Annotated in this window: 102 protein-coding genes, 1 other RNA gene and 1 pseudogene (2 of these 104 only partly in view); 65 read left to right on the forward strand and 39 right to left on the reverse strand. The window is 63.0% G+C overall.

Going from position 1 to position 112208, the window contains the following annotated elements; genetic code table 11:
• The 3 genes from NRG23_RS20500 to NRG23_RS20510 all read right to left on the reverse strand — a co-directional run.
• On the reverse strand, positions 1–2699 hold the 5' portion of the coding sequence (locus NRG23_RS20500; RefSeq protein ID WP_009051443.1) for a class I adenylate cyclase. It extends 151 nt beyond the left edge of the window; only the first 2699 of its 2850 coding nucleotides appear in the window; its start codon is at positions 2697–2699; the stop codon falls past the left edge of the window.
• Positions 2700–2873: 174 nt separating this feature from the next.
• Positions 2874–3119, reverse strand: a complete 246-nt coding sequence (locus NRG23_RS20505) for a TIGR02647 family protein (protein WP_007926676.1) — start codon at positions 3117–3119, stop codon at positions 2874–2876.
• A gap of 186 nt (positions 3120–3305) precedes the next feature.
• Positions 3306–3602, reverse strand: a complete 297-nt coding sequence (locus tag NRG23_RS20510; RefSeq protein ID WP_009051442.1) for a hypothetical protein — start codon at positions 3600–3602, stop codon at positions 3306–3308.
• Between the two features lie 124 nt (positions 3603–3726).
• On the opposite strand from NRG23_RS20510, the gene NRG23_RS20515 reads away from it, so the two are divergent.
• A complete protein-coding gene (locus NRG23_RS20515) occupies positions 3727–4383 on the forward strand; it encodes a glutathione S-transferase family protein (RefSeq protein WP_257371860.1) in 657 nt (218 codons plus the stop codon).
• A 72-nt stretch (positions 4384–4455) separates the two neighbouring features.
• Here NRG23_RS20515 and argH read toward each other — a convergent pair whose 3' ends face one another.
• A complete protein-coding gene (gene argH / locus NRG23_RS20520; protein WP_009051440.1) occupies positions 4456–5850 on the reverse strand; it encodes an argininosuccinate lyase in 1395 nt (464 codons plus the stop codon).
• Positions 5851–6293: 443 nt separating this feature from the next.
• On the opposite strand from argH, the pseudogene NRG23_RS32890 reads away from it, so the two are divergent.
• The 8 genes and pseudogenes from NRG23_RS32890 to NRG23_RS20555 all read left to right on the forward strand — a co-directional run.
• Positions 6294–6446: pseudogene (locus NRG23_RS32890) on the forward strand (sensor histidine kinase); the annotation flags it as partial.
• On the forward strand, positions 6443–7189 hold the full coding sequence (locus NRG23_RS20525) for a LytTR family DNA-binding domain-containing protein (RefSeq protein ID WP_016703190.1): 747 nt from the start codon (positions 6443–6445) through the stop codon (positions 7187–7189). The pseudogene NRG23_RS32890 and the gene NRG23_RS20525, both read left to right, overlap by 4 nt.
• A gap of 141 nt (positions 7190–7330) precedes the next feature.
• Positions 7331–8272 (forward strand): hydroxymethylbilane synthase, encoded by a 942-nt coding sequence (gene hemC / locus NRG23_RS20530; protein WP_009051438.1) that lies wholly within the window; start codon positions 7331–7333, stop codon positions 8270–8272.
• Positions 8269–9036: a uroporphyrinogen-III synthase gene (locus tag NRG23_RS20535; protein ID WP_009051437.1), complete on the forward strand. Its 768-nt coding sequence runs from the start codon at positions 8269–8271 to the stop codon at positions 9034–9036. Before hemC ends, NRG23_RS20535 begins: the two co-directional genes overlap by 4 nt.
• A 17-nt stretch (positions 9037–9053) precedes the next feature.
• Positions 9054–10193: a uroporphyrinogen-III C-methyltransferase gene (locus tag NRG23_RS20540; RefSeq protein ID WP_257371861.1), complete on the forward strand. Its 1140-nt coding sequence runs from the start codon at positions 9054–9056 to the stop codon at positions 10191–10193.
• Complete coding sequence (locus NRG23_RS20545; RefSeq protein ID WP_257371862.1) at positions 10190–11428, forward strand: heme biosynthesis protein HemY; 1239 nt, start codon at positions 10190–10192, stop codon at positions 11426–11428. Before NRG23_RS20540 ends, NRG23_RS20545 begins: the two co-directional genes overlap by 4 nt.
• A 163-nt stretch (positions 11429–11591) precedes the next feature.
• Entirely contained in the window at positions 11592–12113 is a 522-nt protein-coding gene (locus NRG23_RS20550) for a disulfide bond formation protein B (RefSeq protein ID WP_257371863.1), read from the forward strand.
• A gap of 208 nt (positions 12114–12321) precedes the next feature.
• Positions 12322–12780, forward strand: coding sequence for an Rsd/AlgQ family anti-sigma factor (locus tag NRG23_RS20555; RefSeq protein ID WP_009051433.1), 459 nt, complete (start codon positions 12322–12324; stop codon positions 12778–12780).
• Positions 12781–12842: 62 nt separating this feature from the next.
• On the opposite strand, the gene NRG23_RS20560 is transcribed toward NRG23_RS20555, so the two are convergent.
• The gene (locus NRG23_RS20560) at positions 12843–13508 is read right to left on the reverse strand and encodes an FKBP-type peptidyl-prolyl cis-trans isomerase (protein ID WP_016703194.1); all 666 of its coding nucleotides are present in this window, start codon (positions 13506–13508) and stop codon (positions 12843–12845) included.
• A 193-nt stretch (positions 13509–13701) separates the two neighbouring features.
• Between NRG23_RS20560 and NRG23_RS20565 the strand changes: the two genes are divergently transcribed.
• Entirely contained in the window at positions 13702–14913 is a 1212-nt protein-coding gene (locus NRG23_RS20565) for an AlgP family protein (protein ID WP_257371864.1), read from the forward strand.
• On the opposite strand, the gene NRG23_RS20570 is transcribed toward NRG23_RS20565, so the two are convergent.
• Entirely contained in the window at positions 14910–15374 is a 465-nt protein-coding gene (locus tag NRG23_RS20570) for a TIGR02444 family protein (protein WP_053270167.1), read from the reverse strand. The genes NRG23_RS20565 and NRG23_RS20570 overlap by 4 nt on opposite strands.
• Positions 15375–15424: 50 nt before the next feature.
• Here NRG23_RS20570 and NRG23_RS20575 point away from each other — a divergent pair, with 50 nt between their 5' ends.
• From NRG23_RS20575 to NRG23_RS20600, 6 genes are all read left to right on the forward strand, one after another.
• Positions 15425–17335 (forward strand): ATP-binding cassette domain-containing protein, encoded by a 1911-nt coding sequence (locus NRG23_RS20575; RefSeq protein ID WP_063433363.1) that lies wholly within the window; start codon positions 15425–15427, stop codon positions 17333–17335.
• Positions 17335–17916 carry a mechanosensitive ion channel family protein gene (locus NRG23_RS20580; RefSeq protein ID WP_009046137.1) on the forward strand — a complete coding sequence of 194 codons (582 nt, stop codon included), beginning with the start codon at positions 17335–17337 and terminating at the stop codon, positions 17914–17916. The genes NRG23_RS20575 and NRG23_RS20580 overlap by 1 nt, the downstream gene beginning before the upstream one ends.
• 210 nt (positions 17917–18126) lie before the next feature.
• A complete protein-coding gene (locus NRG23_RS20585) occupies positions 18127–18759 on the forward strand; it encodes a LysE family transporter (protein ID WP_007926706.1) in 633 nt (210 codons plus the stop codon).
• Between the two features lie 142 nt (positions 18760–18901).
• Positions 18902–20107 (forward strand): ISL3 family transposase, encoded by a 1206-nt coding sequence (locus NRG23_RS20590; protein ID WP_257371463.1) that lies wholly within the window; start codon positions 18902–18904, stop codon positions 20105–20107.
• A gap of 229 nt (positions 20108–20336) precedes the next feature.
• Entirely contained in the window at positions 20337–22235 is a 1899-nt protein-coding gene (locus tag NRG23_RS20595) for an FTR1 family protein (RefSeq protein WP_041985053.1), read from the forward strand.
• Between the two features lie 102 nt (positions 22236–22337).
• Positions 22338–22793, forward strand: a complete 456-nt coding sequence (locus NRG23_RS20600; protein ID WP_016703198.1) for a YaiI/YqxD family protein — start codon at positions 22338–22340, stop codon at positions 22791–22793.
• Positions 22794–22841: 48 nt separating this feature from the next.
• On the opposite strand, the gene elbB is transcribed toward NRG23_RS20600, so the two are convergent.
• Complete coding sequence (gene elbB, locus NRG23_RS20605) at positions 22842–23510, reverse strand: isoprenoid biosynthesis glyoxalase ElbB (protein ID WP_101283906.1); 669 nt, start codon at positions 23508–23510, stop codon at positions 22842–22844.
• A 113-nt stretch (positions 23511–23623) separates the two neighbouring features.
• Here elbB and NRG23_RS20610 point away from each other — a divergent pair, with 113 nt between their 5' ends.
• Positions 23624–24859 (forward strand): sterol desaturase family protein, encoded by a 1236-nt coding sequence (locus NRG23_RS20610; protein WP_009051425.1) that lies wholly within the window; start codon positions 23624–23626, stop codon positions 24857–24859.
• On the opposite strand, the gene NRG23_RS20615 is transcribed toward NRG23_RS20610, so the two are convergent.
• The gene (locus NRG23_RS20615; protein WP_041985046.1) at positions 24840–25463 is read right to left on the reverse strand and encodes a DedA family protein; all 624 of its coding nucleotides are present in this window, start codon (positions 25461–25463) and stop codon (positions 24840–24842) included. The two genes, NRG23_RS20610 and NRG23_RS20615, sit on opposite strands and share 20 nt — an antisense overlap.
• Positions 25464–25670: 207 nt before the next feature.
• Between NRG23_RS20615 and hemB the strand changes: the two genes are divergently transcribed.
• The gene (gene hemB / locus NRG23_RS20620; protein WP_009051423.1) at positions 25671–26684 is read left to right on the forward strand and encodes a porphobilinogen synthase; all 1014 of its coding nucleotides are present in this window, start codon (positions 25671–25673) and stop codon (positions 26682–26684) included.
• An 18-nt stretch (positions 26685–26702) separates the two neighbouring features.
• Complete coding sequence (gene ppk1 / locus NRG23_RS20625) at positions 26703–28922, forward strand: polyphosphate kinase 1 (RefSeq protein ID WP_009051422.1); 2220 nt, start codon at positions 26703–26705, stop codon at positions 28920–28922.
• 169 nt (positions 28923–29091) lie between these two features.
• Here ppk1 and ppx read toward each other — a convergent pair whose 3' ends face one another.
• The 5 genes from ppx to NRG23_RS20650 form a co-directional block, all read right to left on the reverse strand.
• Complete coding sequence (gene ppx / locus NRG23_RS20630) at positions 29092–30594, reverse strand: exopolyphosphatase (protein ID WP_009051421.1); 1503 nt, start codon at positions 30592–30594, stop codon at positions 29092–29094.
• A 222-nt stretch (positions 30595–30816) separates the two neighbouring features.
• Positions 30817–31551: an amino acid ABC transporter ATP-binding protein gene (locus tag NRG23_RS20635; protein WP_009051420.1), complete on the reverse strand. Its 735-nt coding sequence runs from the start codon at positions 31549–31551 to the stop codon at positions 30817–30819.
• The gene (locus NRG23_RS20640; RefSeq protein ID WP_023967887.1) at positions 31538–32188 is read right to left on the reverse strand and encodes an amino acid ABC transporter permease; all 651 of its coding nucleotides are present in this window, start codon (positions 32186–32188) and stop codon (positions 31538–31540) included. The genes NRG23_RS20635 and NRG23_RS20640 overlap by 14 nt, the downstream gene beginning before the upstream one ends.
• A complete protein-coding gene (locus tag NRG23_RS20645) occupies positions 32185–32853 on the reverse strand; it encodes an amino acid ABC transporter permease (protein WP_007926722.1) in 669 nt (222 codons plus the stop codon). Before NRG23_RS20645 ends, NRG23_RS20640 begins: the two co-directional genes overlap by 4 nt.
• A 21-nt stretch (positions 32854–32874) precedes the next feature.
• Complete coding sequence (locus tag NRG23_RS20650; RefSeq protein ID WP_009046127.1) at positions 32875–33660, reverse strand: transporter substrate-binding domain-containing protein; 786 nt, start codon at positions 33658–33660, stop codon at positions 32875–32877.
• Positions 33661–33914: 254 nt separating this feature from the next.
• On the opposite strand from NRG23_RS20650, the gene NRG23_RS20655 reads away from it, so the two are divergent.
• From NRG23_RS20655 to NRG23_RS20680, 6 genes are all read left to right on the forward strand, one after another.
• The gene (locus NRG23_RS20655) at positions 33915–34613 is read left to right on the forward strand and encodes a FadR/GntR family transcriptional regulator (protein ID WP_038635974.1); all 699 of its coding nucleotides are present in this window, start codon (positions 33915–33917) and stop codon (positions 34611–34613) included.
• Between the two features lie 126 nt (positions 34614–34739).
• Entirely contained in the window at positions 34740–35069 is a 330-nt protein-coding gene (gene trxA / locus NRG23_RS20660) for a thioredoxin TrxA (RefSeq protein ID WP_003206727.1), read from the forward strand.
• Between the two features lie 248 nt (positions 35070–35317).
• A complete protein-coding gene (rho, locus tag NRG23_RS20665) occupies positions 35318–36577 on the forward strand; it encodes a transcription termination factor Rho (RefSeq protein ID WP_007926725.1) in 1260 nt (419 codons plus the stop codon).
• 140 nt (positions 36578–36717) lie between these two features.
• A complete protein-coding gene (gene ubiD / locus NRG23_RS20670; RefSeq protein ID WP_257371870.1) occupies positions 36718–38184 on the forward strand; it encodes a 4-hydroxy-3-polyprenylbenzoate decarboxylase in 1467 nt (488 codons plus the stop codon).
• Entirely contained in the window at positions 38184–39152 is a 969-nt protein-coding gene (locus NRG23_RS20675) for a CDP-6-deoxy-delta-3,4-glucoseen reductase (protein ID WP_053270162.1), read from the forward strand. The genes ubiD and NRG23_RS20675 overlap by 1 nt, the downstream gene beginning before the upstream one ends.
• Before the next feature lie 221 nt (positions 39153–39373).
• Positions 39374–40021 carry a gamma-glutamylcyclotransferase gene (locus NRG23_RS20680; protein ID WP_009051415.1) on the forward strand — a complete coding sequence of 216 codons (648 nt, stop codon included), beginning with the start codon at positions 39374–39376 and terminating at the stop codon, positions 40019–40021.
• Here the strand turns inward: NRG23_RS20680 and glpT are convergent.
• Together glpT and NRG23_RS20690 are read right to left on the reverse strand one after the other, a co-directional pair.
• Positions 40018–41367, reverse strand: coding sequence for a glycerol-3-phosphate transporter (gene glpT, locus NRG23_RS20685; RefSeq protein WP_007926732.1), 1350 nt, complete (start codon positions 41365–41367; stop codon positions 40018–40020). The two genes, NRG23_RS20680 and glpT, sit on opposite strands and share 4 nt — an antisense overlap.
• A gap of 251 nt (positions 41368–41618) precedes the next feature.
• Complete coding sequence (locus NRG23_RS20690) at positions 41619–42596, reverse strand: NADPH:quinone oxidoreductase family protein (RefSeq protein ID WP_028683683.1); 978 nt, start codon at positions 42594–42596, stop codon at positions 41619–41621.
• A 158-nt stretch (positions 42597–42754) separates the two neighbouring features.
• Here NRG23_RS20690 and NRG23_RS20695 point away from each other — a divergent pair, with 158 nt between their 5' ends.
• On the forward strand, positions 42755–43162 hold the full coding sequence (locus NRG23_RS20695; RefSeq protein WP_009051412.1) for a flagellar basal body-associated protein FliL: 408 nt from the start codon (positions 42755–42757) through the stop codon (positions 43160–43162).
• 106 nt (positions 43163–43268) lie between these two features.
• Here NRG23_RS20695 and NRG23_RS20700 read toward each other — a convergent pair whose 3' ends face one another.
• The 4 genes from NRG23_RS20700 to NRG23_RS20715 all read right to left on the reverse strand — a co-directional run bounded on the left by NRG23_RS20700 (position 43269) and on the right by NRG23_RS20715 (position 48650).
• A complete protein-coding gene (locus NRG23_RS20700; protein WP_009051411.1) occupies positions 43269–44384 on the reverse strand; it encodes an ABC transporter permease in 1116 nt (371 codons plus the stop codon).
• A complete protein-coding gene (rbbA, locus tag NRG23_RS20705) occupies positions 44384–47104 on the reverse strand; it encodes a ribosome-associated ATPase/putative transporter RbbA (RefSeq protein WP_257371871.1) in 2721 nt (906 codons plus the stop codon). Before rbbA ends, NRG23_RS20700 begins: the two co-directional genes overlap by 1 nt.
• Complete coding sequence (locus NRG23_RS20710) at positions 47101–48066, reverse strand: HlyD family secretion protein (RefSeq protein WP_009051409.1); 966 nt, start codon at positions 48064–48066, stop codon at positions 47101–47103. Before NRG23_RS20710 ends, rbbA begins: the two co-directional genes overlap by 4 nt.
• 134 nt (positions 48067–48200) lie before the next feature.
• Positions 48201–48650 carry an EVE domain-containing protein gene (locus NRG23_RS20715; protein WP_028683686.1) on the reverse strand — a complete coding sequence of 150 codons (450 nt, stop codon included), beginning with the start codon at positions 48648–48650 and terminating at the stop codon, positions 48201–48203.
• Between the two features lie 195 nt (positions 48651–48845).
• Between NRG23_RS20715 and NRG23_RS20720 the strand changes: the two genes are divergently transcribed.
• On the forward strand, positions 48846–48992 hold the full coding sequence (locus tag NRG23_RS20720; RefSeq protein ID WP_007926740.1) for a hypothetical protein: 147 nt from the start codon (positions 48846–48848) through the stop codon (positions 48990–48992).
• A 34-nt stretch (positions 48993–49026) separates the two neighbouring features.
• On the opposite strand, the gene NRG23_RS20725 is transcribed toward NRG23_RS20720, so the two are convergent.
• The 4 genes from NRG23_RS20725 to NRG23_RS20740 form a co-directional block, all read right to left on the reverse strand.
• The gene (locus NRG23_RS20725) at positions 49027–49632 is read right to left on the reverse strand and encodes a 5-formyltetrahydrofolate cyclo-ligase (RefSeq protein WP_009051407.1); all 606 of its coding nucleotides are present in this window, start codon (positions 49630–49632) and stop codon (positions 49027–49029) included.
• A 120-nt stretch (positions 49633–49752) separates the two neighbouring features.
• Positions 49753–49931: non-coding RNA, 6S RNA (gene ssrS / locus NRG23_RS20730), on the reverse strand.
• 24 nt (positions 49932–49955) lie between these two features.
• On the reverse strand, positions 49956–50279 hold the full coding sequence (locus tag NRG23_RS20735; protein WP_007926742.1) for a cell division protein ZapA: 324 nt from the start codon (positions 50277–50279) through the stop codon (positions 49956–49958).
• Positions 50276–50485: a TIGR02449 family protein gene (locus NRG23_RS20740; RefSeq protein WP_007911197.1), complete on the reverse strand. Its 210-nt coding sequence runs from the start codon at positions 50483–50485 to the stop codon at positions 50276–50278. The genes NRG23_RS20735 and NRG23_RS20740 overlap by 4 nt, the downstream gene beginning before the upstream one ends.
• Before the next feature lie 140 nt (positions 50486–50625).
• On the opposite strand from NRG23_RS20740, the gene NRG23_RS20745 reads away from it, so the two are divergent.
• From NRG23_RS20745 to gcvH, 8 genes are all read left to right on the forward strand, one after another.
• Positions 50626–51183, forward strand: a complete 558-nt coding sequence (locus NRG23_RS20745; protein WP_009051406.1) for a YecA family protein — start codon at positions 50626–50628, stop codon at positions 51181–51183.
• 27 nt (positions 51184–51210) lie between these two features.
• Positions 51211–52545, forward strand: coding sequence for a Xaa-Pro aminopeptidase (gene pepP / locus NRG23_RS20750; RefSeq protein WP_009051405.1), 1335 nt, complete (start codon positions 51211–51213; stop codon positions 52543–52545).
• The gene (gene ubiH / locus NRG23_RS20755) at positions 52542–53729 is read left to right on the forward strand and encodes a 2-octaprenyl-6-methoxyphenyl hydroxylase (RefSeq protein WP_038574913.1); all 1188 of its coding nucleotides are present in this window, start codon (positions 52542–52544) and stop codon (positions 53727–53729) included. The genes pepP and ubiH overlap by 4 nt, the downstream gene beginning before the upstream one ends.
• Before the next feature lie 121 nt (positions 53730–53850).
• On the forward strand, positions 53851–55068 hold the full coding sequence (locus tag NRG23_RS20760; RefSeq protein ID WP_164485481.1) for a 2-octaprenyl-3-methyl-6-methoxy-1,4-benzoquinol hydroxylase: 1218 nt from the start codon (positions 53851–53853) through the stop codon (positions 55066–55068).
• Between the two features lie 208 nt (positions 55069–55276).
• A complete protein-coding gene (locus NRG23_RS20765) occupies positions 55277–56278 on the forward strand; it encodes an extracellular solute-binding protein (RefSeq protein ID WP_041985029.1) in 1002 nt (333 codons plus the stop codon).
• 94 nt (positions 56279–56372) lie between these two features.
• Entirely contained in the window at positions 56373–57989 is a 1617-nt protein-coding gene (locus tag NRG23_RS20770; protein ID WP_257371872.1) for an iron ABC transporter permease, read from the forward strand.
• A 156-nt stretch (positions 57990–58145) separates the two neighbouring features.
• Positions 58146–59228, forward strand: coding sequence for a glycine cleavage system aminomethyltransferase GcvT (gene gcvT / locus NRG23_RS20775; protein ID WP_009051399.1), 1083 nt, complete (start codon positions 58146–58148; stop codon positions 59226–59228).
• A 51-nt stretch (positions 59229–59279) separates the two neighbouring features.
• Entirely contained in the window at positions 59280–59663 is a 384-nt protein-coding gene (gene gcvH / locus NRG23_RS20780) for a glycine cleavage system protein GcvH (RefSeq protein WP_009046109.1), read from the forward strand.
• A 92-nt stretch (positions 59664–59755) separates the two neighbouring features.
• Here gcvH and NRG23_RS20785 read toward each other — a convergent pair whose 3' ends face one another.
• The 3 genes from NRG23_RS20785 to NRG23_RS20795 form a co-directional block, all read right to left on the reverse strand.
• Positions 59756–60463: a hypothetical protein gene (locus tag NRG23_RS20785; protein ID WP_028683689.1), complete on the reverse strand. Its 708-nt coding sequence runs from the start codon at positions 60461–60463 to the stop codon at positions 59756–59758.
• A 219-nt stretch (positions 60464–60682) separates the two neighbouring features.
• Positions 60683–61366: a hypothetical protein gene (locus NRG23_RS20790; RefSeq protein ID WP_009051397.1), complete on the reverse strand. Its 684-nt coding sequence runs from the start codon at positions 61364–61366 to the stop codon at positions 60683–60685.
• A gap of 390 nt (positions 61367–61756) precedes the next feature.
• Positions 61757–62899: a DegT/DnrJ/EryC1/StrS aminotransferase family protein gene (locus NRG23_RS20795; RefSeq protein WP_103330869.1), complete on the reverse strand. Its 1143-nt coding sequence runs from the start codon at positions 62897–62899 to the stop codon at positions 61757–61759.
• Between the two features lie 174 nt (positions 62900–63073).
• On the opposite strand from NRG23_RS20795, the gene gcvP reads away from it, so the two are divergent.
• Positions 63074–65947 (forward strand): aminomethyl-transferring glycine dehydrogenase, encoded by a 2874-nt coding sequence (gene gcvP, locus NRG23_RS20800; RefSeq protein WP_257371878.1) that lies wholly within the window; start codon positions 63074–63076, stop codon positions 65945–65947.
• 77 nt (positions 65948–66024) lie between these two features.
• On the opposite strand, the gene NRG23_RS20805 is transcribed toward gcvP, so the two are convergent.
• Positions 66025–66342, reverse strand: a complete 318-nt coding sequence (locus NRG23_RS20805) for a DUF2388 domain-containing protein (protein ID WP_009051394.1) — start codon at positions 66340–66342, stop codon at positions 66025–66027.
• Between the two features lie 208 nt (positions 66343–66550).
• Between NRG23_RS20805 and NRG23_RS20810 the strand changes: the two genes are divergently transcribed.
• Positions 66551–67531 (forward strand): hypothetical protein, encoded by a 981-nt coding sequence (locus NRG23_RS20810; RefSeq protein ID WP_257371879.1) that lies wholly within the window; start codon positions 66551–66553, stop codon positions 67529–67531.
• Between the two features lie 9 nt (positions 67532–67540).
• On the opposite strand, the gene NRG23_RS20815 is transcribed toward NRG23_RS20810, so the two are convergent.
• Positions 67541–69319 carry a GspE/PulE family protein gene (locus NRG23_RS20815; RefSeq protein WP_103330871.1) on the reverse strand — a complete coding sequence of 593 codons (1779 nt, stop codon included), beginning with the start codon at positions 69317–69319 and terminating at the stop codon, positions 67541–67543.
• Between the two features lie 126 nt (positions 69320–69445).
• The gene (locus NRG23_RS20820) at positions 69446–69766 is read right to left on the reverse strand and encodes a hypothetical protein (protein ID WP_016703220.1); all 321 of its coding nucleotides are present in this window, start codon (positions 69764–69766) and stop codon (positions 69446–69448) included.
• Between the two features lie 124 nt (positions 69767–69890).
• Between NRG23_RS20820 and NRG23_RS20825 the strand changes: the two genes are divergently transcribed.
• Positions 69891–70361 (forward strand): Lrp/AsnC family transcriptional regulator, encoded by a 471-nt coding sequence (locus NRG23_RS20825; protein WP_007928270.1) that lies wholly within the window; start codon positions 69891–69893, stop codon positions 70359–70361.
• 84 nt (positions 70362–70445) lie between these two features.
• Here the strand turns inward: NRG23_RS20825 and NRG23_RS20830 are convergent, their stop codons facing one another.
• Positions 70446–71813, reverse strand: a complete 1368-nt coding sequence (locus NRG23_RS20830) for an inorganic triphosphatase (protein WP_009051390.1) — start codon at positions 71811–71813, stop codon at positions 70446–70448.
• Positions 71814–71971: 158 nt separating this feature from the next.
• On the opposite strand from NRG23_RS20830, the gene argE reads away from it, so the two are divergent.
• The 10 genes from argE (at position 71972) to NRG23_RS20880 (ending at position 82361) form a co-directional block, all read left to right on the forward strand.
• Positions 71972–73120 carry an acetylornithine deacetylase gene (gene argE, locus NRG23_RS20835; RefSeq protein ID WP_028683694.1) on the forward strand — a complete coding sequence of 383 codons (1149 nt, stop codon included), beginning with the start codon at positions 71972–71974 and terminating at the stop codon, positions 73118–73120.
• Positions 73121–73265: 145 nt separating this feature from the next.
• A complete protein-coding gene (gene argA / locus NRG23_RS20840; RefSeq protein ID WP_009051388.1) occupies positions 73266–74564 on the forward strand; it encodes an amino-acid N-acetyltransferase in 1299 nt (432 codons plus the stop codon).
• 508 nt (positions 74565–75072) lie between these two features.
• A complete protein-coding gene (locus NRG23_RS20845) occupies positions 75073–76446 on the forward strand; it encodes an OprD family porin (RefSeq protein ID WP_025807108.1) in 1374 nt (457 codons plus the stop codon).
• Between the two features lie 273 nt (positions 76447–76719).
• On the forward strand, positions 76720–77358 hold the full coding sequence (locus NRG23_RS20850) for a peroxiredoxin (RefSeq protein WP_009051386.1): 639 nt from the start codon (positions 76720–76722) through the stop codon (positions 77356–77358).
• Positions 77359–77612: 254 nt separating this feature from the next.
• Complete coding sequence (gene ssuE, locus NRG23_RS20855) at positions 77613–78206, forward strand: NADPH-dependent FMN reductase (RefSeq protein WP_007928287.1); 594 nt, start codon at positions 77613–77615, stop codon at positions 78204–78206.
• A gap of 89 nt (positions 78207–78295) precedes the next feature.
• Complete coding sequence (locus NRG23_RS20860) at positions 78296–79264, forward strand: sulfonate ABC transporter substrate-binding protein (protein WP_009051385.1); 969 nt, start codon at positions 78296–78298, stop codon at positions 79262–79264.
• A 25-nt stretch (positions 79265–79289) separates the two neighbouring features.
• Complete coding sequence (ssuD, locus tag NRG23_RS20865; RefSeq protein ID WP_009051384.1) at positions 79290–80438, forward strand: FMNH2-dependent alkanesulfonate monooxygenase; 1149 nt, start codon at positions 79290–79292, stop codon at positions 80436–80438.
• A gap of 9 nt (positions 80439–80447) precedes the next feature.
• Positions 80448–81236: an aliphatic sulfonate ABC transporter permease SsuC gene (gene ssuC, locus NRG23_RS20870; protein WP_016705047.1), complete on the forward strand. Its 789-nt coding sequence runs from the start codon at positions 80448–80450 to the stop codon at positions 81234–81236.
• Entirely contained in the window at positions 81233–82039 is an 807-nt protein-coding gene (gene ssuB / locus NRG23_RS20875; protein WP_009051382.1) for an aliphatic sulfonates ABC transporter ATP-binding protein, read from the forward strand. Before ssuC ends, ssuB begins: the two co-directional genes overlap by 4 nt.
• A gap of 106 nt (positions 82040–82145) precedes the next feature.
• Positions 82146–82361, forward strand: a complete 216-nt coding sequence (locus tag NRG23_RS20880; protein WP_007928303.1) for a molybdopterin-binding protein — start codon at positions 82146–82148, stop codon at positions 82359–82361.
• Positions 82362–82524: 163 nt separating this feature from the next.
• On the opposite strand, the gene NRG23_RS20885 is transcribed toward NRG23_RS20880, so the two are convergent.
• Positions 82525–83169: a TetR/AcrR family transcriptional regulator gene (locus NRG23_RS20885; RefSeq protein ID WP_009051381.1), complete on the reverse strand. Its 645-nt coding sequence runs from the start codon at positions 83167–83169 to the stop codon at positions 82525–82527.
• A 180-nt stretch (positions 83170–83349) separates the two neighbouring features.
• Positions 83350–84726 carry a glutamine synthetase family protein gene (locus NRG23_RS20890; protein ID WP_009051380.1) on the reverse strand — a complete coding sequence of 459 codons (1377 nt, stop codon included), beginning with the start codon at positions 84724–84726 and terminating at the stop codon, positions 83350–83352.
• 268 nt (positions 84727–84994) lie between these two features.
• Between NRG23_RS20890 and NRG23_RS20895 the strand changes: the two genes are divergently transcribed.
• From NRG23_RS20895 to NRG23_RS20930, 8 genes are all read left to right on the forward strand, one after another.
• Positions 84995–85792: a gamma-glutamyl-gamma-aminobutyrate hydrolase family protein gene (locus NRG23_RS20895; RefSeq protein WP_028683696.1), complete on the forward strand. Its 798-nt coding sequence runs from the start codon at positions 84995–84997 to the stop codon at positions 85790–85792.
• A 30-nt stretch (positions 85793–85822) separates the two neighbouring features.
• Positions 85823–87181, forward strand: coding sequence for a glutamine synthetase family protein (locus NRG23_RS20900; RefSeq protein WP_009051378.1), 1359 nt, complete (start codon positions 85823–85825; stop codon positions 87179–87181).
• 57 nt (positions 87182–87238) lie between these two features.
• Positions 87239–88603, forward strand: a complete 1365-nt coding sequence (locus NRG23_RS20905) for an aspartate aminotransferase family protein (protein WP_025807112.1) — start codon at positions 87239–87241, stop codon at positions 88601–88603.
• A 186-nt stretch (positions 88604–88789) separates the two neighbouring features.
• The gene (locus NRG23_RS20910; RefSeq protein ID WP_016705051.1) at positions 88790–89884 is read left to right on the forward strand and encodes a polyamine ABC transporter substrate-binding protein; all 1095 of its coding nucleotides are present in this window, start codon (positions 88790–88792) and stop codon (positions 89882–89884) included.
• 186 nt (positions 89885–90070) lie between these two features.
• On the forward strand, positions 90071–91165 hold the full coding sequence (locus NRG23_RS20915) for a polyamine ABC transporter substrate-binding protein (protein ID WP_306674793.1): 1095 nt from the start codon (positions 90071–90073) through the stop codon (positions 91163–91165).
• Between the two features lie 71 nt (positions 91166–91236).
• Positions 91237–92379, forward strand: coding sequence for an ABC transporter ATP-binding protein (locus NRG23_RS20920; RefSeq protein WP_007928322.1), 1143 nt, complete (start codon positions 91237–91239; stop codon positions 92377–92379).
• A 35-nt stretch (positions 92380–92414) separates the two neighbouring features.
• Positions 92415–93296, forward strand: a complete 882-nt coding sequence (locus tag NRG23_RS20925) for an ABC transporter permease subunit (protein WP_172833407.1) — start codon at positions 92415–92417, stop codon at positions 93294–93296.
• The gene (locus NRG23_RS20930; RefSeq protein WP_257371898.1) at positions 93293–94183 is read left to right on the forward strand and encodes an ABC transporter permease subunit; all 891 of its coding nucleotides are present in this window, start codon (positions 93293–93295) and stop codon (positions 94181–94183) included. The genes NRG23_RS20925 and NRG23_RS20930 overlap by 4 nt, the downstream gene beginning before the upstream one ends.
• A 478-nt stretch (positions 94184–94661) precedes the next feature.
• Here the strand turns inward: NRG23_RS20930 and NRG23_RS20935 are convergent, their stop codons facing one another.
• Entirely contained in the window at positions 94662–97073 is a 2412-nt protein-coding gene (locus NRG23_RS20935) for a penicillin acylase family protein (protein WP_038636006.1), read from the reverse strand.
• A gap of 107 nt (positions 97074–97180) precedes the next feature.
• Positions 97181–97759: a DUF6436 domain-containing protein gene (locus NRG23_RS20940; RefSeq protein ID WP_016702896.1), complete on the reverse strand. Its 579-nt coding sequence runs from the start codon at positions 97757–97759 to the stop codon at positions 97181–97183.
• A 109-nt stretch (positions 97760–97868) separates the two neighbouring features.
• On the opposite strand from NRG23_RS20940, the gene NRG23_RS20945 reads away from it, so the two are divergent.
• The gene (locus NRG23_RS20945; protein WP_257371900.1) at positions 97869–98792 is read left to right on the forward strand and encodes an alpha/beta hydrolase; all 924 of its coding nucleotides are present in this window, start codon (positions 97869–97871) and stop codon (positions 98790–98792) included.
• Between the two features lie 123 nt (positions 98793–98915).
• Here the strand turns inward: NRG23_RS20945 and NRG23_RS20950 are convergent, their stop codons facing one another.
• Positions 98916–99668 carry a DUF2059 domain-containing protein gene (locus tag NRG23_RS20950; RefSeq protein WP_016702898.1) on the reverse strand — a complete coding sequence of 251 codons (753 nt, stop codon included), beginning with the start codon at positions 99666–99668 and terminating at the stop codon, positions 98916–98918.
• Positions 99669–99839: 171 nt separating this feature from the next.
• Between NRG23_RS20950 and NRG23_RS20955 the strand changes: the two genes are divergently transcribed.
• Together NRG23_RS20955 and NRG23_RS20960 are read left to right on the forward strand one after the other, a co-directional pair.
• Entirely contained in the window at positions 99840–100472 is a 633-nt protein-coding gene (locus tag NRG23_RS20955; RefSeq protein ID WP_009051368.1) for a 2OG-Fe(II) oxygenase, read from the forward strand.
• Between the two features lie 2 nt (positions 100473–100474).
• Positions 100475–100957, forward strand: coding sequence for a DUF523 domain-containing protein (locus tag NRG23_RS20960; RefSeq protein ID WP_257371902.1), 483 nt, complete (start codon positions 100475–100477; stop codon positions 100955–100957).
• A gap of 96 nt (positions 100958–101053) precedes the next feature.
• Here NRG23_RS20960 and NRG23_RS20965 read toward each other — a convergent pair whose 3' ends face one another.
• Positions 101054–101827 (reverse strand): transporter substrate-binding domain-containing protein, encoded by a 774-nt coding sequence (locus NRG23_RS20965; RefSeq protein ID WP_041985003.1) that lies wholly within the window; start codon positions 101825–101827, stop codon positions 101054–101056.
• Positions 101828–101960: 133 nt separating this feature from the next.
• Here NRG23_RS20965 and NRG23_RS20970 point away from each other — a divergent pair, with 133 nt between their 5' ends.
• Positions 101961–102398 carry a DUF4399 domain-containing protein gene (locus tag NRG23_RS20970; RefSeq protein WP_257371904.1) on the forward strand — a complete coding sequence of 146 codons (438 nt, stop codon included), beginning with the start codon at positions 101961–101963 and terminating at the stop codon, positions 102396–102398.
• Positions 102399–102500: 102 nt separating this feature from the next.
• On the opposite strand, the gene serA is transcribed toward NRG23_RS20970, so the two are convergent.
• A complete protein-coding gene (gene serA, locus NRG23_RS20975) occupies positions 102501–103730 on the reverse strand; it encodes a phosphoglycerate dehydrogenase (protein ID WP_007932850.1) in 1230 nt (409 codons plus the stop codon).
• Positions 103731–103934: 204 nt separating this feature from the next.
• Between serA and NRG23_RS20980 the strand changes: the two genes are divergently transcribed.
• From NRG23_RS20980 to NRG23_RS20995, 4 genes are all read left to right on the forward strand, one after another.
• Positions 103935–105329 carry an FAD-binding oxidoreductase gene (locus NRG23_RS20980; protein WP_053270148.1) on the forward strand — a complete coding sequence of 465 codons (1395 nt, stop codon included), beginning with the start codon at positions 103935–103937 and terminating at the stop codon, positions 105327–105329.
• Between the two features lie 55 nt (positions 105330–105384).
• On the forward strand, positions 105385–106050 hold the full coding sequence (locus tag NRG23_RS20985; RefSeq protein ID WP_028683527.1) for a fumarylacetoacetate hydrolase family protein: 666 nt from the start codon (positions 105385–105387) through the stop codon (positions 106048–106050).
• Positions 106051–106240: 190 nt separating this feature from the next.
• Positions 106241–107170, forward strand: a complete 930-nt coding sequence (locus NRG23_RS20990; RefSeq protein WP_038636014.1) for an SdiA-regulated domain-containing protein — start codon at positions 106241–106243, stop codon at positions 107168–107170.
• A gap of 115 nt (positions 107171–107285) precedes the next feature.
• On the forward strand, positions 107286–108197 hold the full coding sequence (locus NRG23_RS20995; protein WP_053270147.1) for an SdiA-regulated domain-containing protein: 912 nt from the start codon (positions 107286–107288) through the stop codon (positions 108195–108197).
• A 4-nt stretch (positions 108198–108201) separates the two neighbouring features.
• On the opposite strand, the gene NRG23_RS21000 is transcribed toward NRG23_RS20995, so the two are convergent.
• Together NRG23_RS21000 and rpiA are read right to left on the reverse strand one after the other, a co-directional pair.
• A complete protein-coding gene (locus NRG23_RS21000) occupies positions 108202–110154 on the reverse strand; it encodes an autotransporter domain-containing protein (protein WP_257371914.1) in 1953 nt (650 codons plus the stop codon).
• Between the two features lie 297 nt (positions 110155–110451).
• Entirely contained in the window at positions 110452–111123 is a 672-nt protein-coding gene (gene rpiA / locus NRG23_RS21005) for a ribose-5-phosphate isomerase RpiA (RefSeq protein WP_009051359.1), read from the reverse strand.
• 284 nt (positions 111124–111407) lie between these two features.
• Between rpiA and ilvA the strand changes: the two genes are divergently transcribed.
• Positions 111408–112208 carry the 5' portion of a threonine ammonia-lyase, biosynthetic gene (ilvA, locus tag NRG23_RS21010; protein WP_009051358.1) on the forward strand. The gene runs 714 nt beyond the window's last position, so only the first 801 of its 1515 coding nucleotides appear in the window; its start codon is at positions 111408–111410; its stop codon lies beyond the right edge, outside the window.

Raw genomic sequence — 112208 nt, forward strand, 5'->3', positions numbered from 1 at the left:
CCGACAATCTCCTGGGCGACCGCGGCGAACAACTGGTCGCCATGCTCCAGCTCGGAAAACTCCCGTTGATTGCAATACAGGGTGACCTGTACCTGCCCCGGTGCGGCTTTGCCGATGATGCCCTGCACGTCATAAAAGGCTTTGTTCGCTGGCGTCTGCGGCGCTGGGCGTGGCTCGATTCGACGGGCCCTTGTGCTGCCTGAAGGCAATATCTGGTAATACAAAATGTCCAGCGGCACGAGGGGCTGCGAAGCCTCCATCGGCAGCTGGGCGTCGCGCCGATAGAGGATCGACTGCAGGAAGCGTTGCAGGGGCACCAGCAGGCTCTGTTCGTCGTGGTAGGGCAGGCGTTGCTGCCAGAGCGCATCGAATTCATCCAGCACGTACAGCTCGGCCTGGGCCTCGACGACGCGGTAGAACACCTGGATGCAATCAGGCTGGCCCATCGGCAGGATCAGCGCCAGGTCGTGTTCTTCCAGGGCCATCGGGTCCAGGTGCAGCGGGCTGTAGCTCGACTGCTCTTCGCCCAGGTAGTCGATCAGCGCCGGCAGGCTCGCCAGCGCTACATGATTGACCTGGCCCGGCACCAGTTCCAGCACGTGGTAATGCTGCTGCACCTGGATCAGGTAGCGGTGATTGAGCTGGCTGAGCAACAGGTTCTGCGCCGTATCGAACAGCTCTTCGACCCGTTGGGCGATGAACTGCGCGCGGTTGTGGCAGAAGCAGCGCACTCGCAGCTTCGGCTGCTCGGGGCCGCGCGGCAGGTTGTTGAGGTAGTCGCGCAGGCAGTCGAGCAGGGCATGGGCGCCGTCGTAACGACCGACCAAGACCTCGTTCCAGCTGTTGAGCGTCACCTGGTCGAGGGTCAGCACCAGGTTTTCCCGCACCCCGGCGTAGCTCAAAGAGTCGGTGCGCTCGGTGGTCATCAGGATGTTCAGGTCGCGGTGGTGCTTGAGCGGGTCGCGGCCGACGTTCACCAGGATCAGCACTTCGCTGGGCACGCTGCTGTGCAGCAGGCGTTCTTCGCTGACGGTGCCCAGGGGCAGCGCGATGGTCTGTTGCAGGCTGCCCAGCAGATTGAACAGCTCGAACTCGCTCAGGTCGCTGCTGCCCGGGTGCAGCGCCAGGCGCGTGCTGCTGTCGATCACCCCGTTGCGATGGCACCAGGTCAACAGCTCCAGTAGTTCGCGGCTGCGCTTGATCGGCGCGAAGTGTTCCCACTCCAGGGCATTCAGGCTGCCGTTGTACAGGCCCCAGTGGGTTTGCCCCGGCTCTTTCTTGTTGGGCGACTGCACCAGGGTCAGGGTGTCTTCGGCCAGGTCCGGGGCAATGCCGGGGTTGATGAACTCGATCTTGCCGGCCTTGCGTTCAAAGGCCGCATACAGGCGGCGGCCAAGGATATTCAGGTCGCGCTTGTTGATCAGGCCAAGGGTCTGCTCGGTACGGGCGAACTGGGTCAGGAAGCGATAGCTGTAATTCAGCTCATTGACCAGGGCCCGGCGCTCGGCGCTGACCTGGCGGACTTTCCACTGGCTGCGGCTGTCGAGCATCGCCAGCTGGCGCTGATCCCAACCCCATTCGTGGGCCAGCCGTTCGAGCAGCGTGCGCTGCCAGCTCGGGTTGCGTGCGCCGTTGTTGCCGGTGAGCTTGCGGTTGACCTTCAGGTACAGGCTACGACGCACCAGCTCCAGGCGCTCCGGCTCGCCGCGGGCCTTGAGGTATTCCTCGATGCGCCGGTAGACCACGATGTACGGGTCCAGCTCGTCGAGGTCCAGGCGGTTGGCGAACACCGCCTGCTTGAAGCGCAGGCTCAGGCATTCCACCCGCGGGTGTTCGCTGGCGTAGACCTCGGTCAGCAGCAACTTGAGCACGGACTTGTACGGCGACTCGATGCCCTTGAACAGTTGCCAGAGCCCGGCACCGATGAATTCGCCCGGCGGAATATGGGCCAGATGGCCAAGGTCGAGGTTTTCGTCGGCGGGGATGAAGCGCTTGGACAGCAGCGTATGGGTGTATTCGTGGTAGCGGGCTTCTTCGTACACCGGCACCAGCCACCACAGCGGCGTGCGTCCGGCCAGCCAGATGGCGGTGCGGTAGAACTCGTCCAGCAGCAGGTAGTGCTGGGTGGTGCCGCAATCGTCGGAGCTCAGCTGGGTGTCGCGATCGCCACGGACAAAGCGGCTGGGGTCGATCAGGAAGAAGTGCGCCTCGGCGCCCTGGCTGGCGGCCCAGGCTTCCAGCAGCAGGCATTTCTTGCGCAGTTCGGCCAGTTCGTTCTCGCCGAGGTCGGGCGCATGGCAGACCCACACGTCCATATCGCTCTGGTCGGCCTGGGCCAGGGTGCCCAGGCTGCCCATCAGGAACAGACCGTGGATAGGCCGCGGCGCATTGCCGGGGCGGGCCTTGTAGGAAAACGAACGAGTCAGGCGCTGGGCTTCGTTGAGCGTCGGTGTGTCGGGCTCGTAGTTCGACAACCCGGCCGGTGTGCCACCCGACACATAACCCGGTAATAGCGGGTGGTTGACGTGAAAGAACAGCGGCAACAGGTTGAGCACCAGTTGCTGGCGTGGCGACAACCCTTCCATGGCCCGGCCCAGGCGCCCCTCGTTGAGCTTCAGAAAGCGCGCGCGCAACTGGCTGAGAACCTTGCGATCGATTCCCTCGTCCAGATCTGGGCGGATTTCATGGGTGCGGGTCATTCAAACAGGCTCGCGAAGCTTGAACGTGGGAGGTCTTGTGCGCAGGAGTTTACAGCCAGTCGAGGGCGAGCTTTAAGCTGAATTTTATTTTTGACGTCAGATTTCCAACATGCCGCTGGAGCTTGCCCGCGGAATCCGACAGGCGGGGATTCCGAGGGCCGTAGGGGAGAGCGTTCAGGCGGCTTCTTTGACCGTCAGAATGGTCAGCAGGCCTTGGGCATGCTCGGCGGCATCGCGGCCCAGGCTGGTCAGGTAACCACCATCGGGCTGGGTAATGAGCTCTTTTTCAAACAGGCGTCGTGCGGCGGCGATAGCTTGGGGGGCAGCGGTCTGATGGATTTTCAGGCCTTCCTGGGAACTGTCCAGGTTGAAGAGTGCAAGGATTTCCAGTTCGGCAACCAACTCAGGGGTATACGACATAAGGACTCCAGACTTTCTAGGAATTAGACGACAGCGTCCTTAAGGTGACCGCAGTTGTGCAGCCTGTCCAGTGTCCGCTGCGGACTTTTACGCCCCTGGGCGGCGGTATTTGGCCGCAGGGCGCGTACCAGTGTAGTCAAGGCCCGCAATCGCGCCGGCCAGGCGCGGGCGCGGGGCGTGGCGGGCTTACTTCTTCTCGGGCGGCAGCTCGGGCAGGGCACGCAGCGCGGCTTCGTACCATTGGGTATCGAACGCGCGGTCTTCTTCGAGGATCGCGTCGATTTCCACCGCCAGGACATGGGCCATGAGGTTGAGGATTTCGTCACGCTCATAGCCGACCAGGGTCAGCTTGTTGAAGGTGGCTTTGGCCGCGGGTGGGTTGTCGCTTTCGATCTGGTTTTCGATCGCTTCGATCAGGGTGTTTTCGGTGAACGCTTCTTCGTCGTTGTCGTCTTGGTGGGTGTCGGGGGTTGGCTCGCTCATGGCAGGCTCCTCAAGGAAAGGTCTCCAGTTTACTCGTATTCAGGAGCCTGATGCTGCTGGCCAGTCGGCTGTCGAGGATCTATAAGAGTGGCTGCCAACCCCGTACCCGGCCTGGAGGCTACGCATGCTCAAGCTTTATGGATTCGCCGTCAGCAACTACTACAACATGGTGAAACTGGCATTGCTGGAAAAAGGCCTGCCTTTCGAGGAAGTGCCGTTCTACGCCGGGCAAAGCCCTGAAGCATTAGCCATCAGCCCGCGCGGCAAGGTGCCGGTGCTGGGGGGGGAGCGGGGCGTTATCAACGAAACCAGCGTGATCCTGGAATACCTCGAAACCCAGCCGGGCCCGGCGCTGCTGCCAAGCGATCCGTTCGAGCGTGCCCAGGTGCTGGCGCTGGCCAAGGAGATCGAGCTTTACATCGAGTTGCCGGCGCGGGCCTGTTACGGCGAGGCGTTTTTTGGCACGGCGGTTCCCGAGGCCATCAAGGAGAAGTCCCGCAATGAGCTGGTGCTGGGATTCGCCTCGCTGGCCAGGCACGGCAAGTTCGCCCCTTATGTGGCGGGCAGCAGCCTGAGCGTGGCGGACCTGTATTTCCTGTACAGCGTGAGCCTGGCCTGCGCGGTAGGGCAGAAGCTGTTCGGTATGGATCTTCTGGCCGAGATGCCGGCAGCCAAAGCCTTGATGGCGCGCCTGGAACAGATGCCCAACGTGCAGCGGGTCGCGGCGGACAAGGACGTGGCAATGCCGCAGTTCCTGGCGATGATCGCCAGCAAGAAGTAGAAAGGCTTCTTCGGGTCGCTGATCGCGGGCAAGCCACACTCTTGTGGGAGCGTGGCTTGCCCGCGCTGGCTTTTAGCGGCTGCTCAACAACGCCTGGCCGCGAACCACCGCTGCCTTGACTTGAGCTGGCGCGGTGCCGCCGATGTGGTCACGGGCATTGACCGAGCCTTCCAGGGTCAGCACGGCAAACACGTCCTGGTCGATCTGGTCGCTGAACTTGCGCAGTTCTTCCAGGCTCATTTCCGCCAGGTCCTTGCCGGTTTCCACGCCGTACTTCACGGCGTGGCCAACGATTTCGTGGCAATCGCGGAATGGCAGGCCACGGCGTACCAGGTAGTCCGCCAGGTCGGTGGCGGTGGAGAAGCCGCGCAGCGCCGCTTCGCGCATCATCGCGTGCTTGGGCTTGATCGCCGGGATCATGTCGGCGAAGGCGCGCAGCGAGTCGCGCAGGGTGTCGGCGGCGTCGAACAGCGGTTCCTTGTCTTCCTGGTTGTCCTTGTTGTAGGCCAGGGGCTGGCCCTTCATCAGCGTCAGCAGCCCCATCAGGGCGCCGAACACGCGGCCGCTCTTGCCACGAACCAGCTCCGGAACGTCCGGGTTTTTCTTTTGCGGCATGATCGAGCTGCCGGTGCAGAAACGGTCGGGCAGATCGATGAACTGGAACTGCGCGCTGGTCCACAGCACCAGCTCTTCGGAGAAACGCGACAGGTGCATCATGGCCACGCTGGCGGCGGCGCAGAACTCAATGGCGAAATCGCGATCAGACACATTGTCCAACGAGTTGCCACCGACGGCGTCGAAGCCCAGCAGCTGGCAAGTCAGCTCGCGGTCGATTGGGTAGGTGGTGCCGGCCAGCGCGGCGCTGCCCAGAGGCATGCGGTTGGTGCGCTTGCGGCAATCGACCAGGCGCTCGTAGTCGCGGCTGAGCATCTCGAACCAGGCCAGCATGTGATGACCGAAGGTCACAGGCTGCGCGGTCTGCAGGTGGGTGAAGCCCGGCATGATGGTGTCGGCTTCGCGCTCGGCTTGTTCCAGCAGGCCTTTTTGCAGACGGGTGATTTCCGCCAGGATCAGATCGATTTCGTCGCGCAGCCACAGACGGATATCGGTGGCTACCTGGTCGTTGCGGCTGCGGCCGGTGTGCAGCTTCTTGCCGGTGACGCCGATGCGGTCGGTCAGGCGTGCTTCGATGTTCATGTGCACGTCTTCCAGATCGACGCGCCAGTCGAAGGTGCCCGCCTCGATTTCGCCCTGGATGGTTTTCAGGCCGTCGATGATGCTGTCGCGTTCGGCATCGGTCAGTACGCCGACCTTGGCCAGCATGGTGGCGTGGGCGATCGAGCCCATGATGTCGTGACGATAGAGGCGCTGGTCGAAAGTGACGGAGGCGGTGAAGCGGGCGACGAAGGCGTCGACGGGCTCACTGAAGCGGCCGCCCCAGGACTGATTGGTCTTGTCAGTGCTCATGAATTCGCTCGTGATCGGCTGGAAGGGAAATGAGGTGAAAAGTTGCCGCGGATAATAACAGGGTTGCCAATCCTGTAGCTGGCACTGGTCGGCAGGTTTTTATTTCTGCCATGGGGGCCGCGGGCGCTTGTCGCCGACCTCGGGCGCGCAGAGACTAGGCGAGCGAAGGCGGGGGGCGAGGGGTGATGTAACGATATTTATCGTTTGAGCAATATCGTCTTGGCAACCGTCTACAGTTGGACTGAAGGAACAGCGCAATCTCGGATGTTTCATCGAGCCTGGTCGCTGATCACGCAACCGTTGTCGCATGCGCTCCGGCCCCGGCACCGCCTCGCGAGTCACGAGGGAGGCGGCCTGGGTGGAAGCCGACTATAAAAGAGGGGGTGTTTGTGTCCTGTATCAGCAGTCCCCATGACCATGTCGTGCAGTGGCGGGCCTTGAGCGGTGTCGGGCAGGCCCGGGTAAATAATGGTGCCCGTCGTGGGGCACTTTTTGGCCCTCGCACTAGTCTTAGCGTGGATCGCCGTGACGGACGTCACTTCACCTGTCTACGCTATCCTTGTGCGAGACTCACGCAGGAATCCAGCGCAATATGAATGTCCTGATCGTTGATGACGAACCCCTAGCCCGCGAGCGACTGAGCCGTATGGTCAGTGAGCTTGAGGGATACAGTGTCCTGGAGCCCAGCGCCACCAATGGCGAAGAGGCATTGGCCCTGATCGACAGCCTGAAACCGGATATCGTGCTTCTCGACATCCGCATGCCGGGTCTCGATGGCCTGCAGGTTGCCGCCCGTTTGTGCGAGCGCGAGGCGCCGCCAGCCGTGGTGTTCTGTGCCGCCCCTGATGAATTCGCCCTCGAGGCTTTCGATGTCAGCGAGGTCGGTCACCTGCTCAAACCGGTGCGTTCCGAGCATCTGCTCGAGGCACTGAAAAAGGCCGACCGCCCCAACAGGGTCCAGCTGGCGGCCCTGACCCGGCCCGCCGCCGAAAGCGGCAGCGGCCCCCGTAGCCATATCAGTGCACGGACCCGCAAAGGTATCGAGCTGATCCCGCTGGATCAGGTCGTCTATTTCATTGCCGACCACAAATACGTGACCTTGCGCCATGAAAGCGGCGAAGTCCTGCTGGATGAGCCCCTGAAGGCGCTTGAGGACGAGTTTGGCGAGCGTTTCGTTCGCATCCATCGCAACGCCCTGGTGGCCCGCGAACGCATCGAACGCCTGCAGCGTACGCCGCTGGGGCATTTCCAGCTGTTCCTCAAGGGGCTCAATGGTGATGCGCTGATCGTCAGCCGACGGCATGTGGCCGGCGTGCGCAAGATGATGCAGCAGCTCTAGATCCGGACAATCGGGCGGGTCATGCACCCCGCCCGCAACGTTCCTGCAGCCAGGGAGGGGCTGCGGTTCCTGATACAAGTCAAAGCTGATTTGGCTGAGCTGTTATCATCTGCCGTATTTTCTATCAGTACGGATTGATCCATGTCCTCTCGCGAAATCCGCATCGCTACCCGCAAAAGTGCCTTGGCCTTGTGGCAAGCCGAACACGTCAAAGCTCGTCTGGAAGCCGCTCACCCGGGGTTGATCGTGACGCTGGTGCCCATGGTCAGTCGCGGCGACAAGCTGCTCGACTCGCCGTTGTCGAAAATCGGCGGCAAGGGGCTGTTCGTCAAGGAGCTGGAAACCGCGCTGCTGGAAAACGAAGCGGATATCGCCGTGCATTCGATGAAAGACGTGCCCATGGATTTCCCCGAAGGCCTGGGCCTGTTCTGCATCTGCGAGCGTGAAGACCCGCGCGATGCCTTTGTCTCCAATACCTACTCCAGTCTCGACGAACTGCCCGCGGGCAGCGTCGTGGGGACCTCCAGCCTGCGTCGCCAGGCGCAGCTGCTGGCTCGTCGTCCGGACCTGCAGATCCGTTTCCTGCGCGGCAACGTCAATACCCGCCTGGCCAAGCTCGACGCCGGTGAGTACGACGCCATTATCCTGGCCGCTGCGGGCTTGATCCGTCTTGGTTTCGAAGATCGCATCAGCTCTTCGATCAGCGTCGACGACAGCCTTCCGGCGGGCGGCCAGGGCGCGGTGGGCATCGAGTGCCGCACGGCCGACAGCGAGATCCACAAGCTGTTGGCGCCGCTGCATCATGCCGATACGGCGGATCGGGTCACCGCCGAACGGGCCCTCAACAAGCATCTGAATGGCGGCTGCCAAGTGCCTATCGCCTGCTATGCGGTGCTCGAAGGCGATCAGCTGTGGCTGCGCGGCCTGGTCGGCGAACCGAGCGGCGGTGTGCTGCTCAGCGCCGAGGCCCGTGCTCCACGTAGCGCGGCGGCGGCGCTTGGCGTACAGGTCGCGGAGGATCTGCTGGCCCAGGGCGCCGACGATATTCTGCGCGCAGTCTATGGCGAGGCTGGCGAAGAGTGAGCGACTGGCGTGTGCTGCTGACCCGGCCCACGGACGAGTCGGCGCTGCTGGCTGAGGTTCTGGGCGACGCGGGAGTGTTCAGCAGCAGCCTGCCGTTGCTGGAAATCCAGGCCCTGCCTTTTGACGATACCCAGCGCGCCAGGGTGCTTGAGCTGCACCGCTACTGCGCGGTGATCGCGGTCAGCAAGCCGGCCGCGCGAATGGCCGTGCAGCTGCTCGAGCAGTTCTGGCCGCAGCCGCCGAGCCAGCGCTGGTTCAGTGTGGGCGCCGCGACGGCGCAGATTCTGGCCGATCACGGCCTGGATGTTTTTTTCCCCGAGCAAGGCGATGACAGCGAAGCCTTGCTTGAACTTCCCCAGTTGCGCGAGGCTATTGCACGGCCTGCTCCACGGGTGCTGATCGTGCGCGGGGAGGGTGGCCGCGAGCTGCTGGCTGAGCGTTTGCGCGGCCAAGGTGCTAGTGTCGATTATCTGGAGCTGTACCGCCGCGACCTGCCGCGCTATGCCAACGGGGTCCTGATGCAACGCATCCAGGCGGAACGCTTGAATGGGCTGGTGGTCAGCAGTGGGCAGGGTTTCGAACACTTGCAGCAGTTGGCCGGCGAGGCCTGGCCACAGGTGGCGCGGCTGCCGTTGTTTGTACCGAGCCCCCGGGTCGCCGAAATGGCGCGTGCCGCCGGGGCCGAGAAAGTTGTGGATTGCCGTGGCGCCAGCGCCGCGGCCTTGCTAACGGCGTTACGGGAGCAACCCGTGCCCGTTCTCTAAACGCAAAGGATGGATACGTGAGCGAAACAGCCTTGCCTAAAGATGATGTCCAGCCGGTAATCGATGCACCGGCTGAACCTGCAACTCCAGCTGTGCAGCGTCGCGGCAACGGGTTGGCGATCCTCGCCCTGCTGCTGGGGGCGGCCGGTGTCGCTGCCGGCGGCTGGGGTGTCTGGCAGGTGCGCAACCTGCAGGCCAACAATCAGCAGCAGTTGGGGCAGTTGCAGGCCCTGGGTGATGAGGCGCAGAGCCTGAAGCTCAACGAGCAGCGCCTGACGGCACGCTTGGAGCAATTGCCGGCGGCCGATGAACTGGAAGAACGCCGCCGTCTGGTCGCGCAGTTGCAGGGCGACCAGCAGCGACTTAATCAGAAGCTGGAGAGCGTGCTGGGTGCCAGCCGCAAGGACTGGCGTCTGGCCGAGGCGGAACATCTGTTGCGTCTGGCCAGCCTGCGCCTTTCGGCCTTGCAGGACATCAGCAGCGCCCAGGCTCTGGTGCAGGGCGCCGACGAGATCCTGCGCGAGCAGAACGATCCCGGTTCTTTCGCCGCGCGCGAGCAGTTGGCCAAGAGCCTCGCGGCCCTGCGCAGCACCGAACAGCCGGATCGCACCGGACTGTTCCTGCAACTGGGCGCACTGCGCGATCAGGTGGTCGAGCTCACCGAGCTGGCCCCCGAGTACCGCGACCGTGGCGATTCGCTGCTGGGCCTGACCGCCGACGGCGATGGCGCCAGCCGCTGGGCGCAATGGTGGGACCAGATCTCGCGCTACATTCGTATCGACTTCAACGCGGACAAGAACGTGCGGCCGCTGCTCGCCGGGCAAAGCCTGACGCAGGTGCGCCTGGCCTTGAGCCTGGCCCTGGAACAGGCCCAGTGGGCGGCGCTGAACGGCCAGGCGCCGGTGTACACCCAGGCGCTGGCGGAGGCCCGCGATGTGTTGAAGGGCAACTTCAATCAGGACAACCCGCAAAGCAAGCTCATGCTGGAGCGCGTGTCCGAACTGAGCAAACAGCCGGTCACCGTGCAGACGCCGGACCTGACCAAGACCCTGAGCGCCGTTCAGGCCTACCTGGAGCGGCGCAACCTGAGCGCTGAAGAGTCGGTGAAACCACTGGCCAAGCCTGCTGCGAATACCCCGCAGGAGACCAGCCCATGAAGCGCCTGTATGTGATTCTGTTCCTGGTAATCGCCGCCTCGGGATTGCTGGGATTGGCGATCGCCGAGCATTCCGGGTACATCCTGATTGCCTACGACAGCTTCCGTTATGAGTCGAGCCTGTGGGCGACCCTGGCACTGATCGCGGTGATCTGGCTGGTGATCTGGGGGATCAAGGCGCTGATCGAACTGGTGATGGCCTCCAGCGGCGTGGTCAATCCCTGGTCACGGCGCAACCGCAGCCGTCGTGTGCAGATCGCCATCGAGCAGGGCCAGATGGATCTTGCCGAAGGCCGCTGGGCCAGCGCCCAGAAGCATTTGCATCGTGCCGCGGAAGCCGAGCGCCAGCCTCTTCTGTACTACCTCGGCGCGGCGCGGGCGGCGAACGAGCTGGGAAACTACGAGCAGTGCGACAGCCTGCTGGAGCGTGCCCTCGAACGGCAGCCCCAGGCCGAGCTGGCGGTGGCCTTGAGTCATGCCCAACTGCAGACCGATCGCGGTGATACCGAAGGCGCCCTGAGCACCCTGCAAGCCATGCACGAGCGTCACCCGCACAGTGTCCAGGTGCTGCGGCAGTTGCAGCGTCTGCACCAACAGCGGGGCGACTGGTCGGCGGTGATTCGCCTGCTGCCCGAACTGCGCAAGGACAAAGTCCTGCCCGCCAACGAACTGGCCGAACTGGAACGTCGGGCCTGGGGCGAGAACCTGACCCTTGCGGCGCATCGCGAAGAAGACGGTGCGGTTGGCCTGCAATCGCTCAATCGCGCCTGGCAGCAACTGACCGCGGCTCAACGCCAGGAGCCGCAACTGGTGCTGGCCTATGCCGAACAGCTGCGCCAATTGGGCGCCGAGGCCGAGGCCGAAGAAGTGCTGCGCGTCGCTCTCAAGCGCAAATACGACAGCCATCTGGCGCGGCTTTACGGCTTGCTGCGCGGCAGTGATCCGTCGCGGCAGCTGCAGTTCGCCGAGCAGTGGCTCAAGGATCATCCGAACGATCCGAGCCTGCTGCTGACCCTGGGTCGCCTGTGCCTGCAAACCAGCCTATGGGGCAAGGCGCGGGACTATCTGGAAAGCAGCCTGCGTTTGCAGCGCAACCCTGAGGCTTGCGCCGAGCTGGCCCGGTTGCTGGCGCAGCTGGGCGATACCGAGCGCAGCAACCAGCTGTTCCAGGAAGGCCTGGGGCTGTTGGACGAGCGCCTCCTGGCATCGCCGTTGCCGGTGCCCGCCAGGGTATAAACCCGCAGGGCTGGGCCGTCCCTGAGGGGGCGGCCCGTTCCGCAATTCCCCCCGATCTGGCCTCTGTGCCCGTTTGCCGCGCTCGATCTTGTCATGGCGCGCCTTGAAAGGGCCGAGCGCTTTCTCTACCGTGGCAGCCTGTTTCTTCCGTTGTGGATACACCATGTCGCTGGCCGGCTCACGCTTGCTGTTCTCCCTTGTGTTTTTTACCGGTGCCTTGGCCCTGTGGGCTTCGTTTCACCTGGAGTACGGGATTGGGCTCGAGCCTTGCCTGCTGTGGGTGGTGCAACGTTTCTTCACGCTGCTGTTGACTTCGATCAGCCTGGTTGCGGTCGTGCAGGGGCCACAATACCCGGCGAGTGCCCTGTATTGGCTGCTGGAACTGCTCTGCAGCCTGGCGGGTGTGATCACGGCAGGGCGCCATGTGCTGTTGCAGAACATTCCTTCGGATCAGTTGCTGGCGTGCTTGCCGGACATGCCGTTCATGCTGGGCAATCTGTCCTGGGGGCGTGCCTTGCAGTTGGTTTTCACCGGGACTGCGCAGTGCGCGGAGGTCACCTGGACGCTGCTGGACATGAGCGCCGCGGAGTGGAGCCTGCTGTTTTTCATCGCTGTGATGATTTTGAGTGCCTATCGCCTGGTGCGGCTTCTACCACGGGGCCGGCGCAGGGCGGCTGCGACCTGAATCGTGGTTTTGCGACGGGGCTAAAGATTAAACACTTGTATGAACTTTATCTCCTGCGTACCTTGAAGCGGCTGTCGAGCGGGCATAATCTGGCCCGCACGTGTCACCGCAATTACGTTGCTCGATGCTGTTCTGCCTGGCCGGATGCTGATGTTCAGTCCAGTGACGGATTCAGAGCGGCATGACCCATAAGGGAAGAGAGATCGCCATGCTCGAAAGTTGTCAGAATGCTCAGGAACGCTGGGGTGGAGTGCATCTGCTGATCGATCGCTGGTTGCAGGAGCGTCACGAACTGGTTCGGGCCTATGATGCTCTCGGCGCGGAGCCTGAGACGCTGGCTGAAAACCGACAGCCGCTGCAGGAGTTCTGCGCAATTCTGGTGGACTACGTCTCCGCCGGCCACTTTGAAATCTACGAGCAGCTGACCGGCGAGGCCAAGGCCTTCAACGACAAGCGCGGGCTCGAACTGGCCGAAACCATTTATCCTCGGATCGATGTCATCACTGAAAAGCTGTTGGCGTTCAACGATTTGTGCGACGAAGGAAAATGCGTGGCGGAGAAGTTCAAGGAGCTGGGTGGTCTGCTGCATGAGCGCTTCGAGCTGGAAGATTGCCTGATCGAAGTGCTGCACAACGCTCACAAGGAAGAGGCCGCCGTTCAGGCCTGACTTGCAGCGAAAGCTTTACCGAAACGGTGCGCATTGCGCACCGTTTTTCGTTTCTGCGCCCCTTAGCCGCTAGCCCCCAACAGCTCGATTTCAAACACCAGGGGTGTGTAAGGCGCGATCAGGTCGCCTGCGCCGTCGGCGCCGTAAGCCTGGGCCGAAGGAATCACCAGGCGCCACTTCGCCCCCGTCGGCATCTGCTGCAAGGCACTGCGCCATCCGGCAATCACACTGTCCAGGCGAAACCACTGCGGCTGCTGATTCTGATCGAACACCGTGCCGTCAGGCAGGCGTCCGATGTAGCGAACCTGTACCGAACCATTGGCACCCGGCCGTGCTCCACTGCCGGGTGCCAACTCGGTCAGCAGGATGCCGTTTTCCAGTTCGCGTACGCCCGGCTTGGCTTTTTCGGCCGAGAGAAAACGTTGTTCGTTTTCCAGCGCCACTTCGATTCGCGGCTTGCCCGCTTGCTCGCTGACCTGTGCCTCATGCTGGGCGAGGATCTGTTCGATGCGCTCGTCCTTGAGTGCCAGAGGCTTGCCTTGGTAGGCCTGTTTCAAGCCCTCCACCAATGCCTGGATCTGCAGGTCCGGCACCTCCTGGCGCAGGCGTTCGCCGAGGCTGGCACCCAGGCTGTAGGCGAGATCGTGAGCATCGTTTTTCTGCGAATCTTCGGCGGCCTGAGCCAGTGGCAACAACACACACAAGGATAAAAAAAGGTAACGCGACATGGGCGCTCTCCGGCCTGAGACGAGGTGGATTATGCCAGCGTGGGTGTGGCGGCTGGTGAGTAACTTTCTTGTGCGCGAAGAACATTTTCGATCCTCTGCAACGCATGGCATTCGATACTGTCAACATGCCCTAGCGGCGGTAGCAGCAGAGGTCTAGTATGAGCCGCAACTCACGTCAGCCAGGAGGTAAACCATGTCGGCCAATAAGAAGCCTGTAAGTACTCCGTTGCATTTGCTCCAACAGCTTTCGGGCAGCCTGCTCGAACACTTGGAAAACGCTTGTTCTCAAGCCTTGGCTGATGCTGAAAAACTGCTCGCCAAACTGGAAAAGCAACGCGGTAAGGCACAGGAAAAACTGCACAAATCGCGCACCAAATTGCAGGACGCCGCGGCGGCCGGCAAGGCCAAGGCACAAGCCAAAGCCAAGGACGCAGTGAAAGAACTTGAAGACCTGCTCGATGCGCTCAAGGCACGTCAATCCGAAACCCGCGCCTACATTCTGCAACTCAAGCGCGACGCTCAGGAAAGCCTGAAACTGGCCCAGGGCGTCGGTCGTGTGAAAGAAGCCGCAGCCAAGGTGCTGAGCACTCGCTCCGCCAAACCGGCAGCCGCTCCAGCACAGAAAGCCGCAGCCAAGCCAGCGGCAAAAGCCCCTGCCAAAGCTGCTGCTAAAGCACCGGTAAAAGCTGCCAGCAAACCGGCCGCCAAACCTGCTGCCAAGCCAGTGGCGAAAACCGCCGCTGCCAAACCTGCAGCTGCCAAGCCAGCGGCTAAACCGGCTGCTGCAAAAGCCCCTGCGAAAGCTGCCGCCAAACCTGCTGCGAAAACAGCGGCTGCCAAACCGGCTGCAGCGAAACCCGCTGCCAAGCCAGCAGCAAAACCTGCGGCCAAACCCGCCGCCAAGCCCGCGGCTAAAACCGCAGCGGCCAAGCCTGCAGCTGCCAAGCCAGCGGCTAAACCGGTGGCGGCAAAAACTGCTGCGAAGCCGGCCGCCAAACCGGCTGCGGCAAAAGCTCCGGTGAAGGCGGCAGCTAAACCTGCAGCGAAACCCGCCGCCAAGCCCGCGGCCAAACCTGCAGCAGCCAAGCCGGCGGCTTCCACTGCCGCCAAGCCAGCAGCGGCTAAACCCGCTGCAGCAAAACCAGCCGCCAAGCCTGCGGCAAAACCCGCAGTAAAACCTGCTGCCAAGCCGGCTGCAAAACCAGCCGCGAAGAAGCCTGTCGCCGCCAAACCTGCCGCAGCCAAACCGGCCACCGCTCCAGCGGCCGCCAGGCCAGTCACCCCGGCAACCCCGGCTGCCAAGCCGGCGGCACCGGTATCTTCGCCCGCTCCAGCGGCGGCTGCTGCGCCAGTTTCGGCTCCGACTGCCGCGCCTGCCAACACCACGCCAACCAGCGCTTCCTAAGCGCCGGTCACCGCGACGCGCAGCGCCTGCAGCGCGTCGCGGTTGAGGTTGGCGGCTTCGGCCGCCAGTCCTTCCAGCCAGTTCGTCAGATCCTGCGCTTCACCCTCCGACCATCCCCCCGCCAGCGCTTCCAGGCGCAGCAGCAGTTGCCGCTCGGCCTCCAGCTCCAATGCCTTGACCTGTTCGCGCAAGACCGCCAGTTCCGGATCCGCGCTCGCGGCCGGGCGCCATTGCGTGCGCAGCTGGCGCAGCGGCCTGACGACTTCGTCGTGCCAGGGCTGGCCCAGGCTCCGCAGCTGTTGCAGGCGCTGTGCAGTGCAGGTCACCCCGCGCGCGCCGAGCCAGGCTGCGCAGAGTAAAAGACAGACATTGGCCCCGGCCGCCTGGAGGTCCAGGCAGGCTTCTTCGACGCCTGGGCGGGCGTAGGTCTTGAGGGTGAAGCTCCACAGGTCAGAGGACATATTGCTACTCGCGCCAGTTGCGAACGAAGCTGGTAGACTCCGCCGCCATTATGATTCGACTTCAGAACCTGACTTTACAGCGTGGTCCGCAACGTCTGCTAGAAGACGCCGAGCTGACCCTGCACGCCGGCCAGAAAGCCGGCCTGATCGGTGCCAACGGCGCCGGCAAATCCAGCCTGTTCGCCTTGCTGCGTGGCGAGTTGCACCCGGATTCGGGCGACTGCTTCCTGCCCGCCGACTGGCGCATCGCCCATATGCGCCAGGAGGTCGACACCCTCGAGCGGCTGGCGGTCGACTACGTGCTCGATGGCGACCTGCGCCTGCGTCAGGTGCAGCGTGAGCTGGCCGCCGCCGAAGCGGCCCATGACGGTGCGGCCCTGGCACGCCTGCATGCCGAGCTGGACAGCGCTGACGGTTATACCGCCGACGCCCGGGCGCGCAAGTTGCTGGCTGGGCTGGGCTTCAGCAACGAGCAGATGGACCGTCAGGTCGGCGACTTCTCCGGTGGCTGGCGGATGCGCCTCAACCTGGCGCAGGCGCTGATGTGCCCGTCGGACCTGCTGTTGCTCGACGAGCCGACCAACCACCTGGATCTCGATGCGATTCTCTGGCTGGAAGACTGGCTCAAGGGCTACCCCGGCACCTTGTTGCTGATTTCCCACGACCGCGATTTCCTCGATGCCGTGGTCGACCATGTGGCTCACGTCGATCAGCGCAAGATCACCCTCTATCGCGGTGGCTACAGCGCCTTCGAGCGGGCCCGTGCCGAACGCCTGGCGCAACAGCAGCAAGCCTACGAGAAGCAGCAGGCGCAACGCGCGCACATGGAAAAGTACATTGCGCGCTTCAAGGCCCAGGCCACCAAGGCCCGCCAGGCCCAGAGCCGGATCAAGGCCCTGGAGCGGATGGAAGAGCTGTCCGCCGCCCACGTCGACTCGCCGTTCGACTTCGTTTTCCGCGAATCGGAAAAGATCTCCAGCCCGCTGCTCGATCTGTCCGATGCCCGCCTGGGTTACGGCGAGAAGACCGTGCTGGAGAAGGTCAAGCTGCAACTGACCCCGGGTGCGCGCATCGGTCTGCTCGGCCCCAACGGCGCCGGCAAGTCGACCCTAATCAAGAACCTTTCCGGCGAGCTGTCGCCGCTGGGCGGCCGCCTGACCCGTGGCGAGAATACCGTGGTCGGCTACTTCGCCCAGCACCAGCTGGACTCGCTCGACGCCAAGGCCAGCCCGTTGCTGCATTTGCAGCGCCTGGCGCCGACCGAGCGCGAGCAGACCCTGCGCGATTTCCTCGGCGGCTTCGACTTCCGCGGCGCGCGTATCGACGAGCCGGTGCTGAACTTCTCCGGTGGCGAAAAGGCGCGCCTGGCCCTGGCCCTGATCGCCTGGGACCGCCCTAACCTGTTGCTGCTCGACGAACCGACCAACCACCTGGACCTGGAGATGCGCCTGGCCCTGACCATGGCCCTGCAAGAGTTCAGCGGCGCGGTACTGGTGGTCTCCCACGACCGTCACCTGCTGAAAAGCACCACCGACAACTTCTTCCTGGTGGCCGACGGCAAGGTCGAGGAGTTCGACGGCGACCTGGACGACTACGCACGCTGGCTGGTGGACTACCGCCAGCGCAACGCGCCGGTCAGCACGACCACGGTCAACCCGGACAAGACCGACAAGAAGGCCCAGCGCCAGGCAGCCGCGGCCCTGCGCCAGCAACTGGCCCCGCACAAGCGCGAAGCCGACAAGCTGGAAACCGAGCTGGGCAAGGTCCACGAGCGGCTGGCGAAAATAGAAGCCAGCCTTGGCGACAGTGGTGTCTACGAAGCGGCTCGCAAGGATGAATTGCGTGATCTGCTGGCCGAGCAGGCCAAGCTGAAGGTGCGCGAAGGCGAGCTGGAAGAGGCCTGGATGGAAGCCCTGGAACTGCTGGAAAGCATGCAGGCGGAATTGGAAGCCTTGTCCTGATGGAAGCGTTCAAGCTGCCTGTGCCGATCACGTGGGTCGAGCCGCTGTGGGTCACCGTGCAAATCCTGCTGATCCTGCTGGCTGGCTACATCACCCAGCGTTTTGTCGCGCGCTGCCTGACCCGCCTGGGTGAACGTTATCCGTTCCCGCCGCAGCTGCTGATGCCGCTGCGCGGTGGCTTGCGCTGGCTGATCATGGGCAGTGCGCTGATCTTCGTGCTGGAGCGGCTCGGGGTGTCGGCGACGGTGCTCTGGACTGCCCTGTCCGGTTTTGTCGCGGTGGCGGCGGTGGCCTTCTTCGCCATGTGGAGCGTGCTGTCCAACCTGCTGTGCGCCATCCTGATCTTTACCGTGGGCCCGTTCCGCATCGGCGATGTGGTCGAGCTGGTGGACACCCTCGACAAACCGGGCATCAAGGGCCGGGTGGTGGCAATCAACCTGCTGTACACCTCGTTGATCGAGGCCGAGGAAGCCGGCACCGGCGGCGTCATGGTGCAAGTGCCCAACAGCCTGTTCTTCCAGCGTTCGGTGCGCCGTTGGCGTGGCAGCGATGCGCTGTCGATAGGCTCCGGCGAGAAATAGTCCCCCTGTACCGTCCCTGTGGCCGCTGCCGAGCATCGCAAGGCTGCGATCGGCTGCGAAGCAGACGCGCTCTTGAGATCGCAGGAAGGTCCTGCGGGCCTTAGCGCAGCCTTCGGCAGTCAGGGGTATCTGTCCGACAAAAATCTATGGTCATCCGCCCGCCAGCACATTAGCTTAGGCGTCTACGACGAATTCGAGCCGAGGTGTGCGATGGTTCTTGAGACATGGCTGGCGTTTTTTGCCGCCTGCTGGGTGATCAGCCTTTCCCCGGGGGCCGGCGCGATTGCGTCGATGTCCTGCGGTCTGCAATACGGTTTCTGGCGCGGTTACTGGAACGCCCTGGGCCTGCAACTGGGCCTGGCCATGCAGATTGCGATTGTCGCCGCCGGTGTGGGGGCGATTCTCGCGGCATCCTCGACCGCCTTCTACGCGATCAAATGGTTCGGCGTGGCTTACCTGGTCTACCTCGCGGTCAAACAGTGGCGCGCGCTGCCCAGCGACCTGAGCGACGACGCCGCGATCCGGCCGATCGGCAAACCCCTGGCCCTGGTGTTCCGCGGGTTCCTGGTCAACATCAGCAACCCCAAGGCGCTGGTGTTCATGCTGGCGGTCCTGCCGCAGTTCATCGATCCCCACGCGCCGCTGGTGAAGCAGTACCTGATCCTCGGCGCGACCATGATCGCCGTCGACCTGATCGTCATGGCCGGCTACACCGGCCTGGCTTCCAAGGTCCTGCGCCTGCTGCGCACGCCGACCCAGCAACGCCGGATGAACCGCACCTTCGCCGGTCTGTTCCTCGGCGCCGCCGGCTTGCTGGCGACCATTCGCAAAGCGCCGGTCTAAGAGACTCGCCCTACAAAAAGGCGCCTATCGAGGGCGCCTTTTTTATGGTTCTTCACGGAATTCCGGGAAACACAGAAACAAGAACGCCGATTTGATTGATGATGTTCGTGCGAGCAAACACATCTAAAAAACCGGCGTTCTTATGCACGATATTAATACTTTCCTTCCTTTTTGGGAGGGCTTTTCTGTCGTCACGATCAAGCCTGATGGCGATGCCCTACAGATCGATCTGACGCCCCACACCACCCGACTCCCTTCCTGTGGTGGATGCCAAAAGCCCTGTTCAACCACTCACGAGTATTGCGAGCGAGTCGTTCGTGATTTGCCCATTCTCGGCCGTGCAGTGCGCCTCAGCGTTTTGCTCAGACGTGTTGGCTGTCGTGACTGCGGCAAACGCATGGAGACTGTCAGTTGGCTGGATCGCTATGCCCGTATGACGCGCCGCTTGGCCGATGCGGTGATTCAAGCCTGCGAGCGCCTTCCCACGTTACACGTGGCTCAACTGTTTGGGTTGCATTGGGACACCGTTCGGCTGCTAGAGCGTCGCGCCTTGCAAACGGCATTGAGCGATCTGCCGAAGGCGCAACCACGGCGTCTGGTGATGGACGAGTTCGCTCTGTTCAAGGGCCATCGTTACGCCAGTGTGGTGCTGGATGCAGATACACGACGAGTGCTGTGGATCGGCGAAGGCCGCAGCCGTGCGGCGGTCAGGCCGTTCTTCGAAGAGTTGGGAACAGAGGGTTGCGCCCGAATCGAAGCGGTGGCGATGGACATGAACACCGCTTTTGACCTGGAGGTTCGCCGGCACTGCCCCAAAGCGCGCGTGGTCTATGACCTCTTCCATGTGGTGGCCAAATATGGCCGAGAGGTGATTGATCGGGTCCGCGTTGACGAGGCTAATCGGCTACGCCACGACAAGCCTGCTCGTAAGGTCATCAAGCAAGCGCGATGGCTACTGCTACGCAATCCACAGAATCTGAAAACGCCGGAACAACAGGTTCACTTGCAGGATTTGCTGGCGGCCAACCAAGCGTTGATGACGGTCTACTTGATGAAGGCTGAACTCAAAACGCTCTGGACGCCGAATACCGCTTGGAGCTGGAGATCGGCCTGGAAGCAATGGTTGCGCCATGCTCATGAAAGCGAAATACCGGCACTGATCCAGTTCGCCAAACGGCTAAAGAGTTACTGGCGGGGCATCGTCAGCCGCGTTCGCTGGCCGATGCACACCGGTCAGCTGGAAGGAATAAACAATCGCATAAAGGTCATCAAACGAATGGCGTACGGTTACCGGGATAGCGAATTCTTTTTCATGAAGATCAAGAGCGTCTTTCCCGGTAATCCGTGAAGAACCTTTTTTATGCCTGTGTCCCCGGAGAATCCGGGAGCATGAACCGGTCCCGGTGATGTCCGGATTTATTTCATCTTTGTTCAGGAAACCCCGGACCCCAGGTGATTCAAGGCTTTGGCCAGGCATCAGGCGCGACTGCGTCTGGGTGTCGCGCGTGACAACGCTTGAGTGAAACTCATTGGAAGTGAACAATGTGTTACTTCGTATTTCCATTTGAGATTCGTTCATGACTGCCCCCTCCCGTTTCCTGGCGTGGCTCGTGCTGCCGCTATTGGCCCTGTGCAGCGCCAACCTGCTGGCGGACACCGTAGAAGGCGCGCCCAAGGCGCTGCACCTGCTCGACTACATTGGTGCGGACTACCCACCGACGGTCGAGGCGGGCAAGGTCATTGATGACTCCGAGTACCGTGAGCAGGTCGAGTTTCTCGGCGTGTTGCAGGGGCTGGTCGCCGATTTGCCGGCCAAGCCGGAGAAGGCCGAGCTGGAGCAGGGCATCGCCAGCCTGAACGAGGCGGTCAAGGCCAAGGCGGACGGTGCCCTCGTCGCCCGCCAGGCGCGGCAGCTGGGCGCCAGGCTGGCGGTGGCCTATGAGGTCAGCCAGGCCCCGATCATCACCCCGGACCCGAGCCGTGGCGCGCCTTTGTATGCCCAGCACTGCTCAGTGTGTCACGGCGACACCGGTGCCGGCGACGGCCCGGCCGGTGTTGGCCTGACGCCGCCACCGGCCAACCTGCGGGATGCGGCGCGCACGGATCACCTGAGCCTCTACGCGATCTACAACACCCTCGGCCTGGGCGTCGAAGGCACCGACATGCCGTCGTTCGCCGATCAGCTGGACGACCGCCAGCGCTGGGACCTGGCGACCTATATCGCCGGCTTCACCGCCGACCCGGCCGCGGCGAAGGGCGACAAGAGCTACAACCTCGCCGACCTGGCCCGCCAGACCCCAAGCGAAGTAGAGGCCGCCGAAGGCCCGCAGGCCGCGGCCACCTTCCGTGCCCAGCGCGCCCAGCCACCACAGGTCAAGCGCGGCCCGGCGCAACTTCTCGACTACACCGCCTCGACCCTGGACAAGAGCCTGGCCGCCTACCGCGCCGGTGACCGCGAACAGGCCTACGACCTGTCGGTGGCGGCGTATCTGGAAGGCTTCGAGCTGGTGGAAAGCTCCCTCGACAACGTCGACGCCAACGTGCGCAAGGACACCGAGAAAGCCCTGATGGCCTATCGTCAGGCGCTGCAGGACGGCTTGCCGGCAGAGCAGGCCGAGCAGCGTCTGGCTGCCGCCAAGGCCAAGCTGACAGAGTCGGCGGGCCTGCTGGGCAGCGACGGCCTGAGCTGGTCGCTGAGCTACATTTCCGGCCTGCTGATCCTGTTGCGCGAGGGCCTGGAAGCGATCCTGGTGCTGGCGGCGATCCTGGCCTTCCTGCGCAATACCGGCCAGCAATCGGCGGTGCGCAGCGTCAACGTCGGCTGGGCCCTGGCCTTGCTGGCCGGCCTGGCGACCTGGGCGCTGGCGGCCTATGTGATCGACGTCAGCGGCTCCCAGCGCGAGTTGCTGGAAGGCGCCACGGCCTTGTTCGCCAGTGTCATGGTGCTGTGGCTCGGCGTGTGGATGCACGACCGTCGGCACGCGGCGGCCTGGCAGGACTACATCAAGAGCAGCCTGGTGGGCGGTGGAGGCCGGTTCGGCTTTGCGGTGCTGGCGTTCTTCTCGGTCTATCGCGAGCTGTTCGAAGTGATCCTGTTCTACGAAACCCTGTGGCTGCAGGCCGGCCCGGCGGGCCACAACGCGGTGCTGGCCGGCGGCGCCACGGCGCTGGTGCTGCTGTTCGGCCTGGCCTGGGTGATCCTGCGCGGTTCGGCCAAGCTGCCGCTGGCCCTGTTCTTCGGCATCAACGCGGCATTGCTGTGCGCCTTGTCGGTGGTGTTTGCCGGGCATGGCGTCAAGGCGCTGCAGGAGGCCGGAGTCTTCGGTACGCGGCCGGTGGCATTCTTCGACTTCGACTGGCTGGGCATTCACGCCGATGCCTACTCGCTGACGGCACAGGCGGTGGCGATCGTGGCGATCATCGTGCTCTACAGTCGCAGCCGCATTGCCGAGAAACGGCGGCCCCAGGTTTCCTGAGGCATCCGTTTCGCTCATTATCGCGGGCAAGCCGCGCGCCCACAGTTCATCGAGATCTGTAGGCGCGCGGCTTGCCCGCGATGCTTTCAGAGGAATAACGCAATGCGTGTGTGGATCGATGCCGACGCCTGCCCCAAGGCGGCGAAGGACCAGGTGGTGAGGTTTGCCCTCAAGCGTCAGTTCGAGTTGGTGCTAGTGGCGGGGCAGCCGCAGATCAAGCCGGCCTTTGCCTGCGTCAAGCTGATCGTGGTGCCCAGCGGCCCGGATGCGGCCGACGACTACCTGGTGGAACACGCAGTGCCGGGCGAACTGGTGATCTGCAGCGACGTGCCCCTGGCCGACCGCCTGGTGAAGAAAGGCGTCGCCGCCCTCGACCCGCGGGGCAAGGAATTCGATGCGCAGAACATGGGTGAGCGGCTGGCGGTGCGTAACCTGTTTACCGATCTGCGCGAGCAGGGGCAGGTCGGTGGTGGGCCAGGCGCTTATGGGGACCGCGAGAAGCAGGCCTTCGCCAATGCCCTGGACCGCATCCTGACGCGGCTGGCGCGCCAGGCCTGACGATTCCCGCGAGGCGAGGGCGCTTGCCGGCTCGCCACGGTTTTTGGATTACTCGTCGTTTTCGTGGGTCAGTTCCAGCACCCGATCCACCAGCTTATTGATCCCCGCCGCCGCTTCGCTGATGGACTGTGCGAGCATGTAGGCCGGGGTGCTGACCAGCTTGCGTGCCTTGTCTTCGATGATGTCGCCGACGGCGCACTCTGTGTGGGTCGCGCCCATCTTGCTGACGGCGGCCGCGGTGTCGGCGTCGTTGCCAATGGTGCAGGTGACGCCCGGGCCGTAGATCTTCGCCGCCAAGGCCGGCGAGATGCAGATCAGGCCCACCGGCTTGCCGGCTTCGGCGAAGGCTTCGGTCAGCGCCAGGACATCCGGCTGGACCGTGCAGCCGGCCCCTTCCACAGCGAAGTTGGAGAGGTTTTTCGCCGCGCCAAAGCCGCCGGGCACGATCAGTGCGTCGAAGTCTTCGGCGTCGGCCTCACGAATGTCTTTCACCTGGCCACGGGCGATGCGCGCCGATTCCACCAGGACATTGCGCGACTCGGGCATCTCTGCGCCGGTCAGGTGGTTGATCACATGCAGCTGGGCGATGTTCGGGGCGAAGCACTGCACCTGGGCGCCACGCTGGTCCAGGCGCAGCAGGGTGATGACGCTTTCATGGATCTCGGCACCGTCGTAGACGCCACAGCCGGAAAGGATCACTGCAACTTTTTTGCTCATGGTTTTTTCTCCAGATTCATGGCGTTAAATGTCCACTAATTTGTCGCCCGTTGCCATAGGGTTATCCCGCCGCCCGACCTAATCTTCGATCAGGATTCCGATCAGGTCGTGTCATGAATTTCATTCTTTATGCGGTGCCGTTCTTCTTTGTGCTGATCGCCCTCGAGCTGCTGGTCGACCGCTGGCGGGGGGTGAACAACTATCGGGTCGCGGACGCCATCAACAGCCTCAGCACCGGGGCCTTGTCGACCACCACCGGGCTGCTGACCAAGGGCGTCGGCCTGGTGACCTACGCCTTTGCCCTGGAACACCTGGGGCTCTTCAGCCTGTCGGCCGAGAGCGCCTGGGTCTGGGTGTTCGCCTTTGTCCTCTACGACTTCTGCTACTACTGGCTGCACCGCATGGGCCATGAGCGCAACATTCTCTGGGCGGCGCATTCGGTGCATCACCAGAGCGAGGACTACAACCTCTCCACGGCATTGCGCCAGACCAGCACCGGCTTCCTGCTGAGCTGGATCTTCTACCTGCCGATGGCCGTGCTGGGGGTGCCGCTGCTGGTGTTTGTCAGCGTGGGGGCGTTGAACCTGCTGTATCAGTTCTGGGTGCACACCCGGCACATTCCCAAGCTCGGCTGGTTCGAATGGTTTTTTGTCTCGCCGTCCAATCATCGGGCCCACCATGCACAGAACGCTCTCTACATGGATCGCAACTACGGCGGCGTGTTCATTATTTGGGACCGGCTGTTCGGCACCTTTCAGGAGGAGGACGACAACGAGCCGGTGATCTTCGGCGTCACCACGCCCCTGGCCAGTTGGAACCCGGTGTGGGCCAACCTGCAGTTCTATGCCCAGTTGCTCGATGATGCGCGGCGTGCCGAGCGCTTGTGGGACAAGCTGCGGATCTGGTTCATGCGCACCGGCTGGCGCCCGGCGGATGTGGCGGCCCAGTACCCGCTGCGCAAGCCGGACCTGAGCCAGTTCCGCAAGTTCGAGGTGCCGCTGGATGTCTGGCAGCAGGGGTATGTGGTGTTGCAGTTCGCGGTGTACGCCGCCTTTGGCAGCTACCTGATGAACCTGGGCGACAGCCTGCCGGTCGCGGCCCTGGTGCTGGGCTGGAGCGCCATGGCCTTCGGTCTGTTCGTGCTGGGGGTGGCGCTGGAGAATCGCCCGTGGGCGCTGAAGATGGAGTTGCTGCGGCTGGCGTCGAACCTGCCGCTGGTGTGGCTGGCGCCCCTGGTCGGGCTGTGGCCGGCCAGCGCCTTGGGCTGGGTCGGCCTGATCAGTTACAGCCTGCTCAGTGGCATTGCGCTTTACTGCTGCCGGGGCCGCCTTACTCGACTGGCGTCTTAGACTTGCAGCAATCGTTCTGCTTGACCTGTTCGGCTTCGTAGATCGCCTTGGCCAGCCGCGCATTCTTGAAGCGGCGGCGCAGCCACAGGGCAAAGCCCAGGACCAGCAAGGCGCCGAGCACCCACAGTTCGTATTTCTTGATGCTGCCCAGCATGCCTTCGAGCACGGCGCCGAAGTGATAGGCCGCGGCGGCCAGGGCGGCGGCCCAGATCGCCGCGCCAATGCCGTTGAGCAACAGATAACGTCCCGGCGGATACCCCGACAGGCCGATGGCCACCGGCATCACGGTGCGCAGGCCGTAGACGAAGCGGAAGCTCAGCACCCAGATGTCCGGATGCTTGCGGATATGCTCCAGCGCCCGATCGCCCATCAATTGCCAGCGCGGCTTGCGCGCCAGGAGCTTGCGCCCGTGCTTGCGTCCCAGGAAGTACCACAGCTGGTCGCCGGCGTAGCTGCCGAAGAAGGCCACGACCACCACCAGGTTGATGTCCATGTATCCGCGAAACGCGAGAAAGCCGGCCAGAACCAGGATGGTCTCGCCTTCGAAGAATGTGCCGAGAAAGAGGGCGAAGTAGCCGAATTCCTGAAGAAATTGTTGGAGCATTGTCTGGATGCTGGCGAAATGAACGCGCAGCCTAACCCTTCGAGCCCATGGAGGAAAGTATCCAAATGTGTCTCGACGTGAACAAATGCTGGCTGGACAATAGCTGCGACTACCGGTCACAGGGTTAAGCACAACTGTCATCCGTTCGTCATAATGGGCGCTTATAACTGTCACGCTCGCCCGCCTGCGCGGGCTCAGGAGTCTGTCGTGAGCTTTACCCCAGCCAACCGTTTGTTTCCTGCCACCCGCCTGCGTCGCAATCGTCGTGATGATTTTTCTCGTCGCCTGGTTCGTGAAAACGTCCTGACCACCGATGACCTGATCCTGCCGGTATTCGTGCTCGACGGTGAGAATCGCCGGGAAGCGGTGGCGTCGATGCCGGGCGTCGAACGCCTGACCATCGACCTGCTGCTGGAGGAAGCGGCGCAGTGGGTCGAGCTGGGGATTCCCGCGCTGGCGTTGTTCCCGGTGACCCCGGCGGAGCTCAAGTCGCTGGACGCCGCCGAAGCCTGGAACCCGAACGGCATTGCCCAGCGCGCCACCCGCGCGCTGCGTGAGCGTTTCCCCGAGCTGGGGGTGATCACCGACGTGGCGCTCGACCCGTTCACCACTCACGGCCAGGACGGCATCCTCGACGAAGAAGGCTATGTGCAGAACGACATCACCGTCGATGCGCTGGTCAAGCAAGCCCTGTCCCATGCCGAAGCCGGCGCCCAGGTGGTCGCGCCTTCGGACATGATGGACGGTCGCATCCAGGCGATCCGCGAAGCCCTGGAGCTGGCCGGGCACGTCAACGTGCGGATCATGGCCTATTCGGCCAAGTACGCCAGCGCCTATTACGGCCCGTTCCGCGACGCGGTCGGCTCGGCGCTGAACCTGGGCAAGGCCAACAAGGCCTCCTACCAGATGGACCCGGCCAACAGCCACGAAGCCCTGCATGAAGTGGCCGCCGACCTCGCCGAAGGCGCAGACATGGTCATGGTCAAGCCGGGCATGCCGTACCTGGACATCCTTTTGCGGGTCAAGGATGAATTCAAGGTGCCGACCTTTGTCTATCAGGTCAGCGGCGAATACGCCATGCACATGGCGGCGATCCAGAATGGCTGGTTGAGCGAAGGGGTTATCCTCGAATCCTTGACCGCCTTTAAACGCGCGGGTGCCGATGGCATCCTGACTTACTTTGCCGTTCGTGCTGCTCAATTGTTACGAGAGCAAAAATAGCCCTCCCAGGAACACGCGATGAATACCGAAGGACTCACTGAAGTTGCCGTAAAAGAAGCTCAACCCGTGGTCGAGCAGGTTGTTGAAACACCACCGGAGCTGGAAGCCCCGCCGGTGCAAGCGGACGCGCCGCATGTGGCGATGCCGACCCTGGTCATCCCGAGCCTGGATGACAGCAGCCTGTATATCCATCGCGAGCTGTCGCAACTGCAGTTCAACATCCGCGTGCTGGAACAGGCGCTGGACGAGTCCTACCCGTTGCTGGAGCGCCTGAAGTTCCTGCTGATCTTCTCCAGCAACCTGGACGAGTTCTTCGAGATCCGCGTCGCCGGCCTGAAGAAGCAGATTACCTTCGCCCGTGAACAGGCCGGTGCCGATGGCCTGCAACCGCACCAGGCCCTGGCGCGCATCAGCGACCTGGTGCACGGTCACGTCGACCGCCAGTACGCGATCCTCAACGACATCCTGTTGCCGGAGCTGGAGAAACATCAGGTCCGCTTCATCCGTCGCCGTTACTGGACCACCAAGCTCAAGACCTGGGTCCGTCGTTACTTCCGCGACGAGATCGCGCCGATCATCACCCCGATCGGCCTCGACCCTACGCACCCGTTCCCGCTGCTGGTGAACAAGAGCCTGAACTTCATCGTCGAACTCGAAGGGATCGACGCCTTCGGCCGCGATTCCGGCCTGGCGATCATCCCGGCGCCGCGCCTGCTGCCGCGGATCATCAAGGTGCCGGAAGAAGTCGGCGGCCCTGGCGACAACTATGTATTCCTCTCGTCGATGATCCACGCCCACGCCGATGACCTGTTCCAGGGCATGAAGGTAAAGGGCTGCTATCAGTTCCGCCTGACCCGCAACGCCGACCTGGCGGTGGACACCGAGGACGTCGAAGACCTGGCCCGCGCCCTGCGCGGCGAGCTGTTCTCCCGTCGTTACGGCGATGCGGTGCGTCTGGAAGTGGCCGACACCTGCCCGAAACATCTGTCCGACTACCTGCTCAAGCAGTTCAACCTGAGCGAGACCGAGCTGTACCAGGTCAACGGTCCGGTGAACCTGACGCGCCTGTTCAGCATCACCGGCCTGGACAGCCACCCGGAGCTGCAATACACGCCGTTCACCCCGCAGATTCCCAAGCTGCTGCAGAACAGCGAGAACATCTTCAGCGTGATCAGCAAGCAGGACATCCTGCTGCTGCACCCGTTCGAGTCCTTCACTCCGGTGGTCGACCTGCTGCGCCAGGCGGCCAAGGACCCGCACGTGCTGGCGGTGCGCCAGACCCTGTACCGCAGCGGCGCCAACTCGGAAATCGTCGATGCGCTGGTGGACGCGGCGCGTAACGGCAAGGAAGTCACCGCGGTGATCGAGCTGCGCGCGCGTTTCGACGAAGAGTCCAACCTGCAACTGGCCAGCCGCCTGCAAGCGGCCGGCGCGGTGGTGATCTACGGCGTGGTCGGCTTCAAGACCCACGCCAAGATGATGCTGATCCTGCGTCGCGAATCCGGTGAGATCGTGCGCTATGCCCACCTGGGCACCGGCAACTACCACGCCGGCAACGCCCGCCTGTACACCGACTACAGCCTGCTGACCTCCGACGATGCCTTGTGCGAAGACGTCGGCAAGCTCTTCAGCCAGTTGATCGGCATGGGCAAGACCCTGCGCATGAAGAAGCTGCTGCATGCGCCCTTCACCCTGAAGAAGGGCATGCTCGACATGATCGCCCGGGAGACCCAGTTCGCCCTGGACGGCAAGCCGGCGCACATCATCGCCAAGTTCAACTCGCTGACCGATCCGAAGATCATCCGCGCGCTGTACAAGGCCAGCCAGTCGGGCGTGCGCATCGACCTGGTGGTGCGGGGCATGTGCTGCCTGCGTCCGGGGATCGCCGGCGTGTCGCACAACATCCATGTGCGCTCGATCATCGGTCGCTTCCTGGAGCACACCCGGGTGTTCTATTTCCTCAATGGCGGCGAGGAGCAGATGTTCCTGTCCAGCGCCGACTGGATGGAGCGCAACCTCGACAAGCGTGTCGAGACCTGCTTCCCGGTCGAGGGCAAGAAGCTGATCCTGCGGGTCAAGAAGGAGCTGGAAAGTTATCTCACCGATAACACCCACAGCTGGAGCCTGCAGTCGGACGGCCGCTACATCCGCAACACGCCGACCGGCAACCAGAACCCGCGCAGCGCCCAGGCCACATTGCTGGAGCGCCTGAGCAACCCGGTGCTGGCGGTGCGCTGAGCACCTCAGGTGCCGCCAACAAAAAGGCCAGCCCGAACATCGGGCTGGCCTTTTTGTTGTTATATCGCTTGGCTGGGGATTGTAGGAGCCGGCTTGCCGGCGAGGCGTCCTCAAGGCTGATGCAGGGCTCGAGGGCCTCTTCGCCGGCAAGCCGGCTCCTACGCAGAGATCAGTGCACGTTGAGGGTGATGCCGACCCGGGTCAGCCATTCCGCTTCCAGGGCGAAGTCGGCCTGGGTCAGCTGGTTCTCGTCCAGCCAGTTTGCCGGGAACATCACCTCCAGGCTGTCGCCGGCGGCGTGCAGCTTTACCTGGGGCATTTCCTGGGTGCCGCGGATGTGGTGGAACAGGATGGCGAAACGCAGCAGTACGCACAGGCGAATCAGCTTGCTGCCTTCCTCGCCGAATTCGGCGAACTTGTCCTTGGGAATGTTGCGGCGGTGACCGCGTACCAGTAGCGCGAGCATTTGCTGGTCTTCGCGGGAGAAGCCGGCAAGGTCCGAGTGCTCGATCAGGTAGGCGCCATGCTTGTGGTAATGGTAGTGGGCGATGTCCAGGCCCACTTCATGGACCTTGGCGGCCCAGCCCAACAGTTCGCGCCAGACGCCGTCCTCCAGGTCCCAGTCCTCTGCCACCTGGTCGAAGGCGTGGAGCGCCTTGCGCTCGACCCGGGCAGCCTGTTCCAGGTCGACATGATAGCGCTCCATCAGCGAGCCAAGGGTGCGCTCGCGCACGTCTTCGTGGTGATGACGGCCCAGCAGGTCGTAGAGCACGCCTTCGCGCAGGGCGCCTTCGCAATGGTCCATGCGCTGCAGTTCGAGGGCGTCGAAGATGGCTTCGAGAATCGCCAGGCCGGCCGGGAAGATCGCCCGGCGATCCGGCTTGATGCCTTCGAAGTCGATTTTCTCCACGTCGCCCAGCTTGAACAGCCGACGCTTGAGCCAGGCCAGGCCTTCGGCGTTGACTTCGCCACTGCCGTGGCCGCCGGCCTTGAGCGCCAGGCCGATGGCGCGGATGGTGCCCGAGGAGCCGATGGCTTCATCCCAGGTCAGGCGATGCAGGGCGTGTTCGATGCTCATGATTTCCAGGCGCGCCGCGGTGTAGGCCTGGGCGTAGCGCGCCGGGGTGATCTTGCCGTCGCGGAAATAGCGCTGGGTGAAGCTGACGCAGCCCATCTGCAGGCTTTCGCGCAGCAGTGGCTCGAAGCGCTGGCCGATGATGAATTCGGTGCTGCCGCCGCCGATGTCGGCGACCAGGCGCTTGCCCGGGGTGTCAGCGAGGGTATGGGACACGCCCAGGTAGATGAGGCGGGCTTCTTCACGACCGGAGATGACTTCCACCGGGTGGCCGAGGATTTCCTCGGCGCGGCGGATGAACTCGCCGCGGTTGCGGGCTTCGCGCAGGGCGTTGGTGCCGACGATACGCACCGCGCCCAAGGGCATGCCGTTGATCAGTTGGGCGAAGCGCTTCAGGCAATCGAGCCCGCGCTGCATGGATTCTTCGTTGAGTTGACGGTCTTCGTCGATCCCGGCGGCCAACTGCACCTTTTCACCGAGCCGCTCGAGAATGCGGATTTCATTATGGTGAGCCTTGGCCACGACCATGTGAAAGCTGTTGGAGCCCAGGTCGATGGCGGCGATCAGGGACAGATTCTTGGCTTGGGTTTGCGGCATGGTTTGGGGGTCTCGGTCGATAACCTTGCCATCCTGCCACGATCAATCGCTCGCGCCAACGCGCAGTGTCCAATGCGTTGATTCAACGCATGAATCCTTGCGCCACAGCTCCTGTAGCCGCTGCCGCAGGCTGCGACCGACTGCGCAGCAGGCGTTGTTCTTGAGGGCCCAGGAAGGCCCTGCGGGCCTTATCGCAGCCTGCGGCAGCGGCTCCAGTCAGCATCAAGCGCTTTCGTTGGTCCCGATGAAGTTCGCCAGCTCCGGCGTCTGCGGGTTGGCGAACAGCACTTTCGGGTCGCCCACTTCATGCACCTTGCCCTGGTGCATGAACACCAGCTTGTCGCCCACTTCCCGGGCAAAACGCATCTCGTGGGTCACCATGATCAGGGTCATGCCGTCCTTGGCCAGCTGGCGCACCACGCTCAGGACTTCGTTGACCAGTTCCGGGTCGAGGGCCGAGGTGATCTCGTCGCACAGCAGCACCTTGGGCGACATGGCCAGGGCCCGGGCAATCGCCACCCGCTGCTGCTGGCCGCCGGACAAACGGTCGGGGAAGGCGTCGAACTTCTCCTCCAGGCCGACCCGTTTCAGCATCTCGCGCGCCAGTTCGGCGGCCTTGGCCTTGGGCACCTTTTGCACCACTTGCGGGGCGAGCATGACGTTCTCGCCGACGGTCAGGTGTGGGAACAGGTTGAACTGCTGGAACACCATGCCGACCTTCTGCCGCAGGCTGCGCAGGTCGGCGCGGGCGGCGTCGAGGTATTCGCCGTCGACTTCGATGACCCCGTCGTTGATCGACTCCAGGCCGTTGAGGGTGCGCAGCAAAGTGCTCTTGCCCGAGCCGCTGCGGCCGATGATCGCCACCACCTGGCCTTCCTCGATACTGAGGTCGATGCCCTTGAGCACATGATGGTCGCCGTAATATTTATGCAGGGCGGAAATTCTAAGCAGAGGCATGCAGTCTCCTTTCCAGGTAGCGCGCACTGAGGGACAGGGGGTAGCACAGCAAGAAGTAACCGAGCGCCACCAGGCCGTAGACCATGAAGGGCTCGAAGGTGGCGTTGGCGAGCATGCCGCCGGTCTTGGTCAGCTCGGTGAAGCCGATGATCGAGGTCACCGCGGTGCCTTTGACCACCTGCACCGAAAAGCCCACGGTGGGCGCCACGGCGATCCGCAGAGCTTGTGGCAGGATCACATGGCGCAGCTGTTCATAAGGGTTGAGCGCCAGGCTGGAGGAGGCTTCCCACTGGCCGTTGGGGATCGAGTCGACGCAGCCGCGCCAGATCTCCGCCAGGTAGGCGCTGGTGAACAGCGTCAGGGCGATGGCCGCCGCCAGCCAGGGCGAGATATCCACACCCAGCAGGGCGATGCCGAAGAACACCAGGAACAGCTGCATCAACAGCGGCGTGCCCTGGAACAGCTCGATGTACAGGCGGGCGAAATGGCTGGGGAAAGCCTTCTTGGAAATGCGCAGGGTCATGATCAGCAAGCCGATCAGGCCTCCGCCGACAAAGGCCACCAGCGACAGCAGCAGGGTCCATTGCAGGCCGGTCAGCAGGTTGCGCACGATGTCCCAGAAGCTGAAATCACTCATTGGCTGCTCCTCGCGATATAGCGGCGCCCGACCCAGTTCAGCAGCTGCCGGATCAGCAGGGCCATGCACAGGTAGATCAGCGTGGTCAGGGCGTAGGTTTCAAAGGCGCGGAAGTTGCGCGACTGAATGAAGTTGGCGGCGAAGCTCAGCTCCTCGGTGGCGATCTGCGAACACACCGCCGAACCGAGCATGACGATGATGATCTGGCTGCTCAGGGCCGGCCACACCTTGCCCAGCGCCGGCAGCAACACCACGTGGCGGAAGGCTTCCAGGCGGGTCATGGCCAGGGCCGCCGCGGCTTCCAGCTGGCCGCGGGGGATGGCCTGGATGCCGGCGCGGATGATTTCCGTGGAGTAGGCGCCCAGGTTGATCACCATTGCCAGCACTGCCGCCTGCCACTCGGAGATCTGCAGCCCCAGGGACGGCAGGCCAAAGAAGATGAAGAACAGCTGCACCAGGAACGGGGTGTTGCGGATCAGCTCGACGTAGACGCCGAAGAGGGCCGAGAAGGGCTGGATCTTCCAGGCCCGCACCACCGCGCCGACGATGCCCAGGCCGACCCCGAGCAGCGCGCCGATGGCGGTCAGCTCAAGGGTGAACAGGGCGCCGCGCAGCAGCAGGCCGGTGTTTTCCAGCACCGGTAGAAAGTCGAACTGATAAGCCATGGATAACCTCCGCGACCGCGATCAGAGGCCAGCCGGCAACGGCTGCTTGAGCCACAGCTGGGCGTTCTTTTCCAGGCTGCCGTCGGCCTTGGCGGTGGTGAGGATCTGGTTGACCTTGTCCAGCAGCTCCGGCTGGTTCTTGTTCACGCCGACATAGACCGGGGAATCCTTGAGCTTGACCTTCATCGCCGGGATGCGTTTCGGGTTGCGCTCGCTGATGGCGACCATCACCACGTTGCCGCTGGCGATCAGGTCGACCTGGCCGGCCAGGTAGGCGGCGATGGTCGAGTTGTTGTCCTCGAAGCGCTTGATGGTCACGCCTTGCGGGGCCACGGCGGTCAGTTCGATGTCTTCGATGGCGCCACGGGTGACGCTGATGGTCTTGCCCTTGAGGTCGTCGAGGGTGGCGATTGGCGCCTCGGGTGGGCCGAATACCGCCAGGTAGAAGGGCGCGTAGGCCTGGGAGAAGTCGATGACCTTCTCGCGCTCCGGATTCTTGCCGAGGCTGGAGATCACCAGGTCGACCTTGCCGGTGGTCAGGAACGGAATGCGGTTGGTGCTGTTGACCGGTGTCAGTTCGAGCTTGACCTTGAGCTGGTCGGCCAGCAGTTTCGCGGTGTCGATATCCAGGCCGCGGGGTTTCATGTCCGGACCGACCGAGCCGAACGGCGGGAAATCCTGGGGCACGGCCACCTTGAGGGTGCCACGGGCGACGACATCGTCCAGGCCGTTGGCATGGGCGGGCGTCTGACTCAGCATCAGACTGGCAAACAGGGCAGAGAGCAGGGCGCTGAAACGCTTGGTCATGGCAAATCTCCGGATTCACGGGAAGTGATTTCTGCGCAGCGACACAGCACAGGCCGTGCCAAACGCCGGTAAAAGCCCTGGAGTGCTGGGTTTTGCTGGTTTTGTTCGGTCTTACTGGTCTGAACAGTTGTTGGCGTTTCTGCCCCCTTATCGAGCGTCCGGCGATGCGCCCGAACCCCCTTGGGGCACGACTTGCCGGGCTCGGCGAATAGCTTTACAACTAGCTTTTTCCTGGACCGGCCAGCCTGAATTTTATGAACTCGATCTCCCGCGCCGTACCCGAGGTGGCGCTGCAAGCCATCCGCCAATTGATCAACGAGCGCGGCTTCGGCCCGGGCGATGCGCTGCCGTCGCAGCGCGATCTGGCCGTGCAATTGGGGGTCAGCCGGGCCTCGTTGCGCGAGGCGCTGTCGTCCTTGAGCGCCTTGGGCGTGATCAGCGTGCAGCCCGGCAAGGGCGTGTTCGTGCAGGCCGCGGAGTCGCCGGTCAATGGCGCGGGGCTGAGCTGGCCGTTCGCGGCCCAGGCCTCGCCGACGGATATCTTCCAACTGCGTTACGCCCTGGAAGGCTTCGCCGCGGGGCTGGCGGCCGTGACCCTGACCGCCGACGAGCTGGATGCGCTGCAGGACAATGTCGAGACCATGCGCAACGAGCTGCGGGCGGCGGATTTCGAGGCGGCGGCGCGGCTGGACTTCGAGTTTCACCAGAAGATCCTGCAGGCCAGCGGCAATCAGGCAATGGTGAGCATTCTCAGTACCAGCGCCGAGATCTTCCTGGAGAGCCAGAAACTACCGTTCATCCGGCCCGAGCGGGCCATGGAAACCTGGCAGGAGCACCGCAAGATCCTGCGCGGGCTGGCCCGGCATGCCTCTGGAGCGGCGCAGAAGGCCATGCAGGAGCATGTGCGTGGCGCGGCATTGCGCACCGGAATCGCCTTTGTCACCCCCGCATAGTTTCCAGTTGAGCTATACCCAAATTCATCGGGCACCATAGCGAGAGTCAATCAACTCCGGCTTCCTGAACGCGGGAAGGGCGGCTATGATGGGCCACGTTTTTTTGCTTACAACCTGGAGACTTCCATGAGCAGCGATCTTATCAAACACGTTAGCGACGCTAGCTTCGAGGCTGACGTACTCAAGGCCGAAGGCGCTGTACTGGTCGACTACTGGGCTGAGTGGTGCGGCCCATGCAAAATGATCGCTCCGGTCCTGGACGAAATCGCTGAAACCTACAAAGGCAAGCTGACCGTTGCCAAGCTGAACATCGACGAAAACCAGGAAACCCCGGCCAAGCATGGCGTGCGTGGTATCCCGACGCTGATGCTGTTCAAGAACGGCAACGTCGAAGCCACCAAGGTCGGCGCACTGTCCAAGTCGCAACTGGCTGCTTTCCTCGACGCCAACATCTAAGCGTCGTTGTAAATCGCATCAAAAAAGCCCCGTAAATAGCGGGGCTTTTTCATTATTCAGGGCTAGACGCTCAGAAACTCAGGTGTTACATTCGGCCCCGCACTGGTTTCTCCTCTGCCCCCTGCAAGCCGTCGCCGACGCTCTCCTTTTCGAATAAGTACGCGATCCTGTCGCCTTCTCCGCGGCGCGGCATCATTAAGCCAAAAGCTTAATTTCCCCCCCTCCATAAATGATTACGTCATTCCTATATGAATCTGACTGAACTCAAGCAAAAGCCGATTACCGAACTGCTCGAATTGGCCGAACAGATGGGCATAGAAAATATGGCCCGTTCGCGCAAGCAGGACGTGATTTTCTCCCTGCTGAAAAAGCACGCTAAAAGCGGCGAGGAAATCTCCGGTGATGGCGTGCTGGAGATCCTCCAGGACGGCTTCGGCTTTCTTCGCTCCTCCGACGCCTCCTATCTGGCCGGCCCAGACGATATCTACGTCTCCCCGAGCCAGATCCGTCGTTTCAACTTGCGCACCGGTGACACCATCGTTGGCAAGATCCGCCCTCCAAAGGAAGGCGAGCGTTACTTCGCACTGCTGAAGGTCGACACGATCAACTACGATCGTCCCGAGAACGCGAAGAACAAGATCCTGTTCGAAAACCTGACGCCGCTGTTCCCGACCGTGCGCATGAAGATGGAAGCCGGCAACGGTTCCACCGAAGACCTGACCGGTCGTGTCATCGACCTGTGCGCCCCGATCGGTAAAGGCCAGCGCGGTCTGATCGTTGCTCCGCCGAAAGCGGGCAAGACCATCATGCTGCAGAACATCGCGTCGAACATCACCCGCAACAACCCTGAAGTTCATCTGATCGTGTTGCTGATCGACGAACGTCCGGAAGAAGTGACCGAGATGCAGCGCACCGTGCGCGGCGAAGTGGTCGCCTCCACCTTCGACGAGCCGCCAACCCGCCACGTGCAGGTTGCCGAGATGGTGATCGAGAAGGCCAAGCGCCTGGTCGAACACAAGAAGGACGTGGTGATCCTGCTCGACTCCATCACCCGCCTGGCCCGTGCCTACAACACCGTGATCCCGAGCTCCGGCAAGGTGCTGACCGGTGGTGTCGATGCCCACGCCCTGGAAAAACCGAAGCGTTTCTTCGGCGCCGCGCGGAACATCGAAGAAGGCGGCTCGCTGACCATCATTGCCACCGCGCTGGTTGAAACCGGCTCGAAGATGGACGAAGTGATCTACGAAGAGTTCAAGGGCACCGGCAACATGGAGCTGCCTCTGGACCGCAAGATCGCCGAGAAGCGTGTATTCCCGGCCATCAACATCAACCGTTCCGGCACCCGCCGCGAAGAGTTGCTGACCGCCGACGACGAGCTGCAGCGCATGTGGATCCTGCGCAAGCTGCTGCATCCTATGGATGAAGTCGCCGCCATCGAGTTCCTGGTCGACAAGCTGAAACAGACCAAGACCAACGATGAGTTCTTCCTGTCGATGAAACGCAAGTAAGTCGAGCGGGACCGCAAAAGCCGGGGAAACCCGGCTTTTTGCTATCTGATTATTGATGAACGGCAGTTCACTGTTCTGAACAGTCGGGTTCGGCGCTAAACTGCCAGCCCCGAACGCCACGGCCAAAACGAGGCTCACGCATGCAGTATCGCGACTTGCGCGACTTTATCAGCGGTCTGGAACAGCGCGGCGAACTCAAGCGCATCCAGGTTCCGGTGTCCCCAGTGCTGGAAATGACCGAGGTCTGCGATCGCACCTTGCGTGCCAAAGGTCCGGCCCTGCTGTTTGAAAAGCCCACCGGCTACGACATTCCGGTGCTGGGCAACCTGTTCGGCACCCCGGAGCGCGTGGCGCTGGGCATGGGCGCCGAAGCGGTCAGCGAACTTCGGGAAATCGGCAAGCTGCTGGCCTTCCTCAAGGAGCCCGAGCCGCCCAAGGGGCTGAAGGATGCCTGGTCCAAGCTGCCGATCTTTCGCAAGATCATTTCCATGGCGCCGAAAGTCGTCAAGGACGCGATCTGCCAGGAAGTGGTCATCGAAGGCGATGACGTCGACCTGGCGATGCTGCCGGTGCAGACCTGTTGGCCGGGCGATGTCGGCCCGCTGATCACCTGGGGCCTGACCGTCACCAAGGGCCCGAACAAGGACCGGCAGAACCTCGGGATCTATCGCCAGCAGGTGATCGGTCGCAACAAGGTGATCATGCGCTGGTTGAGCCACCGTGGCGGCGCGCTGGATTACCGCGAATGGTGCGAGAAGCACCCGGGCCAGCCGTTCCCGGTATCCGTGGCCCTGGGAGCCGATCCGGCGACCATCCTCGGCGCCGTGACGCCGGTGCCGGACAGCCTCTCCGAATACGCCTTCGCCGGCCTGCTGCGGGGCAACCGCACCGAGCTGGTGAAATGCCGTGGCAACGACCTGCAAGTGCCGGCCACCGCGGAAATCATCCTGGAAGGGGTGATTCATCCGGGCGAGATGGCCGATGAAGGCCCGTATGGCGACCACACCGGCTACTACAACGAAGTCGACAGCTTCCCGGTGTTCACCGTCGAGCGCATCACCCACCGGATCAAGCCGATCTACCACAGCACCTACACCGGTCGTCCGCCGGATGAGCCGGCGATTCTCGGCGTGGCGCTGAACGAAGTATTCGTGCCTATCCTGCAGAAGCAGTTCCCGGAAATCACCGACTTCTACCTGCCGCCCGAAGGCTGCTCGTACCGCATGGCGGTGGTGACCATGAAGAAGCAGTACCCCGGCCACGCCAAGCGGGTAATGCTCGGTGTCTGGTCGTTTTTGCGACAGTTCATGTACACCAAGTTCGTTATCGTCACTGACGACGATATCAACGCGCGCGACTGGAACGACGTGATCTGGGCCATCACCACGCGCATGGACCCCAAGCGCGACACGGTGATGATCGATAACACGCCGATCGACTACCTCGACTTCGCCTCGCCGGTCTCCGGCCTGGGTTCGAAGATGGGGCTCGATGCCACGCATAAGTGGCCCGGTGAAACCACTCGCGAGTGGGGCCGGGTGATCGTCAAGGATGAGGCGGTGACTCGCCAGATCGATGCCATCTGGAATCAGTTAGGAATAGATTGATGCGTGTAACCTTGCAGCCCTCCGGAGCGGTGCTTGAGACGCTGCCCGGCGAGCGGATTCTCGATGCGGCGCGGCGCCTGGGCTATGAATGCCCGCAAAGCTGCCGCAATGGCAACTGTCATGTGTGCTGTGCCTTGCTGGTGGAGGGCAGGGTCCTGCAGGCCGGCGATGTGCGCGATCACGGCGAGTTCTACACTTGCATTGCAGAGCCGCTGGAAGACTGCATCGTGCTGTGGGATGGCGTCCTTGCGCTGGGAGAGCTGCCGGTGCGCAGTCTGTCGTGTCAGGTCACCGAGTGTCTGGAAGTCGGCGGCGATGTCTGGCGGGTCCGCCTGCGGGCGCCGGCCGGCAAGCCACCGCGTTATCACGCCGGCCAGTACCTGATGCTCGAACGGGAGAATGGCGAGAAATCGGCGTTCTCCCTGGCCTCGGCACCGCACGCCGGGCGCGAGCTGGAGCTGCACGTACTGGTGCGCGAAAGCAGTGCACAAAGCCTGATTGAACAGCTGCAGCGCAATGGCAATGTGCGCATCGAGCTGCCGTTTGGCGATACCCACCTGGCCGAGCTGCCGGACGGGCCGCTGGTGCTGATCGCCGCCGGCACCGGCATGGCGCAGATGCACAGCCTGATCGAGCATTGCCGCGCCAAGGGCTTCAAATACCCGGTGCACCTGTACTGGGGTGTGCGCCGGCCGGACGACTTCTACCAGATCGAACACTGGGACGAATGGAAGAAGCTGCCCAACCTGTTCCTGCACAAGGTGGTCAGCGACCTCTGTGGCTGGGAAGGGCGCTGCGGCATGCTGCACGAGGCGGTGAGCGAGGACATTGCCGACCTGTCGGCGGTGCATGTCTACGCCAGCGGCTCGCCAGCGATGATCTACGCGACCCTGGACGCGCTGGTTGAAGCGGGCATGGATGCGCACCAGATGCGCGCCGATGTATTTGCCTACGCTCCTCGGTCCTGAGTTCTCGGGACTGTCCCTCGTTATAACTTCCTATATAGCCCATCGGTATTTATTTAATTAGATAAATGCCGGTAGGTTATATGCCACGCATTATTGAAAGTTAAAACTCTTCGATGGCACTTAACTTGCCTTGAAACACTTGAAACATATGTGTCTTGGAGTTACAGCCGTGCGTTCTATTAAGTAATTCTTTATACGCGGGGAGCCGAACGCTATTCGCCATGACAGCCATTGAATCCAGTTTTTTGAATCTGGCTTACCCTCCGCGGCTCGACCTGGGGCCGCAGCTCACCCACGAACAGCTCCTCAGCTCGATGCAGTCCACCATGGCACGCCACAAGGGCGGGCCGGTCTGGTTGTTTGCCTACGGTTCGCTGATCTGGCGCCCCGAATGTTCGGCGGTCGAGCGCATGCGCGGGCGGGTGCATGGCTACCATCGCGGCTTGTACCTGTGGTCCCATGAACACCGTGGCACGCCGGAGAAGCCGGGGCTGGTCTTTGGCCTGGATCGTGGCGGTTCCTGCAGCGGCTTCGCCTACCGCTTGCCGGAAGAACAGCTGGAAACCTCGCTGTATGCGCTGTGGCAGCGCGAGATGCCGTACCCGTCCTATCGCCCGCACTGGCTCAACTGCCGTCTCGAAGACGGTAGCCGGGTTCAGGCCCTGGGGTTCGTTCTGGAGCGACACCTGCCCAGCTATGCCGGCAACCTGCCGGACCATGTGCTGAGCCAGGTATTTGAAAGCGCCTGCGGGCGCTACGGCACCACTCGCGATTATGTCGAGCAGACCGTGCACGCCCTGCGTAGCCACGCCATGCCAGACCGTAATCTGGAGGCGCGGCTCAAGCGCTGTAAGTCAGCAACCCACTAGGCAATGGCTTCGCGGCTCTGGCTGGCGACCTGTTTGTGCCACAGGGTCGGGGCCAGGAAGGCCATCGACAGCAGGCAGGCGCCTACCAGCAGGACAAAACCGCCGTCCCAGCCGAAGTGGTCCACGGTGTAGCCCATCGCCGCGCTGGCCGCGACCGAGCCACCCAGGTAGCCGAACAGGCCGGTAAAGCCCGCGGCGGTGCCGGCGGCTTTCTTCGGTGCCAGTTCCAGGGCCTGCAGGCCGATCAGCATCACCGGGCCGTAGATCAGGAAGCCGATGGAGAACAGCGCGATCATGTCGATGGTCGGGTTGCCGGCCGGGTTCAGCCAGTACACCAGGGTCGCCACGGTCACCAGCGCCATGAACACCATGCCGGTCAGGCCACGGTTGCCACGGAAGATCTTGTCCGACATCCAGCCGCATAGCAGGGTGCCCGGAATCCCCGCCCACTCGTAGAAGAAGTACGCCCACGAGGTTTTATCCACGGTGAAGTGCTTGGCTTCCTTGAGGTAGGTCGGCGCCCAGTCCAGTACACCGTAGCGCAGCAGGTAGACGAAGACGTTGGCCATGGCGATGTACCAGAGCATTTTGTTGCGCAGCACGTATTTGACGAAGATTTCCTTGGCGCTGAATTCTTCTTCGTGGCTGGCGTCGTAGCCTTCCGGGTAGTCGTTCTTGTATTTCTCGATTGGCGGCAGGCCGACCGATTGCGGGGTGTCGCGCATGGTGACGAAGGCGAACAGCGCCACCATCAAGGCCACGGCGGCCGGGACGTAGAACGCCGCGTGCCAGTCGTTGAACCAGCCCATGCCGAGCAGGAACAGCGGGCCGATCAGGCCGCCGCCGACGTTGTGCGCAACGTTCCATACCGAAACCACGCCGCCGCGTTCCTTCTGCGACCACCAGTGCACCATGGTCCGCCCGCTTGGCGGCCAGCCCATGCCCTGGGCCCAACCGTTGATGAACAGCAGGATGAACATCATGGTCACGCTGGATGTGGCCCAGGGTGCGAAACCGAAAATGAACATCACCCCGGCCGACACCAGCAGGCCGAAGGGCAGGAAGTAGCGCGGGTTGGAGCGGTCGGACACCAGGCCCATGAGGAACTTGGACAGGCCGTAGGCGATGGCGATCGCCGACATGGCCAGGCCCAGCTGACCGCGGGTGTAACCCTCTTCGATCAGGTACGGCATGGCCAGGGAGAAGTTCTTGCGCAGCAGGTAGTAGCCGGCGTAGCCGATGAAGATCCCGGCGAAGATCTGCCAGCGCAGGCGGCGGTAGGTGCTGTCTATTTTTTCGTCAGGCAGGGGCGCCTGGTGTGCGGCAGGTCGAAAGAAAGCAAACATTCAAGAGCTCCAAATTTCTTGTTTTGACTGCGGATGCGAATGTTACAGTTTCGTTACCGAAAATAGCACTGCATCTTATCTGGGAGCACGCAACGCAGGAGCATTTGCATGTTCTTTTACGAACATGTCGCTTAAAGATAAGCAGGGGGCGTTTCTGGTGCCGGCGGCTGCGGCGGGTAGGAGAAGAGCTTGCTCGCGATAAACAGGTTCATCCGGTTATTGCGAGCAGGCTCCGGTAGAGCGCAGGGGATTCAGCGAACCTGGACCACCACCTTGCCCACCGCCTTGCGCTGGCCAAGATCGTTGATGGCGCTGGCGGCGTTGCTCAGCGGATAGACCTGCGAGACCAGCGGTTTCAACTTGCCTTCGGCGAACCAGCCGAACAACTGCTGGAAGTTCGCCGCGTTGTCCTGGGGCTGGCGCTGGGCGAACGAACCCCAGAACACACCCACCACCGCGGCGCCCTTGAGCAGCGCCAGGTTGACCGGCAGCTCGGGAATGCGTCCGCTGGCAAAACCCACCACCAGCAGCCGGCCGTTCCAGGCGATGGAGCGGATGGCCTGGTCGAACAGGTCGCCGCCGACCGGGTCGTAGATCACGTCGGCGCCCTGGCCGTCGGTCAGGCGCTTGACCTCGTCCTTCAGGCTGGTTTCGCTGTAGTTGATCAACTCATCGGCGCCGGCGGCCTTGGCCACCGCGAGTTTCTCGGCGCTGCTGGCGGCGGCGATGACCCGGGCGCCCATGGCCTTGCCGATTTCCACCGCCGCCAGGCCGACACCGCCGGAAGCGCCGAGCACCAGCAGGGTTTCACCCGGTTGCAGGTTGCCGCGCTGCTTGAGGGCATGCATCGAGGTGCCGTAGGTCATGCTGAAGGCGGCAGCGGTATTGAAGTCCATCGACGCTGGAATCGGCAGGACGTTGTAGCCCGGCACCGCCACTTCCTCGGCGAAGCTGCCCCAGCCGGTCAGCGCCATGACCCGGTCGCCGACCTTGAGGTGGCTCACCTTCTCGCCGACAGCGCCGACCACTCCCGCGGCCTCGCCACCGGGCGAGAACGGGAAGGGTGGCTTGAACTGGTATTTGCCCTCGATGATCAGCGTGTCCGGGAAGTTCACCCCGGCTGCGTGCACCTGCAGCAGGATTTCGTTCTTCTTCGGTACAGGACTCGCGACGTCTTCCAGCACCAGCGTTTCGGCGGGGCCGAAGGCTTTGCACAGCACGGCTTTCATCAGGGCTATTCCTTTGGGAGTGATGGCCGATAAGTGTAGGTGGGTGAATAACGCGGTCAACGAGCATGCCCCGGCCTGATAACCAGCCATAAGCTTTGTGCTTGGGCTCAGGCAGAGGGGCCTTTATGCTAGACCGCCTACCGGATAAGGAGCGAATTGTGAAAGCGTGGATCATGTTGATGCTGGCCCTGTCTCTGCCCATGGCAGCCATGGCCGAGGAAGCTAAAGAGGGCGAAGCACCGAAAGTCAGTTACATCAGCCTGAACCCGCCGTTCGTGGGTAACTACGGCCTGGATGGCGGCCCCAAGCTCAAGGTCTACAAGGCTGACGTCGCCCTGCGGGTGACCGGCGATGCCGCCGCCCAGGCGGTGAGGGCCAACGAGCCGTTGATCCGCAACCAGCTGGTGGCGCTGTTCGCCCAGCAGACCACGGAAACCATGAACAACGTCGAAGCCAAGGAAAAGCTGCGCCAGGAAGCCCTGAAGCAGACCCAGCAGGTGATGAACGACGAAACCGGCAAGCCGGTGGTGGAAGACCTGCTGTTCAACAACCTGATCATCCAGTAACGCTGGATCCGTAGGAGCGAGGCTTGCCCGCGATAGCGATATCGCGGACCCCGCCAAATTCCAGCCTGACGGCTGATCGCAAGCAAGCTTCGCTCCTACCGGTCGCTCAGGACGCCAGGCTCCTGCGAAACCTCGCCAGGGCAATGCCAAAGAACAGCAGGCCGATCACCGCCAGGGCCAGCAGGTCTGGCCAGACCACCCTGATGCCGGCATCGCGAAACAGGATCGCGGCGCTGAGGCTGACGAAGTGCGTCGACGGCGAGCCCTGCATCACCCATTGCAGCCACTGAGGCATGCTGTCCAACGGGGTGCTACCGCCCGACAGCAGCAACATCGGGATGATCACCGGAATCGCCAGCAAGCCGAATTGCGGGGTCGAACGCGCCAGCGTGGCGAGAAAGATCCCCAGCGCGGTGCTGGCGAACAGGTAAAGCGCGGTCACCGCGAGGAACAGCCCCAGCGAACCGGCCAGCGGCACGCCCAGCACGCCTTTGACGATCACCTCCAGCGACACCCAGGTGCAGAGCACCACCACCAGCATGTTGCTCCAGATCTTCGCCAGCATGATTTCCAGGGCGGTCAGCGGCAGCACCAGCAGATGGTCTAGGGTGCCGTGCTCGCGCTCGCGCAGCAGCGCCGTACCGGTCAGGACGATGGCCAGGATGGTGATGTTGTTGACGATCTGGATCACCGCCAGAAACCAGCCGCCCTGCAGGTTGGTATTGAACAGCGCGCGACTGGTCAACTGGGCCGGCATCCGGCTCGCCGGGTCGGCCTGGCTGTAGTTCGACAGTTCACGCTGGAAAATCCGCCCGATATAACCGGCGCCCATGAAGGCCTGGCTCATGGCGGTGGCGTCGACATTCACTTGCACGCTGGGTTGGCGCCCGGCCAGCAGGTCGTTCTGGAAGTTGGCTGGCACATTGATGACGAAGGTGAACTGGCCGCTGTCCATGACCTGGTCCAGCTGGTCGTAGGGCAACGGCTCCGGGTTCTGGAATTCCGGGGGTTGCAGGGCCTCGGCCAGCTGGCGCGAGAGATGGCTGTGGTCTTCGTCCACCAGCGCGACGCTGGCGTTGTGCACGCCGATCACCGACCCGGCTGCGGGCATGTAGATGGCCACGGTGAAGGCGTACAGCAGGAACAGCAGCAACACGCTGTCGTGTCGCAGGCTGGTGAGTTCCTTGAGGCCCAGGCGCAGGATGTGGTTGAACCGGTGCATCAAGCCTCCTGCTTTTTCAGCATCGCCAGGCTCAGCCCGGTGAACCCGAGGAAGAACCCGAACAGCGCCAGGCACTGTGGCCACAGCTGGCGCAGGTCCAGGGCCTTGGTGAAGGTGCCGACGGCAATGTCGAGGAAGTAACCGGCGGGGAACAGCTGCCCCATCAGCGCCGCGGCGCCGTCCAGCGACGAGCGCGGCACGATCAGCCCGGAAAACTGGATGGTCGGCAGGCTGGTGATGATCATGGTGCCGAGGATCGCCGCGATCTGGGTGCGGGTGAAGGCGGAAATCAACAGGCCCAGGCTGGTGGTAGCCAGCACATAGAGCAGGCCGCCGAAGGCCAGGGTCAGGCCGCTGCCCTTGAAGGGTACGCCGAACAGCCAGCGGTTCATGGCCACCAGCAGCGCCAGGTTGATCAGGCTCAGGCCCAGGTAAGGCGCCTGCTTGCCCAGGAGAAACTCCAGGCGCTTGAGCGGCGTGGCGTAGAAGTTGGTGATCGAGCCCAGCTCCTTCTCGCGCACGATGCCCAGCGCCGTGAGCATCGCCGGGATGAACGCCAGGATCAGCGCCATCACCCCGGGGCCGATGGCATTCACGCTGACCACGTCCTGGTTGTAGCGAAAGCGCGTTTCCAGGCGGGCCGCGGGCGGTCGCCCCAGGGCCGGGCTGCTGTGTTCGGCGAGCAATTCGATATTGGCTTGATGCACTGCTTCGACATAGTTGCGACTGGTCTCGGCGCGAAACGGCATGCCGCCGTCGAGCCAGGCGGCCACCGCGGGCTGGCGCCCGGCGTACAGGTCGCGGCCGAAGCCGGGAGGAATCTCCAGGGCCAGCTTGATCTCCGAGCGTTGCAGGCGCCGGTGCAGCTCGGCGGCGTCACGGATCGGCTTCTGCTCCTTGAAGTAGCGGGAGCTGCGGAAGGCTTCCAGGTAGGCGCGGCTTTGCGGCGTCTGGTCCTGGTCGTAGACGGCGAAGGCGAGGTTTTCCACGTCCAGGGAAATGCCATAGCCAAAGATCACCATCATGAACAGGGCCCCGAGCAAGGCGAACCCCAGGCGCACCCGGTCGCGCAGCAGCTCCTTGCCTTCGCGGGTGGCCACGGCGATCAGGCGCGACAGGCTGAAGCGCCGACCGTCACTGTGCATGGCGCTGGCGACCTCGGACTGTGGCGTGGCTGGGGGCGGTGGTTCCGACGTGCCCTGGGCGTCTTCCAGGCAGCGGACAAAAGCGGCTTCCAGGGTTTCGCCGGCGAACTGTTGCTGCAGGGCGGCCGGCGTATCGCAAGCCAGCACCTGGCCGGCGTGCATCAGCGAGATGCGGTCGCAGCGCTGGGCTTCGTTCATGAAGTGGGTGGACAGAAAGATCGTCACCCCCTGTTCCCGCGACAGCTCGATCAACAGGCGCCAGAAGTCATCGCGGGCCGCCGGGTCGACGCCCGAGGTCGGCTCGTCGAGGATCAGCACTTCCGGGCGGTGCAGCACCGCCACCGCCAGGGACAGGCGCTGGCGCAAGCCCAGGGGCAGGGCGCCGGAGGGTTGTTCGGCAATCTCCTGGAGGGCGAAACGGCGGATCAGCTCTTCGATCCGCGGGCCGCTCTCGGCCTTGTGCAGGTCGAACAGTCGGGCGTGCAGCACCAGGTTCTGGCGCACGCTGAGTTCGCCGTACAGCGAAAAGCTCTGGGACATGAAGCCCACGCGCTTGCGGGTGGCCAGGTCCTTGGCGTCCACCGGGTTGCCCAGCAGTTTGGCGCTGCCCTCGGTGACCGGCATCAGCCCGGTCAGGACCTTCATGGTGGTGGTCTTGCCGCAGCCGTTGGAACCGAGGAAGCCGAAAATCTCGCCCCGGCCAATGGCGAAGCTGACCTTGTTCACGGCGGTGAAATCGCCGAAACGCAAGGTCAGCTCATGGGCTTCGATGGCGATTTGCTGATCGCCTGCGGTTCTGGGCGGAATCACCAGCGGCTGGTTGTCATGCCCGCTGTCGCCCTGAAAGTGGGTGAAGGCGTCGTCGAGCTTGCCACTGGGCGTGACGATGGCCAGTTCCCGGCTCAAGCCCTGGGCAATCAGCCGGCCGCGGTCGAGCATCAGGCAGTGTTCGAACTGTTCGGCTTCCTCCATATAGGCGGTGGCCACCAGCAGCGTCAGTTGCGGGCGCTGGCGGCGAACCTCGTCCACCAGTTCCCAGAAGCGCCGCCGCGACAGCGGGTCGACACCGGTGGTGGGCTCGTCAAGGATCAGCAGGTCCGGCTCATGGATCAGCGCGCAGCACAGCCCGAGCTTCTGCTTCATCCCACCGGACAGCTTGCCCGCGGGCCGTTCGGCGAAGCGCAGCAGGTCGGTGGCCAGCAACAGGTTGTGCATGCGCTGTTCGCATTGGCTTTTCGACAGGCCGAACAGGGTGGCGAAGAAGCGGATGTTTTCCTGGATCGACAGCTCGGGATACAGGTTGCCGCCCAGGCCCTGGGGCATGAAGGCGATCCGTGCGTACAGGCTGTTGCGATGGCGACGTTGCTCGATGGAGCCGCCGAGCACTTGCAGTTGGCCCTGCTGCAGCTTCTTCACCCCGGCGATCAAGCCCAGCAGGCTCGACTTGCCGGCGCCATCCGGGCCGATCAGCCCGCAGCGGGTGCCGGCGGGCAGGCTGAAGGTGAGGTCGGCCAGGGCCTGTTGCGAGCCATAACGGTGATTGATGCCGGTGGCCTGCAGCGCCAGCTCGTTCATTGCAGATTGGCCGGCCAGTCCACGGTCGCGGTGCGCACGTAGCCGGCGCCGGGCATGCCTGGCTTGGCCTGCGGAACGGCGCTGGGTTCGGTCAGCCGCAGCTTGACGCGGAACACCAGTTTTTGGCGCTCATCGCGGGTTTCCACTTCCTTGGGGGTGAACTGGGACTTGGCCGCGACAAAGCTGATTTTCGCCGGCAGCGGTTGATCGGGCAGGGCGTCGAGCAGGATCCGCGCCTCGCTGCCGACGGCCAGGCGGCCGGTCACCGAAGCGGACAGGTAGAGGTTCATGTACTGGTCGCTCGGGTCGATCAGCAGCAACACCCGGCCGCCGGCGCCCAGCACCTCGCCCGGTTCGGCCAGGCGCAGCTGGATGATGCCGTCGATGGGCGCGCGCAGGCTGCTGTCGTCGATCTCGCTGGTCAGTTGGGCGACCAGCGCCTTGGCCGAGCCAATGGCAGCGCGCACCGCGGCGACCTGGGCCTGGGCTGCCTGGACGGCGGCGTTGCCAGTGTTCAGGCGCGCCTGCTGCTGGTCGATGATCTGCTGGCTGGCGAAACCACGCTTGAACAGTTCTCGGGAGCGCTTGAGTTCCTGGTTGGCCAGCAGCAGTTCGCTCTGGCGCAGCTGCACGTTGGCTTCGGCCGCCGCGAGGTTTTCCCGGGTGCGCACCACATCGGCCTCGGCCTGGGCGCGCTGGGCTTCCAGGGTGCGGGTGTCCATGCGGGCCAGCAGTTGGTCCTTGGATACTTTGTCGCCTTCGTCGACCAGCACTTCGGCCAGGCGTCCGGGCGTCTTGCTGGCGATCTGCACTTCGGTGGCTTCAAGCCGGCCGTTGCCCATGCTCAGGCCTTCGGGCAGGCGGTCCAGGGTGGATTTCCAATAACCAAAACCGCCCGCGATCAGCAGCAATGCCAGCAAGGCGAAGGCAAAAAGACGGGAGGAGCGGTGATTCGTCGGCATTGGGGGTATCCCTGCGGCTATAGCATTCTAGTCTGGCGGCTCAAGCCGTTAGGCGACTTGATGTCCGTCAAATGAACGGGCAAGCCTAGTACGTTGTGCGCGGGATGCCTGCCTGAGTAGCGCTGGCGGCCTGTTCAGCGCAACGCGAGTACTGCCGCCCACTGTTCGGCGGTCACCGGCATCACGGACAGCCGGCTGCCTTTCTGCACCAGGGGCAGCTCGGCGAGGGCGCTTTGCTGCTTCAGATAATCCAGGCGCAGCACCTTGGGGAAGGTTTCGACATGGGCGACGTCGACGGCGCTCCAGGCGTTTTTCTCGGCGCTGGCCTTGGGATCGAAGTGTGGGTTTTCCGGTTCCAGGGCGGTCGGATCCGGGTAGGCGGCCTCGATGATCTGGCCGATCCCGGCAATGCCCGGCTCGGGGCAGCTGGAGTGATAAAAGAAGAACTGGTCACCCACCGCCATGTTGCGCAGGAAGTTTCGCGCCTGGTAGTTGCGCACGCCGTCCCAGCGCGCCTGTTTCTTGAGTGCCAGGCCCTCGATCGAGAGTTCTTCCGGTTCGGATTTCATCAGCCAATAGGCCATTTTCTTTGCTCTCCAGAGGGACGTGGGCAAGTTGTCGGGCGATTTTATGACAAACCGACAGTCGGTTGACGTCAGCATTTGCGTGTCGGTTCACGTTATCGCAGAATGCCGGGATTTTAAGCTTGACGCTGCTGCACGGCCTGTTATGGAAACCGTTGCTGTCATCGTGTGTGATTTGCCTGAGGGGGGCAATCGATGCAACGCAAACCGGATTTACTATGGATTTTGGTTATTTTGTTCGGTTTGGGCGTGGTGACAACCGGTTATGCGCAGAGCTTGTGGGCCAACAAGACCGACGCTCCGGTCGAACTCGCGCAACAGCAGCAGCCTTACAAGCGTTGATCCCTTCCAGGGCGCCGCTCTCTTGTGGTGGCGCCTATTTCGCGAAATACCATTTCTTGTCCGTCACCGTTCCTTGCAGCGGTACATCCCAGCTCGCCTGATCCAGTTTTGCGACTTTCTGACATTCATGGGCCAGCCCCAGCAGCGTCGGCTTGCGCCAGCTTTTGCGCCGTGCCAGATAGGCCAGGCTGCGATCATAGAAACCACCGCCCATTCCCAGGCGTCCACCCGCCTCATCGAAGCCGACCAGCGGCAACAGCACCAGGTCCAGCGCCCAGACCTTGCGTTGCCGGGCCAGGCTTCTCCGTGGCTCGGGAATGCGGAAGCGGTTGGGGCGCAGTTTTTCCCCGGGGCGAACGCGCTGAAACACCATCTTGGTCTGGGGCCAGGCGCTGAGCACCGGCAGATAGGTCGCCTTGCCCCGGCGTTGCGCGGCCAGCAGCAGCGGGCGCGGGTCGATTTCACCGTCCATGGGCAGGTAAAGGGAGATGTGCCTGGCGCGGCGGAACAGCGGATGCTGCGCCAGTTGCCGATACAGCCCACGAGAGGCCTGGCGTTGTTCGCTGGCGGTGAGGGCGCGGCGGGCTTTGCGCAGTATGCGTCGAAGTTGCGGGCGGGAAAGCGGCGCCGGTTCGGTCATGGTCGCTCGGGTCCGGGTGGGGTACGGCAGGACAGCGTATCAAATAACCCTGAACTGAAAAAAACGGAGCCGAAAAAAACAATGCCAGCTATTTGCATAACTGGCATTGGTATTGAATTCAGGCTCCCCGGATGAACCGCTGTCGACTTAGCCCTTGAACCCGAAAGTTCAAGGCGGAAGATGCAGTAGGCGTTAAGGCTTTCCGTCTAGCGGACATGCACACCGGCCCAACGTGCAACTTCCAGGGTAGTGCGAATCGGCTCAGGGACATCGCCAACTGGCAAGCACCCCAGGGAGTGGTGGGGATTATACCGCAACCACCCTCAGGAATCAGCCTTGGTTGTATCGGTGTCGGTGGCAAGCACCAGATCCACGCGCTCGAGCAGATCGCGCACCTGTTCGCGGGTCGAACCGCTGGCTTGCACGTCAGGGCGGTCCTGCTTGTGCAGCAGATCGTGGGTAATGTTGAGGGCGGCCATCACGGCGATACGATCGGCGCCAATGACTTTGCCGCTGCTGCGGATCTCACGCATCTTGCCATCCAGGTACCGGGCGGCGCTCACCAGATTGCTACGTTCTTCCTGGGGGCAGATGATCGAATACTCTTTGTCGAGGATCTGCACGGTAACGCTATTGCTTGAACTCATGAGTCTTGCTCCAGGGCCTTGAGGCGCGAAATCATCGATTCGACCTTACGCCGGGCGATTTCGTTTTTTTCAATGAGGTGCGCGCGTTCCTCGCGCCAAGTCTTTTCCTGAGCTAATAAGAGTGCGTTTTGACTCTTTAGTTGCTCGACCCGGCCAATTAGCAGTTCGAGTCTAGCCATCAGCGCTTGCAGATCGGTGTCTTCCATTGGATCCCACTGGATTTGTCTGATGAGTGGCAACTGCCCGGGCAAACGAGTTGACGGCCTCGATGGTCTTGGCGCGTCTGCCGATGCTAGGATACAAGGCCTCCATTCTAGACATTGCGCCGCTTGGCGCCTAGCTACCCATGCCCATTCAGAATTCCCCGTACAACGCCTTCGCCACCCTGCTCAGCAGCAGCGGTCACCCTGTCTCGCCTGCCGAATTGCATGGCCTGTTGCTGGGTCGCAGCTGCGCCGGCGCCGGCTTCGAGGTCGACGGCTGGCTGATCGACGCCGCCGAACTGCTCGAAGGCGAGCCGCAGGACAATGTTCGCAACGCCTTGATCGGCCTGCAGGAAATGGTCAAGGGCGAACTGACCAGCGACGACATGACCGTCGTTCTGCTGCTGCCCACCGACGACGCTCCGCTGGCCGAGCGCGCCGCGGCCCTGGGTCAATGGTGCCAGGGTTTCCTCACCGGCTTTGGCCTGAACTCCCGTGACAGCAGCGCTCTGAGCGCCGAGGCCACGGAAGTGTTGCAGGACCTTGCGGCGATCGCCCAGGTCCAGGACGCACTGGAAGAGTCCGACGACGGCGAAAGCGACTACATGGAAGTGATGGAATACCTGCGGGTCGCCCCGCTGCTGCTGTTTACCGAGACCAACAAGACGGTTGAACCGGCCGCCAAGCCTTCTCTGCACTGATCGTTCGATAGGGAAATCCGTCTGCCCATGATCCATATCCCGAAATCGGAATACACCCGCCGCCGCAAGGCGCTCATGGCGCAGATGGAACCCAACAGCATCGCGATCCTGCCGGCTGCCGCGGTGGCGATCCGCAACCGCGACGTCGAGCATGTCTACCGCCAGGACAGCGATTTCCAGTACCTCAGCGGTTTCCCCGAACCCCAGGCGGTGATCGTGCTGATGCCCGGTCGCGAGCATGGCGAGTACATCCTGTTCTGCCGCGAGCGCAATGCCGAGCGTGAACTCTGGGACGGCCTGCGGGCTGGCCAGGAAGGCGCGATTCGCGATTACGGCGCCGACGATGCCTTTCCCATCACCGATATCGACGACATCCTGCCGGGCCTTATCGAAGGCCGCGACCGGGTGTATTCGGCCATGGGCAGCAACCCCGAGTTCGATCGCCACCTGATGGAATGGATCAATGTGATCCGCTCCAAGGCGCACCTGGGCGCCCAGCCGCCGAACGAATTCGTTGCCCTGGATCATCTGCTGCACGACATGCGCCTGTATAAATCGGCGGCGGAAGTGAAGGTGATGCGCGAGGCCGCGCGGATTTCCGCCCAGGCCCATATTCGGGCCATGCAGGCCAGCCGCGCCGGCTTGTACGAGTTCAGCCTGGAAGCCGAGCTGGACTACGAGTTCCGCCGGGGCGGGGCGAAGATGCCGGCCTACGGCTCGATCGTCGCCGCCGGGCGCAACAGCTGCATCCTGCATTACCAGCAGAACGACGCGTTGCTCAAGGACGGCGATCTGGTGCTGATCGACGCCGGTTGCGAGATCGATTGTTATGCCAGCGATATCACCCGCACCTGGCCGGTGAACGGCAAGTTTTCCGCCGAGCAGAAGGCGATCTACGAGCTGGTGCTGGCCTCCCAGGAAGCCGCCTTTGCCGAGATCGCGCCGAACAAGCACTGGAACCAGGCTCACGAGGCGACCGTCAAGGTGATCACCGCCGGGCTGGTCAAGCTGGGGCTGCTCGAAGGCGAGGTGGACGAGTTGATCGCCAGCGAAGCCTACAAGGCGTTTTACATGCACCGCGCCGGCCACTGGCTGGGCATGGATGTGCATGATGTCGGCGAGTACAAGGTCGGCGGCGAATGGCGGGTGCTGGAAGTCGGCATGGCCCTGACGGTCGAGCCGGGTATCTACATCGCGCCGGACAATCAGAACGTAGCGAAGAAATGGCGCGGCATTGGCGTGCGCATCGAGGATGACGTGGTGGTAACCAAGCAAGGCTGTGAAATTCTCACCGGCGGCGTGCCAAAGACCGTGGCCGAGATCGAGGCCCTGATGGCCGCCGCACGGAGCCACGCAGCATGAACCGGGTCAATCTGGCGATCATCGGCGGTGGCCTGGTCGGTGCCAGCCTGGCCCTGGCCTTGCAGGCCGGCGCCAAGGAGCGCGGCTGGAAAATCGTGCTGATCGAGCCGTTCGCTCCGGGCGATACCTATCAGCCCAGCTACGACGCGCGTTCTTCGGCGCTGTCGTTCGGCGCGCGGCAGATCTATCAACGGCTGGGTGTGTGGCAGGAAATCTCCCGTCGCGCCGAGCCGATCAAACAGATCCATGTCTCCGACCGTGGGCGGTTTTCCACCGCGCGGCTGTCGGCCATGGAGGAGGGCGTTCCCGCCCTGGGTTATGTGGTGGAAAACGCCTGGCTCGGCCAATGCCTCTGGCAGGGGCTGGACAAGGACGTGGTGAGCTGGCGCTGCCCGGCCGAAGTCACGCGCATGGAGCCGCTGGAAGACGGCTATCGCCTGACCCTCAACGATGAAACCAGCCTGGATTGCGAGCTGGCGGTGCTGGCCGACGGCGGTCGCTCCGGGCTGCGCGAGCAACTGGGTATCGGGGTGAAAAAGCGCCCCTACAACCAGAGCGCACTGATCGCCAATATCACCCCGAGCGAAGCCCATAACGGCATGGCCTTCGAGCGCTTCACCGACGACGGCCCGATGGCCCTGCTGCCGCTGCCGGAGAACCGCTGCGCGCTGGTCTGGACCCGTCTGGGCATGGACGCGCAGCGCCTGGCCGCGCTGGATGAACGCAGCTTCCTCAGCGAATTGCAGGGAATATTCGGTTATCGCCTGGGCACCCTGAAACAGGTCGGCGCGCGGCATCTTTATCCGCTGTCGCTGGTGGAGGCCGAGGAGCAGGTGCGTCCTCATCTGGTGGTGCTGGGCAACGCCGCCCACAGCCTGCACCCGATTGCCGGGCAGGGTTTCAACCTGTCGTTGCGTGACGCCCAGGCGCTGGCCGATGCCTTGCTGGTCAGCCCGACGCCGCCCGGCGATTTCAGCATCTTGCAGGCCTACCGCGAGCGGCAGCGTCTGGACCAGGACCTGACCGTGGGCTTCTCCGACCAGGTCACCCGCTTGTTCGGCAGCAAGCTGCCGCTGGTGTCCCTGGGGCGCAATATCGGGCTGCTGGGCCTGGACCTGCTGCCGCCGGCCAAGCGCTGGTTCGCCCGGCAAGCCATGGGCCTGGGTACCCGTCCCGATGCGTGAGTGGCTGAGCCCGCGACCGGGCATGGAAATCCAGCACAGTGTCGGCAGCCAGGCAGCGCGGCTCGACAAAACCCTTTACGTGCGGCTCAAGCCGCAAGCGAGACAGGCTTAAAGCATGGAAATGCGTGCAGATCTGCTGATTGTCGGGGCCGGAATGGTCGGGAGCGCCCTGGCGCTGGCGTTGCAGGACAGCGGCCTGGAAGTGCTGCTGCTCGATGGCAGCCCGCTGAAGGTCAAGCCCTTCGACAGCGAAGCGCCGTTCGAGCCGCGGGTGAGCGCGTTGTCGGCGGCCAGCCAGCGGATTCTCGAGCGCCTGGGTGTCTGGGAAGGGGTAACCCGGCGGCGCAGCAGCCCGTATGCCGAGATGCAGGTCTGGGATGGCAGCGGCACCGGGCAGATTCACTTCTCGGCCGCCAGCGTGCATGCCGAGGCGCTGGGCCACATCGTTGAAAACCGGGTGGTCCAGGACGCGCTCCTGGAGCGCCTGCACAACTGCGACATCGGCCTGCTGGCCAATGCCCGCCTGGAGCAGATGCGCCGCTCCGGCGACGACTGGCTGCTGACCCTGGCCGATGGCCGCAGCCTGCGCGCGCCGCTGGTGATCGCCGCCGATGGCGCCAACTCGGCAGTGCGGCGCCTGACCGGCTGCGCCACCCGCGAATGGGATTACCTGCATCACGCCATCGTGACCAGCGTGTGCTGCGCCGAGCCACACCAGAGGACCGCCTGGCAGCGTTTCACCGACAACGGCCCGCTGGCCTTCCTGCCGCTGGAGCGCGACGGTCAGCATGACTGGTGCTCGATTGTCTGGTCGACCACGCCCAGCGAGGCCGAACGCCTGATGGCGCTGGACGACAGCGATTTCTGCCGAGAACTGGAGCGCGCCTTCGAAGGCCGCCTGGGCGCGGTGTTGAGCGCCGATCCGCGGCTCTGTGTGCCGTTGCGCCAGCGTCATGCCAAGCGTTACGTGGCGGATGGCCTGGCGCTGATCGGCGACGCGGCTCATACCATCCATCCGCTGGCCGGGCAGGGGGTCAACCTGGGCTTCCTCGATGCCGCGGTGCTGGCCGAGGTGCTGCTGCAGGCGGCCAGCCGCGGCGAACGCCTGGCCGACACCAAGGTGCTCAGCCGTTACGAGCGGCGGCGCATGCCGCACAACCTGGCGCTGATGGCGGCGATGGAGGGCTTCGAGCGGCTGTTCCAGGCTGATCCGCTGCCGCTGCGCTGGTTGCGTAACACCGGGCTGAAAATGGTCGACCAGATGCCCGAGGCCAAGGCGCTGTTCGTGCGCCAGGCACTGGGCCTCACCGGGGATCTGCCGGAACTGGCCAAGGCCTGATCCCAATGGCCTCATCGCGAGCAAGCTCGCTCCTACAGTATCGGCGCTCCCCCTGTAGGAGCGAGCTTGCTCGCGATCGGATCGCCCGGCCAATGTTCCCTCGACGGGTTATGCAACATCTCGTAACGCCTCGGCCGCCGGTTCAGTTTGAGAAGCTAAATAGTAGTCCTTATCATTTACTCCCCTTTGATTTCGAGAGACCGCTCCCATGTTGGCACCGAAGCGTCTACTGACCGCCCTGGCCCTCACCCTCATTGGCGGTACTGTCCAGGCAGCCGACGAAGTGGTGGTCTACTCCTCGCGTATCGACGAGCTGATCAAGCCGGTCTTCGATCTCTACACCCAGAAAACCGGGGTCCAGGTGAAGTTCATCACCGACAAGGAAGCGCCGCTGATGCAGCGGATCAAGGCCGAGGGCGAGAACGCGACCGCCGACCTGCTGCTCACCGTCGACGCCGGCAACCTGTGGCAAGCCGAGCAGATGGGCATCCTGCAGCCGTTCACCTCCAAGGTGATCGACGCCAACATCCCCCTGCAGTACCGCGCCGCTTCGCACGCCTGGACCGGCCTGAGCCTGCGGGCGCGGACCATCGCCTACTCCACCGCGCGGGTGAAACCGTCCGAGCTGACCACCTACGAAGCCCTGGCTGACAAGCAGTGGGAAGGCCGCCTGTGCCTGCGCACGGCGAAGAAGGTCTACAACCAGTCGCTGACCGCGACCCTGATCGAAACCCATGGCGCGGCGAAAACCGAAGAAATCGTCAAGGGCTGGGTCAACAACCTGTCCACCGACGTGTTCTCCGACGATGTCGCGGTGCTCGAGGCGATCAACGCCGGCCAGTGCGACGTGGGCATCGTCAACACCTACTACTACGGCCGCCTGCACAAGCAGAAGCCGGATCTGCCGGTCAAACTGTTCTGGCCGAACCAGGGCGATCGCGGCGTGCACGTCAACCTGTCGGGCATCGGCCTGACCAAGCACGCTCCGCATCCGGCAGCCGCCAAGGCCCTGGTGGAGTGGATGACTACCGAGGAAGCGCAGAAGATCTTCGCCGACGTGAACCAGGAGTTCCCGGCCAACCCGAGCGTGCCGCCGTCCGCTGAAGTGGCCGCCTGGGGCAAGTTCGTGGCTGACACCCTGCCGGTGGAAGTCGCCGGCAAGCGCCAGGCCGAGGCCATTCGCCTGATGGACCGTGCTGGCTGGAACTGATCCGCTGGTTATACTGCGCCCCGCCTTTGCGGGGCGTTTTGTTTAGCCGGTTCGCCATTGCCTTTTATTGATCCATCCCGCTCGAGAGTCTTTCGTGGCCCATCCCACCCAACGTCGCTGGTACCCGCTGGTTTTTGCCGTCGCCGCCCTGGTGCTGCTGCCGCTGAGCGTGCTGCTGCTGTCGTGGCAGGTGGTCGACCAGCAGATCTGGTCGCACCTGTGGGAAACCCAGATGCCGCGCCTGTTGGGCAACACCCTGACCCTGGTGCTGGGGGTCGGTGTGGGCGTGACGCTGCTGGGGGTGAGCCTGGCCTGGCTGACCAGCCTCTGCGAGTTTCCCGGAAGGCGCTGGCTGGACTGGGCGCTGATGCTGCCCTTTGCGATTCCGGCCTACGTGCTGGCCTTTGTCTTCGTCGGCCTGCTGGACTTTTCCGGCCCGGTGCAGACCCTGTTGCGCGAATGGTTCGGCACGGGCCTGCGCCTGCCGCGGGTGCGTTCCACCGGCGGGGTGATCCTGGTCCTGGTGCTGGTGTTCTATCCCTATGTGTATCTGCTGGCGCGCACCGCGTTCCTGGCCCAGGGCAAAGGCCTGATGGAGGCCGCGCGGGTGCTGGGGCAGACGCCCTGGCAAGCGTTCTGGCGCGTGGCCCTGCCCATGGCGCGGCCAGCCATCGGCGCCGGTGTGGCCCTGGCGCTGATGGAAACCCTGGCGGACTTCGGCGCGGTGGCGGTGTTCAACTTCGACACCTTCACCACCGCCATCTACAAGACCTGGTACGGCTTCTTCAGCCTGTCCAGCGCCGCGCAGCTGGCCAGCCTGTTGCTGCTGGCGGTGATGCTGGTGCTGTACGGCGAGCGTCGCGCCCGCGGCGCCAGTCGCTCCGGCAACGAGCGGCCACGGGGCAAGGCGCTGTACCACCTGCATGGCATCAAGGCCCTGGCGGCCACAAGCTGGTGCGCACTGGTGTTCGCCTGTGCCTTCGTCATCCCGGTGCTGCAACTGCTGGTGTGGTTCTGGCAGCGTGGCCGCTTCGATCTCGACGAGCGTTATGCCGGGCTGATCCTGCACACCCTGTACCTGGGCGCCATGGCGGCCCTGATCACGGTCAGCGTGGCCCTGCTGCTGGCGTTCGCCCGACGGTTGGCACCGACCCGGGCGATCCGTTCCGGCGTCAGCCTGGCCAACCTGGGTTACGCCTTGCCGGGTTCGGTGCTGGCGGTGTCGATCATGCTGGCTTTCAGTTATCTGGACCGCGAGCTGGTGATCCCGCTGTCGGGCTGGCTCGGTGGGGCGGGTAAACCCTTGCTGCTGGGCAGTCTGGCGGCGTTGCTGCTGGCCTATCTGGTGCGGTTTATCGCGGTGGCCTACGGGCCGCTGGAAAGCAGCCTGGCGCGGATCCGCCCGTCGTTGCCGGAAGCGGCGCGCAGCCTGGGGGTCAGCGGACCACGACTGTTTTTCAAAGTGTATCTGCCGCTTTTGCTGCCCGGCACCCTGAGCGCGGCGTTGCTGGTGTTCGTCGATGTGCTCAAGGAAATGCCCGCCACCCTGCTGATGCGCCCGTTCGGCTGGGACACGCTGGCGGTGCGGATCTTCGAGATGACCAGCGAGGGCGAATGGGCGCGTGCCGCGTTGCCGGCCCTGACCCTGGTCCTGGTGGGATTGCTACCGGTGATCGGACTGATCCGACGCTCCGCTCATCGAATCGGTTAGGTGCCAGTGTCACACCTTGCGGCTACAATGCGCGGCATTCGGTGCGGTCGATCTTTCTGATCGGGTCTCTTGAATTGTCTGAGAGCCATCTATTTCAAGGCTTTCAGCTCATACGGCGACCGCCCGCACCTTCGCCACGCCCGGAAGGAGAAACCCATGGGACAGCGCACGCCTCTGTATGACCTTCATCTCGCCCTGGGCGCGAAGATGGTCGATTTTGGCGGTTGGGATATGCCTCTGCATTACGGCTCGCAGGTCGAGGAGCACCATCAGGTGCGACGCGATTGCGGGGTTTTCGATGTATCCCACATGACCGTGATCGATGTCGACGGACCCCAGGCCAAGGCCTGGCTCCAGCACCTGCTGGCCAACGACGTCGAACGCCTGCAAAGCCCCGGCAGGGCCTTGTACAGCGCCATGCTCAACGAGCACGGCGGCATTGTCGACGACATGATCGTCTACCGCACCGACGCCGGTTACCGGCTGGTGGTCAACGCCGCCACCCGTGACCAGGACATGGCCTGGATGCACGCGCAACTGGGCGATTTCCAGGTGCAACTGCACGAACGCTCCGAGCTGGCGATGCTGGCGATCCAGGGGCCCCACGCCCGCCACAAGATCGCCGAGCTGGTGACCCAGTCGCGCGGCACGCTGATCCAGCAACTCAAGCCCTTCGAAGGCCAGGCCGATGGCGACTGGTTCATCGCGCGCACCGGCTACACCGGTGAAGATGGCCTGGAAATCGTCCTGCCGGCCGACCAGGCCCCGGCGTTCTTCAACGATCTGGTCGGCGCGGGCATCTCGCCGATCGGCCTCGGCGCCCGGGACACCCTGCGCCTGGAGGCCGGCATGAACCTGTACGGCCAGGACATTCACCAGGAGGTTTCACCGCTGGTGGCCAACATGGCCTGGAGCATCGCCTGGGAACCGGCGTCGCGTAAGTTCATCGGGCGCACCGCGCTGGAGGCCGAGCGCGCGGGTGGGGTGAAGCACAAACTGGTCGGCCTGGTGCTGGAAGAACGCGGCGTGCTGCGTGCCCATCAAGTGGTGCGCATCGCCGATGTTGGCGAAGGAGAGATCACCAGTGGTAGTTTCTCTCCTACGCTTAGCAAATCGATCGCCCTGGCACGGGTGCCCATGGCTACCGCCGACCGTGCAGAAGTGGAAATCCGTGGCAAGTGGTACCCGGTCCGGGTGGTAAAACCGACCTTCGTGCGTCATGGCAAGACCTTGATCTAACTTATTTCCGGCGGGATCGACCGCTGACATTTCTTCTTGAGGACACAGAACATGAGCGATATCCCTGCTGACCTGCGTTTTGCCGAAAGTCACGAATGGGCCCGTCTGGAAGCCGATGGCACCGTGACCGTGGGCATCAGCGACCACGCTCAGGAAGCCCTGGGCGACGTGGTGTTCGTCGAGCTGACCGAAGTCGGCAATGTCTTCGGCGCTGGCGACCAGGCCGGTGTGGTGGAATCGGTGAAGGCCGCTTCCGATATCTACGCGCCAGTGGCCGGCGAAGTGATCGCGGTCAACGAAGACCTGAGCGGCAGCCCCGAGCTGCTCAACAGCGACCCGTACGGCGCCTGGATCTTCAAGCTCAAGCCGGCCAACGCTGCCGATCTTGAGAAGCTGCTCGACGCAGCCGGTTATAAGGCCGCTATCGGCGAATAACCCCTGCCAGAAGCGAATCCGCTACAAGAGCGCCGTGTTGCCCTTATCGGGTACGCGGCGTTTTTCGTTTGCAGGCGACGTCTGGGGCTGGCCTAGCGGCGGAGCGATCTGGCCCGCAGCACGGCTTTGTTCACCCTGATGTGAAGCGCTGCCACTTCTTCTGCCGTCAAACTCGCCGCGGGTTCGCCGCTAACCCAGGCGCCCTGATTGGTGTAGGTGACGGTTTTGGTTTCTCCGTCGTTCACGCTGATGTTGTAAGGGCTGGACAGGTTGCTGGGGATCAGCGAACCCGCCGCTTGGGCCGGACCGAACCATAGTTGAAACTCGTTTTTGGGGGTCATGGTGGTTATGCCTATATTCATGCCACCTGAGCGGTTCACCCAGAGACTGAGTCCGGTGGAGTCCAACAATATATTGCTGGGGTTGGCCAGAAGTTCGTTATTTATTGAAACATCTCCTGGCGTTCCAGCATTCTTTGCAGGGCTGAATACACCATATTGATCCAGGGTGGTTATCTGGCCTGTGTTGATGGGTAGGTTCTTTCCGCCTGAAGTAAAATTGACGTCTCCTTCTTGCAGCGGTGTATTGGTGAAATTCACCATGTAGGAATCATTGGTGATATTGAAGATGTTCTTGTATTGATACGTCGGTTGGTTGGGGGCGGCGAATGGCGGTTTTGAAAGCCAGATGACAGTGAAGGAACTGTTTACTTTCTTGGCCAGGTAGAGGCTGTAATTGTTTATCTTTTGTGCAACAAGTTGCTCTTCTTCAATATAGACAATTATGGTTTGCTTACTCATGGCTAATCTCACGCTCATCCTGTGGATGATTCAGGCACAGAGTCTCGACTCCACCTGGCCCGTTCGACTATGGCTTCGACACCATCAATAAAAAACCCTGTAGATCTACGATATACAGGGTTTTCTTGCATGAGCGGAACTTGCGAACGGAAGACTGCCAATGGCATCGCGCAGTGCTCTATGTCCTTCGCGCAACCGATGCTCGATCCGCCTGGCGGACTAGGCCGCGATCCCGAGCCTGGCGTGCAGCGCCCTGACTTCGGAGGCGCTCAGGACTCTGGCCGGTTCGCCGGTCACCCAGGTGCCACTGTCGGTGTAGGTAATGGTGACGCTGCCGCCATCCTGCAGGGTCGCTACATAGGGGTTGGACAGGTTGATGGCGATCAACGAACCGGTTTCCTGAATGTTGCCGAACCAGAGTTGATATTGGCTCTTTGGTGTCAGCGTCGCAGGGCCGATGTTCATGCCGCTCTGACGGTTCACCCAGATGTTGTTGCCGTTGGAATCCAGGAGGATTGCATGCGGATTGCCTTGCAGCTCATTTTTGATGAGAACATCCGAGGGGACGCCGCCATTCTTGGCCGGTGTGAACACGCCGTTCGCATCGAGCGTCGTGGTCTGGCCGGTGCTGATGGGCAGGTTTTTCCCGCCGGAGGTGAAGGTGACATCGCCGCTGCTGACCGGGTCATTGGTGAAGTTGACCATGAACGACGGGGTGGCGATATCAAAGGTGTTTCTATATTGGTAACTAGGGTTGTTGACTGTCGCAACGGGGCCTTTTGATTGCCAGATGACAGTAAAGTCATTATTTACTTTCTTGGCCAGATAGAGGCTGTAGTTGTTGTTCTTTTGCGCAATCAACTGTTCTTCTTCGATGTATACAACTATTTGTTGGCTGCTCATTTCTGTGAACTCCATTTCGAGTAAATTGAAACATGGATTTTGTAACGGTCTTTTCAACTGCGTAATGGCCTTTTGTTTCCAAGGCGCAGTCATAAGTAAACATAGCAGGCGGAAAGTTGACCTATAGAATGATTGGCTATTGTTGTGAAAGTCGTCTGTATTTCGGAAATTTAATGCATTGGTTCGTGCTGATTTATCATGTGTTTATGTGTGCGATTAAAGTGAGTCTTGCCGGGAGTCTGGTTTTTGGCGCAAAGGATCGGACAAGTGGACACTTATATAACTATTGGCAACTGTATTTATTACTGAAATAAAAACGCCCAATGCCTGGGCATTGAGCGTCTTGAATATTGCACAAGCCAGCCGTTCAAGGGCTGGGTATCTATTTATTTATGCATCTTGCAAGACAGCCTTCACCGTCGCTACCGAGCGCTCAACATCGCCCTTGTTCATGGCTGTGAACATCGGCAACGAGACGATCAGTCGTCCTACCCGTTCCGCCACCGGGAACATCCCCTCCTTGAAACCGCGCTCGCGGTATAGGCTCAGCAAGTGAATCGGCGGGTAGTGATAGCCGATGCCGATCCCGCGTTCCTGCATCTGCTCCATGAAGGTCGCCCGCGCCGGTTTGCCGTCATGCCGCTGCGGCAGTACCAACTGGAACAGGTGCCAGTTGCTGTTGCTGAAATCTGCTGGTGGCAGCTGGGCGCCGTAGCGGGCTTCGAAGCCGCTGCCGAAGCATTCGAAGTAATGCCGGGCCAGTTCGCGGCGGTGCGCGGTGAGGGTTTCGAGATGGGCGAACTGGCCCAGGCCGATGGCGGCCGCGACGTCGGTCATGTTGAATTTGCCGCCCAGCACGTCCACGTCCAGGCCATCGAAGCCGTGGCGAGTCACGCCTTGCAGGCGGTACTTCTCCGCCAGGCGGGCCTCTTCGGCGGTGTTCAGCACCAGGGCGCCACCCTCGCTGCAGGTGACGTTCTTGTTGGCCTGGAAGCTGAAAGACACCAGGTCGCCGCCGGCACCGATGCGCTCGCCGTTCCAGCTCGAACCCAGCGCCTGGGCGGCGTCTTCCACGACCCGCAGGCCGTGTTTACGCGCCAGGGCATACAGGCGCGGCATGTCCAGCGGCAGGCCGGCGAGAAACACCGGGATGATGGCTTTGGTCCGTGGCGTGATGGCCGCTTCCACCTGGGCCAGGTCGATGTTGCGGGTAACCGGGTCGATGTCGGCGAACACCGGGGTGGCGCCGACTTCGAGAATCACGTTGGCCGTGGCCACCCAGGAAATCGGCGTGGTGATGACTTCGTCGCCAGGGCCGATGCCGGCGATCCGCAGGGCGATCTCCATGGTGCAGGTGCCGGAATTGAAGGTGCGCACCGGGCGCCCGCCGCAGTACTGCGAGAGTTGTGCTTCGAAGGCCTGGACCTTGGGCCCGCTGGTGATCCAGCCCGAACGCAGGACTTCGCCGACGCTGGCGATGGTGGCTTCATCGATGGTGGGTTTGGAGAACGGCAGGAAAGGCAGCTGGCTCATGACGATGGGGTACCCGATAAGCAGAGGTCGAGGCAGGGCGGCGGGCCGCGCCGGAGTCGAGCATCATGCTACCGGTTGGCCCGGGGTGCCACACCGTCGGCGTCCGGGATCGGCTGCTATGCTGCTTTGACCGTGTTCCATCGACGCCGAGCGCCGCCTGAGAGAGAGCCCGTCATGTCCCAGTTGCCGTCCTTGAGCCAGTTACGCGATCCCAATGCCTTTCTGCGGCGTCACCTCGGGCCCGACGCCGCCGAGCAGCAAGTGATGCTCGACAGCCTGGGCCTGGGCAGCCGGGTCGAGCTGATCGAACAGACGGTGCCGCCGGGCATCCGTTTCAACCGTCCGCTGGAGCTGCCGCCGGCGCTGGACGAGCAGGCCGCCCTGGCCAAGCTGCGCGGTTATGCCGAGCAGAACCAGGTCTGGACCAGCCTGATCGGCATGGGTTATCACGGCACCCTGACCCCCACGGTGATCCTGCGCAACGTGTTGGAAAACCCCGGTTGGTACACCGCCTACACACCCTACCAACCGGAAATCGCCCAGGGCCGGCTCGAAGCCCTGCTCAATTTCCAGCAACTGACCATCGACCTCACCGGCCTGGAGCTGGCCAACGCCTCGCTGCTGGACGAAGCGACCGCCGCCGCCGAAGCCATGGCCCTGGCCAAGCGCGTGGCCAAGTCGAAAAGCAATCTGTTCTTCGTCGACCAGAACTGCCATCCGCAGACTCTCTCGGTGGTGCAGACCCGCGCCGAAGGGTTCGGCTTCGAACTGGTGGTCGACACCCTGGACAACCTCAAGCAGCACCAGGTGTTCGGCGCCTTGTTGCAGTACCCGGACACCCACGGCGAGATTCGCGACCTGCGGCCGCTGATCGATCACCTGCATGCGCAGCAGGCGCTGGCCTGCGTGGCGGCCGACCTGTTGAGCCTGTTGCTGCTGACGCCGCCGGGCGAGCTGGGGGCCGACGTGGTGTTCGGTTCGTCCCAGCGCTTTGGCGTGCCCATGGGCTACGGCGGGCCCCACGCGGCGTTCTTCGCCAGTCGCGAAGAGTACAAGCGGGCGATTCCGGGGCGGATCATCGGCGTGTCCAGGGATGCCCGGGGCAACGTGGCGCTGCGCATGGCCCTGCAGACCCGCGAGCAACATATCCGCCGCGAGAAGGCCAACTCGAACATCTGCACGGCCCAGGTGCTGCTGGCCAATATCGCCAGTTTCTACGCGGTCTATCACGGCCCGGAAGGTCTGCGGCGCATCGCCCAGCGTGTCCACCGGCTGACCTGCATCCTCGCCACCGGCCTTGAGCGCAAGGGCATCGAGCGGCTGAACCGGCAGTTCTTCGACACCCTGACGCTGGAGGTCGGCGGTAGCCAGACGGCCATCATCGAGAGCGCCAAGGCCGCGCAGATCAATCTGCGGATCCTCGGGCGCGGGCACCTGGGCCTGAGCCTGGATGAAACCTGCGACGAGCATACTGTCGCCCGCCTGTTCGATGTGTTCCTCGGCGCCGACCACGGCCTGGACGTGGCGCAACTGGACGCTGAAAGCCTGGTCCCGGGCATTCCCCAGGACCTGCTGCGCAGCACGCCTTACCTGAGCCATCCGGTGTTCAACAGCCATCACAGCGAAACCGAGATGCTGCGTTATCTCAAGCAGCTGGAGAACAAGGACCTGGCGCTGAACCAGTCGATGATCCCGCTGGGCTCCTGCACCATGAAGCTCAATGCCAGCAGCGAGATGATCCCCATCACCTGGCCCGGTTTCGCCAACCTGCATCCCTTTGTCCCGCCGGAGCAGGCGCTCGGCTATTCGCTGATGATCGAGGAACTGGAGCGCTGGTTATGCGCCATTACCGGCTTCGACGCGATCTGCATGCAGCCCAACTCCGGGGCCCAGGGCGAGTACGCCGGGTTGCTGGCGATCCGCAAATACCACGAGAGCCGCCAGCAGGAAGAGCGCAATATCTGCCTGATTCCCGCCTCGGCCCACGGCACCAACCCGGCCTCGGCGCAGATGGCCGGCATGCAGGTGGTGATCGTCGATTGCGACGACGCCGGCAACGTCGACCTGCAAGACCTGAAAGACAAGGCCCTGGCCGCGGGCGAACACCTGGCGTGCCTGATGGCGACCTATCCTTCGACCCACGGGGTGTACGAGGAGGGCATCGGCGAGATCTGCGAAGTGATCCACAGCCACGGCGGCCAGGTGTACATGGACGGCGCCAACCTCAATGCCCAGGTCGGGCTGACGCGGCCGGCCGACATCGGCGCCGACGTTTCCCACATGAACCTGCACAAGACCTTCTGCATCCCTCACGGCGGCGGTGGCCCGGGCATGGGGCCGATCGGCGTGCGGGCGCACCTGGCGCCGTTCGTGGCCAACCACCCGGTGGTGGCCATCGACGGGCCGCTGCCGCAGAACGGCGCGGTCAGCGCGGCGCCCTGGGGCAGCGCGAGCATCCTGCCGATCAGCTGGATGTACATCGCCCTGATGGGGCCGCAGCTGGCGGATGCCAGCGAGGTGGCGATCCTCGCCGCGAACTACCTGGCCGAACACCTGAGCGGGGCCTTTCCGGTGCTCTACAGCGGGCGCAATGGCCGGGTCGCCCACGAATGCATTCTCGACCTGCGACCGCTCAAGGCGCAGACCGGCATCAGCGAAGAGGACGTGGCCAAGCGCCTGATGGACTACGGCTTTCACGCGCCGACCATGTCGTTCCCGGTGCCGGGCACGCTGATGGTGGAGCCCACCGAAAGCGAGTCCAAGGCCGAGCTGGACCGCTTTATCGAGGCGATGCTGAGCATTCGCGCCGAGATCGCCCAGGTCCAGGAAGGCAACTGGCCGGCCGAAGACAACCCGCTCAAGCGTTCGCCCCATACCCTGGCGGACATCGCCGGGGTCTGGGAGCGGCCCTACAGCATCGAGCAGGCGGTGATCCCCAGCCCCCATGCCAGGGCACACAAGTACTGGCCGACGGTGAACCGGGTCGACAATGTCTACGGCGACCGCAACCTGTTCTGCGCCTGCGTACCGGTGGATGCCTACCGCTGAGCTCGAACGGCGGGCAAAAAAATGCCGCTCTTGTGAGCGGCATTTTTCGTTGCGTCAGCCTGGCTACCGGCTGGCGGTCACTGCTGGGCGATGGCGTTTTTCGCCAGGATGGCGTTGGCCAGCTCCATGTCAGTGGCCTGCAGGCCCGGGTTGTCGGCACGGACTTTCTGCATCGCGGCTTCCAGGTACGGACCGCGGATGCTGCCTTCACTGGCGACGAAGCTGCTGGCGTCGTCCTGGGCGGCGGCGACCAGCTTGTGATCCTTGGAAGTCAGGTAGGTGGAAGCGGTGGTGGCACCGGTGGAAAGGATGTTACGCCAGAAGCTGTCGGCCATTGCCGAACCTACAGGCAGGGAAAGCAGGGCCAGGGTGGCGACAGCTGTTTTGAAACGCATGGTGGGTGACTCCAGCTAGGGGGGAAAACTGAGCCCTTTGATAGGCATTGGCCCAATTGAGTTCCCTGCTGCTGCAACAAGCTTTCGCCCGCGTGGACAGGGGCCGAACGAGCTCTTCGGGAGCGACCGCTGCACCTCGGTATTGAGTCAATGTGCTGGAACGCAGGGGTGGCATTTGACACCATGGGCGACTTTCTCGACTGCACGGATGCTGGCCTTGATTTTTGGCGCGATGATCTACGCAACCCTGTTGAACCTGGTGTTGCTGTCCTTTATCGGACTTCCCTTGCTGCTGATAGCCTGGCTCATTCCGGCCTTCCGACACCGGATGCGTCGTCAGCCCCTGCACTTCGGTGCGCTTGCAGGGGTCTGTGCAATCTTTGTGGTTTGCACCCTGTGGAAAATCCATAGCGACGACCAGCTTAGAAAGGCACTCCACCCAGAACTTGAGCAGGACGTACAGCTTGATGGCCTGCCATTGCCCGCAGGTGCCAAGCTGAATCTGGAAACACTTGAACCTCTGGATTCGCAAGGCCAGCCGCAACCTCATGGACTGCGCAGCCTCTATTACGCCAAATTCGCTGCACCACACACCATCAACGGTGTGGAGGTTACAGAGTTGCAGATGTACGGCAGCGGCCCTTTCTCAAAGATGCTGCTGAGCCGTGACCAGGTCGTCGCGGGCTGGCCCTGCGCCGGCGGCACCTGGGTAACGCTGGACATTGCCGACGCGGACCGCTTGCAGCCGAGCCGCTGGCGCTTCTCTGAATGCACCCTGGTGACCGGGGCCGATGTGGCAGGGGTGAAGTGGCCGAGCTCCAGCGAGGTCAGGCAGTACGACGGCAGGTTCAGCATCGACACCATCGGTCTGGCTTCACCGGCGGTGGTTATCCAGGGGATAGCGCTGTCGAGCCTGAGCCTGGATCTCGACAAGCAGCGGCAACCGGGACGTTGGAGCGGGCAACTGGCGCAAGACCTGACCCTGGGCGATTGGCACTACCCCCGCCGCATGAGGGTTCGCCAGGACACGCCGGGGACCCTGATGTTCAGCCCGAGCAAATCGGACTCCGCGCAGAACCTGCGCACGGGGGAAACGCTCGATGCCGGGCGCTCGATACAGCAACGCAGGGAGAACGGCGCGGTGCTGTGGATCAAGCCCAATACCGGGTTGGGTGTCCTCGACTGGTAGCCGGACGGCTCATCGCTGCTCGCTTTGTGGCGTTACCCGCAATATCTCCTCGAGGGTGGTCAGCCCGGCCGCGACTTTCTGTGCCCCGGACAGGCGCAGGCTGCGCATGCCTTCCAAAAAGGCCTGGCGGCGTATGGCGAGCAGGTCGGCGTCGGCGCTGATCAGGGCCTTGAGGCTGTCGCTCAACTGCATGATTTCGTACACCCCGGCGCGGCCCCGGTAACCGGTATCGCGGCATTCCAGGCAGCCGGTGGCGCCGTGGGCATGGCTGGGCAGCGGCGCCTGCCAGGGCCGGGTCAGGTTTTGCCAGTCGCCTTCGTCCAGGGTCAGCGGGGTCTTGCAGTGCGGGCACAGGGTGCGCACCAGGCGCTGGGCCATGACCCCGAGCAGCGTGGCCTTGATCAGGTAGGGCGCGACGCCCAGTTCCAGCAGGCGGCTGATGGCGCCGGGCGCATCGTTGGTGTGCAGGGTCGATAGCACCAGGTGGCCGGTGAGGGCGGCCTGGATCGCCATCTCCGCGGTTTCCAGGTCGCGGATCTCGCCGATCATGATGATGTCCGGGTCCTGGCGCATCAGTGCGCGCACGCCGCTGGCGAAGGTCAGCTCGATGTTGTGCTGGACCTGCATCTGGTTGAACGCCGGCTCGACCATCTCGATCGGGTCCTCGATGGTGCAGAGGTTGACCTCCGGCGTCGCCAGCTTCTTCAGGGTGGTGTACAGGGTGGTGGTCTTGCCCGAACCGGTGGGGCCGGTGACCAGGATGATGCCGTTGGGCTGGCGGGTCATTTCCTGCCAGCGCCGCAGGTCGTCGCTGGAGAAGCCCAACTGATCGAAGTCCTTGAGCAGCACCTCGGGGTCGAAGATGCGCATGACCATTTTTTCGCCGAAGGCGGTGGGCAGGGTCGACAGGCGCAATTCCACTTCGCCGCCTTCCGGGGTCTTGGTCTTGACCCGGCCGTCCTGGGGTTTGCGTTTTTCCGCGACGTTCATCCGGCCCAGGCTTTTCAGGCGGCTGACCACGGCCATGGTGACCTGGGGCGGGAACTGATAGACGTTGTGCAGCACCCCGTCGATGCGAAAGCGCACGGTGCCTTGTTCGCGGCGCGGCTCGATGTGGATATCGCTGGCCCGCTGCTGGAAGGCGTACTGGAACAGCCAGTCGACGATGTTGACGATGTGCGCGTCGTTGGCGTCGGGCTCCTGATCGCTGGCGCCGAGGTTGAGCAGTTGCTCGAAGTTGCCCGGGGCGTGGCTTTTCTGGTCGGCGCTGGCGCCGGTTACCGACTTGGCCAGGCGGAAGAACTCCACGGTCAGGCGCTGGATTTCCACCGGGTTGGCTACGACCCGCTTGATCGGCAGCTTCAACACGTGAGTCAGGTCGGCTTCCCAGGCGCTGACATAAGGCTGGGCGCTGGCCACCGTGACGGCTTCGGCGTCGATCGATACCGCGAGGATCTTGTGGCGTTGGGCGAAGGCGTAGGACATCAGCGGGGTGACGGCGGCAACGTCGATTTTCAGCGGGTCGATGCGCAGGTATGGCTGGCCGGCCTGTTGCGCCAGCCACAGGGTCAGGCTTTCCAGGTCCAGGCGCCTGCCGGGCCGGCTGAGGTCGTCCAGGTGCTGGCTGGCGAGAAACTCCAGCGGGTGCAGCTGACTGTTGGCGGCGTTGCGGCGGGTGGTCAGGGCGTGTTCGGCCGAGTCCTGGCTGATGAAACCCTGGGCGACCAAGTCGCGCAGCAGATCGTTGAGATCCAGCCAGCGGTCCTGGGTAACGAGAGTAACGGACATGCGGGCTCCTTGTGAACAATCCGGCAGCGGGCGGGTTAGATGCGCCTCTGACCACGGAATGCCAAGAATAGTCCCGGGATGGCGACCATCAGTCGCCCAAGCGTTGCAGGGTTTTGCCAGGTGTTCTCAGCCGGCGGCCTGCAACGGCTCGCGCTCGGCGAGTTGCAGCTGTACCGAACACACGCTGACCAGGTTGCGCAGTTTTTCCGCGATGACTTGCGCGCGGTGCCAGCTCAGGCCATCGAGCAGCACTTCCATCAGCAGCGAACCGTCCTGTTGTTGCACCTGGACCTGCTGCGGCAGCAGGGACTGCAGGGCGAAATGATTAAGCACCCGGCACAGCACATCGGCCTCGGCGTCGGTGACCAGTTGGTAATGCACCCGGCAATGGGTGTTGGCGACATTCCACACATCGGCGCGGGAACTGACGGCTTCGAGAGAGGGCATGGGATTCTCCGGATCAATGGAGAAATTTTTACATTCGGTGGCGGGTATTTCTTATCTAAGATGAAGGGGTTTTCGAAACTATCGAATCATGTGATTCGTATTTGTGGGTTATTGAGGAATATCTATGCATAGCGAACTGGACGCCTACGACCGCCGCATCCTGGCGCTGCTGCAAGAAGACGCTTCGCTGTCCAGCGCGCAGATCGCCGAACAGGTAGGGCTGTCCCAGTCACCTTGCTGGCGGCGGATCCAGCGGCTCAAGGAGGAGGGGGTGATCCGTGGCCAGGTGACCTTGCTCGACCGCAAGAAGATCGGCCTCAACACGCAGATCTTCGCCGAGGTCAAACTCAACGCCCACGGCCGTTCCAACTTCACCGAGTTCACCGAGGCGATCCGCGGTTTTCCGGAAGTGCTGGAGTGTTATGTGCTGATGGGGGCGGTGGATTTCCTGTTGCGCATCGTCACGGCGGACATCGAGGCGTACGAGCGTTTCTTCTTCGAGAAACTGTCGATGGTGCCGGGGATTCAGGAAGTGAACTCGATCGTGGCGCTGTCGGAGATCAAGTCCACGACGAGTTTGCCCGTTCTGCGTTGATGCGGTTGAAGCCATCGCGAGCAAGCTCGCTCCTACAGGGACTATGCCGGTCTTGTAGGAGCGAGCTTGCTCGCGATGAGGCTGTCACATGCGTAGCAAGGTCTTCCACGCGCGGTTCTGGAACACCGTGATCGCCTGTTGCTTGCGGGCATCCAGGGCTTCGTCGGTGATCGGCTCGTTGGCCAGTTGCGCCAGCTTGTTCAACTCGCCGTACAGACGGTCCAGCTCCGGGATTTCCAGCACGTTGCGTGCGTGATGCAGCCAGGACTGGATGCGTTCGATACGTGGCAGCTGCTCGGCCAGGTCTTCCGGCTGTTGCTGGTAGCGCGGCAGTTGCAGGGAGCTGGCTTCGTCGGCCAGCAGGCGCGGTAACCAGCTGCCCAGTTGCGCCGCACCCTGGCGGTTGCCACGGGTATTGCGCTCGGCGGTCCAGCTGCGGGCCAGCAACCAGCGCGAGGTGTTCAGCGAGAACAGGCCCCAGCGCACGTCCTGCAGCTCTTCGATGAACTGCTCGGGCGCGGCCTTGCGCACGTCTTCGTCGTCCAGGCCGGCTTGCACCAGCGGGCGCCAGTCTTCCAGCAGGCCGTCCAGCGAAGCGCGCAACTCGGCGGTCGCCTGGCGCGGTGCGGCCTGGCCCAGGCTGCTGACCAGGGCGCGCAGTTCCGCCAGGTTCTCGACCCAGTCCTGCAGCAAACGCCAGTGACCGTTGAAGCGATATTGCTCGGCCAGGCGCTGGCTGCTGCCCAGCAGGTGCCAGGTCAGCGCCGCGAAGGCGTCGTCCAGCGGCGTTTCCGCACTCAGTTCCGGGGCGGGCAGGCTCAGGGAGTAGCTGTTGGCGTCGAACAGGCGGTAGCCGCGCTCGGCCTTGCTGATGTCGCAGGGCATCAGCGGCAGGGTGGCGGCCAGCTCGGCGGCCAGTTCCAGCAGGGCGGCCGGTTCGCCTTCGCGCAGTTCCAGTTCCAGCTCGCAGATCTCTTCCTTCTGCTTGCCGGCGATCACGTGGCCCAGGTCCAGGGCGGCCTCGATCACCACCTTGGCCTTGCCGCGGCCCCAGGCGATTTCCGCGCGTTCGCGGACGAAGTCGGTGGTGAAGATCGGCTTGAGGGTCTTCTTGTCCAGCTCGGCCAGCTGCTCGGGCCAGCATTCGCCGTCGAGTTTCTTCAGGTCGAGCTTGGCTTTGGCCAGGTGCCAGTCGTACTCGTTGCGTTCCGACAGGCCGGCGACGCTCTGGCCGCGGGTCTTGAGGGTCTGGATCACTTCTTCGCCGTCGCGGCGCAGGCGCAGGGCGACCTTGGCGCGGGCCAGGTCGCGCTCGGGCGTGTCGAAGTACTGGTTCATCAGTTCGCGGTGTTCCCAGCCACTTTTGTTGCGTTTTTTCAGGAGCGGGTGCTCACGCAGGGCGGCGAGGGTTTCGCGGCTGACGCGGAGTTTGATTTCGGTTTCTTTCTGCATGGCCGGAAAATCCAGGATCGGGAGCGCAGCCGGGGGAATGTGTGGCTGCCAAGGTCGTGCAGTGTACAGGACTCGCCGCGCCGAGGTGCCGTGGCGGTTTATTCCTGTCGCAGGATGGCTCTATGATGGACTTCATCTTGGAACCCGGGAGCCAGCGCATGCCATTGCCGTCCATGAAAGAGCAGTTCGCTGCGCTGATTGCCACACCTTCGGTCAGCTGTACCCAGCCGGCGCTGGATCAGTCCAATCGTGCAGTCATCGATTTGCTGGCGAGCTGGCTCGGCGATCTGGGTTTTGCCTGCGATATCCAGCAGGTCAGCCCCGGCAAATTCAACCTGCTCGCCAGTTTCGGCAGCGGCCCCGGCGGCCTGGTGCTGGCCGGGCACAGCGACACCGTGCCCTACGACGGCGCGCTGTGGCAGACCGACCCGCTGAAGCTCACCGAGGTCGACGGGCGCTGGGTCGGCCTGGGCAGTTGCGACATGAAAGGTTTTTTCGCCCTGGTCATCGAGGCGGTCCGGCCGCTGCTGGAGCAGCCCTTCAAGCAACCTCTGCTGATCCTCGCCACCTGTGACGAGGAAAGCTCCATGGCCGGCGCCCGCGCCCTGGCCGAAGCCGGCCGGCCATTGGGGCGCGCCGCGGTGATCGGTGAGCCGACCGGGCTGCGGCCGATCCGCATGCACAAAGGGGTGATGATGGAGCGCATCGATATTCTCGGGCGCAGCGGCCATTCTTCCGACCCGAGCCTGGGCCATAGCGCCCTGGAAGCCATGCACGATGCCATCGGCGAACTGCGCGGCCTGCGCCTGGCGTGGCAGCGCGAATTCCGCAACCCGCAGTTCAGCGTGCCGCAGCCGACCCTGAACCTTGGGTGTATCCACGGTGGCGACAACCCGAACCGCATCTGCGGCCAATGCTCGCTGGAATTCGACCTGCGGCCGCTGCCGGGCATGGACCCGCAGGCGCTGCGCGCGGCCATCCGGCAGAAGCTGGTGCCCGTGGCCGAGCGGCACCAGGTGAAGATCGACTACGCGCCGCTGTTCCCCGAAGCACCGGCCTTCGAGCAGGCCGAAGACTGCGAACTGGTGCGGGTGGCCGAGCGCCTGACCGGTCATCGCGCCGAAGCAGTAGCGTTCGGCACCGAAGCGCCTTATCTTCAGCGCCTTGGCTGCGAGACAGTGGTGCTGGGCCCGGGCGACATCGCCTGTGCTCACCAGCCGGGGGAATACCTCGAAATGTCACGCTTGCAGCCTACCGTGCATCTACTACGTGAACTGATTAATCATTACTGCCTGACGCCGGCCTGATTTCTACTAAATCACCGACGGCCAAGCCCGTACCTCAAGGAGAGCGAGCGTGTCGCCAAGCCTGTTCCGACGATAACCACCAGCCCGCTGTGCGTTTTCCCGTTTCGTCCTTTTATAGGCTGCTTCTTATTTACAGGCTCAGGTTATGCCCGAATACGTCAATTGGCTTCGTCACGCTTCGCCTTATATCAATGCCCACCGCGACTGCACCTTCGTGGTCATGCTGCCCGGCGACGGCGTAGAACATCCGAACTTCGGCAACATCGTCCATGACCTGGTGCTGCTGCACAGCATGGGCGTGCGCCTGGTGCTGGTGCACGGCTCGCGTCCACAGATCGAAGCCCGCCTGGCCGCGCGCGGCCTGACCCCGCATTACCACCACGGCATGCGCATCACCGATGCGGCGACCCTGGAATGCGTGATCGACGCCGTCGGCCAGTTGCGCATCGCCATTGAAGCGCGGCTGTCCATGGACATGGCGTCCTCGCCCATGCAGGGCTCGCGGCTGCGGGTCGCCAGCGGCAACCTGGTGACCGCCCGGCCGATCGGCGTGCTCGAGGGTGTCGACTATCACCACACCGGCGAAGTGCGCCGGGTCGACCGCAAGGGCATCAACCGCCTGCTGGACGAGCGCTCGATCGTCCTGCTGTCGCCCTTGGGCTACTCGCCCACCGGGGAAATCTTCAACCTCGCCTGCGAAGACGTCGCCACCCGCGCGGCCATCGACCTGGCTGCCGACAAGCTGCTGCTGTTCGGCGCCGAGCGTGGCCTGCTGGATGAAAGCGGCAATCTGGTGCGCGAACTGCGTCCGCAACAGGTGCCGGCGCATTTGCAGCGCCTGGGCAGCAACTATCAGGCGGAGCTGCTGGATGCCGCGGCCGAGGCTTGCCGGGGTGGCGTAGGGCGCAGCCATATCGTCAGTTACGCCGAAGACGGCGCGCTGCTGACCGAGCTGTTCACCCGTGACGGTGGCGGTACGCTGGTGGCCCAGGAGCAGTTCGAACTGGTCCGCGAGGCGGCCATCGAGGACGTCGGCGGGTTGCTGGATCTGATCAGTCCGCTGGAAGAGCAGGGCATTCTGGTGCGGCGTTCCCGCGAGGTGCTCGAGCGTGAGATCGAGCAGTTCAGCGTGGTCGAGCGCGAGGGGATGATCATTGCCTGTGCCGCGCTCTACCAGATCGCCGACTCCGACGCCGGGGAGCTGGCCTGCCTGGCGGTGAACCCGGAATACCGCCACGGCGGTCGCGGCGACGAACTGTTGGAAAGGATCGAAACCCGGGCCCGGGCCCAGGGCCTGAAAACCCTGTTTGTCCTCACCACCCGTACCGCTCACTGGTTCCGTGAGCGCGGTTTTGCCCCTAGCAGCGTCGAGCGTCTGCCTTCCGCGCGGGCCTCGCTGTACAACTACCAGCGCAACTCGAAGATCTTCGAAAAAGCCCTCTGAGCTTCATCCCGTTCGGCAACCCGCTCTTGACAGGGGCGGGTTTTTCGTTGCGTCTGCCGAGCCTGATTTATGTTTCAGAAAAATAAATGCGTGCGATACAAAAACTGTAACAAATTGACGGGACCATCGGCGCCTAGCCATTATTGCGTCGCCTTTTCGATACTGGTTGACGTATCTGGCTTATGTTTTAACTGATCGATCTAAAGATCAGCGGGGAAATACCATTCAGGAATTAAACAGGACGCCGATACCTTGGGCCACGGCTCAAACGAACGTACCTGTCGATATTCCCGAACGGTATGAAAAAGAATGAAATAATTCTTTTTGGGTTTATGAGAAATTCATTACCCTGCAAGGACCCAATCATCGCGATTAGACCTTGGTCGTAGACACAGTTGGTTACGATTGACTTATGAGTCACGGTCTGGCGCTAATCGCCCACCGATGGACCCGGGGCAGCAGACCCTGGGCCTGAGTACACAAGAATTAGAAACGAGAGGAGCGAAACATGAACAAGTCCACCTTGGCCCTGGCTGTGGCCGTTGGGGTTATGGCGCAGCAGGCAGGCGCCGCCGGTTTCATCGAAGACAGCAAGGCCACTCTGGGTCTGCGTAACTTCTACATCAATACTGACAACCGCGATGCCGACACCAAGGCGTCCGGCGCACAGAACAAGTGGGAAGAGTGGGGCCAGGGCTTCCAGCTCAACTTCACTTCCGGCTACACCGAAGGCACCGTCGGTTTCGGTCTGGATGCAATCGGCTTGCTGGGCATCAAGCTGGATTCGGGCGGCGGCACCAACGGCGCCACTGCTACCTCTTATGGCGGCACTGTTTTCCCAAGCGAGTCCAACGGCAAAGCGGTCGATAACTACTCCAGCCTGGGCCTGACCGCCAAAGCCAAGATCTCTCAGACCGAACTGAAGCTCGGTACCCTGCAGCCAAAACTGCCGGTTATCGTGACCAACGATGGTCGTATGCTGCCGCAAACCTTCCAGGGCGGTCAGATCACCTCGAACGACATCAAGGACCTGACACTGGTGGGTGGTCAGATCGAGCATGCCAAGGGTCGTAACTCCAGCAACAACGAAGAACTGTCGATTGCGGGCGCCAACGCACACACCGCTGCTGGTCGTGACAGCAACAAGTTCATCTACGGTGGTGGTGACTACAAGATCACTAAAGATCTGACCGCTCAGTACTACTACGGCAACCTGAAAGACTTCTACAAGCAGCACTTCGTTGGCCTGCTGCACAACTGGGCTATCGGCCCGGGCGTATTGAAGTCTGACCTGCGTTACTTCAACAGCCGTGACGACGGTGCCAACGGCCACGACTCGGCCTACTACACCACCGGTGACTACGGCACTGGCATCACCAAGGGCAAGGTTGATAACAACCTGATCAGCGGCCTGTTCCTGTACTCGGTTGCCGGCCATACCTTCGGTGGCGGCTACCAGGTGAGTAACGGTGACAGCGACTTCCCTTGGCTGAACCAGGGTGACGGTTCGTCGGCTTACCTGACTACCGACATGCAGATCGCCAAGTTCGCCCGTGCTGGCGAACGTACCTGGCAAGCTCGCTACTCCTACGATTTCGCCAAGGTAGGCGTGCCTGGCCTGACCGCCGGTGTGATCTATCTGCGTGGCGATAACATCGACACTTCCGGCAAAGAGGGTTCCGTTCTCCCTCAGCGTACCGTTTCGGCGACCAACGCCAGCGAGTGGGAACGGGACCTGACCGTGGCCTACGTGATTCCGGAAGGTCCGCTGAAGAACCTGGGCCTGACCTGGAAAAACGCCATGTGGCGTAACGATATTCCGGGCCAGCGCTCGCAGGACGAAAACCGCCTGATCGTCAGCTACTCGATCCCGCTGTTGTAATCCGACGTTAAAACCTCGCCCGGCGCAATGCCGGGCGAGGTGTTGTCATCCAGGTCGGACCCACCCCCGCAGGTCCTCCCTGAAACCCCCTCTTTACAGCTACTCAAGGCCTTCTCGAACCTTGTCGAAGATGGTGTGCCCTGGGCGCGCGCGAATCCAGTGAAGAGATTTTTAATATTCATTTATAGTCTAAATAAATCGATATTTATTCTTTTTAAATATTCCCAGGCGCAGGCACAGTAGGGCTCATAACGCACTCACAGGAGCAGCAACATGAGCCTCAGACTTGGCGACATCGCCCCCGACTTCGAACAGGATTCCAGTGCCGGCAAGATTCGTTTCCACGAGTGGCTCGGCGACAGTTGGGGCGTGCTGTTTTCCCACCCGGCGGACTTCACCCCGGTGTGCACCACCGAGCTGGGGTTCACTGCCAAGCTCAAGGACCAGTTCGCCGAGCGCGGCGTGAAAGCCATTGCCCTGTCGGTGGACCCGGTGGACTCGCACCACAAGTGGATCGAGGACATCAACGAAACCCAGAACACCCTCGTCAACTTCCCGATCCTGGCCGACGCCGACCGCAAGGTCTCGGACCTGTACGACCTGATCCACCCGAATGCCAACGACACCCTGACCGTGCGTTCGCTGTTCGTCATCGACCCGAACAAGAAGGTGCGCCTGACCATCACTTATCCGGCCAGTACCGGGCGCAATTTCCACGAGATCCTGCGGGTGATCGACTCGCTGCAGCTCACCGACAACTACAAGGTGGCCACCCCGGCCAACTGGCAGGACGGTGATGAAGTGGTGATCGTGCCGTCGCTCAAGGACGAAGAGGAAATCAAGAAACGCTTCCCCAAAGGTTATCGCGCGGTCAAACCCTACCTGCGCCTGACGCCGCAACCGAATCGCTGACACCGTGGGCCCGCAGGCGCGAGCCGGCATTGCCGCCGCCTGCGGGTCATGTACCGCTTCCACAAAGCAGGGGTTTTAAGGCCGTTTCGACGGCCTATTTTTTTGCCTGGAGAATGGCTTTTATTATATTCATTTAAGGAATAAACAAATGAAAAAATAAGATTTATGGATATATAAATAGACTGTTAAGGTCTGCTCAGCTCAGCGAGATCGCAAACCGCGAATCGCCCATTACCGCTAAAGGAAACCTCTGCATGCTGGTCGTCTCACTCGGTGGCAGTCCCAGCCAACGCTCCCGCTCCGGGGTGCTGCTGGAACACGCCAAACGCTGGTTGCAGCAACAAGGTGTGGAAGTGGTCGACTATCAGGTCCGGGATTTCCCGGCCGAGGATCTGCTCCACGCGCGCTTCGACAGCCCGATGGTGATCGACCTGTTGCAACAGATCGAACAGGCCGACGGCTTGCTGATCGCCACGCCGGTCTACAAGGCATCGTTTTCCGGTGCGCTGAAAACCGTGCTCGACCTGCTGCCGGAACGCGCCCTGAACCACAAGGTGGTGCTGCCGATGGCCACGGGCGGCAGCATCGCCCACATGCTGGCGGTGGACTACGCGCTCAAGCCGGTGCTGTCGGCCCTCAAGGCCCAGGAGATGCTCCAGGGCATCTTCGCCGAGGACAGCCAGATCGCCTACGGCGAAGGCAGTGCCCAGGCGCAGCTGGCGCCGGCCCTGGAGCAGCGCCTGCGCGAAGCCCTGGAACAGTTCCACAGCGCCATGGCGCGGCGTCCCAAGCCGCTGGACCCGAATCTGTTGAATGATCGTTTGTTGAGTGCTCGCTGGAGCATTTGAGTCCTACCCGAATCTGAAGTACTGGCCTTACTTAGCCGCCAACGGCCTAGCAGGTGCAGCCAAAACCCAACAGCAAAAAGGAGAGCGCCATGCGCCCTGTGATTTTGCGTCGTGGTCTGGTCGCTCTGTTTGCTGCGGCTGTGTCCTTCGGCGCCATCGTTCAAGCCCAAGCGGCCGAGACCCTGCGTATCGGCTATCAGAAATACGGCACCCTGGTGCTGCTCAAGGCCAAGGGCTCGCTGGAGAAGCGCCTGGCGGAGCAGGGCGTGCAGGTGCAATGGACCGAGTTCCCCGGAGGCCCGCAGCTGCTGGAAGGGCTGAACGTCGGCTCCATCGACTTCGGTGTCACCGGCGAGACCCCGCCCGTATTCGCCCAGGCCGCCGGTGCCGACCTGCTGTACGTGGCCTACGAGCCACCAGCGCCGACCAGCGAAGCGATCCTGGTGCCCAAGGATTCGCCAATCAAGTCGGTGGCGGAGCTCAAGGGCAAGAAGGTGGTCCTCAACAAGGGCTCCAACGTGCACTACCTGCTGGTCCGCGCCCTCGAAGACGCCGGCCTCAAGTACAGCGACATCCAGACCGTATTCCTGCCGCCCGCCGATGCCCGCGCCGCCTTCGAGCGTGGCAGCGTCGATGCCTGGGTGATCTGGGACCCCTATCAGGCGGCGGCCGAGAAGCAGCTGCAAGCCCGCACCCTGCGTGACGGCAGCGGCATCGTCGACAACCACCAGTTCTACCTGGCGACCAAACCCTACGCGCAACAACACCCCGAGGTGATCAAGGCCCTGGTGGAGGAAGTGCGCGCGGTGGGCGAATGGTCCAAGGCCAACCCGGACGAGGTGACCCAGCAGGTGGCGCCACTGCTCGGCCTGCCGGCGGACATCACCCTGACCTCGGTGAAACGCCAGGGTTATGGCGCGAACTTCCTGACCCCGGACGTGGCGGCGGCCCAGCAGAAAATCGCCGACAGCTTCCATCAGCTCAAGCTGATTCCCAAGCCCCTGAGCATCAAAGACGTGATCTGGACGCCTCCAGCCGCCGTTGCCAAAGCGCCGTAACTCGATCCCCTTAGGAGACAACTCCATGAGCCTCAATATTTTCTGGTTCCTGCCTACCCACGGCGACGGCCATTACCTTGGCACCGCCGAAGGCGCTCGCGCCGTCGACCACGGCTACCTGCAGCAGATCGCCCAGGCGGCCGACCGCCTCGGTTTCGGCGGCGTGCTGATCCCCACCGGGCGTTCCTGCGAGGATTCCTGGCTGGTGGCGGCCTCGCTGATCCCGGTGACCCAGCGCCTGAAGTTCCTGGTCGCCCTGCGCCCCGGGATCATTTCCCCGACGGTGGCGGCACGCCAGGCGGCAACCCTGGATCGCCTGTCCGGCGGCCGGGCGCTGTTCAACCTGGTGACCGGTGGCGATCCGGACGAACTGGCCGGCGACGGCCTGTTCCTCAGCCATGAAGAGCGCTACCAGGCTTCGGTGGAATTCACCCGTATCTGGCGTCGGGTGCTGGAAGGCGAAACCGTCGACTACGATGGCCAGCACATCAGCGTGAAGGGCGCCAAGCTGCTCTATCCGCCGATCCAGCAGCCGCGTCCGCCGCTGTACTTCGGCGGCTCCTCGGAAGCCGCGCAGGACCTGGCCGCCGAACAGGTGGACATGGTCCTGACCTGGGGTGAACCGCCGGCCGCGGTGGCCGAGAAAATCGAGCAGGTCCGGGCCAAGGCCGCCAAGCAGGGGCGCAGTGTGCGCTTCGGCATTCGCCTGCACGTGATCGTGCGTGAAACCAACGCCGAAGCCTGGCAAGCGGCCGAGCGCCTGATCTCCCATCTGGACGACGACACCATCGCCCGGGCCCAGGCTTCCCTGGCGCGCTTCGACTCGGTCGGCCAGCAGCGCATGGCGGCGCTGCACGGCGGGCGCCGCGACAAACTGGAAGTCAGCCCCAACCTCTGGGCCGGCGTCGGCCTGGTACGGGGGGGCGCGGGCACCGCGCTGGTCGGCGATGGCCCGACCGTGGCGGCGCGGATGAAGGAGTACGCAGACCTCGGTATCGACACCTTTATCTTCTCCGGTTACCCCCACCTGGAAGAGTCGTACCGGGTGGCCGAGCTGCTGTTCCCGCACCTGGATATCGAGCGTCCCGAGCTGCCCAAGGGCGCCGGGTACGTCAGCCCGTTCGGCGAAATGGTCGCCAACGACATCATTCCCAAAGCTGCGTCCCAGAGCTGAGGCGTGGCCATGAACAGACAATCCTTGTTCCATCGCCTGGCACCCTGGGCCCTGCCGCTGCTGTTGCTGGCGGTGTGGCAGTTGTCGGTCTCGGCCGGCTGGCTGTCGACGCGAATCCTGCCGGCCCCCAGCGCGGTGATCGAAGCCGGGGTCGGCCTGGTGCGCAGCGGCGAAATCTGGACCCACCTGGCTATCAGCGGCTGGCGCGCGGCGATCGGCTTCCTGATCGGCGGCAGCATCGGCCTGGCCCTGGGCTTCATCACCGGCCTGTCGAAGTGGGGCGAACGCCTGCTCGACAGCTCGGTGCAGATGATCCGCAACGTGCCGCACCTGGCGCTGATTCCCCTGGTGATCCTGTGGTTCGGCATCGACGAGTCGGCGAAGATTTTCCTGGTGGCCCTGGGCACCCTGTTCCCGATCTACCTGAACACCTACCACGGCATCCGCAACGTCGACCCGGCGCTGGTGGAAATGGCGCGCAGTTATGGCCTGGCAGGCTTCGCCCTGTTCCGCCAGGTGATCCTGCCGGGCGCCTTGCCTTCGATCCTGGTGGGCGTGCGTTTTGCCCTGGGCTTCATGTGGCTGACGCTGATCGTCGCGGAAACCATCTCCGCCAGCTCCGGCATCGGTTATCTGGCGATGAATGCCCGGGAATTCCTGCAGACCGACGTGGTGGTGCTGGCCATCGTCATGTACGCCGTGCTCGGCAAACTGGCGGACCTCGCCGCGCGCGGCCTGGAACGTGCCTGGCTGCGTTGGCATCCGGCCTATCAAGTGGCCAAGGGAGGTGCGCAATGACGGCTCAACAACCTCCACGCCTGCTGCGCGGTATTCCGCTGGTGGTGCGCAAGCTGCAAAAGACCTTCGGTTCGCGCCAGGTGCTGCGCGAGATCGACCTGCATATTCCGGCCGGGCAATTCGTCGCGGTGGTCGGCCGTAGCGGCTGCGGCAAGAGCACCTTGCTGCGCTTGCTGGCCGGCCTCGACAAACCCACCGGCGGCGAACTGCTGGCCGGTGCCGCGCCGCTGAGCCAGGCCATCGAGGACACCCGCCTGATGTTCCAGGAGGCGCGCCTGCTGCCCTGGAAGAAAGTCATCGACAACGTCGGCCTGGGCCTCAAGGGCGACTGGCGCCCCCAGGCCCTGGAAGCCCTGGAGGCGGTGGGCCTGGCCGACCGCGCCAATGAGTGGCCGGCCGCCTTGTCCGGTGGCCAGAAGCAGCGCGTGGCCCTGGCCCGGGCGCTGATTCACCAGCCGCGCCTGTTGCTGCTGGACGAGCCCCTGGGCGCGCTGGATGCCCTGACCCGGATCGAGATGCAGCAACTGATCGAGCGCCTGTGGCAGCAGCATGGCTTCACCGTCCTGCTGGTGACCCACGATGTCAGCGAAGCGGTGGCGGTGGCCGACCGGGTGATCCTGATCGAAGAAGGCGAGGTCGGTCTCGATCTGCTGGTGGAGCTGCCGCGCCCACGGGTGCGTGGCTCCCATCGGCTGGCAGCGCTGGAAGCCGAAGTACTCAACCGCGTGTTGTCGCTGCCCGGGTCGCCACCCGAGCCGGAACCCGTTTCACCCTTGCCCACGCAATTGCGCTGGGCGCTTTAAAGCAGCAGCAAGTTTCCAGCTGCAAGCGGCAAGAAAGAGCCGAGCGCTTTTGCTTGCAGCTTATCGCTTGAAGCTTGTGGCTTATTTCGACCTCAGGAGAAATACCATGACTATCAAGGCCATCAACGTTCGCAACCAGTTCAAAGGCACCATCAAGGAAATCGTCGAAGGCGACGTGCTCTCGGAAATCGACGTGCAGACCGCCTCCGGCATCGTCACGTCGGTGATTACCACCCGTTCGGTGCGGGAGCTGGAACTGGCGATCGGCAGCGAAGTGATCGCGTTCGTGAAATCCACCGAGGTGTCGATCGCCAAGTTGTGATCGATGCGCGACAACCAGCCCCGGACGGTGTGAGCCCTTCGGGGCTTTTTTGTGGAGCAGGGCTTGAGCGGTGCGGAAGGAGCAAGGCCGCTATCGCGAGCAAGCTCGCTCCTACAAGAACGGCGCGAACCTTTGTAGGAGCGAGCTTGCTCGCGATAGGGCATCAGCCCGTCCGCGATATCTCGCGCTTGGGCAGGTAGGGCGGCAGGTACAGCCCCAGGTAGGCATCGAACACCCGCATGCCTTCCTCGGCCATGCGCTCGGTGATCTGCCCGTGCTGCTGGACCGAGCGCGCATAGACGCGGTCGCCCAGTTCCATGGCCAGGGCGAACACATCCACATCCGCGGGCAGCGCCGGCAACTGGAAGTGCTGGTCGAACAGCTTGTGCATCAGGTCGCCCAGTTCGATGTCGTGCTGGCGGTCGGCCTGGGTGACCTCGGTGAGGCCATGCTGGGCCAGGATCAACTGGCGGGCCGCGGCGTCGGCGCTGTAGATGGCGAGCATGCGCTGTTCGACCAGGCGCGACAGGTCGTGCCAGCCGCTCAGGGCTGCGTGGTCGATAGGCTCTTGCAGGCAGGCGCGGAATGCGGCGTGGACATCGGCGGTCAGGGCTTCGAGCAGGGCCGGAACGCTGGCAAAGAAGTGATAGACCGAGGAAGGCGGGATCTCCGCGCGCTCGGCCACGCTGTAGATCGACAGGCTGGCCACGCCCTCGGCGGCAAGCAGGGTGCGGGCGGCATCGAGTATCGAGTCGATCCGGGCCTGGCTGCGTGCGCGGGGTTTGCGGGGGGTGGCTACGCGTGTCATTGGAGTCTCCTGCGGGGCAGCGGGCATTGTACGAGGCGTGTCGGGTGTTGTCTGCCAGGACGCCTTCGCGGGCAAGCCCCGATCCTGTAGGAGCGAGGCTTGCCCGCGATCCGCCGCAAGGCGGCCATAAAAAACGCCACGGGCCTTTCGGCCGGTGGCGTTTTTCTGGGCTACAGCCGCTTACACGGTGTGCAGGTACCAGTTGTACTCGAGGTCGGAGATCGAGTGCTCGAACTCCTCCAGCTCGCTTTCCTTACAGGCCACGAAGATATCGATGTATTTCGGGTCGATGTACTTGGCCATGACTTCGCTGTCGTCCAGCTCGCGCAGTGCGTCGCGCAGGTTGTTCGGCAGGCTTTGCTCGTTCTGCTCGTAGGAGTTGCCTTCGGTTGGCGCGCCCGGTTCGATCTTGTTGACCAGGCCGTGGTGCACGCCCGCCAGGACCGAAGCCATCAGCAGGTACGGGTTGGCATCGGCGCCGGCCACACGGTGCTCCAGGCGGACCGCGTCGGCGGAGCCGGTCGGTACGCGCAGGGCGACGGTGCGGTTGTCCAGGCCCCAGCTCGGCGAGTTCGGCACATAGAACTGCGCGCCGAAACGACGGTAGGAGTTGACGTTCGGGCAGAGGAAAGCCATCTGCGCCGGTAGGGTCTCGAGCACACCGCCGATCGCGTGACGCAGTGCGGCGTTCTGCTCGGGATCCTCGCTGGCAAAAATATTCTTGCCGTCCTTGTCCAGGACCGAAATGTGGACGTGCAGACCATTACCCGCCTGGCCTGGATAAGGCTTGGCCATGAAGGTGGTGTCCATCTCATGGTCGTAGGCGATGTTCTTGATCAGACGCTTGAGCAGTACCGCATAGTCGCAGGCCTTGATCGGGTCGGCGACGTGGTGCAGGTTCACTTCGAACTGCGCCGGAGCACTTTCCTTGACGATGGCGTCGGCCGGGATGCCTTGTTCTTTCGCGCCTTCGAGAATGTCCTGCAGGCAGTCGACGTATTCGTCGAGGTCGTCGATCAGGTAGACCTGGGTCGAATGCGGGCGCTTGCCGGAGATCGGCGAGCGTGGCGGCTGTGGCCGGCCATTCACGTTCTCCTGGTCGATCAGGTAGAACTCCAGTTCAAACGCGGCGCAGATGGTCAGGCCCAGCTCGTCGAACTTGGCCACGACTTGACGCAGCACTTCGCGCGGGTCGGCGAAGAAAGGGTCGCCTTCGAGTTCGTGCATGGTCATCAGCAGTTGCGCGGTGGGGCGCTTCTGCCAGGGTTCATTGCACAGGGTATCGGGGATTGGATAGCAGATTCGATCGGCGTCGCCGATGTCCAGGCCCAGGCCGGTGCTTTCCACCGTCGAGCCATTGATATCCAGAGCAAATAAAGAGGCCGGCAGGTTGATGCCTTTCTCGTAAACCTTGTGGAGGCTGGTGCGTTCGATGCGCTTGCCGCGCACCACACCATTCATATCCGCAATCAGAAGGTCAACGTACAGAACCTCAGGATGTTCCTTAAGGAACGCGTTCGCTTCGTTAAGCTGAACGGCACGCGGGGGTACCGACATGATGCAACACCTTTGTTGTTAAAAATATCAATCATTGATCTTTTCAGGTTTCAGTCAACCCGAACGGCATGCCGAAGTCAAGCGAGGCCTTTTTTGCCCTAAAAAAGCGCCTGCGGGGCATTTTTGGGGCGCTTTTCTGGCTTCGGAGGGCTTGGCCGCCGCGGCCTTGAGCGGGCCGTGTTGTATTTTTTACGGGGGTGTTGTGTAAAAAAATGAACAAGGCTAAGCTCGATTTAAACCCATAACAGCAATAATACCGGGGTGTTTCATGTCTCGCCTGCCGTTAATCGGCGTCACCGCCTGCTCCAGGCAGATCGGTCTGCATGCTTATCACATCAGTGGCGACAAGTACGTCCGCGCAGTGGCAGTAGCAGCCAAGGGCGTGCCCATGATCCTCCCGTCCCTGGCCGATATTCTAAGCCCGTCCGATATTCTGGACGGTCTGGATGGCATCCTCTTTACCGGTTCACCCTCCAATATCGAGCCTTTTCACTATAGAGGTCCCGCCAGCGCGCCGGGAACCGCGCACGATCCTGCCCGTGATGCCAGCACCCTGCCGCTGATCCGCGCCGCGGTGGCGGCCGGGGTTCCGGTACTGGGGATCTGCCGCGGCTTCCAGGAAATGAACGTGGCCTTCGGCGGCAGCCTGCACCAGCGGGTCCACGAAGCCGGCCCGTTCATGGATCACCGTGAGGACGAGAGCCAGCCGGTGGAAGTGCAATACGGCCCCGCCCATGCGCTGCATGTGCAGCCGGGCGGGGTGCTGGCCGGCCTCGGCCTGCCAGCGCAGATTGAAGTCAATTCGATTCATGGCCAAGGCGTTGAACGTCTGGCGCCGGGCCTGAAGATAGAGGCCCTGGCACCCGATGGCTTGATCGAAGCCTGCTCCGTCGAGGGCGCGCCGATCGAGGGAGGCAAGGCTTTTGCTTTGGGGGTGCAATGGCACCCTGAATGGCAGGTAAGCTCTAACCCTCACTACCTCGCCATCTTCCAGGCATTTGGCGATGCCTGTCGCAAGCGGGTAATGCAACGCGACGCCAATGCGTCACAAAAACCTGGCTTATAAGAGCCAGGAAACTCACGCCTAGAGGCATTTATGAGTAACAACCTCGACCAGCTCACCGATTGGTTGAAAGACCACAAGATCACAGAAGTCGAATGCATGATTGGCGACCTGACCGGGATCACCCGGGGCAAGATCTCGCCAACCAACAAGTTCATCGCCGAAAAAGGCATGCGCCTGCCCGAGAGCGTGCTGTTGCAGACGGTGACCGGCGACTATGTCGAAGACGACATCTATTACGAACTGCTGGACCCGGCCGACATCGACATGGTCTGCCGCCCGGACCAGAACGCGGTATTCCTCGTGCCCTGGGCCATCGAGCCGACCGCCCAGGTGATCCACGACACCTACGACAAGCAGGGCAACCCGATCGAGCTGTCGCCGCGCAACGTGCTCAAGAAGGTCCTGAAACTCTACGCCGACCACGGCTGGCAGCCGATCGTGGCGCCGGAGATGGAGTTCTACCTGACCAAGCGCAGCGACGACCCGGACTACCCGTTGCAGCCACCGGTCGGCCGTTCCGGTCGCCCGGAAACCGGTCGCCAGTCGTTCTCCATCGAAGCGGCCAACGAATTCGACCCGCTGTTCGAGGACGTCTACGACTGGTGCGAACTGCAGGAGCTGGACCTCGACACGCTGATCCACGAAGACGGCACGGCGCAGATGGAAATCAACTTCCGTCACGGCGACGCCCTGTCCCTGGCCGACCAGATCCTGGTGTTCAAGCGCACCATGCGCGAAGCCGCGCTCAAGCACGAGGTGGCCGCCACCTTCATGGCCAAGCCGATGACCGGCGAGCCGGGCAGCGCCATGCACCTGCACCAGAGCATCATCGACATCGAGACCGGCAAGAACGTCTTCTCCAATGACGACGGGACCATGAGCCAGCTGTTCCTCAACCACATCGGCGGCCTGCAGAAGTTCATCCCCGAGCTGCTGCCGCTGTTCGCGCCCAACGTCAATTCGTTCCGCCGCTTCCTGCCGGATACCTCGGCGCCGGTGAACGTGGAGTGGGGCGAAGAGAACCGCACCGTGGGCCTGCGTGTACCGGATGCCGGGCCACAGAACCGCCGGGTGGAAAACCGCCTGCCGGGCGCCGACGCCAACCCTTACCTGGCCATCGCCGCCAGCCTGCTGTGCGGCTTCATTGGCATGGTCGAAGGCCACAACCCGAGCGCGCCGGTGGTCGGCCGTGGTTACGAGCGGCGCAACCTGCGCCTGCCGTTGACCATCGAGGATGCTCTGGAGCGCATGGAAAACAGCAAGACCATCGAGAAATACCTGGGCAAGAAATTCATCACTGGCTACGTCGCGGTCAAGCGGGCCGAGCATGAAAACTTCAAGCGCGTCATCAGTTCGTGGGAGCGGGAGTTCCTGCTCTTCGCCGTCTGATGCGCGGGGCGCCGCCGTCACCGGCGGCGCCCTCACCGGAAAATCAGGAGAGTTCCAATGACCAGCAACAACCCGCAAACCCGTGAGTGGCAAACCCTCAGCAGCGAGCACCACCTGGCACCCTTCAGCGACTTCAAGCAGTTGAAGGAGAAGGGGCCGCGGATCATCACTAATGCCGAGGGCGTTTACCTCTGGGACAGCGAGGGCAACAAGATCCTCGACGGCATGGCCGGGCTGTGGTGCGTGGCCATCGGTTACGGCCGCGAAGAACTGGCCGACGCCGCCAGCAAGCAGATGCGCGAGCTGCCGTACTACAACCTGTTCTTCCAGACCGCTCACCCGCCGGCGCTGGAACTGGCCAAGGCCATCTCCGATGTTGCCCCGCAGGGCATGAACCATGTGTTCTTCACCGGTTCCGGCTCCGAAGGCAACGACACCATGCTGCGCATGGTTCGCCACTACTGGGCGATCAAGGGCCAGCCGAAGAAGAAAACCATCATCAGCCGGGTCAACGGCTATCACGGCTCCACCGTGGCCGGCGCGAGCCTGGGCGGCATGACCTATATGCACGAACAGGGCGACTTGCCGATCCCGGGCATCGTGCATATCCCGCAGCCTTACTGGTTCGGTGAAGGCGGCGACATGACCCCGGACGAGTTCGGGATCTGGGCGGCCAACCAGCTGGAAGAGAAGATTCTCGAACTCGGCGTCGATAACGTCGGTGCCTTCATTGCCGAGCCGATCCAGGGCGCGGGCGGCGTGATCGTGCCGCCGGAAAGCTACTGGCCGCGGATCAAGGAGATCCTTGCCAAGTACGACATCCTGTTCGTCGCCGACGAGGTGATCTGTGGGTTCGGGCGTACCGGTGAGTGGTTCGGTAGCGATTTCTACGACCTCAAGCCGGACATGATGACTATCGCCAAGGGCCTGACTTCCGGCTACATCCCCATGGGTGGCCTGATCGTGCGCGACGAAGTGGTGGCGGTGCTCAACGAGGGCGGCGATTTCAACCACGGTTTCACCTATTCCGGGCACCCGGTGGCCGCCGCTGTGGCCCTGGAAAACATCCGCATCATGCGCGACGAGAAAATTATCGAGCGCGTCAAGGCAGAAACGGCACCCTATTTGCAGAAACGTCTGCGGGAACTGAACGATCACCCACTGGTGGGTGAGGTTCGCGGAGTCGGCCTGTTGGGCGCCATCGAGCTGGTTCAGGACAAGGCCACCCGTGCGCGGTATGTCGGAAAAGGCGTCGGCATGATCTGCCGGCAGTTCTGCTTCGACAACGGCCTGATCATGCGCGCCGTGGGCGACACCATGATCATTGCTCCGCCCCTGGTGATCACCAAGGAGGAGATCGATGAGCTGGTGAGCAAGGCCCGCAAGTGCCTGGACCTGACCTTGAGTGCGTTGCAGGGCTAAGTGCTAGGCTCTGAGCGAAGTACCCCCGCGGTACTTCGCTCGGGGCGACCATAAAGGCTGGGTCTTTTGTTGAAAGCCCGCCTTGGAACTTGCCAGACTACCGCCTGTTTTTAGTTGCCTGGCAACCGGTCGCTGAACACAAGGTTAAAAAGAATAATTGGAGCATGACGCATGAAGGCAATAGGTATGAAGAAAGCTGGCAAGACCCTCCTCGCCATGTCCCTGATGGGCGCGATGGCGGCAGTGGCCCAGGCAGACGACAAGGTGCTGCACGTTTACAACTGGTCCGACTACATCGCACCCGACACCATCGCGAACTTCGAGAAAGAGTCCGGGATCAAGGTGGTCTACGACGTTTTCGACAGCAACGAAACCCTGGAAGCCAAACTGCTGGCAGGCAAGTCCGGTTACGACGTGGTCGTGCCGTCGAACAACTTCCTGGCCAAGCAGATCAAGGCCGGTGTCTATCAGGAGCTGGATGTCTCCAAGTTGCCCAACTGGAAAAACCTGAACCAGGATCTGCTCAAGGCAGTTTCGGTCAGTGACCCGGGCAACAAGCACGCTTTCCCATACATGTGGGGTTCCATCGGCATCGGTTACAACCCGGAGAAGGTCAAGGCTGCGCTGGGCGTCGACAAAATCGATTCCTGGGACACCCTGCTCAAGCCCGAGAACATTGCCAAGCTCAAGGGCTGCGGCGTGAGCTTCCTCGACTCGCCAACCGAAATGATCCCGGTCGCCCTGCATTACCTGGGCCTGCCGACCGACAGCCAGAAGAAAGACGACATCAAGAAAGCCGAAGAGCTGTTCCTCAAGATCCGTCCTTCGATCACCTATTTCCACTCCTCCAAGTACATCTCGGACCTGGCCAACGGCAACATCTGCGTAGCGGTCGGCTACTCGGGTGACGTGCAGCAGGCCAAGTCCCGTGCCGCCGAAGCCGGCGACAAGGTGAAAGTCAGCTACGCCATTCCGAAAGAAGGCGCCGGCACTTTCTACGACATGGTCGCTATCCCCAAGGATGCGGAAAACGTCGAGGGCGCCTACAAGTTCATGACCTTCCTGCAGAAGCCTGAAGTCATGGCCAGCATCACCAACGCCGTGCGTTTCCCGAACGGCAACGCCGCCGCAACGGCACTGGTGGAAAAAGACATCACCAGCGATCCAGGCATCTACCCGCCAGCCGACGTGCAGGCCAAGCTGTATGCGATCGCCGATCTGCCGGCCGCTACCCAGCGTGAGCTGACCCGCAGCTGGACCAAGATCAAATCCGGCAAATAAGCCGGTTTGAGGCAGCAACCGCTGGCCGTCGTCCCCGCGAGGGCGGTCAGCGGTGCAATTAAATGACAGAAAGTTTTGCTGGATCGGTTTATCGAAGGTAAGTTGCGCGCCGGTTTTGTTGCTGGGCAGCTCTTGGCTGTCATGTAGTGCGGGCAACTCAGGCCCAATTGTTTAGAGGACCTCCACTTGCCTATTTCTTTATTTCGCAAAGCCATGCTGGTGGGCGCCGGGCTGACGCTGGCCGTCAGCACCTATGCCGCGCCAACCGTGCATATTTATAACTGGTCTGACTATATCGGTCAGAGCACATTGGCGGACTTCGAAAAGGCCACCGGCATCAAGCCGCTGTACGACGTGTTCGACTCCAACGAAACCCTGGAAGGCAAGTTGCTCGCCGGTCGTACCGGCTATGACGTGGTCGTGCCGTCCAACCACTTCCTGGGCAAGCAGATCAAGGCCGGGGCGTTCCAGAAGCTCGACAAGGCGCAGTTGCCCAACTATTCGAACCTCGACCCGGTGCTGCTCAAGCGCCTGGAGAAGAACGACCCGGGCAACCAGTACGCCGTGCCTTACCTGTGGGGCACCAACGGCATCGGCTACAACGTCGAGAAGGTCAAGGCCGCGCTGGGCGTGGACAAGATCGACTCCTGGGCCATGCTGTTCGAACCGGAAAACATCAAGAAACTGTCGAGCTGCGGCGTCGCCTTCCTCGACTCCGCCGATGAAATGCTCCCGGCGGTACTCAACTACATGGGCCTGGACCCCAACAGCCAGAACCCCGACGACTACAAGAAGGCCGAAGCCAAGTTGCTGGCGGTGCGGCCTTACGTGACCTACTTCAACTCCTCGAAATACATCTCCGACCTGGCCAATGGCGAAATCTGCGTGGCCGCGGGCTTCTCCGGCGATGTGTTCCAGGCCAAGGCGCGCGCCGCCGAAGCCGGCAAGGGCATCGAGATCGCCTATGTGATCCCCAAGGAAGGCGGCAACCTCTGGTTCGACATGCTGGCCATTCCCAAGGACGCCGGTAACGTCAAGCAGGCCCATGCCTTCATCAATTACCTGCTCAAGCCTGAGGTGATCGCCCAGGTCAGCGACTCCGTCGGCTACGCCAACCCGAACCCCAAGGCGGGTGAGCTGATGGACCAGTCGGTGCGCAAGGACGAAGCGGTTTACCCGGCGCAGGAGATTGTCGACAAGCTGTATGTCAACTCAGAGTTGCCGCCCAAGATCCAACGACTCATGACCCGCAGCTGGACCAAGGTCAAGTCGGGCAAATAGCGTCAATCGCTCAAACTATCCAGAGTTCGCCCGCATGGGGCGAACTGCAAATTCTGTTGGGAGTTTCGTAAATGGCAGTTGCCTCCGGCGCCTACAAGAAAGCCCTCGAGGGCGACCAGACACCGAAGCAGGTGTTGGTCAAGATCGACCGGGTCACGAAGAAGTTCGACGAGACGATTGCCGTGGACGACGTGTCCCTGGAAATCAAGAAAGGCGAGATCTTCGCCCTGCTCGGCGGTTCTGGCTCGGGTAAGTCCACCTTGCTGCGCATGCTCGCGGGGTTCGAACGGCCCACGGAGGGACGCATCTACCTGGACGGTGTGGACATCACCGACATGCCGCCCTACGAGCGGCCGATCAACATGATGTTCCAGTCCTACGCCTTGTTCCCGCACATGACCGTGGCGCAGAACATCGCCTTCGGCCTGCAGCAGGACAAGATTCCCAAGGCCGAGATCGATGCCCGCGTGGCCGAGATGCTCAAGCTGGTGCAGATGAGCCAGTACGCCAAGCGCAAGCCGCATCAGCTCTCTGGCGGCCAGCGCCAGCGCGTGGCCCTGGCCCGTTCCCTGGCCAAGCGGCCGAAACTGCTGCTGCTCGACGAGCCGATGGGCGCGCTGGATAAAAAGCTGCGCTCGCAGATGCAACTGGAGCTGGTGGAGATCATCGAGCGCGTCGGCGTGACCTGCGTGATGGTGACCCACGACCAGGAAGAGGCCATGACCATGGCCGAGCGTATTGCGATCATGCACCTGGGCTGGATCGCCCAGATCGGCAGCCCGATCGACATCTACGAAACCCCGACCAGCCGCCTGGTCTGCGAATTCATCGGCAACGTCAACATCTTCGAAGGTGAGGTGATCGACGACGCCGAAGGCCACGCGACCATCACCTGCAAGGACCTGGATCGCAACATCTACGTGGGCCACGGCATCAGCACCTCGGTGCAGGACAAGTCGGTGACCTACGCCATCCGCCCGGAAAAACTCCTGGTGACTCCGGACATGCCGACCTGCGAATACAACTGGTCGAGTGGCAAGGTACACGACATCGCCTACCTGGGCGGGCACTCGGTGTTCTACGTCGAGCTGCCGAGCGGCAAGCTGGTGCAGTCGTTCGTGGCCAACGCCGAACGCCGCGGCGCGCGGCCGACCTGGGGCGACCAGGTGTACGTCTGGTGGGAAGACGACAGCGGCGTGGTACTGCGCTCATGAACATGCGAAAGCTCAAGCGCCGCCTCAATCGAATAATTCCCGGTGGCCGCCAGATGGTCATCGGGGTCCCGTTCCTCTGGCTGTTCCTGTTCTTCATGCTGCCGTTCTTCATCGTCCTGAAGATCAGCTTCGCCGAAGCGGACGTGGCCATTCCACCGTACACCGAGATCTACAGCTTCATCGACCAGAAGCTGCAGGTGCTGCTCAACCTGGGCAACTACGCGATGCTCGGCGACGACGAACTGTACATCGCCGCCTACCTCGGCTCGCTGAAGATGGCCTTCTTCAGCACCCTGCTGTGCCTGTTGATCGGCTACCCGATGGCCTATGCCATCGCCAGCGCCCGCAAAGAGCTGCAGACCGTGCTGGTGCTGCTGATCATGATGCCGACCTGGACCGCGATCCTGATCCGCGTCTACGCCTGGATGGGCATCCTCAGCAACAACGGCCTGCTCAACGGCTTCCTGATGGGCATGGGCTTGATCGACGAGCCGCTGCAGATCCTCAACACCAACCTGGCGGTGTACATCGGCGTGGTCTATTCGTACCTGCCGTTCATGATCCTGCCGCTCTACGCCAACCTGGTGAAGCACGATACCAGCCTGCTGGAAGCCGCCTCGGACCTGGGTTCGAGCACCTTCAACAGCTTCTGGAAAATCACCGTGCCGCTGTCGAAGAACGGCATCATCGCCGGCTGCATGCTGGTGTTCATCCCGGTGGTCGGCGAGTTCGTGATCCCGGAACTGCTCGGCGGTCCGGAAACCCTGATGATCGGTAAAGTGCTCTGGCAAGAGTTCTTCAACAACCGTGACTGGCCGGTGGCGTCGGCCCTGGCAGTGGTGATGCTGGCGATCCTGATTGTGCCGATCATCCTCTTCAACCGCAGTCAGGCCAAAGAAATGGAGGGCAAGGAATGAAGCGCTTCAGTTTCTCGAACCTGATGCTGGTGGTGGGGCTGGTATTCATCTACCTGCCGATGCTGATCTTGGTGATTTACTCGTTCAACGCCTCCAAGCTGGTGACGGTCTGGGGCGGCTGGTCGGTGAAGTGGTACGTCGGCCTGCTGGACAACTCGCAACTGATGGGCTCGGTGGTGCGCTCCCTGGAGATCGCCTGCTACACCGCGATTGCCGCGGTGGCCCTGGGCACCCTGGCGGCCTTCGTGCTGACCCGTATCACCCACTTCAAGGGCCGCACGCTGTTCGGCGGCCTGGTCACCGCGCCGCTGGTGATGCCGGAAGTGATCACCGGCCTGTCGCTGTTGCTGCTGTTCGTGGCCATGGCGCAGATGATCGGCTGGCCGCAGGAGCGTGGCATCGTCACCATCTGGATCGCCCACACCACGTTCTGCGCCGCCTATGTAGCGGTGGTGGTGTCGGCGCGCCTGCGTGAGCTGGACCTGTCCATTGAAGAGGCGGCCATGGACCTGGGGGCACGGCCGTGGAAGGTGTTCTTCCTGATCACCATCCCGATGATCGCGCCATCGCTGGCGGCGGGCGGCATGATGTCCTTCGCCCTGTCCCTGGACGACCTGGTGCTGGCGAGCTTCGTTTCCGGCCCGGGTTCCACCACCTTGCCGATGGAAGTGTTCTCGGCGGTGCGCCTCGGCGTGAAGCCGGAGATCAACGCGGTGGCCAGCCTGATCCTGCTGGCGGTGTCGCTGGTGACCTTCCTGGTCTGGTACTTCAGCCGTCAGGCCGAAGAGCGCCGCAAGCGCGCCATCCAGCAAGCCATCGAAGAGTCCGCGGCCGATTCCTGGAAACAGCCGGACGTGCGCCGCGCACAGGCCCCGGAAGCGGCCTGATAGGCAACAGCCGGAAGGCTTTGACCGTGACAAGACATCGCCCCTGTTCAGGGGCGATGTCGTTTTCGGGGGTAGCCGCTGCCACAGGCTCGGGCCGCGTTCGGACGATCGACCCGGGCCGCGTTCGGAGAGCGGTCGCAGCGGTCTCAAGGTCGCCGAGGTCCTTCGGACCTATCGCAGCCTGCGGCAGCGGCTACAGCGATAGCTTCGAAAACGTCTCAGCTCTTCGGCGAGTCGTATGCGGGCGCGCAGTGAATAGACATAGGCCGCTCCGGCATTCAGCGAGATGGCGGTGCATTAACTCCGCAAGGGGATGGTCGACAGTCATGCCCTTTGGAGTCTTGACCATCCCGGCGCTTCGGGTTGCCCGATCCGCCTACTTGCCGATGCAATGCACGCCTGACGGCCCCTGTAGGAGCGAGCTTGCTCGCGAGACGGCGTCGCTGATACAACCCGCCGGCCAGCGAGCTCCTGTGGCCTACTGCGCCGTCCGTGCCGGCAACAGTTTCAGGGTGCTGTGGGTATTGGCCATGACTTCTTCTTCGTTGAAGTGCGCCTGCTGGTACACCCCTTCGATATAGGCCTCGGCCTGGTCCTGATAGTGCTTGTCGAACAGCACGCCGCTTTGCCCGACCGGGTTGACGGTCAGGCTGTGGGCCGGGTCGGCGAAGTCGATCAGGCGCCGGGTTGAAGGGCCGTAGGTCACCGGCCAGGGCGCCGGGCCGATCTTGGCCGATTGATTGTTGGGCACCTCGTGGGTGCCCGGCGCGGCGAACGGGCCGACGTTGAAGACCCGGTCCAGGGGTTTCTGCAGGCCCAGCGGGTGGCCGTGGGTCAGGGTATGCGCCTGGCCCCACAGCCATTTGCTCGAGTCGTCGCCAAAGGTCGCCTTGAGATGAGCGAGGCTGGCGCGCCAGGCAACCCTGACCGTGTCGGCGCGGCTTTCCCGGCCGAGCGTGTTGCGGTTGTCCCACCAGGGCGAGTCGGCGGAGGCGGCCAGGCGTGGCAGCGTGGCGTCTATCACCCGGGTGGACAGCAGGGTGTCGAAGAAGGCGTCGCCCAACTCGTCGTGAAAGGCCGCGTCGGTGAGGTTGAACAGGAACTGGTTGAACAGGGTGGCGCTGGTGGAGTCCAGCGGGTAGTCGCCTTTCCACTGCGCCAGTTGCTCCACCAGCTTGAGTTCCTGCGGGTCGCTCACCACTTCGCGCAACACTGGCAGCAGCGGCGCCAGCAGGCGCGGGCCGTAGGCGGTGGTGGTGCCCAGCTGGAGCTTCTGGCTGGCTTCGATATCCCACTTCACGCTCTTGTCGCTGAGCTGGCGGTCCAGTTGCTGGCCGCGGTCGGCGAGGTTGTAGTAGCCGGGAATTTCCATGCCGGTGGGCGAGACCGGCTGGAAGTTGGCCGAAACGATATAGCCGCGCGCCGGGTTTTCTTCCTGCGGGTTGGCGCTGAACGGGTAGAAGCCTTCTTTGTCCGCCAGCGAGGTGCTGCCGTCGAGGATGAACGCGCCCTTGGCGCCAATCGGGCGCTTGGGCAACAGCGCCGCGGCCCACCAGCCGATATCGCCCTTGGCGTTGGCCCAGACGATGTTCAAGCCCGGCGCCTGGACCTTGGACGCGGCGCTGCGGGCCTTGGCCAGGGTGTCGGCGCGGTTGAGCTGGTAGAAGCCGTCGAGGATCGGGTTCGGCGTCTCGAGGAAGGCCCACCACATGGCGATCGGCGTCTTGCCGGCATTGGCCCCGAGCACGTCGTTGATGATCGGGCCATGGGGCGACTGGCGCAGGATCTGGGTGACCGGCGGCTGGCCCTTCACCGCGATCTGCTGCTCGCTGTTGACCAGGTCGACCCACTTGCCGCGGTACCAGACCTGGTTGGCGTTGTTCGGGTTGACCTTCTCGGCGATCAGGTCCAGGTCGTCGTTCTGGAACATGGTCAGGCTCCAGCCGAAGTCCAGGTTGTGGCCGAGAAAGGCGAAGGGCACCAGCGCCTGGTGATGACCGTAGAGCTCGAAGCCCGGCGCCGACAGCTGGGCTTCGTACCACACCGACGGCACCGCGAAGCGGATGTGCGGGTCGCCGGCCAGCAATGGCTTGCCGCTCTTGGTGCGGCTGCCGGACACCGCCCAGGCGTTGCTGCCCTCGAATTGCGGCAGGCCGGCGTCGGCCAGGGCCTGTTCGCTCAGCCGGGCGATGGCGCCCAGGTCCTGCCAGTCGCTGGCGGCCAGGCTCGGCGCCAGCGGGCCACGGCCCTTGGCCAGGGCACCCTTGGGCTGCCAGTCGAGGTCGAAGACTTTCAGGTAGTCGCTGCCGAGCTGGTCGCGCACGTAGGTCAGCAGCGGCTCGGTGCGGAAGGCCGCGGCGAAGCTGTAGGCCATGTAGCCGGCGACGCTGATGCTGTCCTCGGCGGTGAAGGAACGCTTGGGAATGCCGAGGACGTCGAACTCGATCGGTTGCGGGTGGCTGTTCTGATACTGGTTGACCCCGTCCAGGTAGGCTTGCAGGCCCTTCCAGGCAGGGGACTGGCGATCCAGCCCGGCGACGTAGCTGTCGGCGCGCTCGCGGATACGCAGGCTGCGGAACAGTTTGTCGGTGTCGAGCAGTTTGGGGCCGAGTATCTCGGCCAGCTCACCACGGGCCAGGCGCCGCATGACTTCCATCTGGAACAGCCGGTCCTGGGCGTGGACATAGCCCAGCGCGCGGTACAGGTCGGTTTCGTTTTCCGCGCGGATATGCGGCACGCCGCGTTCGTCGTAACGCACCGTGACCGAGCCCTGCAGGCGCTCCAGCTCGACCTGGCCCTGGCGCGACGGCTGCTTGCTGTACAGGTACCAGCCCCCGCCCGCGGCCAGGGCGAGGATCAGGACGACGAGTACGGTCAGGCTGCGTTTCATGGTGACTCCTTGTTCTTTCTGCGATTTGCCTGCCGTGGGGGAGGGTAAACATTTAGCACAGGCCTTCTGTGCCGGGCATCCGTTGTCTGGGAAAAGTCAGGAATGCCTTAATCCGTCTGTTTCGGCCATGGACAATAACAGCCCACCGCCAAGGTGTGGGTGGCGCTCACCGTACGGCCTTCGTGCAGGGCCTGGAGGATAGGTTCGATAAAGCTGTTGCTGGAGTTGCAGGTCAGGCCTTCGCTGTAGGGGCCGAAATAGGCCAGGGTGCCGTTGCGGTCCCAGATCGCCACGGCCGGGCTGGCGGGGATCTGCTCCGAGCCGGGCAGGCCGTCGAGGACTTTCAGGCGGCTCAGGGTGGCGGGCAACTGGCCGTGGCTGCCGGCCTTCTGCACCGAATAGAATTCCACGCCCTGCGGGCCGTAGTGCTCGATCAACTCGGCCAGGTGCTGCTGGTTGCCGACATTGCACGGGCAGGCCGGGTCCCAGAAGTGCACCAGGCGGATGGCGCCTTCGCCGGCTAGGCCAGGAGGCAGTTGCAGCGGGTCGCCGGAAAATACCGCGGTGTGTTCGCTGAAGGTCCGCAGGAAACGTCCCTGGAACCAGTCGTAGGCGACCCACAGCACCCCGGCGCACAGGAGGGCGAGCAGGCTGGCAAGCAGGGTCGTGCGGTAGGGCAGACGCATACGGATCATTCCTCGAAGGTCGCGTAGCTTGCCATGCTTGCCCCGACAGATGAATATCGCAGGCCGATAAAGCCTGTTTCGCGTTCCGCGCCACCCTGGGAAAACCCTTATGCCTGCGACCTTCGACCCCGACCTTCTGCGTGCCAGCCTGCGGCCCCTGGCCGAGGCGCAGCCGCTCTCGGCCCAGGCGCAGGCCTATCAGCGTTTCTATGGGCTGGATCTGCCGGTCAAGCGTGGGCTGGGGCGTTTTTCGGTCGGCGGTTTTGACGTGGTCGGCCAGGTCTGGTGGCCCGAACAGCCGGTGGCGACCTTGTTTCTGTTGCACGGTTTCTACGATCACATGGGCTTGTACCGGCATGTGATCGAATGGGCGCTGGAGCGGCAGTGGGCGGTGATTGCCTGCGACTTGCCGGGCCACGGCCTGTCCAGCGGCGAGCGCGCCAGCATCGATGATTTCGCGGTGTACCAGGCGGTGCTGCAAGGTTTGTTCGACGAGGCCCGGTCCCTCGATCTGCCCCAGCCCTGGCACCTGTGCGGGCAAAGCACGGGCGGTGCGATCGTGATCGATCACCTGCTCAACCAGGGTGCCCAGAGCCCGGCCCAGGGCCAGGTGATCCTGCTGTCGCCGCTGGTACGCCCGCGTGCCTGGGGCTGGTCGAAGCTCAGCTATTACATGCTCCGGCCTTTCGTCAAAGGCATCGCCCGGCGCTTCAGCGAGAACTCCACCGATCCCGATTTCCTGCCGTTCCTGCAGCGCGACCCGTTGCAGCCGTTGCGCCTGCCGACCGCCTGGGTCGGGGCGTTGGCGCAATGGATCAAGCGCATCGAACTGGCCCCGCGCAGCAGCAGGCAGCCCTTGATCGTTCAGGGGCAGGCGGACATGACGGTGGATTGGCAGCACAACCTGCAGGTGATCCGGCAGAAGTTCCAGCAGCCCCAGGTGCTGATGCTGCCCGAGGCGCGGCATCACCTGGCGAACGAGGCGGCGCGCATTCGCCAGGAATACTTCGCTTTCCTCAACCAGCATCTTTGAACGGATTCATGCGTCTGTAGCCGCTGCCGAAGGCTCGGGCTGACTGGTACGGACGCGGCGATCTCGCGACCGCTGAGGTCCTTCGGACCTATCGCAGCCTGCGGCAGCGGCTACAACAGACGCTTAGGGTGCGAGGCTGGAAGTGCTCTGGCCGACAGCCAGCCCGGCGCGGATCGCGGCCAGGGCGGCCTGGTAGTAGGCCTTGCCTTCGGCGGATTCGGCGAAGTTGGCGAACTCTTCCAACTCCGGGTCGGACAGGTCGCGATAGACGTACAGCAGGGTGTTGTTCAGGTCGTTGCCGATCTGCGCCATCAGCCGCTGGCGCTGGCCGTTGAGCATGTTCTGCGCCTGGCCGGCCCCCAGCAGGCCGGGGATCATCTGGCTCAGGCTGTCGGCGGCCACGCCGGCGATCGCCAGGCTGACTTCCGCGCCGGCTTCACGGGCCGGCAGCGCCTGGGCCAGGTGGCCGATGATCAACTGACGGGTATCGCTGGCCTGCATCTTCGGCAGGCCCTGGGCATTTTTCGCCAACTGGTCGCGGCGGGTCGCCAGCAGTTCGGCGGCGACGATCTTGCGCCCCAGCGGCGACTGGAAAAACGCCAGGGCCGGTTTCGGATCGGCGAGGTTCTGCCGCAGCTGCGCCTGGGCACGGCGGTCCATGGCCTGCGGGGCGAAGCGCTGGTTGCTGTTATTGACCAGCGCCTGATAGACCGCTGGCGGCAGGCTATTCTGGTAACGCTGCTGGGCAGCGGTGAGGGCATCGTTGAAATGCGCACGTTGTTCCGGCCAGCCGGCGACCTTGTACAACTGGTCGTGGCCGTCTGCCCAGGCGGGCAATACACAGAACATCAACAGTGAAAAAAGCAAACGGCGCATAAGGACTCCTGTCGGCAGCCCACTATTCTCCGGGGCAAGGCGATGGTTGTCGAGAATTCGTATCAGGTTCAGTACGCAAACTGTCCGATCGAACGACGAACAGAGACAGCGCCAGGCTGCTTGGTCAGAATTATGGAGATGATCTGTCGGATTCATCTGGGTGTGGATACTATGCGCGCCATGCAAATACCCTCTGATCACCCACTGCTGTTACGCATTGTCGATGACCTGGCCACCCGTGGCTGGTCGCAGCAGAACATCTTCCTGCCAGAAGCCCTGACCCTGGAGCTGGCGGCCGAGTGCCGCAAGCGCGCGGCCGAAGGTGAGTTGGCGCCGGCGGCGGTTGGCCGTGGCCCGGCGCAGGAGATTCGCGAGGGGATCCGTGGCGATCACATCCAGTGGCTCGAGCCCGGCCAGGCCGATTGCTGCGATACCTACCTGGGCTTGATGGACAGCCTGCGCGAGGCGCTGAACCGTGGGTTGTTCCTCGGCCTGGAAGACTTCGAAAGCCATTTCGCGCTGTACCCGCCAGGGGCGTTCTACCTCAAGCATGTCGACCGTTTCCGCGACGATGACCGGCGCATGGTGTCGGCGGTGATCTACCTCAACCAGGACTGGCTGCCGGAGCAGGGCGGGCAACTGCGCATGTACTTCGATGGCGAGAGCGAGTACGACGTGGATCCCGCTGGCGGCCGGCTGGTGGTGTTCCTCTCCGGCGAGGTGCCCCATGAAGTCCTGCCCGCGACCCGGGAACGGCTGTCCCTGACGGGCTGGTTCCGCCGGCGCGGCAACGAGCCGTTCTGATCATGCACAAGATCCTGGTCAGTCGCTGCCTGTTGGGCCACCGCGTGCGTTACGACGGTGGCGCCAGCGGGCCGTTCGATCAACTGGCGAGCTGGCAGGCCGAAGGGCGGGTGGTCGTGTTGTGTCCGGAAGTCGCCGGCGGCCTGCCAACGCCACGGGCGGCGGCGGAAATACCCGGAGGGCAGGGCGGCGAAGTGCTCGATGGCCTGGCGCAGGTCATCACCACCGAGGGCGAAGATGTCAGCGCCGAGTTCCTCAGCGGTGCCCGGCAGGCGCTGGAACTGGTGCGCGAACACGGGATTCGCATCGCGGTGCTCAAGGCCAACAGCCCGTCGTGCGGCAACCTGCTGACCTACGACGGCAGCTTCAGTGGGGTCAAGGTCAGCGGCGAGGGCGTCACCGCCGCCTTGCTCAAGCGCGCCGGGGTGCAAGTCTTCAGCGAGCTGGAACTGGCCGAGGCCGCTGCGGCCCTGGCCTCGCTCTAACGCCCCTGTAGCCGCTGCCGCAGGCTGCGAAAGGTCCGCAGGACTTCAGCGATATCACCTTCTGCGCAGCCGCAGCCTTCTGCAGCGATTACAGCATCAAGGCTTGGGTGGCTTGCTCGCATCCATGCCGAACCATTTTTCCGACAACGCCATCAGCCGGCCATCGGCCTTGATGCGCTGCAGCGCGCCGTCGAGGCTCGCCTGGAACGCCGGATTACCTTTCTGGAACGGGATCGCCAGGCTCAGGGTCGGCCCGACCTTGGCGCCTTCCTTCACCGGCAGGCGGCTGTCGCGGATGGCGTAGGGGATCAGCAGGCGGTCGCTGATGGCGGCGTCGAGCTGCTTGTCCGCCACATCCTTGATCGGCTGCTGGGCGTTCGGGTAGCTGCGCAGGTCGATGCCTTCCACGGTGCGCGCCTGCTCGACGAACTGGCTGCCCTGGGCTACGCCCAGTGCCTGGCCCTGGAGCGCCTGCAGGCTGCCCAGCGTGCGCTCTTCTTCCTTGCGTACGATCAATTGTGCGCTGGAATAGCTGTAAGGCTCGCTGAAGTCGAAACGATCCTTGAGTTCTGGAGTCATTGCTATGTGATTGATGGCGATGTCGTAGCGGCCGCTTTCGACGCCTGGCAGCAGGTCGGCGGCGTCGGTGACCACGAAGTCCGCCCGCACATCCAGCTCGCGGGCAAGCAGTTGGCCCAGCTCGACTTCGAAGCCGGTGAGCTTGCCGTCGTCCTTGAAGTTGAAGGGTGGGGTATTGGCTTCCAGGGCGATACGCAGTTCCCCGCGGTCATTCACATCGTCGATCAGTTCGGCTTGAGCGTAAGTGCTCACAAGAGGTAGCAAAAGTATCAGGCCAGGCAGGAAACGCATGGTCACTCCTTGAATTTATATGTGCGATGCGCTGTTCAGGCTCGCTTTGCTATGGTGTTGATTGCCCTTCGACAACGATATGCCACGAAGTTGTCATAACCGTACCGATTTTGCGGAAAAACTGGAGAATAGAATGAAAACCTTTATATCTCGTGCTGCATTGGCCGGCCTGATGCTGGGGGCTTCGATGTTGGCTTCTGCGGCGGATATTCCTCGCACCAAGGCGCCGGAAGGCGCTTCTGTCTTTATCGTCACCCCGGTCAATGGCGATACCGTGGCCAAGACCTTCAAGGTCAAGTTCGGCGTCAGCGACATCTCCCTGGCGCCCGCCGGCGACCAGACTCCGCACACCGGGCACCACCACCTGCTGGTCGACGTCGACAAGCTGCCGGCCGAAAACATGCCGATCCCGGCCGACGCCCAGCACATCCACTTCGGCAAGGCCCAGACCGAAACCGAACTGACCCTGGCCCCGGGCAAGCACACCCTGCAGCTGGAGCTGGGCGACAAGAACCACGTGCCGTTCGACCCGCCAATCGTTTCGGAAAAGATCACCATCATCGTCAAGTAAGTGCGGACGGCAAAAACTGCCTGTAAATAACTGCCTGTAAATAACTGCCTGTAAATAAAAAGGGAGGCCCCAGGGCCTCCCTTTTTCATTGCCAGCGAGCGCTTAGAACAGCACGCGGCTGCGGATGGTGCCGTTGACGTGTTGCAGCTTCTCTTGCGCCAGCTCCGAGTATTCGGCGTCGACGTCGATCACCACATAGCCAACCTTCTCGTTGGTCTGCAGGAACTGACCGGAGATGTTGATGCCGTTTTCGGCGAAGACCTTGTTGATCTCGCTCATCACACCCGGGATGTTCTCGTGGATGTGCAGCAGGCGGTGCTTGCCAGGGTGAGCCGGCAGGGCCACTTCCGGGAAGTTCACGGACGATACCGAAGTACCGTTGTCGCTGTACTTGACCAGCTTCTCCGCCACTTCCAGGCCGATGTTGGCCTGGGCTTCGGCGGTCGAACCACCGATGTGCGGGGTCAGGATCACGTTGTCCAGGCCACGCAGCGGGCTTTCGAACTCTTCGTCGTTGGAGCGTGGCTCCACCGGGAACACGTCGATGGCGGCGCCGATCAGGTGCTTGTCCTTGATCGCCGCGGCCAGGTGGTCCAGCTCGACCACGGTGCCGCGCGCGGCGTTGATCAGGATGCCGCCTTTCTTGATGGCGCGGATTTCCTTCTCGCCGATCATCCACTGGGTGGCAGCGGTTTCCGGAACGTGCAGGGTGACGATGTCGGACATGCCCAGCAGCTCGTGCAGGTTGCCGACCTGGGTGGCGTTACCCAGTGGCAGCTTGGTCACGGTGTCGTAGAAGAACACCTGCATCCCCAGGCCTTCGGCCAGGACCGACAGTTGGGTGCCGATCGAGCCGTAGCCGACGATGCCCAGCTTCTTGCCACGGATCTCGAAGGAGTTGGCCGCGCTCTTGATCCAGCCGCCACGGTGGCAGGAGGCGTTCTTCTCTGGGATACCGCGCAGCAGCAGGATCGCTTCGGCCAGCACCAGTTCGGCTACGGAACGGGTGTTGGAGTACGGTGCGTTGAACACCGCGATGCCGCGCTCGCGAGCCGCGTCGAGGTCGACCTGGTTGGTGCCGATGCAGAAGCAGCCAACAGCAACGAGCTTCTTCGCGTGATCGAAGATTTCTTCAGTCAGTTGGGTGCGGGAGCGAATGCCGATGAAGTGCGCATCGGCGATCTTTTCCTTCAGTTGGGCTTCCGGCAGAGAACCGGTGAGGTACTCGATACTGGTGTAGCCCGCGGCCTTGAGGACGTCGACAGCCGATTGGTGGACGCCTTCGAGAAGAAGGAACTTGATCTTGCTCTTATCGAGAGAAGTCTTGCTCATCTGCGTAAACCTGTGTCCCGGAGAAAAATGGCAGGAAATGGTCAACAGATGCTGACCCGGACGGCAGGAAAGCCGTCGCCGCAGAACGCCCTTCGGCACTATTCTGCGGGGGGTCGTATGCTAGCATACGGACCCCGCGAAACACTCGTTCCTGCGACGTGAAGCGTTCTCAGGATGACCATGAATTGTTCGAGAGTTCTGTCGATGACCAATCCTGCGCTGATTGATGAGCTGAAGACCCTGGTCGAGGCTGGCAAGGTCCTGACCGACGCCGACTCCCTGAACGCTTACGGCAAGGATTGGACCAAGCACTTCGCGCCGGCGCCGAGCGCCATCGTCTTTCCCAAGACCATCGAGCAGGTCCAGGCCATCGTGCGCTGGGCCAACCGGCACAAGGTCGCGCTGGTGCCGTCCGGCGGCCGTACCGGCTTGTCGGCCGCGGCGGTGGCAGCTAATGGCGAAGTGGTGGTGTCTTTCGACTACATGAACCAGATCCTCGACCTGAACCTGACCGACCGCACCGCGGTCTGCCAGCCGGGCGTGGTGACCGCGCAGTTGCAGAACCGCGCCGAAGAAAACGGCCTGTATTACCCGGTGGACTTCGCTTCCGCCGGTTCCAGCCAGATTGGCGGCAATATCGCCACCAATGCCGGCGGGATCAAGGTGATTCGCTACGGCATGACCCGCAACTGGGTGGCCGGGATGAAGGTGGTCACCGGCAAGGGCGACCTGCTGGAACTGAACAAGGACCTGGTCAAGAACGCCACCGGCTACGACCTGCGCCAGCTGTTCATCGGTGCCGAGGGCACCCTGGGTTTCGTGGTCGAGGCCACCATGCGCCTGGAGCGCGCGCCGAACAACCTCACGGCGATGGTGCTCGGGACTCCGGATTTCGACTCGATCATGCCGGTGCTGCATGCCTTCCAGGGCAAGCTCGACCTGACCGCCTTCGAATTCTTCTCCGACAAGGCCCTGGCCAAGATCCTCGGCCGCGGTGATGTGCCGGCGCCATTCGAGACCGATTGCCCGTTCTATGTGCTGCTGGAGTTCGAAGCCAGCAACGAGGACGTGGCCAACGACGCCCTGGCCACCTTCGAGCACTGCGTGGAGCAGGGCTGGGTGCTGGACGGCGTGATGAGCCAGAGCGAGCAGCAACTGCAGAACCTGTGGAAATTGCGCGAGTACATCTCCGAAACCATCTCGCACTGGACACCGTACAAGAACGACATTTCGGTCACCGTGTCGAAGGTGCCGGCTTTCCTGAAGGATATTGACGCGATCGTCGCGGAAAACTATCCGGACTTCGAAGTAGTCTGGTATGGCCACATCGGTGACGGCAACCTGCACCTGAACATCCTCAAGCCGGATGACCTGAGCAAGGACGAGTTCTTCGCCAAGTGCGCCACCGTCAACAAGTGGGTGTTCGAAACCGTCGAGAAGTACAACGGCTCGATTTCCGCCGAGCACGGCGTGGGCATGACCAAGCGCGATTACCTGACCTACAGCCGTTCGCCGGTGGAAATCGATTACATGAAGGCGGTCAAGGCGGTGTTCGACCCGAACGGCATCATGAACCCGGGCAAGATTTTCGCTGTTTGACCCCAGGGTCACTCAAGCAGCGGTACCTGATGAACCAAACGAGCAGGAGTCGGTAATGAGCTATCAGCACCAGTATGTCGACGGTACCCGTATTCATTTCCCGGTCGGCAAGATCGTGTGCATCGGGCGCAACTATGCCGAGCACGCCAAGGAACTGGACAATCCGGTGCCGACCGAGCCGCTGCTGTTTATCAAGCCGGGCAGTTGCGTGGTGCCGCTGGAAGGCGGCTTTGCCATCCCCACCGAACGTGGCTCCGTGCATTACGAGGCGGAAATCGCGGTACTGATCGGCAAGCCGCTGTCGACCAAGCCCAGCCGTGAGGAAGTGCTGGATGCCATCTCCGGTTTCGCCCCGGCCCTGGACTTGACCCTGCGCGACAAGCAGGCCGAGCTCAAGGCCAAGGGGCTGCCCTGGGAAATCTCCAAGTGCTTCGACGGCGCCTGCGTGCTGGCGCCATTCGTGGTCGGCAGCACCTTCCCGGACCTGACCGACATCAATATTCGCCTGACCATCAACGGCGAAGTCCGCCAGGACGGCAACAGCAGCATCATGCTCAACCCGATCGTACCGATGATCCAGTACATGGCCGGCTGCTTCTCCCTGCAGGCGGGCGACGTGATCCTGACTGGCACGCCGGTGGGTGTGGGGCCGTTGAACGTAGGCGATGAGCTGGTGCTGGAGCTGCCGGGCGTCAGCCGCTTCGAAAGTCGCGTCAGCTGATCCAGCCGGTTTTCGACGCGAGGCTCGCCTGCAATGGGCGGGCCTCTTCAGCGAAAGTACCGGCATCTGGGGCGTTTCAGACCCTTTACCGTTTTTTTCACATCCGTTCTGGATAATTTTCCGATTACAGACGTCTGAGTCTGCCCCGATGTGCTATTACCCATAGCTGGTTTTCTGGAACGCGCTCCCCATGTCCATGCCTCACACCCCCGAGCTTCAAACGGTTCGTCGTCGCGGTTTGTTCCACATGCGCTGGTATTCCTGGCTGTTGCTGGCGGGCATCGTGAGCTATGGCGTCGCGATCGCCATGCACTGGGACGACCGTGGCCTGCTCTGGGTGCTGGAGCGTTTCGAAACCCCGGCCGAGCGCCAGGAAAGTGTCTGGCTGCCGGATTACCGCGCGGTGATCGACGCCAAGGTGCTGCCGGGCATGGAGAAGGACGAGGCCTCCGACCTGGCCTACAACCCGCAGACCAAGACCCTGTTTTCGGTGATGGGCAAGAATCCGTTCCTGGTCGAGCTGAACCTGCAGGGCGATGTGCTGCGCAAGATGCCGCTGGTGGGCTGGAGCAACCCGGAAGGGGTGACGGTCATGGAGAACGGCCTGCTGGGGATCGTCGACGAGCGCGATCACCTGCTGACCATCGTCAAGGTGGATGCCAATACCCGCGAGCTGAACATTTCCGACTTCCCGAAATACGACCTGGGGCCCTCTCAGGACCAGAACAAGGCGTTCGAAGCCGTGGCCTGGGACCCGCGCAAGCAGCAGTTGCTGCTGGGCGAGGAGCGTCCGCCGGCGCTGTTCACCTGGAACAGCGACGGCAGCCAGACCCTCAAGGGCGACAAGCAGAAGCTGGAAAGCGATGAGCTGGACCTGCGCAACCTGTCCGCCCTGAGCATCGACCCACGCACCGGTCATACCCTGGTGCTGTCCGCCGACTCGCACATGCTGCTGGAGCTGGACGAAACCGGCGAGCAGGTCAGCTTCATGACCTTGCTGGGCGGTTTCAACGGCCTGAAAGACACCATTCCGCGGGCCGAGGGCGTGGCCATGGATGAGCAGGGCAACCTGTACATGGTCAGCGAACCCAACCTGTTCTATCGCTTTGAGAAGCGCTGATTCAGCAGTTTCTGGCGGCAAAAGGCCATAATCTGGCATACGCCCGCTGCGATTAAGTTTAAATTCATCCGGCTGTGATATTTCATCCGCCTGATTTGTATTTGAGCTTGCCAGCATGCGTCGACTCGCCTATCCCAAACCGCTGTTCCTCCTCCTGTGTTTTATCGTGCTGGTGCTGCTGGGCATTGCCGGGCAGCACCACCGGTACTTCGAGCGCCTGTGGTTCAACTGGCGGGTCATGTCGCAGCCGGTCAACACTGATGCCATTGGCCTGGATGGCTATCGGGTGAGTCTCGAAGCACAAAAGATCGAAGGTCTGGATGATGTCTCGGCGCTGACCTACGACCCGGTGCGCAAAAGCCTGTTCACCGTGACCAACAAGAATGCCGAGCTGATCGAACTGTCGCTCGACGGGCGCATCCTGCGGCGCATCGCCTTGACCGGTTTTGGCGATCCGGAAGCGGTCGAGTTTATCAGCGCCGACACCTACGTGATTACCGACGAGCGCCAGCAGCGGCTGATCAAGATTCATCTGGAGGAGGACACGGTGTTCCTCGACGCGGCGGACGCCGAGCAGATGACCCTGGGTGTGCACATGAGCGGCAACAAGGGTTTCGAGGGCCTGGCCTACGATTCGGTGGGCAAGCGCCTGTTCGTCGCCAAGGAACGCGACCCGATGCTGATCTACGAGGTCAAGGGCTTCCCGCATTACGACCCGGAGAAGTCCTACGCGGTGCATGTGGTCAACAACCCCAAGCGCGATGCCGGGTTGTTCGTGCGTGACCTGTCCAGCCTGCAATACGACGAGCGCACCGGGCATCTGCTGGCGCTGTCGGATGAGTCGTGGCTGGTGCTGGAACTGGATGTGGATGGCCGGCCCCTGAGCACCATGTCGCTGCGCAAGGGGCGGCAAGGTTTGCAGGCCACGGTGCCGCAGGCCGAAGGCATTGCCATGGACGACGACGGCACCCTGTACCTGGTCAGCGAGCCGAACCTGTTCTACGTCTTCAAAAAGCCGGCCCAGTAACCCCTTAAAACTGCCACTGCACGCCGAGGGAGTAGCCGGTCTGGCTGCCTTCGGCGTGACCGATCCGGCCATTGACCTCGGCGTACAGCCCTAGCTGTGGCGTGATCGCCAGCTGGCTGCCGAGCTGGGCGCGGCCGAAGCTCTTGTCCACACCGCCCAGGCGAGCCACGCGCACTTGACCATCGGCGCGGCTGGTCAGGTCCAGGTCGTCCAGGCGGCCATCTCCCAGCTCCTTGACCCAGGCCAGGTCGCCATAAGGCAGCAGGCTCATGCCGTAGGGCAGGGTGACGGCGCCGCGAACGCGCCAGCCGAGGCTGGCTTCCAGCGAATCGAATGACTGCTCCTCATAACCCAGTGCCGTGCGCAGGTCCTGCTTCTCGTGGAAGCGGTCGATGCGGTAGTGGGTGTAATCGAGGCCAGCGAAGGGGCCGCTCTTGATCGCCCCGAAATCCAGGTCGTAACCACCGAGCACACGGGCGCCCAGGGTCAGGGCGTCGGTATCGCCTGTCAGCTTCTGGTTCAGCAGCACCGGGCCGCCGTTGGCCTGGATCACCAGGTTGCGCTTGGATTCGAAGCGGGTGCGGCCGACGCTCAGGTCGCCGGCCAGCCATTGCGGGCCGCCGTCATTGAGCAAGGCGTAGACCGCCGCCTGCCAGGTGTCGCTGTCAAGCTTGCCGCGATGCTCGAGCTTGTCGCGACCGTTCTGGTAGCTGAGGCTGGCGCCAACGTTCAGGCTCGAATTGAGCTGGTAGTCGCCCAGGGCATGTACCCCCAGCCGGCGCGCCTCGGGATTCGGCGCGCTGTCGAAACCGCTGTCGGGGCTGTATTCACCGTCGATGCCGATCTCGCCATCGAAACTGCCGACTTCGCGACCCATCGCCTGCAAGGTCAGCCAGCGCCGGTCATGCAGCCGGACCATGGCCTGATGCTGGCGTTGCAGATGATCCTGCTGGTTGCGCGCCACGGCGCCGCCGGAAGCGGTGGAGGCCAGCAGGTCGGCGTTGGTCAGCTCCAGGACCAGGCGGCTGAGCAGGCGCGAGTAATCGCGCAGGCGTTGGTCGATGCGTTCCTGGCCGAAGGCGTTGGTCAGCACCGCCTTATTGTCCTCAGTGGGGTCGTGCCAGGTGGAGCCGCCGGGGATGGCCGGGTTGGTGGTCTGGGTGTAGCCATCCAGGTCACCGATTTCCCAGTTGGTGGCCTCGATATAGAGAATCGGGATGTTCAGCCCTTCGAAGGCCTCGCCGTCGCTGCAGCAGCCGGTGCCCGCGGGGTATACCGGGTCGAGGCCGGGGTTGGTGAACAGATTGATCTGCAGTTCCCTGGCGATCCGCAGGGTGTGTTCGCGCAACGAGGCCAGGGCCGGGTTGGCGGTGCTGTTCTGGCCGGCATGGGCGTACATCATGTCGCCGGTGATCAGGCTGTCGAGGTTGATCATGGCCAGCATGTTGGCGCGCTGGCTGGCGCTGAGGGAGTCGACGAACGCCCTGGAGCCGCGCAGGCCTTCCTCCTCGGCACCGAAGCCGACCACCTGCAAGCCGTTTTCCAGCTGCAGCCCGCCGAGGTTACGGGCGATCTCGGTCAGGACGCTGGCGCCGGAGCCGTTGTCGTCCAGGCCTTGCAGGGTCGGGCGACCGAAATAGGTATCGAAGTGCGCGCCGACCACCACGTACTGCGGCTTGGTCCCGGCGGCGTAGGCCACCACGTTTTGCGAGCTGCGGCTGCTGCCACCGGCGGTCCAGGAAAAGTCCTGGCGGCTGATGTCGTAGGCGCTGCCCATCTGGCTCTGCATCCAGTCGGCGGCCCCGGCGAAGTTGGCGGTGCCACGGTAGCGGCCCGGGTAGTCGTTGATCAGTTTGTCGAGAGTGGTGGCTGCGTGTTCGCCATATTCATAGGCGAGGGCCTGGGTGGACAGCAGGACGCTGGCAAGACTGACAGCAAGCGTGAGGGGTTTGAGCACGGTGATCTTCCTTGAGGGTGAAAAACGGGGGGCCGTTGCACAATGCGCGCCTCTTTCCCTGGGCGATCCTGGATTGGCGCATTGCTTAAACCGAACGTCGCCTGGCGGTAATTTGTAACGGATTTGATACGGGAAGTCGTGGGCCGTGCTGAGACCTGGTGCGCGAATCTGGATATTTCTGCGGCTAAATGCGGCGAAAAGTAGCGGTGCGGGCGGAGTTGGTGCGGGGAGAGGCGGGGGAAGGTATGAATCGAAGCCTTCGCCCCCGCCATTGCGGCAGGGGCGAAATCGGCGGCATCAGGCGGTGAGGGTCTTCACGCCTTCGCTGGTGCCCAGCAGCAGTACGTCGGCCGGGCGGGCGGCGAACAGGCCGTTGGTGACCACGCCGACAATCGCATTGATCTGTGCTTCCAACTCCACCGGATTGGTGATCTGCATGTTGTGCACGTCGAGGATGATGTTGCCGTTGTCGGTGATCACGCCTTCCCGGTAGACCGGGTCGCCGCCCAGCTTCACCAGCTCGCGGGCCACGTGGCTGCGGGCCATCGGAATCACTTCCACCGGCAGCGGGAAGGCGCCCAGCACCGGCACCAGCTTGCTGGCGTCGGCGATGCAGATGAAGGTCTTGGCCACGGCCGCGACGATCTTTTCGCGGGTCAGGGCCGCGCCGCCGCCCTTGATCAGGTTCAGGTGCTCGTCGCTTTCGTCGGCGCCGTCGATGTAGAACTCCAGGTCGCTGACGGTGTTCAGTTCGTACACCGGGATGCCGTGGCCCTTGAGGCGCGCCGCGGTGGCTTCGGAGCTGGCGACCGCGCCATCGAAGGCGGCCTTGTGCTGGGCCAGGGCGTCGATGAAGCAGTTGGCGGTGGAGCCGGTGCCGACCCCGACGATGCTCTTGTCATCGAGTTTCGGGAGGATGAGGTCGACGGCAGCCTGGGCCACGGCCTGTTTGAGTTGATCCTGGGTCATGCGGGCTCCGGAAGCGGGCAAGGGGGAACGGAAAGGCCGGCATTATAGGCCGGTGTCCTGAGCAGGTCATTGCCCGTTTGGCGAACCGCTTTTGGTAGCCGCTGCCGAAGGCTGCGATCGACCGTCAGGTCGTGACGGACGAGAGTGCGCTGGAGGTCCTACGGACCTATCGCAGCCTTCGGCAGCGGCTACAGAGGGTTAAACCTCTGGATTCGTGTGGTCGCCCGGGCAAACGCTGGGTTAGACTCGCTGGCCCTGCCCAACCCGCTCAGTGATGCTTTCCGATGCTCGAACAGTACGTCAAAAAGATCCTCACCTCGCGCGTTTACGACGTTGCCGTAGAAACCCCGTTGCAGACTGCCCGCCAGCTCTCCGAGCGGCTGGGCAATCAGATCTGGCTCAAGCGCGAAGACTTGCAGCCAGTGTTCTCGTTCAAGATTCGTGGCGCCTACAACAAGCTGACCCAGCTCAGCGACGCGGAGCGCGCCCGTGGCGTGGTCACCGCCTCGGCCGGCAACCATGCCCAGGGCCTGGCCCTGGCGGCCAAGGTGCTGGGGGTGAAGGCGACCATCGTGATGCCCAAGACCACCCCGGAGATCAAGGTCGAAGGCGTGCGCTCGCGCGGCGGCAAAGTGGTGCTGCACGGCGATTCCTTTCCCGAAGCCCTGGCCTACTCGCTGAAGCTGGTGGACGAAAAAGGCTACGTCTATATCCACCCGTACGACGATCCGCACACCATCGCCGGGCAGGGCACCGTGGCGATGGAAATCCTGCGCCAGCATCCGGGGCGCCTGGACGCGATCTTCGTGCCGGTCGGCGGTGGCGGCCTGATCGCCGGGATCGCGGCCTACGTCAAATACCTGCGGCCGGAAATCAAGATCATCGGCGTCGAGCCGGACGACTCCAACTGCCTGCAAGCGGCGATGGCCGCCGGCGAGCGCGTGGTGCTGCCGACCGTGGGCATCTTCGCCGACGGCGTCGCGGTGGCGCAGATCGGCCAGCACACCTTCGACATCTGCAAGGACTACGTGGATGAAGTGATCACCGTCAGCACCGACGAGATCTGCGCGGCGATCAAGGACATC

Origin of the sequence: Pseudomonas sp. T8 (assembly GCF_024610635.1) — a bacterium.
Lineage (GTDB): Bacteria > Pseudomonadota > Gammaproteobacteria > Pseudomonadales > Pseudomonadaceae > Aquipseudomonas > Aquipseudomonas chlororaphis_I.

Bases quoted from the DNA above. Each gene is read 5' to 3' on its own strand.
- NRG23_RS20945 (WP_257371900.1), top strand. From the start codon at position 97,869: ATGCCTGCGACCTTCGACCCCGACCTTCTGCGTGCCAGCCTGCGGCCC.
- rpiA (WP_009051359.1), bottom strand. From the start codon at position 111,123: ATGACCCAGGATCAACTCAAACAGGCCGTGGCCCAGGCTGCCGTCGAC.
- elbB (WP_101283906.1), bottom strand. From the start codon at position 23,510: ATGAGCAAAAAAGTTGCAGTGATCCTTTCCGGCTGTGGCGTCTACGAC.
- NRG23_RS20910 (WP_016705051.1), top strand. From the start codon at position 88,790: ATGAAGAAAGCTGGCAAGACCCTCCTCGCCATGTCCCTGATGGGCGCG.
- NRG23_RS20580 (WP_009046137.1), top strand. From the start codon at position 17,335: ATGGAAGCGTTCAAGCTGCCTGTGCCGATCACGTGGGTCGAGCCGCTG.
- NRG23_RS20600 (WP_016703198.1), top strand. From the start codon at position 22,338: ATGCGTGTGTGGATCGATGCCGACGCCTGCCCCAAGGCGGCGAAGGAC.
- serA (WP_007932850.1), bottom strand. From the start codon at position 103,730: ATGAGCAAGACTTCTCTCGATAAGAGCAAGATCAAGTTCCTTCTTCTC.
- NRG23_RS20785 (WP_028683689.1), bottom strand. From the start codon at position 60,463: ATGAGTAAGCAAACCATAATTGTCTATATTGAAGAAGAGCAACTTGTT.
- gcvT (WP_009051399.1), top strand. From the start codon at position 58,146: ATGGGACAGCGCACGCCTCTGTATGACCTTCATCTCGCCCTGGGCGCG.
- ssuB (WP_009051382.1), top strand. From the start codon at position 81,233: ATGACGGCTCAACAACCTCCACGCCTGCTGCGCGGTATTCCGCTGGTG.
- NRG23_RS20745 (WP_009051406.1), top strand. From the start codon at position 50,626: ATGCCCATTCAGAATTCCCCGTACAACGCCTTCGCCACCCTGCTCAGC.
- NRG23_RS20510 (WP_009051442.1), bottom strand. From the start codon at position 3,602: ATGAGCGAGCCAACCCCCGACACCCACCAAGACGACAACGACGAAGAA.
- NRG23_RS20550 (WP_257371863.1), top strand. From the start codon at position 11,592: ATGTCGCTGGCCGGCTCACGCTTGCTGTTCTCCCTTGTGTTTTTTACC.
- ssuC (WP_016705047.1), top strand. From the start codon at position 80,448: ATGAACAGACAATCCTTGTTCCATCGCCTGGCACCCTGGGCCCTGCCG.
- ssuE (WP_007928287.1), top strand. From the start codon at position 77,613: ATGCTGGTCGTCTCACTCGGTGGCAGTCCCAGCCAACGCTCCCGCTCC.
- gcvH (WP_009046109.1), top strand. From the start codon at position 59,280: ATGAGCGATATCCCTGCTGACCTGCGTTTTGCCGAAAGTCACGAATGG.
- NRG23_RS20565 (WP_257371864.1), top strand. From the start codon at position 13,702: ATGTCGGCCAATAAGAAGCCTGTAAGTACTCCGTTGCATTTGCTCCAA.
- gcvP (WP_257371878.1), top strand. From the start codon at position 63,074: ATGTCCCAGTTGCCGTCCTTGAGCCAGTTACGCGATCCCAATGCCTTT.
- NRG23_RS20735 (WP_007926742.1), bottom strand. From the start codon at position 50,279: ATGAGTTCAAGCAATAGCGTTACCGTGCAGATCCTCGACAAAGAGTAT.
- ubiD (WP_257371870.1), top strand. From the start codon at position 36,718: ATGCAGTATCGCGACTTGCGCGACTTTATCAGCGGTCTGGAACAGCGC.
- ppx (WP_009051421.1), bottom strand. From the start codon at position 30,594: ATGCCGCAAACCCAAGCCAAGAATCTGTCCCTGATCGCCGCCATCGAC.
- NRG23_RS20655 (WP_038635974.1), top strand. From the start codon at position 33,915: ATGAACTCGATCTCCCGCGCCGTACCCGAGGTGGCGCTGCAAGCCATC.
- NRG23_RS20640 (WP_023967887.1), bottom strand. From the start codon at position 32,188: ATGAGTGATTTCAGCTTCTGGGACATCGTGCGCAACCTGCTGACCGGC.
- NRG23_RS20615 (WP_041985046.1), bottom strand. From the start codon at position 25,463: ATGCTCCAACAATTTCTTCAGGAATTCGGCTACTTCGCCCTCTTTCTC.
- NRG23_RS20610 (WP_009051425.1), top strand. From the start codon at position 23,624: ATGAATTTCATTCTTTATGCGGTGCCGTTCTTCTTTGTGCTGATCGCC.
- argE (WP_028683694.1), top strand. From the start codon at position 71,972: ATGCCATTGCCGTCCATGAAAGAGCAGTTCGCTGCGCTGATTGCCACA.
- NRG23_RS20570 (WP_053270167.1), bottom strand. From the start codon at position 15,374: ATGTCCTCTGACCTGTGGAGCTTCACCCTCAAGACCTACGCCCGCCCA.
- pepP (WP_009051405.1), top strand. From the start codon at position 51,211: ATGATCCATATCCCGAAATCGGAATACACCCGCCGCCGCAAGGCGCTC.
- NRG23_RS20850 (WP_009051386.1), top strand. From the start codon at position 76,720: ATGAGCCTCAGACTTGGCGACATCGCCCCCGACTTCGAACAGGATTCC.
- NRG23_RS20885 (WP_009051381.1), bottom strand. From the start codon at position 83,169: ATGACACGCGTAGCCACCCCCCGCAAACCCCGCGCACGCAGCCAGGCC.
- argH (WP_009051440.1), bottom strand. From the start codon at position 5,850: ATGAGCACTGACAAGACCAATCAGTCCTGGGGCGGCCGCTTCAGTGAG.
- NRG23_RS20690 (WP_028683683.1), bottom strand. From the start codon at position 42,596: ATGAAAGCCGTGCTGTGCAAAGCCTTCGGCCCCGCCGAAACGCTGGTG.
- NRG23_RS20505 (WP_007926676.1), bottom strand. From the start codon at position 3,119: ATGTCGTATACCCCTGAGTTGGTTGCCGAACTGGAAATCCTTGCACTC.
- NRG23_RS20680 (WP_009051415.1), top strand. From the start codon at position 39,374: ATGACAGCCATTGAATCCAGTTTTTTGAATCTGGCTTACCCTCCGCGG.
- NRG23_RS20765 (WP_041985029.1), top strand. From the start codon at position 55,277: ATGTTGGCACCGAAGCGTCTACTGACCGCCCTGGCCCTCACCCTCATT.
- glpT (WP_007926732.1), bottom strand. From the start codon at position 41,367: ATGTTTGCTTTCTTTCGACCTGCCGCACACCAGGCGCCCCTGCCTGAC.
- NRG23_RS20545 (WP_257371862.1), top strand. From the start codon at position 10,190: ATGAAGCGCCTGTATGTGATTCTGTTCCTGGTAATCGCCGCCTCGGGA.
- NRG23_RS20810 (WP_257371879.1), top strand. From the start codon at position 66,551: ATGCTGGCCTTGATTTTTGGCGCGATGATCTACGCAACCCTGTTGAAC.
- NRG23_RS20900 (WP_009051378.1), top strand. From the start codon at position 85,823: ATGAGTAACAACCTCGACCAGCTCACCGATTGGTTGAAAGACCACAAG.
- NRG23_RS20955 (WP_009051368.1), top strand. From the start codon at position 99,840: ATGCGCGCCATGCAAATACCCTCTGATCACCCACTGCTGTTACGCATT.
- NRG23_RS20525 (WP_016703190.1), top strand. From the start codon at position 6,443: ATGAATGTCCTGATCGTTGATGACGAACCCCTAGCCCGCGAGCGACTG.
- NRG23_RS20895 (WP_028683696.1), top strand. From the start codon at position 84,995: ATGTCTCGCCTGCCGTTAATCGGCGTCACCGCCTGCTCCAGGCAGATC.
- argA (WP_009051388.1), top strand. From the start codon at position 73,266: ATGCCCGAATACGTCAATTGGCTTCGTCACGCTTCGCCTTATATCAAT.
- NRG23_RS20980 (WP_053270148.1), top strand. From the start codon at position 103,935: ATGACCAATCCTGCGCTGATTGATGAGCTGAAGACCCTGGTCGAGGCT.
- NRG23_RS20960 (WP_257371902.1), top strand. From the start codon at position 100,475: ATGCACAAGATCCTGGTCAGTCGCTGCCTGTTGGGCCACCGCGTGCGT.
- NRG23_RS20990 (WP_038636014.1), top strand. From the start codon at position 106,241: ATGTCCATGCCTCACACCCCCGAGCTTCAAACGGTTCGTCGTCGCGGT.
- NRG23_RS20905 (WP_025807112.1), top strand. From the start codon at position 87,239: ATGACCAGCAACAACCCGCAAACCCGTGAGTGGCAAACCCTCAGCAGC.
- rbbA (WP_257371871.1), bottom strand. From the start codon at position 47,104: ATGAACGAGCTGGCGCTGCAGGCCACCGGCATCAATCACCGTTATGGC.
- NRG23_RS20700 (WP_009051411.1), bottom strand. From the start codon at position 44,384: ATGCACCGGTTCAACCACATCCTGCGCCTGGGCCTCAAGGAACTCACC.
- NRG23_RS20985 (WP_028683527.1), top strand. From the start codon at position 105,385: ATGAGCTATCAGCACCAGTATGTCGACGGTACCCGTATTCATTTCCCG.
- NRG23_RS20560 (WP_016703194.1), bottom strand. From the start codon at position 13,508: ATGTCGCGTTACCTTTTTTTATCCTTGTGTGTGTTGTTGCCACTGGCT.
- trxA (WP_003206727.1), top strand. From the start codon at position 34,740: ATGAGCAGCGATCTTATCAAACACGTTAGCGACGCTAGCTTCGAGGCT.
- NRG23_RS20965 (WP_041985003.1), bottom strand. From the start codon at position 101,827: ATGCGTTTCCTGCCTGGCCTGATACTTTTGCTACCTCTTGTGAGCACT.
- NRG23_RS20930 (WP_257371898.1), top strand. From the start codon at position 93,293: ATGAAGCGCTTCAGTTTCTCGAACCTGATGCTGGTGGTGGGGCTGGTA.
- NRG23_RS20880 (WP_007928303.1), top strand. From the start codon at position 82,146: ATGACTATCAAGGCCATCAACGTTCGCAACCAGTTCAAAGGCACCATC.
- ppk1 (WP_009051422.1), top strand. From the start codon at position 26,703: ATGAATACCGAAGGACTCACTGAAGTTGCCGTAAAAGAAGCTCAACCC.
- NRG23_RS20795 (WP_103330869.1), bottom strand. From the start codon at position 62,899: ATGAGCCAGCTGCCTTTCCTGCCGTTCTCCAAACCCACCATCGATGAA.
- NRG23_RS20675 (WP_053270162.1), top strand. From the start codon at position 38,184: ATGCGTGTAACCTTGCAGCCCTCCGGAGCGGTGCTTGAGACGCTGCCC.
- NRG23_RS20715 (WP_028683686.1), bottom strand. From the start codon at position 48,650: ATGGCCTATTGGCTGATGAAATCCGAACCGGAAGAACTCTCGATCGAG.
- NRG23_RS20595 (WP_041985053.1), top strand. From the start codon at position 20,337: ATGACTGCCCCCTCCCGTTTCCTGGCGTGGCTCGTGCTGCCGCTATTG.
- NRG23_RS20920 (WP_007928322.1), top strand. From the start codon at position 91,237: ATGGCAGTTGCCTCCGGCGCCTACAAGAAAGCCCTCGAGGGCGACCAG.
- NRG23_RS20575 (WP_063433363.1), top strand. From the start codon at position 15,425: ATGATTCGACTTCAGAACCTGACTTTACAGCGTGGTCCGCAACGTCTG.
- NRG23_RS20645 (WP_007926722.1), bottom strand. From the start codon at position 32,853: ATGGCTTATCAGTTCGACTTTCTACCGGTGCTGGAAAACACCGGCCTG.
- NRG23_RS20720 (WP_007926740.1), top strand. From the start codon at position 48,846: ATGCAACGCAAACCGGATTTACTATGGATTTTGGTTATTTTGTTCGGT.
- NRG23_RS20830 (WP_009051390.1), bottom strand. From the start codon at position 71,813: ATGCAGAAAGAAACCGAAATCAAACTCCGCGTCAGCCGCGAAACCCTC.
- NRG23_RS20845 (WP_025807108.1), top strand. From the start codon at position 75,073: ATGAACAAGTCCACCTTGGCCCTGGCTGTGGCCGTTGGGGTTATGGCG.
- NRG23_RS20635 (WP_009051420.1), bottom strand. From the start codon at position 31,551: ATGCCTCTGCTTAGAATTTCCGCCCTGCATAAATATTACGGCGACCAT.
- NRG23_RS20555 (WP_009051433.1), top strand. From the start codon at position 12,322: ATGCTCGAAAGTTGTCAGAATGCTCAGGAACGCTGGGGTGGAGTGCAT.
- NRG23_RS20970 (WP_257371904.1), top strand. From the start codon at position 101,961: ATGAAAACCTTTATATCTCGTGCTGCATTGGCCGGCCTGATGCTGGGG.
- ssuD (WP_009051384.1), top strand. From the start codon at position 79,290: ATGAGCCTCAATATTTTCTGGTTCCTGCCTACCCACGGCGACGGCCAT.
- NRG23_RS20760 (WP_164485481.1), top strand. From the start codon at position 53,851: ATGCGTGCAGATCTGCTGATTGTCGGGGCCGGAATGGTCGGGAGCGCC.
- NRG23_RS20935 (WP_038636006.1), bottom strand. From the start codon at position 97,073: ATGAAACGCAGCCTGACCGTACTCGTCGTCCTGATCCTCGCCCTGGCC.
- NRG23_RS20585 (WP_007926706.1), top strand. From the start codon at position 18,127: ATGGTTCTTGAGACATGGCTGGCGTTTTTTGCCGCCTGCTGGGTGATC.
- NRG23_RS20740 (WP_007911197.1), bottom strand. From the start codon at position 50,485: ATGGAAGACACCGATCTGCAAGCGCTGATGGCTAGACTCGAACTGCTA.
- NRG23_RS20860 (WP_009051385.1), top strand. From the start codon at position 78,296: ATGCGCCCTGTGATTTTGCGTCGTGGTCTGGTCGCTCTGTTTGCTGCG.
- NRG23_RS20590 (WP_257371463.1), top strand. From the start codon at position 18,902: ATGCACGATATTAATACTTTCCTTCCTTTTTGGGAGGGCTTTTCTGTC.
- NRG23_RS20940 (WP_016702896.1), bottom strand. From the start codon at position 97,759: ATGCGTCTGCCCTACCGCACGACCCTGCTTGCCAGCCTGCTCGCCCTC.
- NRG23_RS20805 (WP_009051394.1), bottom strand. From the start codon at position 66,342: ATGCGTTTCAAAACAGCTGTCGCCACCCTGGCCCTGCTTTCCCTGCCT.
- NRG23_RS20820 (WP_016703220.1), bottom strand. From the start codon at position 69,766: ATGCCCTCTCTCGAAGCCGTCAGTTCCCGCGCCGATGTGTGGAATGTC.
- NRG23_RS20825 (WP_007928270.1), top strand. From the start codon at position 69,891: ATGCATAGCGAACTGGACGCCTACGACCGCCGCATCCTGGCGCTGCTG.
- NRG23_RS20790 (WP_009051397.1), bottom strand. From the start codon at position 61,366: ATGAGCAGCCAACAAATAGTTGTATACATCGAAGAAGAACAGTTGATT.
- NRG23_RS20950 (WP_016702898.1), bottom strand. From the start codon at position 99,668: ATGCGCCGTTTGCTTTTTTCACTGTTGATGTTCTGTGTATTGCCCGCC.
- NRG23_RS20710 (WP_009051409.1), bottom strand. From the start codon at position 48,066: ATGCCGACGAATCACCGCTCCTCCCGTCTTTTTGCCTTCGCCTTGCTG.
- NRG23_RS20815 (WP_103330871.1), bottom strand. From the start codon at position 69,319: ATGTCCGTTACTCTCGTTACCCAGGACCGCTGGCTGGATCTCAACGAT.
- NRG23_RS20515 (WP_257371860.1), top strand. From the start codon at position 3,727: ATGCTCAAGCTTTATGGATTCGCCGTCAGCAACTACTACAACATGGTG.
- NRG23_RS20650 (WP_009046127.1), bottom strand. From the start codon at position 33,660: ATGACCAAGCGTTTCAGCGCCCTGCTCTCTGCCCTGTTTGCCAGTCTG.
- NRG23_RS20725 (WP_009051407.1), bottom strand. From the start codon at position 49,632: ATGACCGAACCGGCGCCGCTTTCCCGCCCGCAACTTCGACGCATACTG.
- NRG23_RS20890 (WP_009051380.1), bottom strand. From the start codon at position 84,726: ATGTCGGTACCCCCGCGTGCCGTTCAGCTTAACGAAGCGAACGCGTTC.
- NRG23_RS20995 (WP_053270147.1), top strand. From the start codon at position 107,286: ATGCGTCGACTCGCCTATCCCAAACCGCTGTTCCTCCTCCTGTGTTTT.
- hemC (WP_009051438.1), top strand. From the start codon at position 7,331: ATGTCCTCTCGCGAAATCCGCATCGCTACCCGCAAAAGTGCCTTGGCC.
- rho (WP_007926725.1), top strand. From the start codon at position 35,318: ATGAATCTGACTGAACTCAAGCAAAAGCCGATTACCGAACTGCTCGAA.
- ubiH (WP_038574913.1), top strand. From the start codon at position 52,542: ATGAACCGGGTCAATCTGGCGATCATCGGCGGTGGCCTGGTCGGTGCC.